Here is a 112173-nt window from a genome sequence, read left to right as displayed (position 1 = left end):
GTCTCGGGGAGCCTCAGACGCCGAGGAGGCGCTTGACGGTCTTGGCGCTCGGGTTGGTGAGGACGTGCTGCTCGCCGGTCGGGTCGACCAGGGTCACGGTGGGGACGGTCTGGTTGCCGCCGTTGACGCTCATCACGTACTCCGCCGCGGCCGGGTCGCGCTCGATGTCGATCTCCGCCATGCGGATGCCGTCGCGGGCCAGCTGGGTCTTGAGGCGGCGGCAGAAGCCGCACCAGGTCGTGGTGTACATGGTGAGCTGGCCGATCGGGCCCTTGGCCTGTTCGGTGGTCGGCGTCGCCATCTGTACGTCTTCTCCTGTCAAGGTTCTGGGGAGCTGCGGCCGACCAGCACAACATCCGGGGGCCGCGTCGCATTCCAGAGGTTATCCACAGTTGGCGCAGGTGGCCGATTCCGTCCCTCATGGCTGCAAGGATGGGGCCATGGAGGCTGAGGGGGTTCTGGAGGGGCTTGATCCGGAGCAGCGGGCGGTCGCTGAGGCCGTTCAGGGGCCGGTGTGCGTGCTCGCGGGCGCAGGCACCGGCAAGACCCGGGCGATCACCCACCGCATCGCATACGCCACGCTGACCGGCATCGTCGCGCCGCAGCGGGTGCTCGCTGTGACGTTCACCACTCGTGCCGCGGGGGAGCTGCGCGGGCGGCTGCGCCGTCTCGGTGCGCCCGGCGTGCAGGCCCGCACGTTCCACGCGGCGGCGCTGCGGCAGCTGTCGTACTTCTGGCCGCGCGTCATCGGCGGCGACACACCCAAGATCATCGAGTCCAAGATCCCGGTGGTCGCGGACGCCGCGCGGGCCTGCCGGTTGACGTTCGGCCGCACCGAGCTGCGCGACATCGCGGCGGAGATCGAGTGGGCCAAGGTCACCCAGACCCGCCCCGAGGACTATGCTGCCGCGGTCGCTCGATCGTCCCGCAAGGCGCCGACCGACGTGGTCGACGTGGCCCGCGTCTATGCGATGTACGAGCAACTCCGCCGCGAGCGCAACCTCCTCGACTTCGAGGGGATGCTGGAGCTGACGGTCGCCGTCCTCACCGAAAACCGCGACGTCGCCAACCAGGTCCGCGAGCAATACCGCTACTTCGTGGTGGACGAGTTCCAGGACGTCAACCCTCTGCAAAAGCTGCTGCTCGACGCCTGGCTGGGCGACCGCGACGACCTGTGCGTGGTGGGTGACCCCAACCAGACGATCTACTCGTTCACCGGGGCCAGCCCCGACCACCTGCTCGGCTTCACCCGTGAGCACCCCGACGCCACCGTGGTCAAGCTGGTGCGCGACTACCGTTCGACGCCGCAGGTCGTCCAGCTCGCCAACGGGGTGATCGGTCAGTCCCGCAGCGAGACCGCCCGCCGCCACAAACTGGAGCTGGTCGCCCAGCGGCAGGACGGCCCCGAGCCGCTCTTCAGCGAATACGACGACGAGGTCGCCGAGGCCGACGACCTGGCCCGCCGGGCCCGCAAGCTCATCGACGAGGGCGTGCCGGCCAGCGAGATCGCCATCCTCTACCGGATCAACGCGCAGTCGGAGACCTACGAGTCCGCTCTCGCCGCCGCCGGCGTTCCCTACGTGCTGCGCGGCGCCGAGCGGTTCTTCGACCGGCCCGCCGTCCGCGAGGCCGTGGTCCGCCTGCGCGGCGCCGCCCGCGCCGGAGCCGACGCCGAGACCGACGGCCTCGGATTGATAATGACGGTGCGGCACGTCCTCGCGGGCGCCGGCTTCACCGAGGAGGCCCCGGAGGGCACCGGCGCGGCTCGCGAAAAGTGGGAATCCCTCGCCGCCCTGGCGCAGCTGGCCGAGGACATGGCCGCCGAAAACCCCCGGGCGGGGCTACCCGACTTCGTCACCGAGCTGGAAGAACGCGCCGCCCTCCAACACGCCCCCACCCTCGAAGGCGTCACCCTGGCCTCCCTCCACGCCGCCAAAGGCCTCGAATGGGACGCCGTCTTCCTGGTCGGCCTGGTCGAGGGCACACTCCCGATCATCTACGCCGAGACACCCGAGCAGATCGAAGAGGAACGCCGCCTGCTCTACGTCGGCATCACCCGGGCACGCGAGCACCTCTCGCTCTCCTGGGCGCTCTCCCGTTCCCCGGGAGGCCGCCGCAACCGCCGCCCGTCCCGCTTCCTCGACGGCCTCACCCCCAAGACCGCCACCCCGACCCCGGCCCGCGCCGAACGCACCAAACGCGGCCGCAAGGGCCCGCAACCGTGCCGTATCTGCGGCCGCCCCCTCACCGCCGCGATCGAGCGCAAGCTGGGCCGCTGCGAAGACTGCCCCGCCGAGCTCAACGAGGGCCTCCTCCTGGCCCTCAAGGACTGGCGCAGCGAGGCCTCCGCCGCCCAGAAGATCCCCGCCTACGTCGTGTTCACCGACGCCACCCTCCAGGCCATCGCCGAGCGCACCCCCGAGTCCATGGAGGACCTGGCCCAGATCCCGGGCGTCGGCAAGATCAAGCTGGACAAGTACGGGGAGTCGGTCCTGGCCCTCTGCCGTTCCGGGGGGTGAGAGGCCCGCCACACCGTCCGGTTTGCGACACTGGCCGACGTGAAGGAATCACTGAAGGCACTGCTGGACATCCTCGATCTCGAACAGATCGAGAACGACATCTTCCGCGGGCGCAGCCCCGAGGACCGCCAGCAGCGCGTGTTCGGCGGCCAAGTGGCCGGCCAGGCCCTCGTCGCCGCCGGCCGCACCGTGCCCCCCAACCGTCCGGTGCACTCCCTCCACGCCTACTTCATCCGGCCCGGCGACCCCTCGGTGCCGATCGTCTACACCGTCGACCGGGTCCGCGACGGCCGCTCGTTCACGACCCGCCGCGTCCTGGCCATCCAGCACGGCAAGGCCATCTTCAGCCTCTCCGCCTCGTTCCAGATCGTCGAGGACGGCCCGGCCCACCACGCCCCCATGCCCGACGCGCCCGACCCGGAGAGCATCCCGCTCGCCCAGGACCGCCTGACCCCCCTCTTCGGTGAACGCTTCGCCACCGACTTCGTGGCCCGCCGCCCCTTCGACGTCCGGCACGCCACTCCGCTCACCTGGGAGGCCGCCAAGGACCCCGCCCTCGCCACCCCCGAGTCCAAGGTCTGGCTCAAGGTCGACGGCGAACTCCCCGACGACCCCCTCCTGCACGTCTGCCTCATGACGTACGCGTCGGACATGACGCTCCTGGACACCGTGCTCCTCAACCACGGCCTGGCCTGGGGCGACAAGCGAACAATGGGCGCCAGCCTCGACCACGCGATGTGGTTCCACAAGCCTTTCCGAGCCGACGACTGGCTCCTCTATTACCAAGACACGCCCTTCGCCGGCGGCGCGAGAGGCCTAGCCAGAGGCCAGGTCTACACCCGCGAAGGCGACCTGGTCGTCTCCGTCATGCAAGAGGGCCTCATCCGAGTGACCGACACCTGACCACCAGAGTTGGGCTGGGCCCGCGCTAGCCTCCGGATTGGCCGTCTCGGAGGATGTCTTGGCCCGGGAAGGATCCGCGGTAGCCGACGTCGGGACCGCGTCGCTCGAATTGGTCGCAGAGATAGGTCTCTTGCACCCACTCAAACTCAGGGCTGCTTCCCCAGATCGCGAACAGGTCCGCCTTGCTGCGTACACGTCGATAGCCGTCCTTGTTGTCACGGAAGCATGCAAGGCCTCCGAAGACGGGGTTGCCGACGGGGTGGTAATCGGACCAGTTGCAGGCGATGCATGCTTTGAGGTAGCTGCGGGCGGGCATCTTCCAATGGAGGTCCCGCAGTATTTCCTCGAAGCTCTCATTTGTGCGCTTGACCGTGTAGGTCGAATCTCCCATCCGCAATTTCATTGATAGGACCGACTGTTCTGGAAGCATTTCCAGTCGGCAGTCGAGCCGGGCCTCACGCAGGCCATCATCCGTTTGTACTGGAAGTGGAATTTGAACATCAAGCTGAAATGCGGCGAGGTATCCGTTCTCTAGGTATCTGTCCTTCAAGGTGAAGCCCGAGTCGGCGGCGGGGCGCTCCAGCGGCTCCCAGGTCTCGAAGTCATCACTGACGAACGTCGTCCCCCGAATCACGGTCCGCAGCTCTACACCGTCGTTATGGATGACGATCGGCTCCGCTCCGGACTCATCTCGGTACAGGCCCGCCCACTCCACTGGCATGGCGCACATACGGCCCCCTGTTGAGTGACTCTGTCTGTTGGACGCCTCACGTCGTGCGCTGGATGGCCAAACGCGCCAAGGAGGGGCCGGGTCAGAACAGGCGGTCGAACCAGATGGCGAGCCAGAGGAGGAACAGCGCGTTCCCGGTCGCCAAGATCACGATCCTGCGCCTGGGTGACAACCCCCTGCGCCGCCAGGCGCTGAATATGGCGACGAGCGCGACCCCACTGCCTGCTAGGCCGAAGCCGGCGAACTCGAAGAGTCCTGGCTTGTCAGCGCACGCGGCGTCCTCAGGGGGACAGGGGTGTGATGGCGCGCCAACGAGAAGGAGCCCGAGGGCCCCGAAGAAGAGCGCCGGCAGTAGCAGCACCGTGAGAACGGCCATCACGATGCGACCAGAGAACGGCACCGCACTCACCGGGGACGGCTGTGGCTTCATCGCCGTCGTCCAGTGCGTCCAGTCGGCCCCGTCCTACCATCGCACCCGCTCGGCGGGACTCTCCGGATCGGGATACCACCCCTGCGAACATGGACGTGGCGGCTCGGAATGCATGACCTGAGCGTGAGCGGGATATGGAATGCTTCCTATCCCTTGCGACCGAGCTGAAATTCAACCGTCTCTAACTAGAGTCCCGTTCGGTGTTAGCGGCGGCGCCTGCGCCTGGCAGTGCCCAGGTCAACCCCGCCAGCGATCCCGGGGCGGGCCACGTAGTGGCTCTCTGGCGTGACCCGCCTTCGCGGGGGATCAGGCGGTGAAGTCCTTGTGCTTGCAGCTGGGGGTCTTCTCCCCCTCGCGGCTGGTCAGGCAGACGCGCAGCCGGACGCGCGTGCCGTCCTTCACCTTCACGACCTTGTATTTACGGTTCATCCGCTTGTCGCTCTTGTTCTCGAGCGAGGTGATGATCTCGTTGTAGGGCTTCTTGATCCGCAGCAGCGTGATCCTGACCCACTGGCCGTCCTTCCTGTTGTCGCGGACCATGATCACGGACTTGTGCTTCGGCTGGGCGCCGTTGCCGTCGTGCCAGAAGAATCCCGAGCCGTCGGGCACGCCGCTGTCACGGGTGTTGACCGAGCCGGACGTGCCGCGGGCCTGAGCTGCGACGTCGTCCGCGTACGCGGCCGGGGCGGCGACCAGCGACAGGGCGCAGGACATGAGGGAGGCGGAGATCACCGTCTTCTGAATCATGCGGCAATGGTGTCCAGCGGCCCGTGTTCCTCCAAGGTTCCAGGGGATCAAGACCGAATGGTGCCCTGGCGCCTTGACTTCGTCAGCCCGGCGGTCCGTCGTGACTGCGGAAACCGGCTGGTCAGGTGCGCTTGGCGTATTCGGAGATCTCCCCGAAGTCGACCACGACGCACGCTTCGTCACCCAGCACCTCGGCGTCGTGGCCGGGCGGGATGGCGACGGCGTCGCCGGCTGCGACCTCCTTCTGCGTGCCGTCGGACATGAAGATCCGCATGCGCCCTGAGACGCAGTAACCCAGATGCGACACCTCGCACTGTTCGGTGCCGGCGATCGGCTTCACGTTCTTCGACCAGCGCCATCCGGGCTCGAAGGTCCCGCGGCCCACCGTCTTGCCGGCCAGCGTCACCATGTCGGCCTTGCCCTTGCCTTCGAACTCGCGCGTTTCGTCGGGTTGCTGGAAATTCTTGACCTCGATCTGAGCCATGCTCGTTCCCCCGATGTACGTAGAGTGACTCCTTCCCGGCCCTACCCGGCGGCTGAGGCGCATAATCGGACTGACCTGGGCTTATGCCAGGACTTGGACGCTCTCAACGCCTGGACGGCACACGTGCCGCAGCACGGCCGGACAGCTGCGATCATGAAATATCGTCGTTGTGGCGATCATGCGCTGAACCGGCTCCGTCGCATTTCTGTGTGGAGGCGAGCAACCACGGCCCTGTTTCGGTTGTGACATAGGTGTGAGAACTGAAGAGGTCCTCAACAGCGCGGGCGAACCTGAGGCCGCCCCAGACCCGGTGGCCATGCTCACCAGGTTGTTCCGCGAACACCATCTCGAGCTCGTTCGCATGGCGTTGCTCATCGTCGGCGACAAGCCGACGGCCGAGGACGTCGTCCAGGACGTGTTCACCGCCATGCACGACAGGCTGGACCGGCTGCATGAGCATCACGCGATGCTGCCGTACGCCCGCACGGCCGTCATCAACAGGTGCCGGACAGTGTTACGGCGTCGCAAGCTGGCCAGTCGTCTGCACCAGCACCATGAGCCGCCGGTCTGGTCGGCCGAATCGGCGGCCATGCTCGGCGAGGACTGCCGCGAGGTGTTCGAAGCGCTCAGAAGCCTGCCGCGCCGCCGCCGGGAGGTCCTGGTGCTGCGCTACTACCTCAACCTGAGCGATGCCGAGATCGCCGAGGTCATGGGGGTGTCCGGCGGCACCGTCAAGTCGACCATGTCCCGAGCGCTCACCGCGCTGGCCAAGAAGCTGGAGGACTCATGACCGAGATCGAGGAACGGCTTGCCAACGCGTTCGACACCGCGACCGCGACGGTACGGCCCGAGGACCTGAAGCCGCTCACCGTGCCCGCCGGCAAGCCTGTCCGGCGCCGTGCACGCCGGTGGACCCCCGCCATCGCGGCCTTCGCGGTCGCCATGATCGTGGCCGGCGCCGTCCTGGTGAACGTCCTACGCAGTGGGGAAGGTGACTCCGGCCCACTGGCGGGCAGCGGCCACTACTTCCTCACACTGCCACCCTTGCAGGGAGGGGCTCCCGGTGCAGATGAGCCTCCCGCGATACGCGACCTGCCCTCCGGTCAGGTGATCCAGCGGTTGCCCACTCCTAGCGAGGTAGACCGTTGGATAGACGGGGTCGGCACCGCCGACAACCGCACGTTCTTCCTTCTCGCCAGACTCGTGGAGGCTGAACGGGGCGAGTCTCACATCTACCGGCTGCGCATCGACCCCAGGGGCCGCCTGGTTGAGCTTGCGCGACTGCCCGGCGGCGACGTGCCCGGGAATTCCAACGGACCGTTGGCGGCCTCCGCGGACGGCGCCAAGCTCGCGGTGACGGTCAGCGCTCAAGATCACCCTGCCCCTCCCGCCAGCCAGGTCCGCCTCCTGACCGTGTCCACGGGACGGTGGACGGTCTGGAGCGGGAACGGCATGGCCGAGTCTCTGTCCCTGAGCCCAGACGGCCGCAGGCTGGCGTTCCAATGGGTGGGCTTCGGCAAGAGCCCTGACGGCGTCCGGACATTGGACACCGGCGGCCCGGCCGGCGACCTCCTCAGCCGCAGCCGCCAGCTCGTTCCCGTGCCCGGGCCGCTGGACGAGGTGCACCAGCCATGGCTGGGCCGAGACGGCCTCTACCTGGTGTCCGCAGGGGCCGAAACCAGGCTCCTCGCCATCGCCAACACCGGCAAGGTCAGCGCCACACTGCTGCGGCGCACCCCACGGCCTGAGACGGCGACGCCGGGCGATGGCCCGCCCGCCGTGGCGGACCAGCGGCCCGCGATCTCCGTGTACTGCCGGTCCGCTGACACCCGGCACGTCCTCCTCGGCACCGGCGACAAAACCGAGTGGCTCGACCTGCAGACCAGGCAGATCAAGACGATGGACCACTTGAACGACCTCGACGCCGACATCGTCGGCTGCTGAAGGAGAACGGCCTGCCCAGCGAAGCTGCGGCCCCAAGGGTTTCTCCTTGGGGCCGCGTTCGTTCTTCCTCGACCGCAAGATTGATCACTGCTGCGGGCTCGGCGGCCACCGAGCCCGCCGGTCCCTCAGGCTGACGCTGTGAACAGGAAGTTCATCGGAAAGCCCTCGGTGCCGCGGGGCAGCGGCGGCCAAGGCCAGCGGCCGAAGGAGGCGCCGTCCTCGCCGGGAACCTTGACCTCCCGCACCGTCCAGCCGGACTCGGCCAGGACGTCTTCGGGACGGTCGGTGCCCCACAGCCACGGGCAGCCGTCCTCGCGGAGCCGGCGCAGGCCCTCCTGGGTGAACTCGCTGACCATGGACTGGTGGCTCAGCAGGTCGCCGGCCAGGACGCTGCCCGGCGCGGAGAGGGAGGCGAGGCGCGCGAGGAGCGTCCGGGCGTCGTCCTCGGGCAGGTAGAACAGCAGGCCCTCGACGATCCACAGGGTGGGGACGGACGGGTCCCAGCCCGCGGCGCGGAGCGGCCCGTCCCACGGGCCGGTCAGATCCGTGCCGATGGCGTGCCGCTCGCAGGCGTGCCGGGCGCCCAGCTCCGCGAGCCGCTTCTCCTTCTCATCGACGAGGTCGGCGTGGTCCAGCTCGTACAGGACGGTCCCGGAAGGCCAGCCCAGCCGGACCGACCGGGTGTCCAGGCCCGCCGCGACCAGGACGACCTGCGTGAGGGCTGCGGATCGGCCTATGACCTCGTCCAGGTAGCGGGTGCGGATGGCGAGGAACTCAGTCGTTCCGGGGTTGGCGTAGCGCTCGTACCGCGCGAAGCCCTCCGGCCCGGCGAGCTCCCCGGCCAGCTCGTCGGTGAACAGGGCGTCGTCGCGGCGGGTCTCGTCGGCACGTGCGGCGGCCGTCCAGCGGGCCGTGGCGGAAACACCGTTCATTCGGTCCTCTCCTTCACTGGGGCTCAGCGGCTTCACTGGAGATCAGCGGCGGCCGGCCGACACGGCGTCCATGAGACGCCGCATCGACTCGGGGATCCGGGCGGGCTTCATGTGGCCGCGCTCGTCGGGCTGGACGCAGGCGACGCGCTGCTCGCCGGTCGCGACCAGTTCCTCGCCCTCGGGCAGCTGCCGCCAGTACTCGAACGTCATGGTCATCTGCGTCTGGCCGAGCTCGCCGAGGAACATCCGTACGATGACCTCGTCGAAGACGGTCAGCTCCCGCAGGTACTCGCACTGGCAGCTGACGGTCAGCAGGCGGACGCCGTCGCCGAACCCCGCCACCACGTCCGGCGAGAACTCCCGCATGCACAGCTCGCGGGCACGGCCCTGCCACCGGACGTAGTTGACGTAGTTGACGTTGCCGAGCAGGTCGGTGTCCTCGATCGTGACGATGTGCCGGTACTCGTAGCCCCTCACGCCGAGGCCCCCCGCGCCGTGGCCCCCCGCGCCGTGGCCCCTTCACCGGCCGCCTCCGTGAGGACGCCCAGCACGACCGGCTCGGCGACGCCCCGCATCCCGGCCGCGAGCGTGGCCACGCGCGCGTCGCCGGCGGCGAGCACGGCCCAGCCGTCCTCGTGGACGGAGTCGAGCGTGAACGGGGTGCCGGCGGGCAGCCCGGCCTTGACCGCGGACTCGGCGGCGGCCCAGACGCGGGTCGCGGCCGTGTCGAAGTCCTCCTCCATGGCCTCGACGAGGGCCCCGGCGAGGGCGAACCCGTCAGTGCCGAGGAGCCCGGCCCAGGTGTCGCCGTCCCGGTTGGCGACGATCTCCAGGTCGCAGCCGGGCGTGGTGGTCGCGAGGGTGATCCCGGCGCTGTGGGCGATCGACACGGTGCCGCCGGTGCTCGGCTCGGGCTTGCCGTCCGGGCGGTGGCGCAGCGTGACGTCGCCGCCGAGCAGGCGCCGGACGGCGAGTTCGGCGGCCTCGCGGCGGGGCGCGCCGCCGGCGTCGGTGTCCAGCGTCGCCCGCCCGGCCAGGCCGAACTCGACGAGCGCGTGCTCGACGTACGGGCCGAGCAGGGCGGGCACCCAGCCGCCGGGCAGCGGGAACTTCTCGACGATCCGGGTCCGGAACCCCTCCCAGGTCTCGATCAGCTGCCCGTCCTCGTCGGTGATCTCCATGTCCCAGCAGGTGTCGTCGCGCCGGTAGCGGGCGTGGACGAACGCGGGGGTCGCTCCGGCCTGCGGGCCCGGGACGAGCCGGTCGACGCCCGCCGGGATCGCGAGGACGGTCGGGGCGCACAGCGCGAGCGGCTGCATGTAGGAGTCGCGGGCCGCCGGGTCGCCGAGCAGCAGGCGGTCTGGAAGGTAGCGGCCGAACCAGGCCACCCGGGTGTCGGGCAGCAGCCGCGCCGTGACGTGCATGGCGTCCGCGCGGCGGATGTCGCCCATCAGCCGGAACCGCGGGCCGTGGAACAACATCGGCCCGTACAGCTCGGTCTGCGGGTCGATCGCCATGGGCGGCAGCGCCGCGTTCTCCTGCCGGACGAGCCCGGCGCCCTTGGGCTTGGCGGCGGGCGGCTCGCAGACGGCCCGGAAGTGCTCCACCTGAAAGTTGGTCGTGCTGCACCGGACGACGGTGGTGACGCGGTCCGGGGCGGTGCGCAGGGCGGCGACCCGCACGGTGACCGTGGCGTCCGCGGGGACGGCGATCGCCCGCAGGAACTCCACGCCGGTCAGCACGGGCGCCGCGTCCGCCTCGGTGTCGAGGTCGAGCAGCACCGCCGCGGCCTGCGCCATGATCTCCATGCCGACGGTTCCGGGCAGGACGGCCTCGGTCCCGCCGCCGAAGACGTGCTCGGCGAGATAGGGGTCGCTGTCCCAGCCGACCTCGGCGTCGGCGACCAGTTCGATGCCGGGGTAGCTGACGCGGGGCCGTTCGAGGAACCGCAGCAGCGGCAGCTCGCCCGCGCCGAACGACACGGTGGGCATCTCGCCGAACCGCCCGGTGACGACGGCGACGACCGGCGCGGTGGGATCGGCGACCAGATCGCGCAGGATCTTCACGCCCTGGTCAGGGGTGATCGTGGTGACGCCCGCGCGGGCCAGGTTCTCGACCGAGCCGAGCCGCTCGCCCATGCCGATGCCGGACCACAGCGACCACTCGACCGCGCGGAAGCGGCAGTGCGGCAGCTCGGCGGCGAGCCGTTCGACGAGGTCGCTCTGCCATTCGTTCGCGACCGCGTAGTGGGCCTCGCCGCGCAGCCCGGCGCGCCCGGTCATGCTGCCGAACGTGACGACGAGCCGCAGCCGCGCGGTGTCGACGGCGGCGAGCACCGCCTCCAGGCCGGCGACCTTCGGGTCGATCGTGCGGGCGTAGTCCTCGTCGGTCAGCTCCTCCAGCAGCTTGGGTACGTTGCCGCCCGCGCCGTGCAGGACGGCGGTGACCGGCCCAAATTCCGCCTCCGCTGCGGTGACGGCCGCGGCCACGCGGGCCGCGTCGGTGACGTCGGCGCGCAGGTAGCGGGCGGTGACCCCGGCGGCTTCCATGCGTTCGAGGTTGGCGGCCAGCTCGGCGTCCCCGTCCGGTGCCGACCGGCCCAGCAGGACGAGCCGGGCACCGCTCTCCTTGGCCAGTGCCAGCGCGCACTCGGCGGAGATGCCCTTGCCGCCTCCGGTGACGAGCAGCACGTCGCCGGGGCCAAGGGGCAGATCGGTGCCGTCCGGCTCGACGGGCGCCAGAACGGGCTCGCGGCGGACGCCGCCGTCGTGCTCCACCTCGCGGAACCGGTCGGTCGCGGCGGCCTCGGCGGCGAGCACCTCCGGTGTCGCCGGGTCGTCCAGGGCGGCGGTGACCACGGTCGTGGCCACCCAGGGCGCCTCAAGGTGCAGCGTCTTGGCGAACCCGGCGGCGCCCGGCTCCTCCTGGACGAGGACGCAGCGCTGCACGTCCCTTCCTGACACGAGCCTGGCGGTGAGGACCGCCTCGGCGCCGGACCGCAGCGTCGCGAGCCGCTCGTCCCGCCCGGACGGGACGATCACCAGCACGCCGTCGCCGAGCTGCGCCGACTCCAGCGCCTCGCGCAGCGCCCCCGCGGCGGGGTGGTCGCCGACGACCTGCCAGGCGCCCTCGGCGCGCTGCGCGATCCGGGCGGGCGCGGGCGTCACGCGGCGGTCGAGCGCGAACGCGCGGACCCATGGCCCCACGCCCGGGGGGACGATGCGTGCGGCGGCCGTCTCGGCGTCCTCCATCCCCGTGGAGCCCGTCTCGACCAGCTCCTGCAGGGTCTCGGCGACCTGGCCGAGCGTTGCGGTCGCGTACCCCGTCGGCGCGGCGGGCTCGTTCAGGTCGAGCGTGCGCATCGCCTCGCCGACCAGCTCCGACACGACGATGGAGCTGAGGTGCAGGTCGTCGAGGAACTTGCTGTCGGCCTGGACGGTCTCCAGCGGGAACTCGGCGCGGCGGGCGACCAGCGTGCGCAGGAGCAACAGCGGGTCGTCGATGTCCGCGACGTCCACCGCCTCGCCGGCGGGCGCGCCGTCCGAGGTGACGGCGGCCCGCGCGGACGCGTCGGCCAGCAACGCCGCGTCCACCTCCGGGACGATCTCGCAGAAGTTGGCGATGAAGCCCGGCTCGGCGTCCGGGTCGAACGGCCGGATCAGCCGTTCGGTGAACAGCCCGGCGACCTCGACGCCCGCACCCACGGCGAACGCGGCGCCGAGCGCGCCCAGCAGGCCGGTGAGGGTGTCCTCGTCGGTACGGGTGGCGACGGCCGGCACGTCGGTGATCTCGCGGGCGAGATGGGTGAGGACCTGGCCCGGACCGACCTCGATCAGCAGGTCCGCGTCCCGCGCCGCCGCGGTCAGCGCCTCGGTGAAAAGGACCGGCGCGGTGATCTGCGCGCGCAGCAGTTCCCGCAGGCCTTCCGCGGTGCCGGTCGCGACCGGCTCGCCCGTCACCGTGGAGACCACCCGGCGCCGGACCGGCGCCAGCGCCTCGTCCTTCAGGTGCCCGGCGAACGCCTCGGCGGCCGGGGCGACCAGCGGCGAATGGAACGCGTGCGACACCGGCAGCCGCACGGCCTGGAGACCCGCCCGGGTGGCGCGGCTGATGACCCGCAGAAGCCCGGCGGACGGACCGGACACGACGGTCTGCCTCGGCCCGTTGTGGCCGGCGATGACGACGCCGTCGTCCTGCTCGGCGAGCAGATCCGCGACCGTCGCGGCGTCGGTGGAGATCCCCGCCATCGCGCCGTCGTCCTCCGCCAGCTTGCTCATCGTCGCGCCGCGCGCCGCGGTGATCCGCAGCAGCGCGGCCTCGTCGAAGGCGTCCGCCCAGTGCAGCGCGGTGATCTCGCCGAGGCTGTGGCCGACGGCGGCCTGCGCCTCCACGCCCAGCCCGGTGAGCATCCGCAGCCCGGCGACGGAGGCGGTCGCGATGCGCGGCTGCGCCACCGCCGTCTCCATCTGGTCGCCGCCGGTCGGCAGCGCGGCCGTCTCGTACAGCTCGTCCACGGCCTCGAAGCGGCGGCGCAGCGCCCCGCCGTCCGAACGGGTGCCCGAGCCCTGGCCCGGGAACAGGTAGACGATCCGCGGCAGCTCACCCGGCCCGCCGACGAACACGCCGGACGCCGGATCGATGTGCCGTCGTGGCACGGCCCTGTCTTTCGAGAGCCCCGTGTCCTTCGCGAGTAGCTTTGCGTCCTCGGCGAGCTCTCCGGTTGCCAGCTCGGCGACGCGGCGCAGCGACGCGGCGAGCTTCGCCGGGGTGTCCACCACGACGGCCGCGCGCCAGGGGCGGCGCGCGAGCCGTCCGGCCAGGTGCGCGGCGAGGTCGGGCAGTTCGGATCGCGCCGCGGCCTCCGCGACGGGTACGAGCGCGGTGGCACGCTCGGCGAGCGCGGCGGGCGAGTCGGCGTCCAGGACGAACAGCTCCGCGTCCTGCGGGGAGTTCAGCACCGACCGGGTGCGGTTGTCGAGGCGTGTCCGGCGGCTCGCCCTCGGCGCCTCCACGACCATGTGCGTGTTGATGCCGCCGAAGCCCATCGCGCTGACGCCCGCGCGCAGCGGCGCCCCGTCCGGCCAGGGCTCGCCCTTGCGCAGCACGCGCAGCGCGTCCGCGCCCTCGTCCAGCAGCGGATGCGGGCGTTCGCAGCCGGTGGTGGGCGGCAGTACGCCCGCGCCGACCGCCTTCACCGCCTTGATCAGGCCCGCGACGCCCGCCGCGGCCTTGGTGTGCCCGATGTTCGCCTTGATCGAGCCGACGACCGCGGGCGGGGTGTCCGAGCCAGCGGCGCGGCGCGCCTCGATCAGCGTCTCCAGCTCCGCGGCGTCGCCGACGGCGGTGCCCGTGCCGTGCCCCTCGAAGTAGGCGACGTCGCCCGGACCGAAACCGGCGCGGCGGTACGCGCGGTCCAGCGCGAGCCGCTGCCCGTCGGTCTCCGGGCGGGTGATGCCGCCCGCGCCGTCCGACGAGACGCCCCAGCCGTCGATGAGACCGTGGACGCGGTGCCCCCGGGCCACCGCGTCCTCCTCGCGCATCAGGACCACCATGCCGCAGCCCTCGCCGGGCCAGAACCCGGCAGAGCGCTGGTCGTACACCCGCATCTCCTCGATCGCGAGCGCGCCCGCGCGGGAGAAGCCGATCAGCTCGGTGGCGTCCACGCTGATGTCCACGCCGCCCGCCACCGCGAGGTCCATGTCGCCGGACAGCAGCGCGTTGCAGGCCGTGATCACCGACAGCAGGGACGAGGCGCACGCACCGTCGACGACGTACCCGCCGCCGTTGAAGTCGAAGTGGTTGCAGATGCGGCCCGCGATCGTGTTGGACAGCCCGCCTGCCAGAGAGTCGCCGTCCGGCACCGGGAACGGCGCCTTGTAGGAGTGCTCCAGCTCGGCCAGCAGAGCCGCGAGCCGGTCGGCGGCGACGTCGTCCTTCATCGCGTCGGCGACGACGCGGCGCACGTACGGCCAGCGCAGCCGCATCTGCGCCGCGCGGATCCCCTCGCCGGTCAGCGAGTTCCCGACGACCACGCCGGTGGACTCGCCGGGCGTGCCACGTCCCTCGGGCAGGCCCGCGTCGGCCAGTGCCTCGGCGGCGGTCTCCAGCGCGAGCCAGTGGGTCAGATCCGCGTTGCGGAAGGTGGACCCGGCGACCTTGAAGCGCACCCGGTCGAACTCCCAGTCGCGCAGCAGCGCGGCCTCGGTGATGTAGATGTGGTCGGCCGAACCGCGGTCGGCGTTGTAGTAGTCCTCCAGCCGGATGCGCTGGGACGGGATCCGCCGGAACGAGCGGCGCCCCGCCAGCACGTTGTCCCACAGCTCGTCGGGCGTCGCGGCGTCCGGGAACCGGCACGCCATACCGATGATCGCGATACGAGAAGCCACATGAACCCCCAGGAAACGGCAGCGGCACTTCGCGGGCCCATCCGCACCGAAATGCGGGCATGCCAAAATGAACGGCGGGCCCATTCGGGTGAGGAAATGCGCAAAGCGGCCGATTGGCCATTCTGGAAGAGGCGGCCGACACTGCTGTCGCCGCCTCTTCCAGGTCAAGATCGTTCTAAGTTACTCGACTGTAGGGAGCGCCTTCGGCCGTCGTCAAGCGTTCGATCACAGATTCACGGACCGCCACAGACGCGCAGCTGAGCGTCATTTGACGCTGACGAGTCTCGCCAGCGGGGGCTGTGAAGGAATTGCGCTCCATCTCGATTATGTGACCGGCTTTGAACGCACCGTGAACGGAACGGATTCGGCAATGCCACCGGAGCGGGGGATGCGCCCGCAGTCCATAAACTCGGTACTGCAACGGCGTCGGCGGGAGTGGGCCCGTCTTTATCCCGAGTTCGAGCGGGCGGCACGGGCGAGGAGTAGCTGCTTCTCGCGTTCATTCCGGGTGAGGGCGGCGGCCCTCTCGTACTCCGCGCGGGCCTCGTCCAGGCGGCCCAGGCGTTCGAGGAGGTCTCCGCGCACGCTCGGCAGCAGGTGGTAGTTCTTCATGGCCGGGGCGTCCGAGAGGGTGTCCACGATCGCCAGGGCGGCGGCGGGGCCCTCCGCCATGGAGACGGCCACCGCGCGGTTGAGTTCGACCACCGGCGATGGGGTCAGGGTGACGAGGCGGCCGTACAGCGCGGCGATCGTCGTCCAGTCGGTGTCCTCGTACCGGACGGCCTGCGCATGGCACGCGGCGATCGCGGCCTGGACCGAGTACGGGCCCGTGCCCGCGTGCCGCAGTGCCTCGATGCCGCGGCGGATGAGGAGGCGGTTCCACTTGGCGCGGTTCTGGTCGGCGAGGAGCACCGGCTCGCCGTCCGGTCCCGTCCGGGCGGCGATGCGGGACGCCTGGATCTCCAGCAGGGCTGCCAGCCCGTGGACCTCGGGCTCCTCGGGCATCAGTCCCGCCAGCACGCGGGCCAGCCGGAGCGCGTCCTCGCACAGCGCCGGCCGGACGAGATCATCGCCGGCCGTCGCGGAGTAGCCCTCGTTGAAGACGAGGTAGATGACCTCGAGAACGGAGGAGAGGCGGGTCGCCCGGTCTTCGCCGTACGGGACCTCGAACGGGACGCCGGCTTTGGCGAGGGCGCGCTTGGCGCGGACGATGCGCTGCGCCACCGTGGGCTCCGAGGTCAGGAAGGCCCGCGCGATCTCCTCGGTGGTCAGCCCGCCCAGCAACCGCAGCGTCAGCGCGATCCGCCCCTCCGTGGACAACACCGGATGGCACGCGGTGAAGATCAACCGCAGTAGGTCATCGTCGATGTCGTCGGCCTCCGCCGGCTCCGGCGGCGGCACGTCCTCCAGCGTCCGGCCGACCTCCGCCAGCTTGCGCGCGTACGTCTCCTTGCGCCGCACGAGGTCGATCGCGCGGTGCTTGGCCGTGGCCATGAGCCAGGCGCCCGGCTTGTCTGGAACGCCCGACTCCGGCCACTGCTCCAGCGCGGCGACCAGCGCGTCCTGCGCGAGTTCCTCGGCGATGCCCACGTCCCGCACGATGCGGGTGACACCGGCGATGATCCGCGCGGACTCGATCCGGAAGACCGCCTCAATCGTTTCGCTCGCCGTCACGACCACCCATCAGAGCAGCCACGCGCAGGCCGGGCAAGGATCAGCCTTCGGTGATCTCCCGCACCTCGGCGCTGACGCGCCAGTGCGCCGGGTGGATCTCCAGGAACCGCTTGGTCCACTCCAGGGCCTCGGCCTTGTCCTTGGCCTGGATGATCGAGTACCCGCCGATGACCTCCTTGCTCTCGGTGAAGGGCCCGTCGGTGTACCCCACCTTGCCGTCGTTCCAGGTGACCCGAGTCCCTTCCTCGGTCTTGGAGAGCCCCGCCGTGTCGAGCATGACCCCGGCCTTCGTGATCTCCTCGAACAGCGCGGCCATGCGCTGGTCGAACTCCGGTCCCGGCGCCTCGTACTCGGCGTTCTCGTCGAGACGGATCAGCGTCATGAATCGCGGCATGCTGACTCCTTCGTTCGGACGGGGCCTGTCCCCGCCTCTCATCCTTGCGTCGAACGAGGGATGCCCCGATCGACACCCTCCCCGAAGAATCTTCAGTTCGGACTTTGGCCAGTCGACGGAACCTCGCCGCTCTCGCCCACTTCTAACCGGTACGAGCCCCGGGGAGTGGTCGATGAGCGCATGGGACGCCGTGAGCGCGATCAGTTCGATGGCGGGTTGGCCCTGCCTCACATCGAGGAGCGGCGACGGGCATTCCCCTTGTACGCGGGCAATGTCGAGGCGCTCGTGCAGCGCTACGAAGCTCAACGCTGACGCGCTACGGAGCAACGGAGGAAGGGTCACCGCTGCTGCCTGGTGATCCGCTAGGTGCGGTGCTCAGTCGTGTATTGCTGGATGAGGTCGGGGTGGTCCAGCGGGTTGCCTGCGGGGTCGACGTCGCGGAGGAGGGTTGTCGATCGGACGTCCGGGAGGGGCTCGATGCGCTGGAGGCGCTCTTGGGCTTGCGCGTCGGTGGTGTAGACGGCGACGGTGATCTCGTTCTCGGACAGGCGGGCGGTGGACCACGGGATCGGGCACGGGGGCGCGTGGTCGGGGTCTGGGCAGAGGAGTCGCGAGATGTCGTCCTGCGCGTTCATCGCGTCATTCCGTGGTGGCGATCAGGTCGGCCACTTCGGCGGCGCAGCCCCAGGAGAGGGTCACTCCGGCACCGCCGTGGCCATAGCAGTGCACGATGCGGCCTGCCTCGGATCGTTCCATGTCCAGGCGGACGGTCGGTCGGGCGGGACGGAGGCCGACCTTGTGGCGGAGGACGCGGGCGCCTGCCAGGGCGGGGACCATGCGTTCGGCCCGGGCCAAGATCGTCTTGGCGGTCTCGGCGTGGGGGTCGGGGTTCCAGTCGCCGCGGTGGGCGGTGCCGCCGACGACGATGTCGTGGATGCGGGGGATGACGTAGCAGGGGAGTTCGGTGTCGTTGTCGTCGATCCACCACTCGTTCAGGCCGAGCTGTTCCAGGACGACGACCTGGCCGCGTACGGGCGTGAGCGAGGGGTCGGCGGCGAGGTCGCGGGCGCCGAGGCCTGAGCAGTTGACGACGAGCGGCGCGTCCTGCGGGAGGGTGGTCAGGGAACGGCGGGTCACCTCGCCGCCGAGCGACTCCAGGCGCGCGTGCAGCCAGGGCAGGTAGACGGACATGTCGATGGCCGGTGACTCGAAGCTCCAGCCGTCGGCGTAGGGAGGCGGAGGGGCCGGAAGGCGCTCGAAGCCCGGGACGGCCGAGCTCCACCATGGGTCTGGCTGAGGTTCCATGAGGAGTTCGCTGCCTCGCCGGATCTGGATGCCGGTCTCGGGGATCCCAGCGAGCTCGAGGAACTCCTTGTACGAGGCGGCCGACCACGCCGTGACCCGTTCCTTGGGGTAGGCGAGGTAGGGATACCAGAGCGCGGCCGCCACGGCGGATGTCGTTTCGGTGGGGAGGTCGCGCGCCACCACCTGGACCTCGTGGCCGGCCTCCGCCAGCCGCACGGCGCAGCTGAGCCCGATCACTCCGGCACCGACGACGAGCACCTTGGTCATGAAGTGATCATCGCTTGCCGGGGTCGCCGTTGAAAAGGTGCACGGGCGTCATCGAGCAGTGAACGGGGCAGGTCGTACGCAGTGCCGGGGAATAGGGCGGTGTAGGCTGGGGTTCGACGGGTTAGTTGAAAGTTCTACTAACTGGAGGGCCGCCATGCAGTTCGGGATCTTCTCCGTGGGGGACGTGACGACCGACCCGACGACGGGGCGGACGCCGACGGAGGCCGAGCGGATCAAGGCGATGGTGACGATCGCCACGAAGGCCGAGGAGGTCGGCCTGGACGTGTTCGCGACCGGCGAGCACCACAATCCGCCGTTCGTGCCGTCGTCGCCGACCACGATGCTGGGCTACATCGCGGCGCAGACCGAACGCCTGATCCTGTCGACGTCGACCACGCTGATCACGACGAACGACCCGGTGAAGATCGCCGAGGACTTCGCCATGTTGCAGCACCTCGCGGACGGCCGCGTGGACCTGATGATGGGCCGTGGCAACACCGGCCCCGTCTATCCGTGGTTCGGGCAGGACATCCGGCAAGGCATTCCGCTGGCGATCGAGAACTACCACCTTCTGCACCGGCTGTGGCGTGAGGACGTCGTCGACTGGGAGGGCAAGTTCCGCACGCCGCTGCAGGGCTTCACCTCCACGCCGCGGCCGCTGGACGGCGCGCCGCCGTTCGTCTGGCACGGCTCGATCCGGAGCCCGGAGATCGCCGAGCAGGCCGCCTACTACGGCGACGGGTTCTTCGCCAACAACATCTTCTGGCCGAAGGAGCACTTCCAGCGGCTGATCCAGCTCTACCGGCGGCGGTACGAGCACTACGGGCACGGCTCGGCCGACCAGGCGATCGTCGGGCTCGGCGGCCAGGTCTTCATGCGCAAGAACTCCCAGGACGCGGTCAAGGAGTTCCGTCCGTACTTCGACAACGCCCCGGTGTACGGGCAGGGGCCGTCGCTGGAGGAGTTCACGCGGGAGACGCCGCTGACCGTGGGGAGCCCCCAGGAGGTCATCGAGCGGACCCTGCAGTTCCGGGACTACTTCGGCGACTACCAGCGGCAGCTGTTCCTTGTCGACCACGCCGGGCTGCCGCTCAAGACCGTGCTGGAGCAGCTCGACCTGCTCGGCGAGGAGGTCGTGCCGGTGCTGCGCAAGGAGTTCGAGGCCCTGCGGCCCAGCCACGTACCGGCCAGCGCCCCCAGCCATCTGGAGCTGGTGGCGGCGAACGACGCGAAGAAGACGGAGGCGAACCGATGAGCACGCTGGCCGTCGTCTCCGCGGGCCTGCGGGAACCGTCGTCCACGCGCCTGCTCGCCGACCGGCTGGCGGCGGCGACCGTACGGTCCCTGGGCGAGGAGACCGAGGTCGTGCACGTGGCGCTGCGCGATCACGCGCACGACCTCACCAACAACCTGCTCACCGGATTCCCGGCGGGTGAGCTGCGCGGCGCGGTCGAGCGCGTCGTGGGCGCCGACGGGCTGATCGCGGTGACGCCGGTGTTCAACGCCTCGTACAGCGGGCTCTTCAAGACGTTCTTCGACGTTCTGGAGCCCGGTTCGCTGGAAGGCAAGCCGGTGCTGATCGGCGCGACGGGCGGAACGGCGCGGCACTCGCTCGCGCTGGAGTTCGCCGTGCGTCCGATGTTCGCCTACCTGCGCTCGCTCATGGCGCCCACCGCGGTCTTCGCGGCCACCGAGGACTGGGGCGCGGCCGGTGAGGCCGCCGGGGGCCTGGTCGAACGCGTGGAACGCGCCGGCGCCGAACTCGCCGGACTGATCGACGGACGCGGCGGGGCGTCCGATGCGGTGTCCGATGCCGGGGCCGACCGGTACGACAACGTGATCCCGTTCGAACAGCTGCTGGCTGGTAACTGACCGGTCGAGAACTCGCCGACCGTGAGTCCACGGCGACCGTGGCGCGTTCGCGTGCGACGTCGGGGGGCTCTGGCCGGGAGTGGCCCCGGAGCGCCCTTGCGCGCCCTTTGATCAACAGGGCCTTATGAGGGAGTATGGGGGGTGCAGGGCGTTCCGGGTGGTCCGGTCGGGTCCTGCCGGCAGAGATCCATCGGAGATTTCGACGCCGGCGGAGCAAGATCGGTTGCCTCTGAACGGGGTGAACTCACCCACAAAACCGCAGGTCAAAAATACCTTGATTGATTTGCGCCAGTCCCCGTACGCTCAACGCGAGCAATCAAACGGCCGACGCCGGTGGATCTTGAATCCGGACGTCCGGCCCCGAGGAGCCAGAGAGGTGGTGTGTGGCCCGGTGAGCAACACGTTGATCAAATCCCAGCTGTCCTGGGCTGACGCCTGCCTGGACTCCTCGACCCCCTGGTCGACGTATGCCGCTGTGTCCGGCCTCTCGCCACTGAGCGCCAAGCTCCGTGGCGCGGCGGCGCGACCCGGCGGCGGCGTGGAGCTCCCGCAGAGGCGCGAAGCGCAACTAATGCAGGCGCAGCGGATCTCCGGCAATGACTCCGTCATTGGCACGGGAGACGTGTGCAAGCAGCGAGTCCAGGACGAGCAGGGGACGACTGTCTTCAGTGAAGACACCATCCCCAACGCTCCGGCCACGGCCCACGTGGGCGCCACCGCCAAGGGTGGCGAACTGGGTCCGTTCCCCTGGAGGCGACCGGTCTAACAAGACACGGCAAGCCCCCAGGGCCGCGGATCCAGATACCGGATCCGCGGCCCTTCTTCTTTGCCCAGACAACCCACGACAGACCCGTTGAGATCCAACGAGAGGAACAAGGGTGACTGAGATGCAGGGGGTTCTCGCCGTGAGCGAGGAGGACCTCACCCTTCCGTGCCGGACCGACCCTGAGCTCTTCTTCGCCGAGGCTCCCGCCGACGTTGAGCTGGCCAAGGCCATGTGCCTCGAGTGCCCGCTCCGCAAGGCCTGCCTCGCCGGCGCTCTCGAGCGCGCCGAGCCCTGGGGCGTCTGGGGTGGCGAGCTGTTCGTCCGCGGTGTGATCGTCGCACGCAAGCGGCCCCGTGGCCGTCCGCGCAAGCACCCGCGCCCGGACGAAGTGGCTGTGTGAGGAACTCATGCCCACCACGCCGATACTCCACCGTATGAACCCGGGGAGCGCGGTTCCCGTACAAGGACCACGCCCCCGGGTCACCAGGGAGAAGGAAATGATCTTGCTCAGCCAGGACCTGTCCCGTGAACGAATACGGGACGTGGACCAGGAGGTCGCGCAGCTCCAGCTGGCCGCGCGAGTACGGGCACGCCGGCGCGCGCGCCGGGACGCCCAGGCCCGTGCGGCCCGGGTACGCCGCATCCTCCTGGTCCGCTGACCACCTGATCGTTGGCCCGGCCGGACGCGGGGACCCGGCCGGACCAACGGCAGGGCGCCGGAACGCCCGGTCGCCCGGCCTGACCGACGGCAGGGCGCCGGAACGCCCGGTCGCCCGGCCTGACCCAGTCGGCCGGCCCGCCCGATAAGCCGTTCCGGATCGGATCCCGCACATGCCGTGCGCATGGGCGGGATCCCTATAGACCTCGTTGGAGGGATCCTGCCGCCCCACTGGCAGAGATCCTGGCCGACCGGTGGCAGGCCACCGCCCGCCCTTCTTGGATGGTTTGGCGAGCAGTGGGCCTCCCGGCCGGCGCCGGCGCGCCTGAGGTTCTACGCCACCTCTCCTCGGCGCGCACAAAAGCGGGCCCGTCGCACCTCATCAGTGCGGCGGGCCCGCTTCAGCTTGCGAGCTCTGCCTTGGCTGTGAGCTGGTGCTCGGGCGGTTCAGCCTGCGAGTGCGGCTCAGTCTGCGAGTGCGGCTCAGCCTGCGAGTTCGGTGTCGGCGGCGTCGATGGGGGAGTCGTCGCCGTCTTCGGCGAAGCCGGGGACCCACTTGAGGGATTCGGCGCGGGCGGGGATCTCGCATTCGAGCTGGCACAGGACGCCGGTGCCGGCGGAGAGGACCCGGTGGACGATCACGTACTGCGGCGGGAGGTTGAGCTGCCGGACGACGTTCGTGGGACGCAGGTCGGTGACCTTGGCGGCCATGTCGCGCAGCCACTCGCGGTTGAACTTGAACGTCTCGTTGATGAACGGCTCGGTGATCGGAGCCAGGAACATCTGGAGGGACTCGGTGTCGATGTCGACGCCCTCGCGGATGAACTCCTCGTCGCGCAGGGCTGCCTCGATCTGGTCGATGTCATCCAGCGTGCCGATGCGCAGCAGGCGGCCCATCCGGTGCTGGAAGTCCTCGGGGATCCGGTCGACGGCGCCGAAGTCGAGCACTCCCAGGCGCCCGTCGGCCAGGATCCGGAAGTTGCCCGGGTGCGGGTCGCCGTGCAGCATCCCTGCACGCTTGGGCCCCGACAGCAGGAACCGGCAGTAGAGCAGCGCGGCGTGATCGCGCTCCTCCGCCGAGCCGGTCGAGATGATCTTCGAGAGCGGGGTGCCGTCGATCCACTCCGTGACCAGGACGTTCCCCGCCTGGGCGACGACCTCGGGGATGTAGAAGTCCGGGTCGTCCGCCGGGAAGCCCGCGCGCATCCGGCTCTGCGAGTCGGCCTCGATCGTGTAGTCGAGCTCCTCGATGACCCGTTCCTTGAGCTCGGCGAGCATCGACTTGACGTCGAGCCCCGGCATCAGGACCCCGAAGAGCTTGCCGAGCCGTGCCAGCTGGTTGAAGTCGCTGATGAGCGCCTTGCCGGCGCCCGGGTACTGGACCTTGACCGCGACCGCGCGGCCGTCCTTCCAGACGGCCCTGTGGACCTGGCCGATCGAGGCGGCGGCGGCCGGCTTGTCGTCGAACGACTCGAACTCGTCCCGCCAGTCCTCGCCCAGCCCCTCGGCGAGCACCTTGTGCACGGCGGCGGCAGGCAGCGGCGGCGCGGCCTCCTGCAGCTTGGTCAGGGTGGCCCGGTAGGGCCCGGCGATCTCCGGCGGCAGCGCGGCCTCGAAGATCGACAGCATCTGGCCGAGCTTCATCGCCCCGCCCTTGAGCTCGCCGAGCACCTTGAAGAGCTGCTCCGCGGTGCGCTGCTGGATCTCCATGGCGACGGCCTCGGCGGGCTTGCCCAGTGTGCGCTTCCCGACACCGAGGGCGGTGCGCCCGGCGAAACCAAGCGGGAGGGACGCCAGCTTTGCGGACCGCGTCACCGCGCGGCGGGGGAGATCGCTCACGGGATTCATTGTCGGTGATCGTCCCTCGTTCTCGCTAGGAAGCGGGGTGAACAGTTGTCCGGGTGAGCTCGGCCACAACACTGCCACCTGCATAAATACTGTAAGTGTGCGCTTTCTCACCCTGCCTGTGAAGGGTGGCGCGATACGGTGCGGGCCATGCCTGACGTACTGCTGGTGGAAAAGCGTCCCGATGGAGTCGCCGTTCTCACGCTGAACGATCCCGACCGGCGGAACGCGATGTCCGACGAGATGACGGCGGCGTGGAAGGAGGCGATCGCCGGCCTTCGCGCCGACAGGCAGCTCCGTTGCGTGGTCCTGACCGGCGCCGGCAGCGCGTTCACCTCCGGTGGCGACCTGTCCTGGCTCGCCGACACCAACGCGGTCGCCGTCCCGCCCCTCCGTGACCGGATGCTGGAGTTCTACCGGACGTGGCTGGCCGTCCGGGAGCTGGAGGTGCCCACCATCGCCGCCGTCAACGGCCACGCCGTCGGCGCCGGTTTCGCCCTCGCCCTGGCCTGCGACCTCCGCTACGCGGCCGTGGACGCCAAGCTGCTCGTCCCGTTCACCGCCCTCGGACTCCACCCGGGCATGGCGACCACCTGGCTGCTGCCCGAGGTGGCGGGGCTGCCGCTCGCCCGCGAGCTCCTCTTCACCGGCCGTGCGGTCACCGGCGCCGAGGCCGAGTCGTACGGCCTGGTCAACCGCGCGGTCCCACGCGAGTCCGTGCTCGTGGAGGCCCTTTCGGTCGCCGAACGCATCGCCGCCCAAGCCCCGATCGCGACGCGCCTGACCAAAGTCGCCCTCTCGAACGGCGGCCATCCCGACATGGAGTCGGCCCTGCGCTGGGAGTCTCTGGCCCAACCGGTCACCATGAGCTCCCGCGACATGCTCGAAGGCATCAACGCCCAACGCGGAAAGCGCCGCCCCAACTTCACCGGCGAATAACGTCGATCACCGCCCGCGCAGCAACCGCCCGGAGAATTGCCCCAGCGTGGTCTTGGTGTAGGGATACCGCGCCGGGTGGCTCTTGACCGGAGTAAGCGGGGTGCTCGGCCTTCTTGCGGGCCGTCGGCGGAATGCCGATGCAGTACTTACCCTGACAGAACACGGGAAAAGCCCCGGCTGCCGGGCGTCCGCTTCCCTTCCCCTTTCGAAGCGGTCTCCCGGCGGCCGGAGCCATCTCGGACCCCGACAGTAGGAGCGGTCAGAAAGGTCGTCAACGGGGGCGTGTGGACAGGTTGTGGAGGCACCTGGGGATGTTCCGGGGTGTTGCTGTGGAAAGCCAGGGGAGGGGCTGTGGAAACCCTCTGGGGATGGTCAAAAACACCCAGGCTGACCTGGGAAGATGTCAATGCCCCCCTGTGGAGAGGGCAAAATTTTGGGTACGGTTCTGGGGTGCCCCCCAACGTTGAGGTCCGCCGCAGCAATCGACGTCGGCGGACCGTGTCCGCCTACCGCGACGGGGACAAGGTCGTCGTGATGCTTCCCTCCCGGCTGAGCAAGGCCGAGGAGGAGCAGTGGATCACGACCATCCTCGAACGCCTGGCCGAACGGGAGCGCCGCCGGCGCCCCAGCGACGCCGATCTTGAAGCCCGGGCGCGGGAGCTGTCCCGGCGCTATCTGGGTGGTCGTGCCGAGCCCGCCAGCGTGCGCTGGGTCGCCAACCAGCGCACCCGCTGGGGATCGTGCACGCCGGACGACGCGACGATCCGGCTCTCCACCCGGCTGCGCGGGATGCCGTCCTGGGTCGTCGACTACGTCCTGGTCCACGAGCTGGCCCACCTGCTGATTCCCGGCCACGGGGCGGACTTCTGGGCGCTGGTGGGCACCTACCCCAAGACCGAGCGGGCCCGCGGCTACCTGGAGGGCGTCGCCGCAGCCGAACACCTCCCGCTGGCCGATGAGGGCGATCTGCCCGATGATCTCACCCACGGAGTCGCCGGGTGACCGTCCGCTACGCCGCGGTCCTGTCCGTTCCGACCCCGCACCGCCCCAGCCCGCCCGGGATCGACCCGGACGAGTTCCGGCTGGCCTTGCTGGAGGATACGTACGAGGTGGTCGCAGGGCTGGAGCTCGTCAAGCCCGCCCTGGTGCTGAGCCCTCCTGATCAGCCCGGCGCTGAAGCGATCACCTGGCCGGGCACCTTGATCGTACGAGAGGACACCCTCCAAGGCGCCTTCGCCGCACTCTACGCGGCCGGAGCCGAGGAAGCCGCGCTCCTGGCGGCGGACGCTCCCGACCTCCCGCCCCTCCTGCTGGGCAAGCTCTTCCGCGCCCTCGGCAGCGCCCCGTCGGCCGCCTGCCAGTCGGAGGGCGGCGGCCTGGTGGCCCTCGCCGCCCGGCTCCCGCTCCCGGACTGGCTGGCCGCGGCTCTCAAGGAGACCGATCTCGACGCCCCCGACGTGCTCTCCCGCCTCCGCGCCGCGGCGCCTCGCCACGGTCAAGTGCCCCAAGGGCCGTCCTGGCACCGCCTGCGCGACCCCGAAGACCTCCGCTTCCTGGACCCCGGCCTGGAAGGCTGGGAAACCACGCGGGCACTCCTAGAAGGCCACCCGCTTTCCTAGGGCTCGGGTCACCAGGCGGCGGACGGCTTCGTCGGTGGGGGTCGGGAGGTCCGCAGCCGCAAACCAGCGGAGGTCGTCGGACTCGTCGCTGATCGCGTGGCGGGCGTTCTCCGGGGCGTAGGCGACGTATTGGACGTCCAGGTGCCAGGAGCCCTCGGGGTGGCAGCGCACGGCGTGGCGGTCGAGCTGGACGGGGTCCGGGTGGAACGCCAGATCCGGAATGCCTGACTCCTCGGTGGCCTCGCGGAGAGCGGCCTCGGCCAGGGTCCGGTCGCCCGCCTCGCAGTGGCCGCCCAGCTGGAGCCATGCTTTGACCTTGCTGTGCAGCGTCAGCAGAACCTGGGTGCCGGTGGCGTCCAGGACCAGCGTGCTGGCGGTGATGTGCCCGGGGACGCATTCGCGCCAGGTGCCGTTGGCGTGATCTTCCAGGTGGCGCAGGAAGTCCTGGCGGAGCCGATCCTGGGCGGGATCCGGCGCCTGCCAGGTGGTGAGGACGCGTACGGCATCTGCGTGCAGCGTCACGTCCGGCCTATGCGCGGGTAGAGCGAGTTGGCCGGATGGCGGCGCCGGCGTTCATGATCGGTCGGGCGCTGCCAGCAGAGTGAGGCGCGGGCGGTCCGGCGCCTGATCATGGCCGAGGAGGTCCTCGGGTCGATCAGGCAGCCGTTCACGCGCGTATGGGCCCGGGGCTTCACGAGCTCGCTTTGGGGTCGTCGCCGTCCTCGTCCGTGCCGTCCTGGCTTGTGGCGCCTCCGCGGGTGCCGCCTTCGTCGGTGCCGCCTTCGTCGGTGCCGCCTTCGCCAGTGCCGGCCTTGCCGGTGCCGTCCTCGTTGGTGAAGGCGGAGATGTCGAGGTCGTCCAGCTCGGACTTGCCTTGCGCGAAGCCCTCGGGGTCGTCCAGGTCCTCGGCAGTGGGCAGCAGGTCCGGGTGCTCCCAGACGGCGTCGCGGCCCTGGGCCCCGCGGACCTCGGTGAGGGTCCGCCAGAGGGTGGCGGCCTCGCGGAGGCGGCGCGGCCGGAGCTCCAGGCCGACGAGGGTGGCGAACGTGCGTTCGGCCGGACCGCCGGTGGCGCGGCGGCGCCGCACGGCCTCGGCCAGCTTGACCGCGCCGGGCAGGCGGCCGTTGGCGACCTCGTTGACCACGGTGTCGACCCAGCCCTCGACGAGGGCGAGCGTGGTCTCCAAGCGGGCGAGCGCCGCCTTTTGCTGCGGGGTCTCCTCGGGCTGGAGGCTGATCTCGCCGCCGAGGGCCTCCTGGATCGCCTCGGGGTTGGAGATGTCCAGGCCCTGGACCGCCTGCTCGATGCCGGACAGGTCCACGGTGATGCCGCGCGCGTAGTCCTCGACCGCTCCCAGGATGTGCGCCCGCAGCCACGGCACGTGCGCGAACAGCCGCTGGTGCGCGGCCTCGCGCAGTGCCAGATAGAGCCGGACCTCGTCGTCGGAGACCTCCAGGCCCTCACCGAACGCGTCCACCCCGGCCGGCAGCAGCGCGCCCACGCCGTCGGGGGCGAGGGGGAGCCCGACGTCGGCCGAGCCGACGACCTCGCGGGCCAGCGCGCCCAGCGCCTGCCCGGCCTGGCCGCCCACCATGGCCCCGGCCATCTGCTTGACCATGCCGATCAGCGGTCCGGCCATCGCCTGCATCTCGGCGGGGATGTCGCCCGCGCCGCCGAGGGCGCCGCCCATGGACTCGACCATGCGGGTCGCGATCGGGTCGCACACCTTCGCCCAGACCGGCAGCGTCTGCTCGATCCACTCCGACCGGCTCCAGGCCTGCGGCTTCTGGATGCCGGCGGGCAGGGTCGTGCCCTCGTCCAGCCACAGGTCGGCCAGGCGCAACGCCTCCTCGACCTGGCGCCGCTCGGCGTCCACGATCGACGGGTCACCCTGCTCGACCACGGAGTGGCGTGCGATGTTCTTGGCCAGGTCCCAGTTCAGCGGACCGGCGTCGGGGCCGCCGGGAGCGCCCTGGCTGCCGATCATGTCGGCGAACCTGTGCAACATGGCGGCGAACTGCTGCATGTCGCCGCCCATGGCCTTGAATGGGTCCTGGGGCTTGTCGTCGTCACCGTCGCCTGGACGGTTGAAGCCGAACGGAGTGTCACTCATAGGTTTGCCCCTGGGCATGATGGGCTCATACCGGCCACGTTAGCCGGTCCTGGCGAACTCGCGTACACAAGGAAGGGGGCACCTCCGTGGCAACGGGCAAGGTTCGCCCTCGGCGTAGCAAGGGTCCGGTCGTCGCCGTCACCGGCGCGGCCTCCGGGGCGGGGCGGCTGCTGGCCGCACGGCTCGCCGAGCGTGCTGCACATGCCGACGAAGTCGGCGCGGGGGGACGTCCCCCTTCGGGGCAACGGGTGCGCAAGGTCGTCGCGATCGACGGCCACCGTGGAGATGTGCCGGGCGTCACATGGCGTGTCGTGGACATCCGCGACCCGCTGCTGTCGAACCGGCTGTCGGACGTGGACGTGATCGTGCACGCCGACCTCGAATACTCCCCCGAGCTCGACCCCCGGGAACGCCGTACCCACAACGTCCGCGGCGCGCAGACCGTCGTGACGGCCGCGGCCGCCGCCCGGGTGCGGCGCGTGATCCTGGTGACGAGCGCGATGGTGTACGGGGCGGGCCCGGACAACGAGGTGCCCCTGAACGAGGACGCGCCGCTTCTCGCCGAGGCCAACGCCAGCATCGCGGGCGACTTCCTGGAGATCGAGGATCTCGCCGCGAGCGCGCCCATCACCCATCCCGGCCTGGAGGTCACGGTCGTACGGCCCGCCACCCTCGTCGGGCCGGGGATCGACACCGTGATGACCCGGCACTTCGAGGCGCCCCGGCTGCTGTCGGTCAAGGGCAGCACGCCCGCCTGGCAGTTCTGCCACATCGAGGACCTGGCGGCCGCCCTTGAGGTGGTGGTCGTCTCCGACGTCACGGGCCCGGTCGCGGTCACCTGCGAGGGCTGGCTCGGCTCCGACGAGGTCTCCGAGATCACCGGCAAGCGCAGCTTCGAACTGCCCGCCGCCGTCACGTTCGGCATGGCCCAGCGCCTGCACCGCCTCGGCATGACGCCGGCGCCCGCCACGGACCTGCACTACGTGACGTACCCGTGGGTGGTCGACGCCGCCCGCCTGCGCGCCGCCGGATGGAAACCCGCGTACGACAACGCGACCGCCCTCCGCGTGCTCATGGACGAGAGCGCGGGCCGGCACGCCGTCGTCGGCCGTCGCGTCGGCGGCAAGGAGGCCACCATGGCGACCGCCGCGGGCGCCACCGTCGCCGCGATCGGCGCCGCGGCCGCCATCCGCCGAGCCCGCAAACGCCGCCGCTGACCCGTCCCAAGACTGACCAGAGCCCGAGACCGACCAACCCGACTCCCGCCCTCTGGCGCCCACCCCTGGCACCCCCGCGCGGTCGCAGGCCGGTCCTCGGTAACGCGGGTCATGTGGTTGTGGCCGGACGGGGCTTGCGCCCCGCCCGGCCACGTGGATGGTCGGGGTCAGCTTGTCGGGGTGGGTGAGCCGGTCGGGGTGGGTGATGGGGAACCCGTTGGGCTCGGGGACGGGCTGGCGGCCGGCTTGGCGGCGGCTGCGGCCTGGGCCGCGGCCAGCGCGTCGCGGGCGGCCTTGATCTGCTTCCAGGCCTCGCCCATGGCGTTGAAGTCGCCCTTGCGCTGGGCGTCTTCGAACGCGTTGATCGCGTTCTGCAGGTCCGTGATCGCCTTCTGGGCGGACGCGCTGAGCTGGCCGCCCGTCTGGGGTTGGCCTTGCTGGCCGGGCGATGTCGGCGGCGCGACGGTACCGGTGCCGCCGAAGACCCCCTTGAGGGCGTCGGCGAGGTTGTCGCCTGCGGCCGACTTCTCCCCGTACCGCACCAGGACCTTGCGCAGGATCGGGTACGGCTGCTGGCCTGTGCCGCCCGAGACCTTCGCGTACACCGGTTCGATGTACAGGATCCCGTCGGCGAACGGCAGCGTGAGCAGGTTGCCGTAGACGAGTGTCGTGCCGGACTGTTTCAGCGGCAGCAACTGGGCCTGGACGCCCGGATCACTGCCGAACGAGCCCTGGACCAGCTCCGGCCCGTCCACGAGGGAATTTCGGGGGAGTTCCAGGACGCGGATCCGGGCCGGGTCGGCGCTCGTGTCGACCGCCATGAACGCGGCCAGGTTGCCTCGGCCACGCGGTGTGAACACCGAGGTCAGGGAGAACTGCGGTGCGCTGTCGCCGGGCATTCGCAGGGCCTGGTAGTACGGCGGCTGCGTCTTGCCCTTGGCACCCGGGTCCTCCGGCACCGACCAGAAGCCTTCACCGTTGAAGAACGGCCCGGGCTCGGTCACGTGGTACTTCGCCAGGATGCGGCGCTGCACCTTGAACATGTCCTGCGGGTAGCGGAAGTGGTCCTTGAGCCCGGGGACCTTGTCGATCGCGCTCTTGGGCTCCACGGTGCCCTTGAAGACCTTCATCCAGGTCTGGACGACCGGGTCCTTGTCGTCCCACTGGTAGAGGTGGATCGTGCCGTCATAGGCGTCCACGGTCGCCTTGACGGAGTTGCGCATGTAGTTGATGCGGTCGTTCGCCTGCCGGGCCACCGCCGACCGGGTGTCGGTGACGGTGTCGCGGGTGGCGTCGCCGAGGCTCGTCTGCTCGGAGTACGGGTAGCCGTTGGACGTGGTGTAGCCGTCGAGGATCCACAGGATCCGGCCGTTCACCACCGCCGGGTACGGGTCGCCGTCCAGCGTCAGCCAGGGCGCCGTCCGCTGCACCATCTCGCGCGGGTTGCGGTTGTAGAGGATCTTCGCCCCGGACTTGATCGCGCCGGAGAGCAGGAGGTTCTTCTCCTGGAACTTGGTCGCGAACAGCAGCTTGTTGAAGAACGAGTCGATCGGCACCCCGCGCGAACCCTCGTACTGGGTGTACGCCTGGCCGCCCGGGCTCTTGTCGTCGGGGAAGTCCAGCTCCTGCTGGCCCTGGCCGCCGACGACGGAGTAGCCGGGAGAGCGCTCGCCGAAGTAGATCTGCGGCTTGTCGACCTTGATCTTGGCGGCGGGGGAGACCGGCATGTCCTTGGTCACGAAGTCCGGGTTGCCGCCGGCCGCGATGCGGTCGCCGTACGCGGACACGAACCCGTAGCCGTGGGTGTAGACCAGGCGGTCCTTGACCCAGCTCTGCTGCCCGGCCGGCGCGCCGGAGACCTCGCGGAGCGCCACGATCGTGTCGATCGTCTTGTTGTCGACCTTGTAGCGGTCGACGTCGAGCGGGTCGGGGAACTTGTAGAAGTTACGGCCCTGCTGGAGCCGCTGGAACGTCTCGCCGACCACGTTCGGGTCGAGCAGGCGCACGCCGTCGCTCTGCAGCCGTCCCGACTCGGCGGTCAGCTTCTTGGCGTCGGTGGCCGGGGTGGCCCCGTACACCTCCGGTTTGACCCCGTCGACGCCGTACGCGGCGCGGGTGGCCTCGATGTTGCGCGCGATGAACTGGCGCTCCTTGGCCAGCTCGTCCGGCTTGACCTGGAACTGCTGGATCAGCAGCGGGTAGACGCCGCCGACCAGGATCGCCGACACCACCAGCAGGGTGAAGCCGACGCCGGGCAGCATCATGCCGCGCCGCGTGATGTTGACGAAGAACAGCGCGGCGCAGATCAGCGCGATGAGCGCCAAGATCGTCTTGGCCGGGAGCAGCGCGTTGACGTCGGTGTACGAGGCGCCGGTCACGACGCCGCGTTCGGAATGTGCCAGCCCGTACCGGTCGAACCAGTAGGCGAACGCCTTCAGCAGCACGAACAGCCCGACCAGGACCGACAGATGGGCGCGCGCGGGGCCGCTGGCCTTGTCACCGGGACCCTGCAGCCGCAGCCCGCCGTACAGGTAGTGCACGGCGACCGACGCCAGGATCGACAGGATCACCGTGGCGAAGACCACGCCCAGCACCAGCCGCAGGAACGGGTAGGTGAAGACGTAGAACGAGATGTCCTTGTGGAACTGCGGGTCTTCGAGCCCGAAGGACGTCCGGTTGAGGAACGCCAGGAACACCGGCCACTGGCCCGCCACCGACGAGCCCGTCAGCAGTCCCAGTAGCCCGAGGAGCCCGCCCGCGATCAGTTTGCGATGCGGATCGACGACGGCACGGTAGCGCTCCAGTCCCTGCTGCTCGACCGACAACGGCCGGTACGCGGGGCGCAGCTTGTAGGCGATCACCATGTTGGCGCCCACCACGACCGCCATCAGCAGGCCCGCGCCGAGGAACAGCAGGACCCTGGCCCACAGCTGCGTCGTGTAGACCGACGAGAAGCCGACCGAGCGGTACCAGAGCAGATTCGTCCAGATGGACGTGAACACCATGAACGCGACCAGCAGTATCGCCAGCGCGACCAGCACCGGCACCACCAGCCGCGTCCGGCCGGTGCCGAGCCGTCGCCCGAATCCGGGAGTCCGGAAGGTCAATGGCCTCTCCGTTTCAGGTCATGCCCACCGGCGGAGAGCCGGTGCTGTCTATGCAACTTACCGACTTGGCGGGGGGTTCCAGCATTTCCTTCGCGGGATTGGGGGGAAGATGACCACGTGAGTCTTCTGGAAGAAGTCGTGCTGGACCTCGAACGCCACTCTGCCCAGGAAGGATGGGACACCGCACCGAAGCTGTACGCGCTCGTGGAAAGCGCCGAACTGCGGCGCGCCGAGCCCGAGCTGGCCGATGATCTGGGCCTGCCCGCCGACGCGGACACGCTCGCCGCCCTGGAGCAGCCCGCGCTGCCGGAGCAGGGCGGGGTGGAGGACGCGCTGGCGACGATCGCCTGGCCGGAGGCGGTCGCGGGCTGTGCCCTCGTGATCGAACGGGTCGTTCTGCCGCCCGACGCCGAGGACGAGATCCCGGAGGACGAGAAGGAGGCCGCCAGCTGGGCCGCCGAGCACCCCAAGCGCGAGGACGTCCGCATGGTCGTCGGCGTGCTCCGCGACGGCACCCGCCATTCGGCCCTCCGCCTCCGCCGCCACGACACCGACGACGAGGTCCTGGTGGGCCCCGACCTGGTCCCCGCCCTCGCGGACGCCCTCATCGCCACGTTCGAACCAGACGAGCCGACCCAACAAGCCTGACCAGGCGCCAGGCCCCAGGCGCCAGGTGCCAGGCGGGCGGGCGGACGGGCGGACGGGCGGGGTGGCCTGGTTGCGGGTAACCTGCGTGAGGTGAGCGAGGTCATGGCTTCTGAGGACGTCATCCGGCTGATCGGTGTCCGGGAGACGCCCCTGTCGGTCGACGAGGTCTTCAACGCGGTCGGCGATCCCGGTGCGGGCGGCACGACGGTCTTCGTCGGCACCGTTCGCGACACCGACCATGCCCGCGCCGTCCGCCGGCTGTCCTACAGCGCTCACCCCACCGTCGAACGCGAGCTCCGTGCCGTCATGGAGAAGGTCGTCGCGGACTATCCCGTCAAGGCCATCGCGGCCGTCCACCGGATCGGCGAGCTGGAGATCGGCGATCTCGCCGTGGTGGTCGCGGCGTCCTGCCCGCACCGCGGCGAGGCGTTCGAGGCGTGCCGCCGGCTGATCGACGACCTCAAGGCCCAGGTGCCCATCTGGAAGCACCAGCTGTTCGAGGACGGCGGCGACGAGTGGGTCGGTGCCTGCTAGGCCCCCTGTGCGCATAGAGTTTCCGACATGTCTCGTCGTGCCGCCACGCTCACCCTCACGAGCGTGCTCGTCCTCATCTTCGCCCTCGTGGGCTCGTTCATGCCGGTGCCCTACGTCGCGCTGATGCCCGGCCCGACGAGCAACACCCTGGGCACGAACGACAAGGGCCAGCCGCTGGTCAAGATCGACGGACGCGAGGTCTACCCGGCCACCGGCCACCTGAACTTCACGACGGTCACCTACCGGGGCGGCCCCGGCGCCCGCATCGACCTCTTCACCGCCCTCCGCGGCTGGGTCGACGACGACGTGGCGATCGTCCCCGAAGAGACGATCTTCCCCAAGAACGAGTCGCAGCAGCAGGTGGACGAGGAGAACACCCGCCAGATGCGCGACTCGCAGCAGAACGCCGAGGCGGCCGCGCTCAACCATCTCAAGGTCCCGATCTCCATCCAGGTCCTGGTCGACTCCGTGCAGAAGGGCAAGCCCGCCGACGGCAAGATCAAGCCCGGAGACGAGATCATCGCGGTGGACGCGACGAAGGTCACCAGCGTCGCGCAGGTCACCGAGCTGATGGCCAAGCGCAAGATCGGCAACCCGGTGACCGTGACCCTCAAGCGCGGCGGCGCCGAGCAGAAGGTCTCCCTCACCACCGCCGCCTCGCCCGACGGCAAGCGGCCCGTGGTCGGCGTCGTCCTGGGCGACCAGTACAAGTTCCCGTTCAAGGTGGACATCAGCGTCGGCGACATCGGCGGGCCCAGCGCCGGCCTGATGTTCTCCCTCGCCATCGTCGACAAGCTCACGCCCGGCGCCCTCACCGGCGGCAAGTTCATCGCCGGCACCGGCACCATCACCCCCGAGGGCAAGGTCGGCCCGATCGGCGGCATCCAGCAGAAGATGATCGCCGCCCGTCACGCCGGCGCCACGGTCTTCCTGACCCCCGCGGACAACTGCACCGACGCCGTGGCCGCCCGCCCCGACGGCCTCCGCCTCGTCCGGGCCGACACCCTGGACAGCGCCATCAAGTCCCTGGAATCCCTTAACGCGGGTAAGAACGACCTCCCCGCCTGCCCCGGCAGCTGAGCCGATTTGGTCCATCCCCTCGCATGCCATACAGTTAACGCATCGCCGCGGGGTGGAGCAGTTCGGTAGCTCGCTGGGCTCATAACCCAGAGGTCGCAGGTTCAAATCCTGCCCCCGCTACAGGGTTTGGGGTTGGTGTGCTCGCGGAAAGCGCGAGCCGCCAACCCTTTCGCCATTTTTCCCAGGGGGCGACCCCCTGGAACCCCCGTGTGCGGGGCTGGGGATTGTGCGCCGCGCTGGGGTTTGTGCTCGGGTTTGTGGGGCTTTGGTTTGTGTGCGGGTCTGCGGGGCTGGGGTTTGTGCGCGACGCTGGGGTTGTGCGCTTGTATACGCGACTAGGCGCCGACCCCTTCGCCATTGCTCAGAACAGGCCGGGCATGTAGAGGGCGCCGTTTGAGGGTCGGCCTGTGGAAACGGCCTTCGGCGGTGGTGCTGTTCGGCCTCCTGTTTCCCTCCTTGCTTCTGGAGTGGCTTCGCCGGCTCGAATTCGGCGTGCGTATCCCAGTCTGTTCCTTCGAGGGCCGACGATCTTTGTGTCCTCTTGACATGTCACGGGACCTGAAGGTCCGAGCAGCGGGTATGTCGCGTACAACGTCGGATCGGCAAGGGCCTGATCATGGGGATGCTCAGCAGGGACATCGCGGTCGACCTCGGGACCGCCAACACCCGTGTCTACGTGCTGGGCAAGGGCATGGTCCTCGACGAGCCGTCCCTGGTGGCCGTGGAGGACGACAAGGTGGTCGCCGCGGGCTCCGAGGCGCAGCGGATGGTCGGCTGTGCCGCGGTCTCGGTCGAGCATCCCATGCGGAACGGGACGATCGCGGAGTTCGGCCTCGCCGACGGCATGCTGCGGCAGTTCATGACGCGGGCGAACAGGTGGGGCCGGATCGCACCGCCGCGAGTGGCCGTCGCGGTGCCGAGCGGGGCGACGGCGGTGGAACGGCGCGCGGCGCAGGACGTGGCCTTCCAGGCGGGTGCGCGTGCGGTGTACCTCGTCGAGGTACCGGTCGCGGCCGCGCTCGGGTGCGGGCTGACCATCGGGGACGCCAGGGCGGCCCTCATCGCCGACATCGGGGCGGGCTCGACGGACATCGCGATCATTTCCGCGGGTGGTGTCGTCCTCGCCCACACGGCGCGGATCGGTGGAGAGGACGTCGACCGGGCGATCGCCTCGTACGTCCGGTCGGAGCGCGCGATGCTCGTCGGGGAGCTGGCGGTGGGGAAACAGCTGGCCGACGGGCCGGGCGGGCTCGAGCTCCATGGCCGGTGGAAGGCCACCGGGTTGCCCGGCACGGTCGAGCTGAGCGCCGAAGAGGTCCGGGCTGCCGCGACCGAGCCGATCATGGCGATCGTGACCGCGGTACGCGCCGTTCTGGAGAACTGCCCGCCGGAGCTGTCCGGCGACCTGATGGACAGGGGGGTCGCGCTCACCGGTGGCGGTTCGCTGCTGCGCGGACTGGCCGACCTCCTGCGCAAGGAGACCGAGATCCCGGTGCAGATCGCCGACGATCCGTTCTCCGCCGTGGTGGTCGGGACCGCTCGGCACATGAAGGGGCTGGACACGCCCAGGCGGAAGCGCCGGTCACGGGGGTCACTGGTCCCTGTCGGCCGGGACCCGGTGAACGGTTCCTTCGTTCGGCGGCTGGATGTGGGTGGCGGGAAGCGTGGCCCAGCCTCGCGTGAACGGTGAGGAGATCCGCTTGGCGTTGCCGAGGTCGACTCCCGCGTGCGGATGGCGGGCGTAGAGCTCTTCTAGGGCGATGCGGGCCTGCAGTTTGGCAAGGTGAGACCCGATGCAGAAGTGCACGCCCGTCGCGAAGCCCAGGTGACGCGGGATCTCGCGGCTGATGTCGAGGGTGCCGGCGGTCGGGCCGAACTCGCGTTCGTCCCGGTTGGCCGCCCCGTACACCATCATCACCTTCTCGCCCGCCGGGATCTCGATTCCGTGCAGCGTGACGGGCCTGGTGGTCGTACGCGCCAATGCCTGGACCGAGCCTTCGAGGCGCAGGAACTCCAGCAGCGCGTTCGGGATGAGGGAGGGATCGGCGACGAGCTTCTCGCGCTGGGCATGGTGCCCGTCGAGGAGCGCGACGCCGTGCGAGATGAGGTTGCCCGTGGTGTCGTTCCCGCCGGCCACCATGACGAAGCAGAAGCCGAGAATGTCCCAGTCGGTGAGGCGTTCGCCGTCGATCTCCGCCCTGGTCAGTGTGCTGATGAGGTCGTCGACGGGGTCGGTGCGCCGGGCCGCCACCACGTCGCTGAAGTAGGCGAACATCTCGGCCACGGCCTCGACGGCGCCGCCTTCGCGGATGGTGAAGCCGTCGTCCTGCAGCGTGGTCAGCGCGGTCACCCACGGGTCGAAACGCGCGCGGTCGGCGGCCGGGACGCCGAGAAGATGGGCGAGGGCGAACGTGGGGAGCGGCGAGGAGAAGTCGCGGTGGAGATCGACCGGCTCGCCGTCGGCGGCCTTGCGTTCCATGGCGTCCAGGCGGCCCCGGACGAACTCCCGCAGCAGATCTTCGAGAGCGGAGATCCGGCGCGGCGTGAAGCCGTGACTGATCAGGCGCCGGAGCCGGGTGTGCCGGGGCGGGTCCAGCATGACCATCGTCGGGGCGAGGCCCAGCATGCCGATCTCATCCGGATAGAACGTCAGGCCCTGCGCGGAGGAGAACGTCGCGGGATCGCGGACCGCCGCCCAGACGTCGGCGAACCTCGACAGCGCCCAGAACGGCGGGTCGTCGTGCCGGTGCACGGGGTCGTCGTCACGGAGTCGCCGGTAGGCGGGATACGGGTCGGCCTGGAAGCTCGGGTCGAACGGGTCGTACGTGCTCACTTTAACGCCTCCCGTTATTAACGCCCCCTGTTAGTATCATCGGGTGCCGAGAGACGCAAGGGCGACCAAGGAGCTGCTGATGCGGGCCGGCGCCCGGCTCTTCGCCACCGAGGGCATCGACGCCGCCCGCACCCGCGACATCGTGGCGCTGGCCGGTCAGGGCAACGACTCGGCGATCACCTACCACTTCGGGTCCCGGCGCGGCCTCCTCGAAGCGATCCTCCGCGCCGGCGTCGACCGGATGGAGCCCGCACGAGCCGAGGCGCTCGCCACCCTCGACCCCACCGACCTGCGGGCCGTCGTCGAGGCCATCGTGGAACCGATCGCCGAGGAACTGAAGACCGAGGACGGACGGGACTTCCTGCGGATCGTGGTGCAGGTCGCCGGTCACGCGGGCGTACGGAGCCACACCGTGCCCGCCCTGATCCAGGACACGGCGATCGCGAGGCAACTCCACATGCTTGAAGACGCCTGCCGCGCGTTCCTCCCCGAACCCCTCGCGCTGGAACGCATCGCGGTGGTCATCGCGTTCCTCACCGCGGCCCTGGCCGACCGCACCGCCCGCGACGACTCCCTCCTCGACCACGACACGTTCGTGGCCGATCTCGTCGAGATGCTCACCGCCGCCCTGCGCGCCCCGGCAATCAGTTCGCGTTCACCCTCCGGACCCTATAGAGTTAACGCATCGCCGCGGGGTGGAGCAGTTCGGTAGCTCGCTGGGCTCATAACCCAGAGGTCGCAGGTTCAAATCCTGCCCCCGCTACAGGGTTTGGGGTTGGTGTGCTCGCGGAAAGCGCGAGCCCCAACCCCTTCGCCATTCCCAGGGGGGCGACCCCCTGGAACCCCCGATGCAGGGGCTCCGCCCCCGCACCCCCGTCAGGGCTTCGCCCCTTTGGGGCTTCGCCCCATCGTGGGGCTTCGCCCCATTCGCGGGGCTCCGCCCCTGCACCCCCGTTGGGCTCCGCCCCTGCGCCACCGTTGTGCTTCGCCCCGGCACTTCTCGGGTTTTGTTCCTCTCAGGGCTTCGCCCCCACTCCGGTTGGGCTTGCCGTTCGGGTTCCGCCCGGCACCGTCGGGATTCCGTCTCGTTCCGGGCTTCGCCCCCAGCGCCCTGTGGGCCCAGCACCCCACGGAGCTCCGCCCCTGCACCCCTGCTGGGCTTCGGTCGTTCGGGGTTCGCGCCGCATCTCCATGGGGTTTGCGTCCCTGGGCTCCGCCCCCGCGTTCGCATGGACTTCGCCCCGTTTGCGAGGTTCTGACCCTTTGGGGTGGCCGCCACTTCGCCCACGTTCATGGAGCTTGGCCCCGGCACACCTGGGCTCCGATTTGCTCTGCTTAGGACATTCGCGCTTCCTCCACTGGCTCCGCCCAGCATCTGGCCTGGCCATGCGAATCGGTGGCCCCTGCACTTTCCAGTGCAGCTTGCCTAGTCGAGCGGGCGCGGATACCCAGGTCACTGGCTCCGGATCGGGTTGGGCCAGCGGTGGCTGGGGGCGTGGATAGCCTGGGGTGGTGCGGAGAGTTGCGGCTGGGGTTGCGGACGTTTGTTGCGTGCTGGTGTTCGTTCTGATTGGGCGGGCCTCTCATGATGAGGCGGCTAGCTTGGGCGGGTTTGTGACTACGGCTTGGCCGTTTCTCGTGGGGCTGGCGGTGGGGTGGGGCGTTACTCGCGCCTGGCGTGAGCCGTTTGGGTTTTTGCCGGCTGCGGGGATCTGGGTGATGACGGTTGCGGTTGGCATGGTGCTGCGGGCGGTGTCTGGGCAGGGCACAGCTGTCGCGTTCGTTGTTGTCGCGACGGTCTTCACGGGGGTGACGCTGCTGGGGTGGCGGTTGGCCACTAGGCGTCTAGTGACTTCATGATGAGTGGCCAGGAACGGTGCAGCTCGTACTTCCAATAGGCCCAGCTGTGTGTGCCTTTGGGGTAGAGGTGCGTTGTTATCGGGATTCTTAGTTGTTTGAGGCGCTTGAGGAACGGCTGGGTGGTGTACCAGCAGAACGCCTCGGCGGGGTCGGCTGCTTGTGCGGTCGGGGGATCGAGCGGGCCCTTGACGCCTCTCCGGGCGACCGAGAGGAAGAGCTTGGTGCCGCGCAGGCCGGCGGCCATCGACACCGGGTCGTGCGCCGCCCAGATCTTGCGTTGGAGGAACGGGTGTCCCCACATTGCGTACTTGTCTGTGAACGGGCCCAGGCCGGTCATCAGTACGTCGGGCGCGCCGTTGGTGAGGGTGGAGGCGTAGCCGCTGTACGAGGCGGCGAAGCGGAACATGCCGGGGTGGCGGGCCGCGTAGATCAACGCGCCGTACCCGCCGGAGGACTGGCCTAGGACGGCGCGCTTTTTGCCTGCTCGGTATCTCTTTTCCAGGAGAGAACGCAGTTCTGTGAGGTGGAACGTCTCCCAGGCCGGGCTGCCACCTCGGCCGTAGTGCCACCAGTCGGTGTAGCCGCCCGCGAAGCCGCCTTCGGGCATGACGACCAGGACTTGGCGGCGGGCGGCCAAGGTGGCGATGTCGGATTTCTTGGACCAGGCGGTGTAGCGGTCGTTGCCGCCGTGCAGCGCCCACACGGTCGGCCAGGTGCGCTTCGCCTTGCGCGACCAGCCCTTGGGCACGAGGAGCCGGACCTTGAGCGTCTTGCGCATGGCCTTGGATTTGACGGTGAGCTCCAGCATCTGCGAGCTCAGCCGTTTCTCGTCTGCGACCGTCGCGCCGCTGAGTAGTGCGGCGGTGAGGCTGATGGTCAGGGTGGCCGACAGCATGTGATCTCGTTCCTGGTCGCAGGCTCGTGCGACGGTAACAACGGGATCAATGGTGAGGGAATGGTCAGGTGTGAAGTTTTTGGTCGGGGCGGTTGTCACCGGTCTCACAAGTTCGGGTGTGTGGGAGTCCGCCAATGTGTGAACGGTTTGGTTTGTGATCGTCGCGGTTGACGTGGATGCGGGCGTCCTGGTGAAGTTACTCACGAGTCACACGCGAAAGGGACCCCGCATGACATCTGCGCTGCGCGACTGGCTGGACAAGCCGAACATCCGACGCGGCGTGCACCTGGCGAGCGATGACGGAGGGTGGGAGTTCCGCGACTACGGCGAGCTGGCGTCGGCCGCACGTCGTACCGGTGGGGCGCTCATCGAGGCAGGCGTCCGGCCCGGTGACGTGGTGTGCATGATCCTTCCGACCGACTTCACGTGCATCGAGACGTACTACGGGGTCTGGGCGGCGGGTGCCACCGTGTGTTTGATCACGCCGCCGTTGTTCCAGGACGGCGACGACTATGTCGCGCATGTCGCGGCGATTCTGCGCCAGGCCGAGCCGGTGTTGACGATCGCCTCGGCTGATCTGGCTCCGCTCGCGGCCCGTGCCATGGAGCAGGCCGGGCTGGACGGGGAGCCTTGGGAGCCCCGGCAGGCTCCGATCGAGGCCGATGTGCAGGAGGTGGGCGAGCTCGCGCTGCTGCAGTTCACGTCCGGCTCCAGCGGCGCGCCGCGCGGGGTCATGGTCACCTGGGACAACCTGGAGGCCAACACCGAGTTGATCGCGCGCAGCGCCGGGTTCGACGACGAGGACACCGTCGCCTCGTGGCTGCCGCTCTATCACGACATGGGGCTTATAGGGTGTTTTCTCACACCGATCGCGCGGCAGGCTCATCTGAAGCTGATGCGGCCCGATCACTTCATTCGGGATCCTGCGCGGTGGGTTCGCTGTTTCGCCGAGGCGCGGCACACCGCCGCCCCGCCGTTCGCGTACGCGTACGTGGCGCGGCGGGTGAAGCCGGAGCAGCTGGAGGGGGTCGACCTTTCGGGCTGGAAGACAGCGATCATCGGGGCCGAGCCGATCGATCCGCACTCGCTGGAGGTCTTCGCCGAGTTGCTGGAGCCGTTCGGGTTCTCGCGCCACGCGTTCAAGCCCGCGTTCGGCATGGCCGAGACCACGCTGCTGGTCACGCTGGACGAGGTGGAGCGCGACCCGCTGGCCGTACGTCCTGACAGTGCGTCGCTGGCGTTCGGGCAGCCTGTACGGATCCTGGAGCAGCATGATCTGGGGCCGCAGTCGGTGGGCGCCAAGACCGGCTGGGTGGTCGGATGCGGCACACCTCAGGAGGATGTGCCGGTCACGATCGTCGATGACGACGGCCGGGAGCTGCCGGAGGGTTGTCTGGGCGAGATCGTTGTGGGGGGTGAATCCGCCTGCCCGGGCTACTACGCCGGGGCCGAGGGTAAATCGACGCGCTTCGATGGTGGCAGGGTCTTCACGGGCGACGCTGGCTTCTTTCATAGGAGTCAGCTCTTCGTGCTCGGCCGGATGGGCGACAGCATCAAGGTGCGCGGCCGTTCCGTGTACGTGGAGGATCTCGAAGCCAAGATCGCCGAAGTCAGCCGGTTGGGTCGGGGCCGCATCGTGGTCACCGCCGTCCCGGGCGCCGGGCAGAAGGGGCTGGCGCTCTTCGCCGAGACGACCGACGACTCGTGGGCGCCCGATGTCCGCGAGATGTTGCGCCGCCGGCTGGGGGACGAGGGCGTCGAGGTCACCATCGTCGTCGGCACCGGACTGATCCAGCGCACCTCCAGCGGCAAACCGCGCCGTCGTTACATGTGGGAACGCCTCCAGGCTGGGAAGATGGACGGAGCCCGGATCGTCTCCGCCCCTTGTTGATAATCACGTCGTCAGCGGACAACATGGCATCGACCCATGTGAAAGGCCGACGATGCCCCCTGTTGCCAAATCGCTCCTCCGCCTGGGTTCGCGCCTGGGTTCGACTGCCCAGAACGCGTTGGAGGTGGCGCGGTTCGGCGGTCTCGACCTCGATACGGACGCCGACGCCTCCCCGTTCGAGGTGGTGACGGAGCAACGGGTCTACCGTTTGCGGCATTACTTCCCGGAGAGCGTCGACGGCGGCAAGCGGCCGGTGGTGCTGCTCGTACCACCGTTGATGATCACTGCCGAGGTGTACGACATCTCGTCGCGGGTGAGCGCGGTGGGGATGCTCCACGAGCTCGGCGTCGACCCGTGGGTGGTCGACTTCGGCGCGCCCGAGCGCGAGCCGGGCGGGCTGGAGCGCACCGTCACCGACCATGTGGTGGCGGTGAGCGACGCCATCGACCGGATCCGCGAGGCGACCGGGCAGGACGTGCACCTCGCCGGCTACTCGCAGGGCGGCATGTTCGTCTACCAGGCCGCCGCGTACCGCCGCAGCAAGGGCATCGAGTCGCTGATCACGTTCGGCAGTCCCGCCGACATCAGCGTCGGCCTGCCGTTCGGGCTGCCGAGCTGGGTCGCCGCCGAGGGCGCGGGGCGAATCCCCGACCGGCTGCTCGGCAACGTCGCGGTGCCGGGGTGGGTGACGCGGACCGGGTTCCAGCTGCTCAGCCCGGTCAAGTCGGTGCGCAGCCGCATCGACTTCATCCTGCAGCTGCACGATCGGGAACGGCTCGCGCCGCGCGAGCGCCAGCGGCGTTTCCTCGAACGTGAGGGCTGGGTCGCCTGGCCGGGCCCTGCCCTGGCGGAGTTCCTGCGGCAGTTCATCCAGCACAACCGGATGCTCACCGGCGGCTTCGTCATCGGCGACCGCCTCGTGACCCTGGCGGACATCACCTGCCCGGTGGTGACGTTCGTCGGCGAGCTCGACGAGATCGCGCCGCCGCCGATGGTCCGGGGCATCCGCCGGGCGGCGCCGCGGGCCCAGGTGTACGAGGCGTCCCTGCGCGCCGGGCACTTCGGTCTGGTGGTGGGCTCGCTCGCGCTGGCGCAGACCTGGCCCGCCGTCGCGGAGTGGGCGAAGTGGCGCGCCGGGGAGGCCGACCTGCCGGAGATCGTCGTGCCGGTCGAGGGCGAGGCCGCGGCGTCGACCGCGACCCCGCCCGGCGGGACGGTCGGCTACGGCGTCCAACTCGCGACCGGTGTCGGTGCGAGCGCCGTGCGTTCGGCCGCGGTGACCGTCTCCCGGGCGGTACGCGGCGGACGCCAGCTCGCCGGTGAGGCCGCGCAGAACCTGCCCCGCCTTGCCCGCCTCGAACGCATCCAGCCCGACACGCGCATGTCGCTCGGACTCCTCCTCGACGAGCAGGCGCAGCGGGCGCCGGACGACATCTTCTTCCTCTACCAGGGGCGGGCGCACACCCAGGCCGCGGCCAAGACGCGCATCGACGCCGTCGTCCGGGGTCTCATCAGCATCGGCGTCCGGCAAGGCGACGCGGTGGGCGTCCTCATGGAGACCCGGCCGAGCGCACTGGCGCTGGTCGCAGCGCTGAGCCGCCTCGGCGCCGTCGCCGTCCTGCACCGGCCCGACGGCGACCTGGCACGGGAGATCGATCTCGCCCGCGTCACCCGGATCGTGGCGGATCCGCAGAACGCCGCGCGTGCCTGCGAGCTCTCCGGGGATGTGCCCTGCTACATGCTCGGCGGCGGGGAGCGCGGCCCAGGCCTGCCGCTCATGGACATGGAACGCATCGACCCCGGCGAGGTGCCGCTGCCCGGTTGGTACCGGCCCAACCCGGGGCGCGCCGGCGACACCGCGTTCGTGCTGTTCACCGGCGACGGCGAACACCTGAGGGCGGCCCGCATCACCAACCGGCGATGGGCGTTGTCGGCGTTCGGCACGGCCTCGTCGGCCGCGCTCTCAGCGGCCGACACGGTCTTCAGCATCACGCCGTTGCATCACCCGTCGGCCTTGCTGATGAGCCTCGGCGGAGCGGTCGCGGGCGGCGCACGTCTCGCCCTGGCCAGCGCGTACGACCCGGAGACGTTCTGGGACGAGGCGCGGCGCTACGGCGTCACCGTCGCCTCGTACACCTGGACCCTCCTGCGCGACCTGGTGAACGCGCCGCCGCACCCCGGGGAACGGCACCACCCGGTGCGGCTGTTCATCGGCTCCGGCATGCCACGCGGATTGTGGCGACGGGTCGAAGACCGGTTTGCGCCTGCCCGCGTGCTGGAGTTCTACGCCGCCACCGAGGGCGAGGCGATCCTGGTCAACCTCAGCGGCAAGAAGCCCGGGTCACTGGGCCGCCCGCTGCCCGGCAGCGCGGAGGTGCGGCTGGCGCGCTACGACCTGGAGAACGGGCGGCTCGCCGAGGGGCCGGACGGCTTCGCGCAGGAATGCGAGCCGAACGAGATCGGCATGCTGGTCGCACGCGTCAAACCGGGACGCGTCGCAGCGACCCCCCGCGTCGTGCGCGGGGTGTTCAAGCCCGAGGACGCCTGGACGATCACCGGCGACCTGTTCCGCAGGGACGCCGACGGGGACTTCTGGCTGGCCGGCCGGGACGCCGAGCTGATCCGCACCGCGGAGGGCATCGTCCCGCCGGGGCCCATCCGCAACGCCCTCGACGACCTGCCGTACATCGACGCGGTCGCCGTCTACGGCATCCCGGTCGGCGACACCGAGATGGCCGCCGCCGCCGTCACCCTGCGCGGCGACGGCGAGATCAAGCCGGTCGACCTGTCGGAGGCGCTCCTGCGAGTGGAGCCCGAACTGCGCCCCGCGATCGTGCGGGTCGTGGACGACATCCCCGTCACCGCAGGCCGCCGCCTCCGCACGGCGCCGCTCCGCGAAGAGGGCGTCCCCATCCCCTCCGACGGCCGCACCTACTACCGCGACCGCGCCGGCGCGTACCGCCTCCTGACCGACACCGCCCGTCGCCGCATCCTCCGCAACAAATCCGCCGCCAAAGCCCGCTGACCGACTGTGCCCGCGTGGGGCGTGGGGCCGGCGTGAATGTGGGACGGGGTCGGTGACTGCAGCCTGCTCTGGACATGCGGTTGCCGGGTGCGTTACAACAAAGCTACACATTCCGCACATCTGTTCCACGTCCCGGCGCGACCGGGGTCCGGAGGGCCTATGGGCACGAGCATCCTCGCAGCGCCACCGCAAGGCAGTGATCTCAAGCCGGTGAGCGGACAGCCAGGTCTTCCGTACATCGGCAACACGCTCAAGGTCATGCGCGACCCGTTCGGTTTCGCCCGGATGCGGTACGAGCAGTTCGGGCCCGTCACCTGGGGGTGGCTGCTCGGACAACGGATCGTTACCGCGCAGGGACCCGAGGCGGCCGAGGCGGTGCTGGTCAACAGGGACAAGGCCTTCGCGAACGGGCCCGCGTGGAGCTACTTCATCGGGCCGTTCTTCCACCGCGGCATCATGCTCCTGGACTTCGAGGAGCACCTGCACCACCGCCGCATCATGCAGCAGGCGTTCACCAAGGCGCGGCTGCACTCGTACATGGACGCCATGGCGCCCGGGATCAGCAAGGGCCTCGACGCCTGGGAGCCCCAGAGGGGGTTCAAGGTCTACGACCACATCAAGCAGCTCACCCTGGATCTGGCCACGGACGTCTTCATGGGCGTCGAGTTGGAACGTGCCGAGGCCGACAGGGTCAACGGCGCGTTCATCGGCGCCGTGCGGGCGGGGACGGCCTATGTGCGCTTCCCGGTGCCCGGGCTGCGCTGGCACAAGGGCCTGAAGGCGCGCAAGGAGCTGGAGGAGTTCTTCCGCAAGCACCTGCCCGCCAAGCGGCGAGAAGGGGGAGACGACCTCTTCGCCGCGCTGTGCCAGGCGGAGACCGATGACGGCCATCGCTTCACCGATGACGACGTCGTCAACCACATGATCTTCGCACTGATGGCGGCCCATGACACCACCACGATCACGCTCACGACGATGGCGTACTACCTCGCCCAGTACCCCGAGTGGCAGGAACGGGTGCGGGAGGAGTCGCTGGCCCTCGGCGGCCCGCTGCGATTCGACGAGCTCGACAAGCTCGAGTCGATCGACCTGGTGATGAAGGAGGCGACGCGGCTGGTGGCTCCCGTGCCGGCGTTGCCGCGGAAGGTCGTCAAGGACACCTCGATCCTCGGCTTCCACATTCCGGCTGGGACGACCGTGATGGTCCCCGCGCTGACCAACCACCACATGCCCGAATGGTGGCCGGAGCCTGACAGGTTCGACCCGGAGCGGTTCGCCGCAGGCCGCCGCGAGGACAAGGTGCACAAGTACGCGTGGGCGCCGTTCGGCGGTGGCGCGCACAAATGCATCGGCCTGCATTTCGCCGGCATGCAGGTCAAGGGCATCATGCACCAGCTCGTCCAGCGTTACCGGTGGAGCGTGCCCGCAAAGTACGAGTGGCCGCTCGACACCACCTCTCTGCCTTCGCCCAAGGACGGCCTGCCCGTCAAACTGGAGTTGATCCAATGAGCCTGGGGTTGATTCGATGAGCAAGGTCATCGCCATCACCGGCGCCGCACGCGGCATCGGTCTCGCCACCGCCCGCGCGCTGAAGGGCAAGGGCGCCACGGTCGTGATCGGTGACATCGACGAGGCGGCCGTCAAGGAGGCCGGGGACAAGCTCGGCGTCGCGGCGTTCACGGTCGACGTCACCTCGCGCGAGTCGTTCGACGCCTTCCTGGGCAAGGTCGAATCCGAGGCCGGCGAGCTGGACGTGCTCGTCAACAACGCCGGCATCATGCCGATCGGGCCGGTGACCGCGGAAAGCGACGCCGACGCCCGCCGGTGCATCGACATCAACGTGCACGGTGTCATGCTCGGCACCAAGCTCGCCCTGGACCGCATGCTCTCGCGGGGTCACGGGCAGATCATCAACATCGCCTCGGTCGCGGGCGTGGTGCCGACGCCCGGGATGGCCCTCTACAACGCGAGCAAGGCCGCCGTCGTCGCGTTCACCGAGGCCACCCGGCTGGAGGTGCAGGATCGTGGCGTCCACGTCTCGGCGGTGCTGCCCACGTTCACCAACACCGAGCTGATCGCGGGCACCCGCAGCCCGAAGGGCCAGAAGAACGCCGAGCCGGAGGACATCGCCGCCGCCGTCGTCGCGCTGGTCGGCAAGCCCCGCCCGCAGGTGGTGGTCCCGGCGAAGCTCGCAGCCCAGATCCGCCTCGGCGCTCTCCTCCCGGACCGCCTCAAGCAGGCGATCGCGCGCCGCTACGGCCTCGACAAGATCTTCCTGGAGTACGACGCGGACGCTCGCAAGTCCTATGACGCCCGCATTCGCAATTAGCCGTCAGCGGGGGTGGCCGTCGCGGCGGAAGGCCGCCCTTGCCTGAGGGAGATAGCGGATGGCTTCGGGCAGTAGCGGCCAGGCTCGGTTGAGCCGGCGGACTCCGGCGGCGAAGCGCTGGTAACGGCGCTCGTCGGCGGCGGTCCACGGCAGGTCGAGCAGTTCGCGCATGCGGGGATGCAGGCCACCGACCGTGATGAAGCGGGCCACAGAGTTGAACGGCGGCGAGATCACACGCCACAACGCGGCCGGAACCTTCGGCGGGGCAGGCAGGCCCTTGGTGACGTAGCCGACGCCATAGCGGGCGGTCTTGTGCGGGACGACGACCTCTTCGAGCATCTGCTTCCAGTACGCCTGGAAGGCCTCCCAGTCTTCGGGCATGCCTCGGTCGCTCACCCCGTACATGCGGAACCAGGTCTTGGACTCCTCATAGATCCGGCGCTTCTCGGATTCGCTGAGGGGCCGGATGAACGTCTCGATCCCGTAGACCATGGTGTCGAGGAAGGTCGCATGCGCCCAGAAGTAGGTCTCCGGATCGAGCGCGTGATAGCGGGAGCCGTCCGGCATCGTGCCCTTGATGTCCCGGTGGTAGTCGCGGACCCGCCGCCCGACCTCCGCCGACCGCGAACCGCCGTACACCGTGTTGAGGATCGGCCCGGCGGACCGCTTGAGGCGCGCGAACGTCTCGGAGAAGAACACCGAGTGGTCCAGAACGCCCTGGCCGAGCGCGGGCAGCATGTTCTGCAGCAAGGCCGCGCGCGGGCCCACCAGCAACATCCGCGTGTCGCCGAAGTATCGCCAGGTCAACGAGTCCGGACCGAGCGGCTCGGTCTCCGTCATGGGCCACCGCCAGGGAGTGCGAGGAACAGAACTACGAAGATTGTAGCTGTGTCTCGTTGCGGGTTACAGTAGGGGATCCGGCCAGGAAATAGGGTTATGACCATGGACGCTGCGTTGACCGGGCTGCTCGCCGCCACCCCTGACACCGACGATCTGGACACCCGGATCCTCGACGCCGCCCTGGCGGAGTTCGAGACGTACGGGCTGCGCCGCGTCAGCGTCGAGGACGTCGCCAAGCGCGCCGGAGTCGCCCGCACGACGATCTACCGCCGGTTCACGAACAAGGAGCAGCTCCTCCAGGCCGTGATCCTGCGCGAGGTGCACCGCTTCCTCACCGCCATCGCCGACGCGACCGAAGACCTGCCCTCGCCCGAGGACGCCGTGGTCGAGGGCTTCGTCGCCGGCCTCCAGGGCGCCCGTACCCACCCGCTCATGACCCGGGTCCTGCAGAGCGAGCCCGAGGCGTTCCTCCCGCAGCTCAGCATGAACGGCGGCGCCGTCATGGTCGCCGCCCGCGACATCCTCGCCGACCGCCTCCGCCGCGCCCGTCCCGACGACCCCCAGGACTTCGCGACGGTCGCCGAGGTGCTCCTGCGCGTAGCGCTTTCCCTTCTCCTGGTCCCCGGCGGCGGCCTGACCCTGGACGACGAACCCGCCATCCGCGCCTTCGCCCGCGACCACCTCACCCGCATGCTCCACGCCCACTGACGCGCATCGCCCTGCGCGACGTTCGTTGTGATCTTCATTTCACCTGGCTGCCCCCCGCGGCCGGCAGGGACCGGCGCCGGTCGAAGGGCCGAAGTATTGTAGGTCACAGCGGCAAAAACCTGAAGATTTCCTGTTCTTTCCTCCCTGGGGCGCGTAGACTTTCGTCAGTCCGGTAGTAAGGGCATACTTCTCTTGAGGCTGACTCGCCTACCCAAGCGCCCCCCGAAGGGGTCGTCACGCGCTTGGCGCGGCCGTAGCGGCTTCCCGGCGGCACCCGTCCGCCGGTACGACCGCCCACCGGTTCACCCGAAGTCCCTCTGATTCAGATCTGCGCGCCGTCGCAGGTAGGAGAATGTCGTGACGCCCAGCCATGCCCGTGGAGCGGAGCAGACCCTGTCTGTCCTGCGGAGACCCGCGTACACCGTCGTCCGGTTGCGCGGTGAGCTCGACCTCGCCACCGCGCCGCCGCTTCGTGACCGGTTGTCGGACGTGATCCGAACCGACACCCGGCTGCTGATCCTCGACCTGTCGGCGGTGTCGTTCTGCGACGCGACCGGCCTGACCGTTCTGACAGGCGTGCGCCGCCGCGCCTCCGTCGTCGGTGCCGCCCTCGTGGTGGCGGCGCCCTGCTCCCAAGTGACCAAGCTGCTGCGCGCGACCGGCCTGGAGCGCGACTTCACCATCCGCGCAACCGTCGCCGACGCCCTCGCCTGGCCGCTGACCAGGCACGCCGCCATCAGGCCTTGCCGCGCCCAAGCCCCCGCCCTTCGCTGACCGCGCCGGCACCGCCGTTTCGACTCTTGAACCCGCGCCGCCCACCGCGTCTGTTGCGCTGCGCCGATGGTTCCGTTGGGATGGGGCGCTCACGTACGCTCGTTTGAACTTCGTTCTAGTCCGGGTGGGCGCGCATGGAGACGGTCGTTCAGACGACGTACGGCAAGGTCCGCGGCAAGGTTGAGGACGGGGTCGCCGCGTTCCTCGGGATCCCGTACGCTGCGCCGCCGTTCGGTCCCCACCGTTTCCAGGGACCGCAGCCGCCCGAGCCTTGGGAGGGCGTGCGGGACGCCTTGGAGTACGGGCCGACCGTGCCCAAGCCCGGTTATCCGAAGCCGTACGACGCACTGCTGCCAGACCCCGTGATCCCGGGTGAGGACTGCCTCAACCTGAACGTGTGGACACCCGGCGGCTCCGGATTGCCGGTCATGGTGTGGATCCACGGCGGTGCCTTCCGCAACGGCTCGGGCGCGGTGGACATCTACAACGGCCGGCCGTTCGCCCGTGACGGCGTGGTGTGTGTGACGATCAACTACCGGCTGGGTGTCGAGGGTTTCGCCTACCTGCCGGGCGCGCCGCTCAACCGAGGTCTGCGCGACCAGATCGCGGCGCTGGAGTGGGTACGCGACAACATCGCGGCGTTCGGCGGTGATCCGGAGCGGGTGACGGCGTTCGGCGAATCGGCCGGTGCGATGAGCGTCACCACGCTTCTTTCGCTGGATCTCGGTCTCTTCCACCGGGCGATCGCGCAGTCCGGCGCCGGCAGCATCGCCCAGTCGCCCGAGGACGCGCTGCTGGTCACCAAGGAGATGGCCACGCGGCTGGGCGTCGAGCCCACCGCCGAGGGCTTCGCCGCGCTCGACCCGGCCACGATCATTCCGGTGCAGGCAGCGGTCGCCGCGGAGGTCGCGGCGCTGCCCGATCCCGGTCGCTGGGGCCGGACGACCGCGGCGGCGGCCATGTCGCTCATGCCGGTGCTGGACGGTGATCTCTATGCCCGGCGTGCGGAGGACGCGATCGCGGACGGCGCGGGACGTGACGTGGACCTGCTCATCGGCTCCACGGCCGAGGAGTTCCGCCTCTTCTTGATGCCGAACGGGCTGGCCGACGTGGTCACACCCGACCTGGTGAACGTCATCGCCACCGGCTTCGGCATCCAGCCGTCCGTCACCGCCGCCTACCGCGACAACCACGCCGACCTGTCGGCCGGTGAGGTGCTGGCCCTGCTGATCACCGACAGCTTCTTCCGCCTGCCCGCCAACCGGATCGCGGAGGCGCACTCGCCGACCTGGATGTACGAGTTCGCCTGGTGCTCGCCCAATCTCGGCCTTGGTGCGTGCCATGGCTTGGAGCTCGGCTTCGTCTTCGACAACCTGCGCTCGCCCGACGCCCTGGGGATGGCGGGAGAGAATCCGCCCCAAGAGCTGGCCGACGTCATGCACCGGGCGTGGGTCGACTTCGCCGTCCACGGCGATCCGGGCTGGCCGCAGTTCGACCCCTCCACCCGTTCCGTCAAGGTCTTCGACGGCGCCACAAACGAGGTCGTTCAGGATCCGCGCGGTGACGACCGCAAAGTCTGGGACTGCCTGTGACGATTTTCCGTCGCTGCGCGTAGCTAGGGCTTGGTGGTCGTAGCCGGGGTGCTGCTGGGAGTGGCTGCTCGTCCTGCCGCGTCCTGGACCGCCGGGGGCTTCAGGAAGCTCGTACCCCAGGCGACCGGGATGACGATCACAGCGATGATCAAGCCAGTGATCACTGCGGACGAGGCGGTGGAGTTGCCGATCGCCACGCCACCGGCGGCCGAGCCGAACGCGATGCCCACGTTGACCGCGGAGGCGGGCAGCGACTGCGCCAGCGCGCCGCCGGGTCCGGCCAGGCTCATCACGCGGTACTGGAGCGAGGGCGTCATGACGCCGACGAACAGGCCCAAGGCCAGCAGCCCCAGCGCCGCGAGGACCGCGATCGCGCCGAGGAGGTAGAGCGCCAGCAGGGAGACCGCGACGCCGGCGGTCCCGACGATGAGGGTGCGCGCGGCGTTGGCGTCGGCGAACCGGCCACCGCTGAACGAACCCGCCGCCGTGGCCGCGCCGTAGGCCAGGAGGAACACACTGATCAGCGTGCCGGAGACGCCGGTGATGCCCTGGAGGAACGGCACGAGGTAGGTCAGGGCCGCATATAGCGCGGCGTAGATGAGCAGGGTCAGGGCCAGTACGGCGAGGACGCGTGGAGCAAAGGCGTGCTTGGCCTGGCCGGCAGCGCCGCTGCCGGTGCCGGGCACCGGCGGGACCAGCACCAGCGTGGCAAGCAGCGCGACCACGGTGAGCCCGACGACTGCGGTGAACGAGCCGCGCCAGCCCAGCGCCTGGCCGACCAGCGTGCCCAGCGGCGAGCCCAGCGCGGCCGATACCGCGACGCCGGAGATGACCACTGACATCGCCCGGCCCATGCGTTCCGGCGGAACGACCGCGATACCGGCCGTGAACGCAGCACCGATGAACACGCCCTGCAGCGCTCCGGCGACGACCCGCGCCGCGAGGAACAGGCCGTAATCGGTGATCAGTACCAAAAGCAGATTGGCCAGCGCGAACAGAAGGAGCGCGCCGATCAGAACGGACCTCCTGTTCAGTTTGATGGTCAGCGCGGTCAGGATCGGGCCGCCGATGGCCAGGCCCGCCGCGTAGGCGGTCACCAGCGTGCCGGCCGCGGGGATGGAGACCTGGAGATCGGCGGCGATCAGGTCGAGCACGCCGACCACGAGCAGTTCGGCACTGCCCAGCACGAACATGCCGAGGAACAGTGTGGCCAGGGTGAGGCGCGCTCTGCCGGGGCTCAGTACTGCTTGCTGAGTATTCATGTCCTTCTTTCTTGGAGTCCCCAGGCGCCTCTGGCGGCACGACGGGAAAACGGACCGATCGGTCCCGGACTGATCGGTCCCAATCATTGGAGGAGGGTCGACGGGATGTCAAGGTCGCCGCGTTGAAGATTCCGGACCTATCGGTCCGCTATGCTGGCGGGGGGAGGAGAAGATGGCACGAAAGCCTGATCCGGGGACCCGCGACCGCATCCTGAGCGTCGCGTCCCGCCTGTTCCAGGAGCACGGCCCGGACGGGGTGGGGCTGCAGCAGATCATCGATGAGTGCGGCTGCGGCAAGAACGTGCTCTATCGCGAGTTCGGCAGCAAGGATGATCTGGTGGTCGCCTATCTGGACCGCTGCAGGCAGGAGGGGGCCGACTTGATCGAGAAGGCGATCCGGCCGTTGCCCGAAGATCCGGCGGGCCGGCTCATCGCCATCGTGGGCGCGGTGGCCCAGCGCTCCGCCACCCCCGGATTCCGCGGCTGCCCTCTTCGCAACAGCCTGCCCAGCTTTCCCGACGCCGGTCACCCGGCTCGCCGGATCATCCTGGACTACCACACCGCCAGGCGGGCCCTCCTGCGGGATCTCGCCGAGCAGGCGGGAGCGCGGGATCCGCGAGCGCTGGCCGACAAGATCATGCTGCTCATCGACGGTCTGCACGCGAGCGGCCCCGTGCTGGGCGAGGAAGGGGCGGGCGAAGCGGCCGTCGCTTTCGCGAAGGAGGCCGTGAGCGCCGCCATTGGGACAGCGGTAGCGCAGCAGGGCGGCGCCTGAGCGGGCAGTTCGACTTCGGTTAACTCGGAGATATATTCGGTCTATGCGAAGTGATGCTCCGCCGCTGTTGCCGATCTTCAGATCCAGGCATCAGGCCGACCTGCTCACCGTGCTGTTCTTCCACCCCGGCCAGGACTTCACGCTGGCCGACCTCTCGCGGCGGCTGGGCGTGTCGATGTCCACGCTGCACGGCGAGGTGGGGAGGTTGCTGGACGCCGAACTCATCACGGCGCGGCCGGTCGGCCGGTCCCGGCTGTTGCGGGCCAACACCGGGCATCTGGTCGCCGACGCGCTGGCCCGGCTGCTCACCCTCACGTTCGGCCCCCAGGTGGCCGTGGCCGACTCGTTCGCCCAGGTGGCCGGGGTCCGGACGGTGCTGATCTTCGGCTCGTGGGCACGGCGCTATGAGGGAGAGGCCGGCCCGGCCCCGAACGACGTGGACGTGCTCGTGCTCGGGGACGTCGACCGCGCGGAGGTCTACGAGGCGGCGGAGGCCGTTCAGGACCGGCTCGACCTGCCGGTCAATCCGGTCGTCCGGCCTCCCGATCGCTGGCTGGCCGACACGGATCCGCTCGTTCAGCAGGTCAAGGCATCACCGTTCGTGATCGCATACGGTGATCTTCCGGCGGACGGGTGAGGCGGCATGGCGCGTTGGACACGAGGTGAAGCCGTCATCGAGCGGCTGATCGCCACCGGGGAACTGCAGAAGGTCCAGGGTCCGGCAGCCGACGGCGAACCCTGGCTGGCCAAGGCGCAGCGGACCTATGCCTCGGCGGTCGTCCTTGGTGCTACCGACCGCGACAGCGCTTACGTCCTCGCATATGACGCCGCGCGCCTCGCGGGGACCGCTGTGCTCGCTCACCAGGGGCTCCGGCCGACGACCAAGGGCGGGCACCTGGTCGTGGACGAGGTGTTGCGCGCCCAGTTCGGCGAGGTCTTCAAGCCGTTCAGAGGTCTTCGCATCCGCCGCAACGAGCTGGAGTATCCGGCCTTCCCGGGCGACAGCGCGGACGAGGCCGAGATCGAGAAGGCGCTGAGCAGTGCTGACCACATCGTGCGGGCGGCGCAGAAGCTTCTTCCCAGTCTCGGCATCTTCTGAGTGTTGCCATTTTGGCAACGATGTTTGTCAATCTGGCGACACATCGTTGACAGTGTGGCCATGAACACCACGAAGTACGACGTCATCGTGATCGGTGGGGGCGCGGCGGGGCTCAGCGGGGCCCTGGCTCTGGCACGCTCACGCCGTTCGGTATTGGCGATCGACGCCGGCGAGCCGCGCAACGCCCCGGCCGGACACATCCACAACTACCTCGGGCGCGAGGGCACGCCCCCCGGCGAGCTCCTGGCCATCGGCCGGGACGAGGTCACGGCCTACGGCGGCGAGATCGTCTCCGGGACCGTGACCGCGGCCCGCAAGGCGGACGACGGCTTCCACGTCGAGCTGGCCGACGGAAGGGCCGCGCACGCGCGCCGGTTGCTGATCACTACCGGGCTGGTGGACGAGCTGCCCGACGTGCCAGACATCGCCGAACGATTCGGGCGCGACGTCCTGCATTGCCCGTACTGCCACGGCTGGGAGGTGCGCGACCAGGCGATCGGTGTCCTGGGCACCAATCCGTTCGGGCTGCACCAGGCCAAGCTCTTCAGCCAGCTGAGCGCCGACGTGACCTACTTCGTCCACACCGGGCCCGCACCCTCCGAGGCCGAACGCGAGCAACTGGCCAAGCGCGGGATCACCTTTGTTGAAGGCGAGGTCGCCGGCATCGAAGTCCGTGACGACCAGCTCACCGGCGTACGGCTGCGTTCCGGCGAGGTCGTTTCGCGCCAGGCCCTTGTGGTCTCGCCGCGCTTCACCGCCCGGGCCGATCTGTTCGAGCCGCTCGGCCTGAAGCCGGAGGAGCTGGAGGTGGGCGGCCACGTCTTCGGCAGTTACATCGCGGCCGACCCGAGCGGCGCCACCTCTGTCCCGGGCGTCTATGTGGCCGGCAACGTGACCGACCTCAAGGCGCAGGTCATCGTGTCCGCCGCGGCCGGGCTGACCGCCGGCGCCATGATCAACAACGATCTCGTCGAGGAGGACGTCCAGAATGTTCGATGAGACCTACTGGGAGGAGCGCTACAGCTCCCACGAGCACATCTGGAGCGGCCGTCCCAACGTCCAGCTGGTGGCCGAGACCTCCGAGCTGACTCCGGGCACCGCGCTCGACGTCGGCTGCGGCGAGGGCGCGGACGCCGTCTGGCTGGCGGAACGCGGCTGGAAGGTCACGGCGGTCGACTACTCCACGACCGCGCTCGAACGGGGCGCCGCGAACGACACCACCAAGAGCGTCGAGTGGGTGCAGGGCGACATGAACACCTGGGAGCCCGGCCGGCGGTTCGACCTGATCTCCTCGCAGTTCACCCACCCGCCGGACGGGCCGCGGCAGATCCTGTTCGCCCGGCTCGCCGACATGGTGGCCCCGGGCGGCACCCTGCTGATCGTCGCGCATCATCCCTCCGACATGGAGACCAAGGTGCGGCCTCTGCAGATGCCCGAGCTCTTCTACACCGCCGAGGAGGTCGCGGACTCGCTCGCAAAGGACGAGTGGGAGATCGTCACCGCCGAGGCTCGTCCGCGCCTTGAAAAGCACAAAGACGGGGGGCAGGTCACGGTTCACGACACCGTCCTGCGAGCCCGCCGCCGTACCTGACATTCTCGGCCGATGGCCGATATGTCGTGGATGAGTGCTGAATACGCCGACCGCAAAGCCGCAGCGGAGTCGCGGGTCATCCAGTGGGTGCCGTACACGGACCAGGCGTACGCGGTCGACCCGCTCTACTTCCTGGCACTGCGGTTTCCGGTCGGCGAGCGGCTCGACGGATCCGAGGGCCTCGACGGATCCGAGGGCCTCGACGGACCTGAGGGCCTCGACGGACCTGAAGGCGCCGCCTATTGGTACGGCCTGGACGACGGCGGCCGGGTCTGGGTCGAACGGCAGCACACCACATTCGAAGACAGGCACTACGAGACGTTCTTCGTGCATGGTCCGTCCGGGCCGGCCGAGCTCGCGCGCTTCACGTACTCACCGGACAAGGCGGCCATCCGCCACGAGATCTTCACCTACGACGGGGGACGGCTGGCGACCGCCGAGTACCAGGCGACCGGCGGTTGCGGCCGCTCCCGCTTCTCGTACGAGGACGAACGGCTGGTCCGGGTGGACGAGGAGCACGGCGACACCCTCGATCGGCTCAGCCCGTTCGTCACGATCAACGTCGAGCATGACGCGGAGGGCGAGATCACCAAGGTGACCAGGGGCAGCCAGGTCGCCTACCGGGCACTGCCCGCCGGGACGAGCGTCAAGGAGATCGAACGTGCCTTCGTGGACAGGCTCGTCGAGGCCGTCCCCGACGCCGTGACGGCCGACCCGCCGCCGGTGACGCCCGCCTGCCTGGCACTGCTGTATTCGCCAGGGCAGTTCGCCGTTCTGCCGCCGCTTCTGGCGCTCCCGGCGAGTGAGGGCGCAGCGGGCATTGTCGCTCTCCTCACCGATGCCGATTTCCACGAACTCGACATCACCGAGGAGCGGGCTCCAGAGCTCTACGAGCTGGCCTGCTATCTCGACCAGACGTGCCTGGAGGACGGACGGCTGCAGACACTGCTGAACGAGGCGAGCCAGCGGCTGAACGAACTCGACTGGCGGAATCACCTCGCAGTGGCGGACGACTTCCTTGTGTTCGCCACGGACCTGGAGCAGGTCCATTTGGAAAAGAACCTCCGCGCCGTCACCACACCCGAACGGGCCGCCCACATCCTCGACGCCGTCGAGTGAGACATTTCACCCTCGGCGCCTGAGTATGCGTACTCAGGCGGCGAGCGTCCGGCGACATCATGATTGCGGTCATGAGAGCAAAGATCGGCCTTGCGGCCGCCGGAAGCGCACTGTCCCTGACCGCGTGCGGGACGCTTCCCGCCAGTTCGTCGGCGGCATCATCGGACACGGCTTCTGCGCGCGGGTGGCGCGTACTCAAGACCGCGTCCTGGCTGGCGGTCGACCCGGAGGTCGTCGCCACCGGGCCGAACGAGGCGTGGGCCTTCGGGGGCCGGGGGCGGACGGACCGCACCCGATGGCCGTCGGCCGCACGGTGGGATGGCAAGAAGTGGCGCGACGTCGCGCTGCCGCTCGGCAGAGAAGGCGCGATCGCGGCCGCGAGCGCATCGGCGCGCACCAATGTCTGGGCCGTGACCAGAGGCGGGAAGAGCCCCGCGGTCGTGCGCTGGAACGGCCGGAAGTGGCAGGTGACCGGGCGGCTGGGGAGCATGACGATCACCGACATGGTCGCCCTGGGGCCGAAGGACGTCTGGGTGTTCGGGACCGCCAGGTCGCCCCAAAGCGGTGTCACCTGGCATTACAACGGCCGCGGCTGGAGGAGGGTCCCCACGCCGTTCGCCGTCTTCCAGGCCGGCGCCCGTTCTGCCACGGACATCTGGGCAGTCGGGATGGGCAGGGGCGGCCGCCAGATGGTCGGTCGCTACGACGGCCGTCGATGGCGGACGGTGGAGAGCGGCGTGCCCCGGGTCCGTGGCACGTTCAACAGCGTCACCGCCACCCCGAACGGCGTCTGGATCACCGTCGATCCGGCCTTGGCGGAAGGGCCGGGCGCCGGGGCGTCCCTGCTCTCGTTCGACGGCCGGAAGTGGCGGTTCCAGAAGATGGGAAAGACCGTCGGATACTGGGCCGAGAACTCCGCGCCGGTGCCCGACGGAAAGGGCGGCATGTGGTTCCTCGGCACGACGGAGCCCGGCGTCTTGAAGGCTCGGCTGGTGCACCGTTCCGCATCCGGCAAGTGGACCATTCATCCCGTACGGGTCAAGGGATATGACGAGTTGGAGCTCGGGACGCTCGCCCGGCTACCAGGGACGTCGCAATTGCTGGCAGCCGGAAGGGCCTACGGGCGTGCCGAGACCGGGGCGATCGTGTCCTACCGGTGATCGAGCACCCTGTCGGCGACGTGTTCGGCGATGGCCAGGGACGACGTCGCCGCGGGGGAGGGCGCGTTGCGGACGGTGGTGATGGGCCCGATCGAGCCGATGCGGAAGTCGTCCACGAGGGAGCCGTCCGCGTCCACTGCCTGCGCCCGTACCCCGGCGGGTGCAGGCACCATGTCGGCGGCCGTCAACTCCGGTACGAAGGCCTGCGCTTCGGCGAGGAACGCGCGTTTGACCGCCGAGCCGTACATCTCCTTGATCCCCGTACGCCAATGCTGCCGTGCCAGGCGTCGGAAGCCTGGCCAGCGAAGGGTCTCCCAGAGGTCGGCCGGGCGGATGTCGCGGCGACGGTAGCCCTCCCGGGCCAGCGCCAGGACGGCGTTCGGGCCGACGTCGACGCCGCCGTCCACCCGGCGTGTGAAATGCACGCCGAGGAACGGATAGCGCGGATCGGGCACGGGATAGATCAGTCCGCGGACGAGGTCCGTTCGGGCCGGGACGAGACGGTAGTACTCGCCTCGGAACGGCACGATCGCGGGTGCGGGGGCGTCCCCGGCCAGCCTCGCCACCCGGTCGGAGTGCAGCCCGGCGCACACGACCAGGCGGTCGAAGGTGAGTTCGTCGTCCGGTGCCCAGACCACGACCTGATCACCTGCGCGCCGCAGCCCGACGACCTCGAAGCCGAGCCGGATCTCGCCGCCCGCCTTGGCCACGTCGTCGGCGTACGCGCGGGCCACCGCGGGGAAGTCCACGATCGCGGTCGTGGGGGAATGCAGGGCGGCCTCGCCGGTCGCATGTGGTTCGATCTCGCGGAGCTCGGCGGCGGACAGGCGGCGCAGCCCGGGCACGCCGTTCTCGGTCGCACGCCGCTCGATCTCTGCGAGGGCGCCCAGTTCGCCGGCGGAACGCGCGATCACGACCTTGCCGCACTCGTCGTACGGCAGGCCGCGATCGGCGCAGTAGTCCTTGAGGAGGTTGATGCCGCGCCGGCACAGGGTGGCCTTGAGCGATCCGGGGGCGTAGTACAGCCCGGCATGCGCGACGCCGCTGTTGTGGCCGGTCTGGTGAGCGGCGATCCGGTCTTCCTTGTCGACGACCGTGACCGCGGCGTCCGGGCGCAGCTCAGCGAGCCGCCTGGCCACCGCGAGGCCGAGAATGCCCGCACCCACCACGCCGATCCGAGTCACGAGCCGATGCTCGCACACCACCCCCGGCCGTAGGTCGGCGCGGGCCACGGATCAGAGACCGGCAGGCCACGGATCAGAACTTCGGGTCAGCTGCCGAGACGCTTGCGGCCCTGGGCGCGTACGCGCTTGCGCTGGGAGGGGTCGAGCATGAGGTAGCCCGCGAGCGGTGCCCCCAGGACGCCGAGGATGATCAGCGCGGTGACCCACCACGGGAAGATGAACAGGGTGAGGAAGCCAACGACGACACCGCCGATGACGAATTTGGTCTTGGTGGACATCTCCTACCTCCGTATGGCCGCCCGATTGTTCAACGGCTGCGAAGGGGCCGCCGGTTCCGCCATCCCACAGCCCCCGCCCAACCGCCCTTTCAACGGACAAGCTCCGCTTGGCTCCACGATATGTCGCGAGTGTCCCGGCCGTCCAAAGAGTGCGAAGCGTATTCGATCAGATGCGGAGAGAGAGCTGGCCGCCGCCCAGCGTGCGGAGCACGTCGGCGTGCAGCTTGCCGTTGGTGCAGACCACGCTGCCGCCGTCCGGGCCCGGGACGCCGGCCAGGTCGGTGAACATGCCGCCCGCCTCCTCGACGATCACCTGCAGGGCGGCGAGGTCCCAGAGGGAGACCTCGGGCTCGGTGGAGATGTCGACGGCGCCCTCGGCGACCATCATGTGCGACCAGAAGTCGCCGAAGGCCCGGGTGCGCCAGACCGAGCGGCCGAGGTCGAGGAAACGTTCCAGCCGCCCCTGCTCCTCCCAGCCGCTGAGGCTGGAGAACGAGAGCGAGGCGTCCGACAGTTCGGAGATGGAGGAGACCTGCAGCCGGGTGGCGCGGGCGAGGCTCCGGCCCGTCCAGGCGCCGCCGCCGCGGGCGGCCCACCAGCGGCGGTTGAGCGCGGGCGCCGAAACCAGGCCGACGACGACCTCGTCGTACTCCATCAGCGCGATGAGCGTGGCCCACACCGGGACGCCGCGGACGAAGTTCTTGGTGGCGTCGATCGGGTCGATGACCCAGCAGCGCGCGCCGTAACCGGTCCTGCCGTACTCCTCGCCCAGGACGGCGTCCCGGGGGCGGGCACGCTTGAGGGTGCCGCGGATCTGTTCTTCGACGCTGCGGTCGGCGTCACTGACCGGGGTCAGGTCAGGCTTGGTCTCGATCCTCAGATCGAGCGCCTTGAACCTTTTGGTCGTGATGTCGTCGGCCGCGTCCGCCAGCACATGGGCGAGACGCAGGTCATCGGAATAGCCTGCCACGGCGTGACACGCTACCGTGATCACGCCCTGCGCCGACACTCTTACCGGGTGGAAGAACCTTCGACGCTCGGACAAGGCGTTGCGGGAGGCTGATCGGCTCCGTTAATGGGAGCATGGGCGGATGGCGCACGACCTTCCCGGGTGGGTGGCCGAACTGACCGACCCACGCCGGGCGCAGACGCTCGAAGAGCTCGCCGACCGGCTCGTCCCGCTCGCCGAACACGCGATCGACGTGTCCCGGCGGTTGCAGGCGCTGCTCAACGAGCTCAACGACCCGTTCCGCCGGGAGGCCCTGTACGGACGGGTGGAACGGCTGAAGAGCCGAGCCGGTGAGGCGCTCGACGAGATCGCCGCCGAGATCGGGGCGTCCGGGGAGAGCCGGATCGAGAAGATCTGGGCCGACTGGATCGAACGGGCAGGTCCCGGCGAACGCGACGCGGTCAAGGTCAGGGAGCTGCGTCGCCGTCTGGAGACCGATGTGGTGCCGGTGCTCACCGAGCAGCAGCAGGCGGTGGCCACGCAGGTCGCCGCCCGGACGTCGGCCGCCCTGGAAGAGGCCACCCAGACGCTGCTCACGCGGGTCGAGGAGCTGGCCAAGGCGGTGACCGACCTGATCCACGAGGTGCTGCCGCTGGCCCGTGAGGGGCTCACGCTCGCCAGCCGGATCTCCGCCCTGTCCAGCCGGGCCCGCAAGACGGGCCGCGGCCCGATCCCGGACGAGCTCCAGGAGCTGGGCGCCGAGACCTCGCGTGCCTTCGACGAGGCGGTCGCCCGGCTGGAGCTGGAGTGGGCCGCGCTCGGGGCACGTTCGGCGACGGTGCGGGCGGCGCTGCGCGGCGCCGAGGAGACCGCGTTCAGCCATGTGACCACGGCGATGACGTTGTGCGTGGAGGATCTGGCACCCGATCACGTCAAGGTGCTCAACGAGGCCGAGGAACGCGCCAACGAGCTGTACGACGAGCTCAGCCAGAGCTGAGCGGGGCCCCGGCGGTGGTCGCCGATCATGTGCGGTGGTCAGCCGATCGCCTGTGGGAAGCGGAAGAGCCGTTTCGGGTCGTACGCGGCCTTGACCTTGGTCAGGCGGTCGAGGTTGGGCCCGTAGTACGCCTGGCGCCAGCTCGTGAGCTCGGGGTCGATGTAGTTGACGTACGCGGCGCCGCCCGCGTACGGCTCCATGGCGTCATGGGTGCCGCGCAGCCACTCGCGGTCGCCGCCGTTCGCCAGGTACTGGATGCAGTACAGGCCTTCCCTGTGCGGGAACGCGGTGTCGCCGGGCCGCAGCCGCTTGACGGCGCCGCCGAGCGCGTCCATGAGCACTGACCTGCCCGTCACATCGTTGCCGCGGGTGAACCGCGCGATCAGGGTGGCGATGGCGTCGTCCGAGAGCGGGCGCGACACGATGTGCGATTTGCCCGCGTAGTTCGTTCGCGGGAAACGTCCTGTGGGGCGCTGTCCCGGCAGCGTGCCCTGGCCGTGGCAGCCGTCGATCGTCCGGCCTCCGCAGCCGCCCACCTGTTGCATGGTCGCCAGGTGGGAGCGGCGCTGGAGGTTCGGCCCGTCCGGGTCGCTGCCCACGGCGGCGGCGAGCCGGGCGAGATCGCGGCCGGCGTCGGAGAGCGCCACCCCCGTGATCTCGATCGTCGGGGTGCCCGCGGAGGGCTGGGCGTTGATATGGGCGCTGGTCCAGACGCCGTCGGCGGCGGACGGCAGCCAGCGTTGCCAGCCGCTGATCACGGCGGCCGCACGTGACCAGGGCCAGCGCAGGTCGAACGTGGTCAGGTCGGCGGCCTCGTGCGTCCGGAACGTGAACTCCACCGCGACCCCGAAGTTGCCGCCGCCACCGCCCCGGCACGCCCAGAAGAGTTCGGGCTCCCGCTCGGCGTCACAGGTGAGGACGCGGCCATCGGCGGTCACGATCCGTGCCGACTCCAGAACGTCGCAGGTCAGGCCATGTGCACGGGACAGGACCCCGAAGCCGCCGCCCAGCGTCAGCCCCGCGACGCCCACGGTCGGGCACGTGCCCGCGGGCACACCGCGGCCTTCACGTGAGAGCCGGTCGTACAGATCGATCAACCGGGTCCCTGCGCCGACCACCGCCCGCCCGCCGCCGTACTCGACCGTGCTCATCGCGGACACGTCGATCACCAGGCCTGATCCGGTGGACCAGCCCGCGTAGTTGTGCCCGCCGCAGCGCACCGCCACCGGCAGCCGCTGCCGGGCCGCGAACGCCACGCACTCGGCCACGTCCTGCGCGTTGTCGCAGTACACGATCCCTGCCGGGCGGATGCGGTCATACCGGGGGATGTAGAGGCGGCGAGCCCGGTCGTACGAGGCGTCGCCGGGCCGGATCAGCCGCCCGTCCAGGCTGCGGGCGAGGGCGTTCCAGTCGGCCGCGCCGGTCGGGCCGGGAGAGGCGGAGGAGGGGGCGGCAGGACGCCGCGAGGGTTTGGCCGGCTCGTCCGAGGAACACCCCGCTGCGAGGGCGCTCAACGCGGTGGTCGCAAGAAACCCTCGTCGCTCCATATGCCCATTCTCACCACTGAATGGCTCTTTGCACCTGAACTCCAGAAGTCACCCTGGCCACGGAGGCACCGTTAGCGATCTTGAGCATGCCCCGCGGCCCCTGGAGCGCTGGCCGGTAACGGTCAAGCAAGTCCTTGTTTGAACTGGTGATCATCTCGTTAGCATGCGTCCACATTGGAGCGGTTCTGCGGGGGATTCGTGATGGCCGAAGTGCACCATTTTGCCTACGGGGTCACGACGCCCCTGCTCGCGTACGTCATGTCGGTGGTCGGCTCGCTGCTCGGCCTGATGTGCACGGCGCGCGCCCGCGCCACCGAGGGGACCCGGCGGGCCTCCTGGCTCGGGCTCGCGGCGTTGTCCATCGGGGGCACCGGGATCTGGGTCATGCACTTCATCGCGATGCTCGGCTTCCGCGTCCCCGGCGCGCAGATCCGCTATGACGTCCCGCTCACGCTGCTCAGCGCGTTCATCGCCATGGGGGTCGTGGGGGTCGGGCTGTTCACGGTCGGCTTCGGCGGCCCGCATCTGGCACCCCTGCTGTCCGGCGGCGTGGTCACCGGCATCGGCGTGGCCAGCATGCACTACACGGGCATGGCGGCGATGCACACCTCCGCGGACGTCGGCTACCACCTCGGCGTCGTCCTGCTGTCGGTCCTGATCGCGATGGTCGCGGCCACGGTGGCGCTGTGGTTCACGCTGCGGGTACGGGGCACCCGCGCCACCGTCGGCGCCGCTTTGATCATGGGTGTGGCGGTGTCCGGCATGCACTACACCGGCATGGCGGCCATGCGCGTGGAGCTCGCCGGGCCCGCCCACGTGCCCGACGGCGCGCGGCCGTTCGACTTCCTGCTCCCGCTGATCGTCGTCGTCAGCCTCGTGGCGACCGTGCTGCTGGTGATCGTCGCCATCGCGCCCACCGAGGACGAGCTCCTTGATGAAGCAGCCCGCCCCAAGCTGGGCGGTACGGCCGCCGCGGACGGGACGGCCACCGCTTCGCCGGAGACGGTGCGGCGGCCCGGCCAGGCGGGCGCACCCTCGTCCCGGCCACCCCTCATCGTGCCGCGCCGCCCGCCTAACGAGCCGCCCCGGGGACGCTCCTAGACGCTCCTAGGACGGACGGCGCGACGGTGCCAGGAGGGGGGGCGCTGCCAGGACGGCGGGACGCTCCAGGGCGAGTCCTAGGGGCGGCGGAAGGTCGAGAGGAACGTTTCGAACTTGGTGTTGCTGTCCTGCCAGTTGTGCTGGCCCGAGACGAGGAACGCCATGTAGAGCGCACCGTTGTACGAGAAGACCCGCACGCGGCAACGCCCGGCCTTGCCGCTCTTGTTGAACGTGAATTCGAACTCCGCGGCCTTGCCGTCCTGGAACGGGATGTTCTCGCGCCACGCCACCTGCTTGTAGTCGGTGTAGCCGGAGTCGTTCTCGAACTTCTGCGCCGCGTTGCTCAAGTGGGTGGCCTCGCCGCCCGTGGTGTTGGCGAGATGCTGGAAGAAGATGCCACGGGTGGCGGCGCCGTCCGGGTCGGTGAACGACACGTTGCGGCCGGTCTGCTCCTGCTTCCAACCTTGCGGCACTGCGGCGGCGAACGACCCGCTGTAGGTCTGGAACCCCGCCGGGGCGTTGGTCTGGGGCTGCCGAGACGCCGTGGTGCCGCCGCTGGTGTTCGGGCTGGCCGCGCCGGGTGAGTTGCGGGCGCCCGGGTCGTCGCCGTCACTCACGAACGCGATGAAGGCGATCGCCGCCGCCACGAGCACGGCGGTGAGCACGCCCGCCGGGATGAGGATGGCCCAGCGCTGCGCGTTGGAGCGGCGGGGCGGGGACTCCATCGTGGGCGGCGGAGGCGTGGGAGGCAGGGTCACGTCCCGCACGGGCGGGCCCCCGACCGCAGGAGGTGCCCAGGCCGCCTGCGGGGTGTCTTGGGCGATCTGCCGTAGTTGGCGGATCGCGTCCTCGGGACGGAGCCGCTGCTCCGGGTCCTTGCGCAGCAGGCCTTCGAGCACCGGCTGCAAGGGGCCGGCCTGGCTCATCGGGTCCGGGTCGTCGTTGAGCACGGCGGCCATCACGCCCCAGACGTCCTGCCGCTGGTACGGCGGGCGGCCCTCGACGGCGGCATAGAGCGTCGCGCCCAGCGACCACAGGTCGGACGCCGGGGACGCCCTCTGGTGGCGGGCGAGCTCCGGGGCCAGGTACGCCGGCGAGCCGACGATGGCCCCGGTCTGGGTGAGGGTCTCGTCGCCCGCCACGGTGGCGATGCCGAAGTCGGTGAGGACGGCCCGGTTGTGGGGGAGCAGCACGTTCCCCGGCTTCACGTCCCGGTGCACCACCCCGGCCGCGTGCGCGGCGCGCAGGGCGTCCAGGACGTCGGCGCCGATCGCCGCCACCCGGGCGGGCGGCAGCGCGCCCTCGCGCGAGATCACCCGGTCGAGCGCGGGTGCCCGGACCAGCTGCATGACGATCCACGGCCGGCCCTCGTGCTCGACCACGTCGTAGACCGTGACGATGCCCGGATGGTCGAGCCGGGCGGCCGAGCGGGCCTCGCGGAACGTCCGGGCGTGGACGCGCTCGCGCTGCTCCTCGTCCATGCCCGCCGGGAGCGCGACCTCCTTGATCGCCACCTCGCGGTCGAGCATCCGGTCGCGGGCCCGCCAGACGGCGCCCATGCCACCGCTGCCGAGCAGTTCCACGAGCTCGTACCGCTCTGCGATGACTTGGGGCATGGCAGGACGATACCGACGCTGAGGCCGCGAAATCGCGCACAATTCGCGCTGAGCTGATACGGCCTGCTACTCGGCCCTGCGATCTTCGGTCTTGCGCTCTTCGGTCTTGATCTATTCCGGTTCGCCTTCGCGGGCGGCGAGGAGGCGGCGAAGCGAGTCGAGGCGCGTCTGGGACGCGTGTCCCTCGGCGACCCACGCGCCCAGTCCGCAGTCCTTTTGGAGATGATCGCAGTGCGGCGGGCAGCGCTCGGCTGCTCCCTCGGCCATGTCCTCGAAGGCGTGGATGACGTTCTCGGGCTTGATGTGCGCGAGGCCGAAGCTGCGGACGCCCGGGGTGTCGATGATCCAGCCCTCGCCGCCTGGGAGCTCCAGCGCGACCGCTGAGGACGAGGTGTGGCGGCCGCGGCCGGTGACGGCGTTGACGTGGCTCACGGCACGCTCGGCGTCCGGGACGAGGGCGTTCACCAAGGTCGACTTGCCGACACCTGAATGGCCGACCAGCACACTCACGCGGTCCCTCAGGTGGCCGTGCAGCTCCCCGTCCTGGCCGAGCTCCTCGCCCTGCACCGTGACCACGTAGGGGACCCCGAGCGGGGCGTACTCGGCGACCAGGGCGTCGGGATCGCCCAGGTCGGCCTTGGTGAGGCAGAGCAGCGGGTCCATGCCGGCGTCGTACGCGGCGACGAGCTGGCGGTCGATCATCCGGGGCCGCGGCACCGGATCGGCGAGCGCCGTCACGATCACCAGCTGGTCCGCGTTGGCGACGATGATCCGCTCGAACGGGTCGGTGTCGTCGGCCGTGCGGCGCAGGGACGAGGTCCGCGGCTCCACCCGGACGATGCGGGCCAGCGTGTCGGGATCGCCGGACACGTCCCCGACCAGCGCGACCCGGTCGCCCACGACGACGCCCTTGCGGCCGAGCTCGCGGGCGCGCATCGCGACCACGTTGCGGCGGTCGTCGGTGCCCTCGTCCACCAGGCACTGGTAGCGGCCGCGGTCCACGGCCGTCACGAAGCCCGCGACCGCGTCCTCGTGCGCCGGGCGGCGCCGGGTGCGCGGCTTGGAGCCGCGGCGCCCGGGGCGTACCCGGACGTCGTCCTCGTCGTAGTCGCGTGTTCGTCGTGCCAGTGGTCCGGACCCTTCTAGGCGGGGCCGAGCGGAGAGGCGGTCACCATCGAGCCCCACAGCTTGGTGAAGTCGGGAAGTGTCTTGCCCACCGTGGCCACGTTCTCCACCTCGACGCCGGGGACGGCGAGGCCGAGGACGGCCGCGGCCATGACCATCCGGTGGTCGTCGTAGGTGTGGAAGACGCCGCCGTGCAGCGGGCGCGGGTTGATCTGGAGGCCGTCCGGGAGCTCCCGGGCGTCCCCGCCGAGCGCGTTGATCTCGTTGACCAGGGCGGCCAGCCGGTCGGTCTCGTGGCCGCGCAGGTGCGCGATGCCGGTCAGCCTGGAGGGTGTGGCGGCGAGCGCGGCGAGGGCCGCCAGGACGGGGGTGAGCTCGCCGACCTCGTGCAGGTCGGCGTCGAGGCCGTCGAACGTGCCGGTGCCGCGGACGGTCAGGCCGTCGGGCCCCCGCGACACCTCGGCGCCCATCGCCGCGAGGAGGCCGCGCAGGGCGTCACCGGGCTGCGTCGTGCGTTCGGGCCAGCCGGGCACCGTGACCCGGCCGCCGGTCACCAGCGCGGCGCCGAGGAACTGCGCGGCGTTGGACAGGTCCGGCTCGATGACGGTCTCGCCACCGCGGAGAGGACCCGGCGTCACCCGCCACACGTTCTCCTCGGTCTCGACCGTCGCGCCTACGGCGCGCAACATCTCGACGGTCATCGCCAGGTGCGGGGCGGACGGGACGGGCGGCCCCGCATGCCGTACCTCCACGCCCTTGTCGAAGCGCGGCGCGGCCAGCAGCAGGCCCGAGACCAGCTGCGAGGAGCTGGAGGCGTCGATGGTGACGGTCCCGCCCCGCACGGCTCCCGTGCCCCGGATGGTGAACGGGAGCGCGCCGCGGCCCCCGTCGTCGATCTCCACACCCAGCTCGCGCAGCGCCGTGATGATCGGGCCCATCGGGCGCTTGCGCGCGTACGGGTCGCCGTCCACGATGACCTCGCCGTCGGCCAGCGCCGCGACCGGCGGTAGGAACCGCATGACGGTGCCGGCGAGGCCGCAGTCGATGCGCGCCGGGCCCGCCAGCTCGCCCGGCAGGACCTGCCAGTCGTCCCTGTCCTTGCTGGATGCGGCCTCGACGATGCCCACGCCGAGCGAGCGGAGCGCCTCGGCCATGAGCTCGGTGTCACGGCTGTGGAGGGGGCGCGTCACACGGGTGGGGGAGCCGGCGAGGGCGGCCAGGATCAACGCACGGTTGGTCATCGACTTGGACCCGGGAATCGCCACGGTGGCGTCGACCGGGGCATGGGCTACCGGGGCGGACCAGTGCGGAGCAGGCATAACCCTAAGGCTATCGGGACGCGGTCGCGAGCCGCGGTTCTGGCAGCGGAAAGCCGCACGGTGGCGTGGACCGGCCACCGTGCGGCGCCCCCGCGTGCGGGGCCCGGTCGGACCCTCGACGATCAGCCGAGGAGGACGATCCGAGGAAGACGATCAGCCGAGGAAGACGTAGTCGGCCCGGTAGGGGACCTTGGTGATGGCGTCAGGGGCGCAGGTGCCCGCGGGGGCGACGCCGCCGATGGTGTTCAGCCGGAGGATCGCGGTCGAACCGGCCAGCAGGCCCTGCTTCGCGCCGGCCTGGGTGGCGTCGAGGACGAGCTCAGGGATGTTGCCGTCGCCGTTGGGCGTCTTGACGACGGCCTTGCCGGTGACGGCGCTGCCGTCCCGGGAGACCCACTGAGGCGGGCCCTGGGGGCCGGGCTTGGCGAACGAGTGGGCTATCGGGCCTGCGAGCGTGGCGGTGACGCCCTCCTGGGTGAAGGCGAGCGTGCCGTCGGCCTGCCTGGTGCAGCGGTAGATCTGCGCGCCGCTGATGACCGGCTTGGTGAACGTCCGGGCCTGCGGTCCGCTGAATGGCGCAAACTGGCCACGGATGGCGCCGCCCGGGAACTCGGCGGTGTGGAGATTGGAGTAGTGGTTCTCCGGCTGGCGCATGATGCGGTCGGCGACGTTGGCGGGCACCGGCGTCATCCCGGCCAGGCCGGTCACCCCGGCAGGGAGGCCGGTGGGGGCGGCGAAGAGGTCCGCGGCGATCGGGCCGTTGGTGCCCCTGGCGCCCTTGTGGATGTGGCCGACGGTCGGCTGCCCGATGGACGACCAGGTGAAGCCCCAGGTGATCATGGCGCCGTGGCTGCGGGCGAACGCGGTGCCCCGGCCGTCGGGATCACCGGTCTTCTTGCCCTCCTTGCTGGGGATCTCCTGCGCGCCGTCCGCGATGGACTGCAGGGTCGCGGGCGTGGACCCGATGAGCACGCCGTTCAGGTCGGCGGGCTTGCCGAGCTTGTGGAACTGGCCGCGCATGGCCCCGCCCGGGAACTCACCCGTGTGCAGGTTGGCGTAGAAGCCGTTCGGGTTGTACTTGAGCTGGTCCAGCGCGGCCTTGTCGGTGACCTGGACGACGCCCGCGACGGCCCGCACGGTGTCCGGCAGGTTTCCGGCGAAGAACGGCACCCTGACCGCGCCGTTCGAGCCCTTGGCGCCGAGGTGGATGTGCCCGGCGGTCGGCGCGGCGACGTCGCTCCAGCGCAGCGCGTACCAGAGCCGGTCGCCCTGGATGCGGATCAGCGCCGTCGCGCTCCCGTCCCGGTCCCCGACGGCCTTCCCGTCCGCCGCGGGCACCTCGTTGCGGCCGAGCAGGCTCGCCGCCAGGTAGGTGATGTCACCGCCCTGCGGGGCGGTCGCGGCGGTGTCCACGGGAAGCGCGCCCTTCTGCGCGGCCGTCCCGCCGTGGCCGTGGCCGGCGGCGGCCACGGACGCGCCATTGGCGGACTTGTTCGAGCTGCCGGTGAATTCACCGGCCATTCCGGTGGCTGCGGCCATTCCGGCTCCGGACGTGATAATTGCGGCGGCGGCGAGGGTCGGAAGCACGATCTTGCGAACGGACATTGTTTTACCCCTGGTCTCTAGGGTGTGGCCTTATTGCCTTCACCTCTAGGCACGCGATGGTCGCCGACCCGGGTTCAATGGGCTTCAGATTTCTTTTCCTATTTCAATGATCCGGTACACCTGTCAATGTGGGCCGGGCTGTGTCTGTGTCCGGGCACGCGAAAGCCGCCCGGCGGGGGTCGCGTTGCCGGGCGGCTCTCTGGTGTGGGTCGATCAGAGGGGGATGGTCAGCAGGGTTCCGCCGCCGCCTTCGAGCACGACCTCGAACCGGTCGAGGTCCGCACGCGGGATGGACGTGCCGCCGTGGGTGACGAGCGGCGCGGGTGAGCCGGGCACGCCGTAGCCCTTGTCCGGGACCCGCCAGCCGGTGACGACCGTTCGTTCACCGGTGCGGGACACCGCCTCCAGGCGGCACTTCAGCGGGCCGCGCACATTGCGCAGCTCAAGCCCGACGTGTGTGCCCCAGAGCTTGCTCTCCAAGCCCACGACACCGGAGGCGCCGGTCTTGGTGTCGCTGCCGCTGTGCCGTTCACCCCAGATGACGAGGGCCTGCGCCGGGCCGTGGTTGTGACCGGGCTCGGCGCCCCCGCCGCCCTCGTTGTTGATCGCCGCGCCCACCGTGATCCCGGTGGCCAGCACCGCGGCGGCGGCGATCGAGCCGATCGCGTACGTGCCGCGGCGGCGCCGCCTGTCGAGCTCACGGCGGCGCCGCATCATGTCGATCACGGCCTCGGGCGGGGCGTCCCCCGAATCCGGGACGCCCGGTTCAGGGGCCGGTGGGGCGGCGTCGTCACCTCGCCCGTGTTCATGGTCGACGTCGCTGAAAGCGCCGATCCCGTTCAGCGCGTCCGCCATTCCGCTCATCTCGGCGAGCTCGGCGGTGCACGATTCGCATTCGCGGAGGTGCGCCTCGAAGGCCCTTTTATCGTCCTCTTCCAAAAGGCCCAGGGCATAGGCTCCGACATCAGTGTGCTCGACTTCAGGAGTCATGCCGTCACCCCCCTTTCTTCCAATGCGACGCGCAGTGCGCGGAGTGCGTAATAAACTCGGGACTTGACTGTCCCTACCGGAATTCCGAGAACTTCGGCGGCCTGATTGACTGTCCGGTCGCGAAGGACTGTCTCGGTCAGTACCTCGCGGTGAGCGGGTGACAGTGCGTTCAGCGCCTCGGCCACGACCACCTTGTGCAAGAGGCCGTCCATCTCATCCGCCATCGGAACGTTCTCCAAGGCGCCGTCGCCGACCTCCGGCGGCCGGACGTCGCGGTGCCGTCGATTGTCGATGACGATACGTCTGGCGACTGTGGCGAGCCAGGGCATCAGGGATGCTGTTGTGGCATCGAGACGGTCGGCACTGCGCCAGGCGCGGACCATGGTCTCCTGCACCACGTCCTCCGCCCACTGCCGGTCCCCCGCGGTGAGCCGGAGCACGAAGGTCAGCAGTGGGCGGTGGTACTCGCGGTACAGCTCCGCGACGAGTCTCTCGTCGTCGTCGGCGCGTACCGGTCTCGGGCGGCGGAGGAGATTCCGCAACCCACCCCCGGTGGGGCGTCCGACTGTTCCGGGCATTGCCATGGCCGGGCGTCTCCATCAGGTCGGAGGGGATCCCTGGAAGAACGGGCGGTCAGTGGGCAGTACGGGGCCGCACCCTGGGGTGGTTCAACGGATTTTAGGTTTTCTTATGGTCGCCTTGAGGAAGTCGGCCAATCCAGGGCCGTCGGCTCAGCGCTTCCACGCCTTCGACGCCTTGCCCCTCGACGTCTTGCCCTTGGCCGCCTGAGCGGGCTTGGACGCGGCCGATCCGGCCTTGCTCGCGACAGTGCCGGCTTTGGAGGCGGCCTTGGAGGTGCCCTTGACGGTCGCCTTGGAGGCCGACCTCGCGGCCTTGGCCGACTTGGCGAGTGCCTGGGCGGTCTTGTGGTCGCCCTGCCTGCGGGCTTCCTTGATCTGCCGTGCCGCCTCCTTGCGGGCGTTCTTGAGCTCGGCCTTGGCCTCCTTGCGGAGGGCCTTGGACTCCATGGCCGCCTGGACACGGGTGTCGCGGATCTGCTGCCGTAGCTCGCCGACGCGGCGGCCGCGGCGCGGCTCGGTGGCGACCATGAGCAGGGCGCCGAAGAGACTGGCGTTCTTAAGGAGGTGCGAACGCTCGCTGTTGCGGCGTTCCGGGTCGTCCTCGGTCCAGTACCGGTGCTCGCTCGCCAGGGCGGGCACCAGCTGGGCCGCCATGAGGAACGTGGTCGCGCGGCGGAACTTGCCGGTCAGCAGCAGCACACCGGTGCCGAGGCTCAGCGCGCCCTCGATGCGCACGAGGCTCTCGGGGTCCTTGGTGGGGAGCCAGTCGAGACGGTCGGCGATCGGCTTGACGGTGGGTGCGACCTGCTCGGCGCGCGGACGCGGGTCGCGGAGTGTCTCGAGGCCGGTGATGATGTACGGGGCCGCCACGAAGGGTCGGGCCAGAGTCGTGAAGGGTCGCATGGGCCCTCTATGCCCACCACCAGGAGGGTCAAGCGCGGCTTGTCCTCTGGTGGGCAGGCGGGTGCGGCCGGGGGCGGTCAGGCGCAGCTCGCCGTGCCCCACCGTCCGGAAACGGTCTGGGTGGTGGCTTGTCATACCCACCGGGCAGGATGGGCCCATGTGCGGTCGCTATGCCACGGCCCGGGCGCGCCAGGAGCTGATCGACGAGTTCCAGGTGCAGGTCGACGCCGTCGAAAAGGATCTTCAGCCCGACTACAACGTCGCGCCCACCAAACAGGTGCCGGTCGTGCTCACGCGCGCTCCGAAGGACGAGCCCGAGGATGCGGCGCAGCGGATGCTCCGCACCGTGCGCTGGGGGCTGGTGCCCGTCTGGGCCAAGGACCTGTCCATCGGCAGCCGTATGATCAACGCCCGGTTCGAGACGGTGCACGAGAAGCCCGCGTACCGCCGGGCCTTCGCCAAACGGCGCTGCCTGCTCCCCGCTGACGGTTACTTCGAGTGGTACGTCCTGGAGGACTCCCGGACGGACGACCCCGCCGAGGGGGAGAAGAAAGCCAAGAAGAAGCCGCAGAAGCAGCCCTTCTTCATCCATCCCAAGGACGGCGCGGTCATGGCGATGGCCGGGCTCTACGAGCTGTGGAAATCTCCCGAGAACGAGTGGGTGTGGACCTGCACGGTCATCACGACCGACGCCCCCGACGAGCTCGGCCGCATCCACGATCGGATGCCGATGATCGTCACCCCCGATCGGTGGGACGCCTGGCTCGACCCGGGGCTGACCGACACCGACCAGGTACGCGAGCTGCTCACCCCCGCGATGGCCCGGAACTTCGAGGCCTATCCGGTCTCAAAAGCCGTGAACAGCGTAAAAAACAACGGTCCAGAACTGATACAGCCCTCGACAAATGGGGGATAGTTCTGGCAAACATTCCGACACCTTGTTCTGACCGCCGCAACCGGTGGTTTCGCGCCGGTGTCCCGTCCCGGCGCCTCCTGCCCGGTATTTCCTGGCCGGAGCTCCCCATCGGTGGCGGTCGGAGGCGAGGCCCACCCCCTTTGCCCGGGGCCACTACCGGGAGGAGCTCGGAACACGTGGACGCCGCCACCGCCCGTACCCGACTTGAGGCCATGCTCGCCGACCTGGAGCGTTCGATCGCGATCCTCACGGGCGAGCACCCCGAGCGCGAGAACTCCGCCGCCGACGCGGGTGCGGGCCTCACCGACAGCGACCGTGTCGAAGCGGCGCTCGAATCCCTCGAACGGCACCGCAACGCGGTCCAGGCGGCGCTCCAGAGGATCGAGCAAGGCTCGTACGGCCAGTGCATCGGCTGTGGCAAGGACGTCCCACCGGGCCGCCTGGAGGCCCGCCCCGACGCCGCCCGCTGCGTAGCCTGCCAAGCCAAACACGACCGCGCGTATCGCTGAGTCTCTGACGCCCTCCGCGAGCCCAAGCCCTAGATACGCCTGGCGCTGGCTAGTAGGTGGATTCCCAGGGACTCGTCCACCAGGGGGGCGCTGAGCTCGGTGCGGACCAGGCGGGGGAGTTCACGGGGGGACGCGGTCAGGATGTGCTCGACGGTCGACGGGGACAGGATCGTGCGGGGCCTGATCCACTCGACCTCCAGGCCGACCTCGGTGAGCAGCTCACGTAGCTGATCGGCCCAGAAGCAGCGGGTGATGGTGCCGTCCGGCCAGGGGACGAGGACGACCTCGGCGCTCGGCACGTCCGACAGGTGGGCCCAGCAGTTCTGCTCGGCCAGCAGGGCCATGCCGAGGGTGAGGGAGTCGACCGTCAGCAGCACGCGGCCGCCGGGGCGCAGCACCCGGGCGACCTCGGCGATGGTCGACTCGGTCGCCAGGTGGCGGGAGAGCGTGCGGTCCTCGGCGATCACCGCGTCCATGCAGGCGTCGGCGAGGAAGGGCAGGGCGCCGGTGTCGGCGATGATCTGGCGGAGGGTGCCCGGCGGGTGGTGCTCGTGGTGCCCGGAGCGTGGTGGCGGGGGCCGATGACGGCCGTTCCCGTTGGCGGGCGGCGTCGCCGGCGGGGCCGCGACCAGATTCGGATCTCGTACCTCCAGCACCGTGTGGCCGGCCGCCGCGGCATGCGCGCCGCTGTGCGCATGGCTGCCCGACACGTCCAGGATCCGGGATGGACGGCGGGGGAGCCAGCGCGCCAGCTGGGCCGCTGCCACGGCCCAGTAGAACGTCCAGTACATGGCCAGCGACTCTCCGTCACCAGGGGAGTTTCGCAGACTGGCGATGGAGGGCTCCGGAGGTCGTGCCGGCACCGGTAGCAAAGGGTTGCTCCTGTTCTAGCCGCGTAAGTGACTTGTTCCCCGTGGAGGCGCCCACATCACCCTCCGTGCAGGTACGGGTGACCTGACCTGAGCCGGATGGGACCCGCCGAAAACATGGTCTGCGGCCGGGAATCGACGGGGTGGTGGCGGCGTTGCACCGATGCATGACCGCCTGCGCACACGGCTCACGCTCCGGAAACGGTTTCGGAGGGCCGATGGCGCAACGTGGGCGGGAGATGACGCGGAACGTCCAGCGGAGGTGCAGTCGATGTCCACAGCCGTCGCAGAAAGCCCTAGCGGCACCGCCGTGGTGCCGTCTCAGGGCGGCACGCGGGCACCCGCTGGCGTCGTCAGGCCACGCCGACCGATATCGTCTGTGAGGTACGACGCCGCCGGCGTCGCCACGACGGAGGAGGTGGGTCAGGTCCCGGGCACCACGGAGACCGTGGAGCAGCGCCAGGAACGGTTCCAGCGCGATGTGCTCCCGTTCTTGGACCAGCTGTACTCGGCCGCCCTGCGTATGACGCGCAACCCGGCGGATGCCGAGGATCTCGTGCAGGAGACCTTCGCGAAGGCCTTCGCGTCCTTCCACCAGTTCAAGGAAGGCACGAACCTCAAGGCCTGGCTCTACCGGATCCTGACCAACACGTTCATCAACTCCTACCGCAAGAAGCAGCGCCAGCCGCAGCAGGCGGCGACCGAGGAGATCGAGGACTGGCAGCTCGCGCGCGCCGAGTCGCACACCTCCAGCGGGCTCAAGTCCGCGGAGGCGGAGGCGCTGGAGCACCTGCCCGACTCCGATGTCAAGAGGGCGCTCCAGGAGCTCCCCGAAGAGTTCCGGATCGCGGTCTACCTCGCCGATGTCGAGGGCTTCGCGTACAAGGAGATCGCCGACATCATGGGGACCCCTATCGGTACGGTGATGTCACGTCTGCACCGAGGTCGGCGGCAGCTGCGCGGGATGCTCGAGGACTACGCTCAGGACCGCGGCCTCACCCGTGCGAGGGAGGGATCGGCATGAGCTGTGGCAACCACCACGAGACGCCCTGCACCGAGGTTCTCGCCCGTGTCTACACCTACCTCGACGGCGAGCTCGACCAGGGCGGCTGCAGCCAGGTGCGCGAGCACCTCGACGAATGCGGCCCCTGCCTCAAGGAGTACGGCCTTGAGGAGGCCGTGAAGAAGCTCGTCGGCAAGTCCTGCGGATGCGAGCCCGTGCCCGGCGACCTGCGGGCCAAGGTGCTCGGCCGCATCGAGCAGATCTGCGGCGAGATCAAGTCCGCCGAGACGACATCGTCCGAAACGGCCTGAAACAGGCTGACACGGCCTGACCCGGCCTGCCCGGGTCACCCGCGACGCGGGCGCGGCTCGGTATCGTGCTCAGGTGCTCGCACTCGTCACCGGCGCGGCCGGATTCATCGGCTCCCATCTCGTCGACCGCCTCCTTGCCGACGGCCACGAGGTCGTCGGCCTCGACGACTTCTCGACTGGCGGCAACACCCGTGCCGACATCGAGATGTGGCGGATGGACGTGGCCGATCCGGCTCTGGCCGAACGCGTCGCGGCCCGCCGCCCTGAGGTCGTCTTCCATCTCGCAGCCCAGGTCAGCGTGCGCGTGAGCGTGAGCGACCCCTTGCTCGACGCCCGGACGAACGTCGTCGGCACGGCCAACGTGTTCGAGGCGGCGCGCGCCGCCGGGAGCCGCAAGGTGGTCTTCACGTCCAGCTGCGCGGTCTACGGGGTGCCCGACGTCCTTCCGGTGCCGCCGGACGCCCAGTTGCGGCCCGCGTCCCCGTACGCGGCGTCCAAGGTGTCCGGCGAGATCTACGCGCAGACGTACAAGGCGCTGCACGGTCTCGACTTCACCACCCTCACGCTCGCCAACGTCTACGGTCCGCGGCAGACGCCCGAGGGCGAGGCCGGGGTGATCTCGATCTTCACGGACGCGCTGCTGACCGGTAAGCCGACCCAGGTCTTCGGCGACGGCAAGCAGACCCGCGACTACGTCTACGTGGCCGACGTCGTGGACGCGTTCATGCGTTCGGCCGGCGAGCAGGGCGGCGGCGAGCGCTTCAACGTCGGCACCGGGCTGCAGACCACCGACCGTGACCTGCACACGCTCGTCGCCGAGGCGGCCGGGGCACCGGACGAGCCGGCGTTCGCGCCGCCGCGGCTCGGCGACCTGCCCGCCATGGCGGTCGACCCGGGCCCCACCCGTGCCGTGCTCGGCTGGACGCCCGCCGTCAGGCTGCGTGAGGGGCTGTCCGCAACGGTGGCGTGGGCACGGTCCCGGGACGATTGATCACTCAAGGTGACAATTACTTCACGCTTTGCTCACGATTCCCTGCATGCCTGTGTGGCATGGGGCCTCCGGGTTAGGCTTGGTGCCGAAATCAGCGACGGGAGCATCACCTGCCCGGGTGGCCGGGGCCGATCGGCCGTGGCCGATCGGAGTTGGAGAGCCATGCCCGAGCATGTGATGTCGGCCGGCCGGGGCGGCGACACCTTCTAGGTCAGCAGGGTGTCCTCTCCTGGTCAGCAGGATGTCCTCGTCCTCACAGCTGGAGCCCAGGGGCGTGTCCTGGGTGTGGGCCTGCCGGCTTCGGCCGCGTCGACCTCCGAGGGGGCGGCAATGCGTGGACTACCGCTCGCGGCGTGGGCGTACGTCTGCGGAGTGATCGCGCTGGCGACCGGTCTCATCGTGGTGCACTTCAAACCGCTCAGCTGGACGACGATCGTGGCGCTCGCCGTCCTGGCGGTGCTGTTCCTCATCTGCGACTCGGCGCCCGCGCTCCTCAACGTGGAGCGCGCCCGGGTCTCCCTCAGCTTCGCCGCCAGCCTGGCGTCGGTCGTCATGCTCGGCCCGGTGGGCGCCGCGCTGCTCGGTTTCTGCGCGGTCGTCACCGGCCAGCGCCACCTCGCCACGGTCAAGCGGCTCTTCAACGGCGCGCAGTTCGCGCTGTGCGGCTTCACGTCCGGCGTCGTCTTCGGGGCGCTCGTCCCCGACAACCTGGAGCCGGGGACGAGCCCCCACTGGGTCGAACAGGTCATCGGCCCGTTCCTCGGCGCGCTCGTGACGTTCGTGCTGGTCAACCTGCTGCTCGTGGCGGGCATCCTGCTGCTCAGCAAGCAGGCCACGCTCCGTGAGCTGCTGCGCGAGAGCGGCGGGCTCGCCTTCGGCTGCCTCGGCTACGGCATGTTCGGCCTGCTCATCGCCGGCCTGTGGAACTGGGTCGGCCCGTTCGCCGCCGTGCTCGTGCTGCTGCCGCTGTTCATCGCGCGCTGGGCGCTGGAGCAGACCCGCGCGCAGCAGCAGGCGCACGCCGCCACCCTCGCCGCGCTCTGCCAGGCGGTCGAGACCAAGGACTACTACACGCGCGGCCACAGCGAACGGGTGTCCCGCGGCTCGGTGATGATCGCGCAGGAGATCGGCATGCGCTCGGACCGGGTCGAGGCCATCCGCTACGCGGGCATGCTCCACGACGTCGGCAAGCTCGGCGTGCCCACCAAGGTCCTGCAGAAGTCGGGCTCCCTCACCGAGGAGGAGTTCGCCGCGATCCAGCTGCACCCGATGCGCGGGCTGGAGATCGTCCGGGAGATCGGCTTCCTGGACGAGGCGCTCGCCGGGATCATGCACCACCACGAGAAGGTGAACGGCCGTGGCTACCCCATGGGTCTCGCCGGCGACGAGATCCCCGAGTTCGCACGCATCATCGGCGTCGCGGACGCGTTCGACTCGATGACCTCCACCCGGTCCTACCGCGCCGCCCGCACGATCGAGGAGGCCGTGGTGGAGCTGCGCAAGTGCGCGGGCGACCACTTCGACCCGGTCATGGTCGACGCGTTCCTGTGCGCTCTGGAACGTGTCGGCTGGGAGCCCCCGGAGCCGGTCGTCCTGCCGGAGGACAACGTCGTGGAGATCACCCTGCAGGACCACGACGATCCGACCGTGCCGATCCGCGTCGCGACCGACGAGGTCCGGCGGTAACGGTGTCCACACAGGAACGTGCCGCATGGCAGACGCTCGACTCGGGCCAGCTGCTGCTGATCGCCTCCGCCGGGCTCTTCGTCATCGTCGCGGTCACGCAGGTGGCCGCGGTCGGCCTGGTCCAGCCCGACATCGCGGTGATCTTCGGGGTGCTGATCGCCCTCGGTGAGCTGTTCCGCATGGTCATGCCCGGCAACCGCGAGGTGGCGCCCATCGCCACCTCGGGCGCGATCGGCTACGCACTCCTGGTCGGGGTCGGCCCCGAGGGCGCGGAGGTCGACCGGGAGCTCGGCGTGGTGCTGGCGACGCACTCGCCGCTGCAGGTGGTCGCCGTGACCGCCGTCGGCATGCTCGTCGGCTCGCTGCCGCACATCGCGGTCGGACGCTCCTCCGGGCTGGACGCGATGGCACGCCGGCTGTTCACCGTGGCCGTGGTGGCGCTGTGCTTCCGGCCGATCGTGACCGCCGGGCTCGACAGCACGCTGCTGTTCGCCATGATGGCCGTGGTCGCGGTCTTCGCCTGCTTCGCCGACGTCCTGGTCGCGGCGATGATCCGGGCCGAGGCGGTGCGGACCCGTTTCGGCATCGCGATGCGCGACGAGATCCGCGCCAAGATGGCGCTCTGCGCGGCCACCACCGCGACGGCCATGCTCGTCGCCGTCTCCACCACCGTGATGGGCCCGGTGGCGTTGCTGATCTTCACCGCGCCGATCCTGGTCACGCAGTTCGCCTTCCGCCGCTACGCCGGCGTGCGCGCCACGTACCTGCAGACCGTGCGCGCGCTGTCGCGCGTCACCGAGGTGGGCGGCTACGTCGAGGCCGGGCACTCCCGCCGGGTGTCCCGGTTCGCCGTGTCGATGGGCCGCGAGCTCGGCATGTGCGAGGAGGAGCTCCTCGAGCTGGAGTACGCGGCGCTCATGCACGACATCGGCCAGCTCTCGCTCGCCGACCCGATCCCCGGCGGTGCCACCGTGCTGGCCTCGCCGACCGAGCAGCGCCGCATCGCCGAGCTCGGCTCCGAGGTGATCAAGCAGACCGGCGTTCTCGATCGGGTGGCCCACATCGTTCACCTGTCGTCCCACCCGTACCGGACGGGCCACGGCGAGACCGGCAACGGCGCCGCCGCCCACGTCGAACGGCCGGTGCCGCCGCCGCTCGCCAGCCGCATCATCAAGGTCGCCAACGCCTACGACGACCTCGTCGGCGACTCCGGCGACCGTGACCGCGGCGCCGCCGTGCTCGAACGGCTCCGGCTCGACTCGGCCTCCGAGTACGACCCGACCGTGGTCGAGGCGCTCAGCCGTGTCGTGGATCGCTACGTCCGGCGCTGACCGGGTGTAGACCCGCGTTCGGGGGTATACGTTCCCGCGGACAAATCCACGAGTTGGTATTTGTCCATGGCATGGCCGGACTGGACGCCGCCGGGCCACTAGTCTCGGCCACGTCCAAGGTGTGCCGATGAAGGAGTTGTCCGCAGGTGTTCGAATCCGTGCTCGTGGCGAATCGCGGCGAGATCGCCAGCCGGATCATCCACACCGCGCGCAGGATGGGCGTCAAGGCCATCGCCGTGTACTCCCAGGCGGACGCCGACCTGCCGTTCGTCGCCGAGGCCGACGAGGCCATCCTCATCGGCCCGCCGCCGGCCGCCGCCAGCTATCTGGACGCCCCCGCGATCCTGGAGGCCGCGCGCCGTACCAACGCGCAGGCCGTGCATCCGGGATACGGCTTCCTCGCCGAGAGCGCCGAGTTCGCCCGCCGGGTGATCGACTCCGGTTTGATCTGGGTCGGCCCGTCGCCGCTGGCCATTGGCCGGATGGCCGACAAGATCAACGCACGCAACCTGATGAAGGAGGCCGGAGTCCCGGTCGCTCCCGGCACCTGGGAACCCGTCCCCGACCTCGGCACCGCCCTGGAGGAGGCCGAGCGCATCGGCTACCCCGTCATGGTCAAGGCCGCCGGCGGCGGAGGCGGCGTCGGCATGGGCGCCGCGTTCGACGAGACGGGGCTGCGCCAGGCCTACGAGACGGCACGGTCCCGGGCGGAGCGTTTCTTCGGCAGTCCGGACATCCTGATCGAGAAGTTCGTCGAACGGGCGCGGCACGTCGAGGTGCAGATCCTCGGGCTGGCCGACGGCACCGTGGTCCCGCTGGGGGAGCGCGACTGCTCGGTGCAGCGCCGCCACCAGAAGGTCGCCGAGGAGACGCCCTCCCCGGGCATCACTCCTGAGCTGCGCGAGCGCATGCTCGCTGCCGCGGTGCGCGCGGGTGAGGCGGTCGGCTACCGCGGCGCCGGGACGGTCGAGTGCCTGGTCGATCCGGCCACGCAGGACTTCTTCTTCCTGGAGATGAACACCCGGCTCCAGGTCGAGCACCCGATCACCGAGCTGGTCACCGGCCTTGACCTGGTCGAGCTGCAGTTCCGCGTCGCGGCCGGTGAACGGGTGACGATCGGGCCGGTCCGGCCGGACGGGCACGCGATCGAGTTCCGGGTGTACGCCGAGGACCCGCAGCGCTTCCTGCCCAACCCCGGAGAGATCAAGATCTGGGAGGAACCCGTCGGGCACGGGATCCGGATCGACGCCGGATACGCCGAGGGCAACACGGTCACCCCGTTCTACGATCCCCTGCTGGCCAAGCTGTGCGTGCACGGCACCGACCGGGCCGACGCGGTGCGGCGCGGACGCGCGGCGCTGGACGCCTTCCGGATCGAGGGGCTGGAGACCAACCTCCCGTTCCTCCTCGAGCTGCTGGACCGGCGCGAGTTCGTGGACGGGACGTACGACACTGGGCTGGTGGACCGGATGCGCGCGCCCTAGGACGCGGGTGCCATGTTCATCGACGGAGGGGATACTGTGCCGCTCGTGGAGAGTACGTACTGCGATCGCTGCGGCGAGCCCGCCCAGCAGGGTGACCACGGCTCGTGCCGCGCCGCCCGCCGGATGGAGCCGCCGCGCTACTGCGGCCGCTGCCGCCGCCGGATGATCGTCCAAGTGACGCCCACCGGCTGGAACGCCCGCTGCTCGGAGCACGGCGAGCTGGCGTCGACCTGATCGGCCGAGCCTCAGAGGGGCAGGACGTAGGCCATGAGGGGGAATCCCGGCGCTGGGGAGTAGTCCCGTTCCGGGGTGCGCGTGAAGCCCATCCGCTCGTACATGCGTTGGGCTGCTCGCATGCCCGGTTGGCTGGCCAGTCTGACGCGAGCGAGGCCTGCCGTACGGGCACGGTCCAGGCACGCGTGCACAAGAGCCTGTCCCACGCCCTTGCCGCGCGCACGTTCACCGACGGCCAGCATTCGGATCTCGGCTTCGTCGGGGTCTTGCGCCAGTTGGGCGTAGGGGCTGCCTGGAACGCAGTAGGCCACCGCACCGACGAGCTCGCCGGTGATCTCGGCCACCAGGAGCTCGCCCTTGACGGCGCGGTCAGCGGCGTTCCGCAGGACCGGAACATACGTGGAGGTGGGGGACACGAAACCACCGCCGACGTATGTCTCGACGGTGAGATCCCCTGCTTTGGCGTACTCGTCAGGCCTGGCCAGGCGGACGAGTACGGAGGGCTCAGACACCGGTGCCTCGCGGGTGGACGATCTCGGAGGCGGTGGCGATATCGACCAGGCGCGGGGCACCCGAGTCGAACGCGCGGCGCAGCGCGAGCCCGGTCTGGTCCGGGTGGGTGACAAGCGCGCCCGCGCCGTCGAGAGTGTGCAGCGCCTCGTCATGGCGGCACTGCGGCTGGCCGCTGTTCCCCACGATCATGACCACGGGCAGATTGTGCCTGACGAGGGTGACGGCGTCCATCAGCGAGAATCCGGCCGCACCGTTTCCGAGCATCAGCGCGACCTGCACCGACGGCCGCGCGCTCCACCGGGCCGCCGTAGAACCTGAACATCGTTTTGACGCCGTACCGCAGGACCACCGCGATCGCCGCGTCGCCACCGTGCCGAGGTTCCATGACGCACGCTGACAAGCGATCGATCACCGAAATAGGCCGTCAGGTGCGGGCTATGTCCTTGCAGGTGTGCTCATTGGGAAGCATGGGACGCAAGCGCACGGAGTAGGTCTTGCCTTGGCTCGCCCAGACGACGTTGCTTTGGGCGAGGTCTCTGGCAGTGACCGAGTCGAGATGGGTGAACACCGTGCAGATGCCTCTGGCTGCACGCTCGCCCTTGCCCAGCGGTGCGAGAGGCCACGGCTTGATGGTCTTGCCCGAGGATGTGGTCTCTCCGGCGAGGACGGCGACCTGGAGCGGCAGGTAGGGGCGGGGAGAGGCTTCCTGGTCGGCGGTGGGCCAGGCGTACGGCTGGAGACGTTTCCACATCCGCACGGCCGGGTCGGTGGCCTGGGATTCGGGTTGGCTGACCCTGGTCCGCGCCGAGCCCATGGTGATCTCCAGGATCTGGGCATCCGCGACATCCTCGGCGCCGGCCGTTCTGGAACGTTCGAGACCGGCTGCCCGGGCGTCGCGGAGCAGCCGCGTCAGCGCATCCGGTCTCAGCTGGAACTCCGCCAGGCTGTCGACCGGTGAATCGACGTCGCCTCTTCGCATCGCGTACGCGCGGCCGTCGGCGTACAGCGAGAACTCGGGGATGCTTCCCGGGCCGCCCAGACCGGCGAAACCGCCGGTCATCCGCCATTGCAGGAGCAACCGGTCGGACGGACCGGTCGACGGGGCCTCAGACGCCGGTGCGGACGTCCCGGGCGTCGGCGTCCAGGTGGAGCAGTCGGGGTCGGACAGGGCGCAGGCTTCCTCGTCGTCCCAGATCGAGCCGCAGCCGGTGAGGATCCCCACGCTGATCAGCATGGCTGCGATGCTCCGGCCGACCAGGCCTCCGGATGGAGCTGCCATGCGGCTTGGACGCGTGGCCGGGGCCGGGGGTTCCCCGCCGGTACAAAGTCTGCGCGTCCAAGACTGTGGGAATCAGCGAACCTTGAGTGCGTGACCGCACGCTAGTGTGCGGCTCGTGAGTGTGCTCGTGGTGACCGGAACCTGTACGGGTGTCGGCAAGACGATCGTCACCGCCGCGCTGGCCGCGCTGGCGGCGGCCCGGGGGACGCCGGTGGCCGTCGTGAAGCCCGGGCAGACCGGGGCGGGTCCCGGTGAGCCCGGCGACCTCGACGAGGTGCGGCGGCTCGCGGCCATCGATGACGTGCACGAGTTCGGGCGCTTCCCGGACCCGCTGTCGCCCGCGGCGGCCGCGCGGCGGGCGGGGATGCCGCCGATCAGCCTGCCCGAGGTCGTGGACCAGGTACGCGAGCTGTCGGAGTCCCGGCGGCTGGTGCTCGTCGAGGGTGCCGGTGGCCTGCTCGTCCGGTACGACGACGAGGGCGCGACGGTGGCGGATCTGGCGCGGTGGCTCGGCGCGGCCGTGGTCGTGGTCGTACGTCCCGGACTCGGGACCCTCAACCACACCGCGCTGACGCTGGAGGCCATGGCGCACCGCGGGATCCAGCTCGCCGGAGTCGTGATCGGGGAATGGCCCGACGAGCCCGACCTGGCCATGCGCAGCAACATCCAGGATCTGGAGACGATCGCCGCGCGGCCGCTCGCCGGGGCGATGCCCGAGGGCGCGGGCGACCTGGACGCCGCCGAGTTCCTGATCACCGCGCACCGGTCGCTGGCCCCGGCGTTCGGCGGCGCCTTCGACGCTGCTACCTTCCGCGATAGCTACGGCCTCACAAAGGAGAATCCGTGACCGACATCCTCGAGGTGGCTCGCCGCCAGGTGCTCGACGAGGGCAAGGGCCTGTCCGCCGCGCAGGCGCTGGAGTGTCTCAACCTTCCCGACGACCGGCTCGAGGAGTTGCTCGCCCTCGCCCACGAGGTCCGCATGCGCTGGTGCGGCCCGGAGGTGGAGGTCGAGGGGATCATCTCCCTCAAGACCGGCGGCTGCCCTGAGGACTGCCACTTCTGCTCCCAGTCAGGCCAGTTCACCTCCCCGGTCCGCGCCGTCTGGCTCAACATCCCCGAGCTCGTCGAAGCCGCCAAGGAGACCGCCAAGACGGGCGCGACGGAGTTCTGCATCGTCGCAGCCGTCCGGGGTCCGGACGAGCGCCTGATGAAGCAGGTCCGCGAGGGCATCAAGGCGATCAACGAGGCCGTCGAGATCAACATCGCCTGCTCGCTCGGCATGCTCACCCAGGCCCAGGTCGACGAGCTGACCGAGATGGGCGTGCACCGCTACAACCACAACCTGGAGACGGCCCGTTCCCACTTCTCCAACGTGGTCACCACGCACAGCTGGGAAGAGCGCTGGGATACCCTCCGCATGGTCAAGGAGGCCGGCATGGAGGTGTGCTGCGGCGGGATCATCGGCATGGGCGAGACCGTCGAGCAGCGTGCCGAGTTCGCCGGGCAGCTCGCCGAGCTGGAGCCGGACGAGGTTCCCCTCAACTTCCTCACCCCGCGCCCGGGCACCCCGTTCGAGAACTTCTCCCTGGTCGAGGGCAGCGAGGCCCTCAAGACCATCGCCACGTTCCGCCTCGCCCTGCCCCGCACGATCCTGCGCTACGCGGGCGGCCGTGAGCTCACCCTCGGCGACCTCGGCACCCGCGACGGCATGCTCGGCGGCATCAACGCCATGATCGTCGGCAACTACCTGACCACCCTCGGCCGCCCCGCCGAACAGGACCTGGAGCTCCTCACCGAACTCCAGATGCCCATCAAGGCCCTATCCCAGACCCTCTGACGGTTGCCACAGGTGTTGGGCGCCGACCCGGCGCCTAACACTCACGTCTGGTCCCTGGACGCCTCTCGCTCCGACGCATCCCGCTCACGACGGATCTCCTTGCGAAGGCGCTCGTTCTCTTCCCACGCCTCACGAATGGTTTTTACGACGAGCTCTCGGCGAGTCGGGCAGTGGTGGACGGGGCGCTCCATCGATGCAGACCTCGCCGGAGCACCACAGGTTGTAGGGAGTGTCGGGCAGCTCCATCTCGTAGGCCTGCCGGACGACGTACCAGCTCATTCGGCGGAATTCTCCTTGGTCTGTCGTACCTTCCAGGGCTTCCATCTGCTGGTGTCGATGCGGAGGTCGAACGGCTCCGGCAGGTGAATGGTTTCTCCGAATGCCCAGGACTCTTCGTGGAGGTAGGCGGCCGAACCTTGATCGGGGATGGTGTAGAGCGTCGTCCGCGCCGCCTTGGGTGAGCGATCGGCGAGCAGGTAATACGGCACTTCGGCCTTCGCGTAGTACGACCACTTGGTCAAGGGTCTGCCCGATGGACCGAACTCCGGGGGACGATCGTTGTCCGCGCCTTTTTTGGACGTGACCTCGACGACCAACTCCAGCTCATCTGGGGCGAACATGGACAGGTCTTCCTCACGGGCGTCGAGATAAGTTGCAGCATCCAAGACCACCAGATCAGGGATATAACCCTCGCCGGTACCGACCTGGTTTACCCAGGCGACCTGCATGGCTGTCCAAGCGAAGGCGTTATCGGCGTCCCGGGCGCGTGTGAAGGCGTCGGAGATGTCCTGGACGATGCCGCCATGAGGAATGCTGGGGGGCGGTGACACGACGATCCTGCCTCCGATGATCTCGACCCGATGCCCTTCGGGTGCGTGGACGAGATCGTCGAGCTCACCGCGTACCCACAGGTTGTAGGCGGTGTCAGGCAGGTCCATCAGGCCGATGTGTTCGGCAGTGGTATTCACGTCCGGTGACCCTTCGCTCACGATCTGCTCCGGTCATCGTAGGGATCGTGTGTTCAGAGCGTACCCAGAACGGATGGGCTGGTTGCTGTGTGTGACGAAAGTGCTGCTCAGTGACGTGTGATGGCGGTCGCCTTGGCCGGATACGGCCAGTGAAGAGTGCCGGGCGTGGCGTAACTGGGGAGAAATGGCTTCTTAACGCAGGTGACCTTTTAGCCGCGGCGGAGGCGTGTGATGAATTTGTAGCGGTCGCCGCGGTAGAGGGACTGGGCCCATTCGACGGGCTGGCCCGTGGAGTCGAAGGCGTGGCGCGAGAGCAGCAGCATGGGAAGGCCTACGTCGACGGCCAGGAGCTGGGCGTCGTGCGGGGTGGCCAGGACGGTCTCGATGGTCTCTTCGGCTTCGGCGAGGTGCACGTCGTAGGCGGTGGCGAGCGTCTCGTACAGGGAACGGTGGCGGGGCAGCTCGCGGCGGAGGCCGGGAAAACGGCGCGCCGGCAGGTGCGAGGTGTCGATCGACATGGCCTCGCCGTCGGCGAGGCGGAGCCGGTGAATGCGCAGGACACGGCCGCCGGGGCGGATGCCCAGGAGGGCGGCCAGGCGCTCGTCGGCGCTCACGTAGCCGATTTCCAGGATGCGGGTCTCCGGTTGGAGCCCGTGGTGGCGCATGTCCTCGGTGTAGCTGACCAGCTGGAGCTCCTGGGAGACCTTCGGTTTGGCGACGAAGGTCCCTTTGCCCTGGATGCGCTGGAGGCGGCCCTCGACGACCAGCTCCGCGAGGGCCTGGCGGACCGTGGTGCGGGAGGTCTCGTACTTCTCGGCGAGGGCGCGTTCGGGCGGCAGCGGGCTGCCCGGGGGGAGCTGCTGGATCAGCTCGACCAGCAGTTCCTTGAGCTTGTAGTACTTGGGGATGCGCGGGGCGGGCGCCGAGTGGCGGTGGCGTCCCAGGTCACTCATGGGCAGGTCGTTCATGGGAGCGGCGTCGAATCCGGGGCCCGGACGGGGCCCACCCCTGACCTCCGTCACGGACTCTCCTCACGTTCACCAGCGGTTGTCCCCGATGTTACGTGTGAAGACTACGGCCGGTAGAGCCCGAGACCGCCGTCAGGGCCGCCCGGAGGGTTGTGAGGTCGGCCTCGGCCACCGACGCGCGGGCGGTGAGGCGCAGGCACGCCCTGCCCTTGGGGACCGAGGGCGGCCGGAAGCAGCCCACGCGCGCGCCGTGCTCGGCGCAGATCTCGGCGGCGCGGAGAGCGACGTGGGGCTCGCCGAGGAAGACCGGGACGACGGCGGCGGCCGGGGTTGCGGTTTCGAGGTCGAGGTCTGCGGCGATCTCGGCCATGCGGCGGGCCACCGAACGGGCACGGGCGGGCAGGCCGGGGTCGGTCTCGATGGCGTCCAGGGCGGCGAGGGCGGCACCGGCGGCGGGCGGGTTCAGGCCGGTGTCGAAGATGAACGCCCGGCCGGTGTCGACCAGCGTGTCGATCAACTCGGGGGCGGCGAGGACCGCGCCGCCCTGGGCGGCCAGGGACTTCGACAGCGTGAGGGTGAGGACGACGTCGGGCTCGGCGGTCAGGCCCGCGGCGTGAGCGGCGCCGCGGCCGTGCTCGCCGACGACCCCGAGGGCGTGCGCCTCGTCGATCACCAGGAGGGCGCCGTGCGCGCGGGTGACCCGGTGGAGGGCGGCCAGGGGCGCGAGGTCGCCGTCCACGGAGAACACGGCGTCGGTGACCACGAGGGCGTGTTCTTCGTCGCGGTCGGCCAGGGCCTGCTCGACGGCGGCGACGTCCCGGTGCGGGGTGACGACGACACGGGCGCGGGAGAGGCGGCAGGCATCGACGATGGACGCGTGGTTGATCTGGTCGGAGATCACGAGGGTGCCCGCGCCGGACAGTCCCGCCACCGCGCCGAGGTTCGCCAGATAGCCGGAGGAGAACGTCAGGCCCGCCGGGCTGCCGGTGAACGCGGCGAGCCGGCGGTCGAGCTCGGCGTGCAGTTCGGTGGTGCCGGTGACCAGCCGTGATCCGGTGGAGCCCGTTCCCCACTGGCGGGCGGCCGCGACCGCGCCCTCGATCAGCCGGGGATCCCGAGACAGGCCCAGATAGTCGTTGGAGGCCAGATCGATGAGGCCGTCATGGTCGGCGGTACGGGGACGCAGGCGACGGCGCAGCCCCGCCTCGTCGCGGCGTTCCGTGGCGGCCCGGAACCTGGCCAGGGGGTCCTGTCCTACGGTCATGCCCCCGCATCCTGCCAGGTGGGCGGGGCCGGGCAGCCAGGGGGATGCGCGATGATGGAGCGGTGCCCACCTTGACCGATCTGGTACGCGATCACACCGACCTCAACGAGACCGACCTGGAGTGGCTGCACGCCCTCGTGTCGGACTGGCAGCTGCTGGCCGACCTGTCGTTCGCGGACCTTCTGCTGTGGGTCCCGCTGCGTTCGGCGGAGGCCCTGCCCGCCGAGAGCGCGCCGAGGTCCCGCCCGCGCCCGGCCGCCGCCGGGCAGGGGGCCGTGCCCGGCTGGGTGGCGGTCGCCCAGATGCGCCCGACGACGGGCCCGACCGCCTACCCCGAGGACCTGGTCGGCAAGATCGTGCGGACCGGGCGCCGCGGCCTGATCGACGTGGCCTGGCGGGAACGGCGCATCGTGCGCGAGGGAGACCCCGAATGGGGCAGCGGCATCCCGGTCAGGGAGGAGTCGATCCCGGTCCGCCGGGGGGCCAAGCTGCTCGGCGTCATCCAGCGCAGCACCAACCTCAGCTCCGCCCGGACGCCCAGCCGCCTGGAGCTCACCTATCTCCAGAGCGCCAGCGACCTCGCCCAGATGATCTCCGAGGGCCGGTTCCCGGTGCCGGGGGAGGAGCCCAACCTGGTCCGCTCGCCCCGGGTGGGTGACGGGCTGGTCCGGCTCGACCGGACGGGCCGGGTGACCTACGCCAGCCCGAACGCGCAGTCGGCGTACCGGCGCCTCGGCCTGCAGGCCGACCTCGTCGGCGAGTCCCTCGGGGAGGTGACGGCCGAGCTGTGCGACACCGGCGAGCCGCTTGAGGAGGCGCTGACCGCGCTCCTCAGCGGCCGGGCGCCGCGCGAGGTCGAGGTCGAGTCGAACGGGTCGATCATGCAGCTGCGGACCATCCCGCTCGTGGTCGGGGGCGCCCGGATAGGCGCCGTCGTGCTGGTCCGCGACGTCACCGAGCTCCGCTGGCGCGACCGGGAGCTGATGACCAAGGACGCCACCATCCGGGAGATCCACCACCGGGTGAAGAACAACCTGCAGACCGTGGCCGCACTGCTGCGCCTGCAGGCCCGCCGGCTCCGCATCCCCGAGGGCCGGGCCGCGCTGGACGAGGCGGTGCGCCGCGTCGGCTCGATCGCCATCGTGCACGAGACGCTCTCGCTCACCCCGGACGAGCTGATCGACTTCGACGACATCGCCGATCGCGTGATCACCATGGCGGGCGAGGTCTCCACGCCCGAGACCCGGGTCGTCCCCAAGCGCACCGGCAGTTTCGGCGTGCTGCCCGCCGAGATCGCCACGCCGCTCGCCATGGCGCTCACCGAACTCCTGCAGAACGCGCTGGAGCACGGCCTGCCCGCTCACCGCGACGGCACCCTGGAGGTCGTCGCGCACCGTTCCGACGAACACCCTTCGGACAAACTCCGTTCCGACGAGGAGGAGCGGCGGCTCGTCGTCACCGTGGCGGACGACGGCGTGGGGCTGCCCGCCGACTTCGACGTGGAGAGCAGCAACAGCCTCGGCCTGCAGATCGTCCGCACGCTCATCGTGGGCGAGCTCAGCGGCACCCTGGACTTCCGCCGCCGCCCCGGCGGCGGCACCGAAGTGATCGTCGACGTCCCCCTGAACCACAGCAACCGTCCAGGCGGCCCGCCGGCCCGCTGAGACACCGCGGTGAAGGTGGGGCAGGCGCTGCGGTGCGGCCGGGACGGACATGACAAACGCCCGTGGCTTGGCCACGGGCGTTTGCGGAGCCCTGGTCGGCGCTTGCTGCTCTCCGGCTGGGGGGTTCGGAGGCTGCGCCGGGTACGCCCGGCGTGGCCGGGCGGCGGGTGTTCGCGAAGTGTGAAGCTAGAGGTTGGCGTTGGCGCGAGCCCGGGCGCGGGCGTTGCGGCGCTTGAGGGCGCGGCGCTCGTCCTCGCCCATGCCGCCCCAGACGCCGGAGTCCTGGCCGGACTCGATGGCCCAGCGGAGGCAGGCGTCGGTGACGTCGCAGCGGCGGCATACCTGCTTGGCCTCTTCGATCTGTAGGATCGCAGGCCCGGTGTTGCCGATCGGAAAGAACAGCTCGGGGTCCACGTCACGGCAGGCTGCGCGGTGGCGCCAGTCCATGCGGTCCACTCCTTCGTCAGCGTGGAGATGCTCCACTTGTGAACGGTTTCACATGTCGCGAACACCCCATACCGCAAAGGTTTGTGTGCAGGGGTGATTTGGTTACGGCGCTGCGATCAGGCGGCTGACGACATTGGGCCGCTGTCGGCTGGCGCACTTTGAGCGTGTCAGGGCCCCGCAGCCAGACGCAAGACCTTTGAGAAACGTTTCTCAAAGTATGGGTGTCGGATGTGTCACATCAGTGAGTCGGGCTTGTTGCCTTGTCGTTAACAGGCCCCATGATCAGCCTCATATGACAATGCGTATCGCCTTGGGCACCGAACGGAACGTGATGCTCTCCTGCTCACCAAGGTAGTCGCCGTCGAGCTGAAAGGCCACGGGACGCTCCGCGCGCAGTGTGAGTTCCGCCGCGTCGTGAACGTTGAGCGTTTCCCTTCCCTGCACCGGGCGGTTACCGCCCAGCAACATCTGGCCGACGGCTCCCAGCATCGGGAGGACGTCCATGGATTGCATTCCGAAGACGTCCAGGCCGCGGTTGAAGTTAGCGCGGGGGCTGAGATTCAGCGCACGGGGACCCATGAAAGTCCATGGCGACGTGTTGGACACGAACGCGAAAAACAAACCGGATTTGGCGGGCCGCCCGGGCCGCTCCAGGGTGAGCGCCGGACGCGTGCGATCGGTGCCTGTGAAAAAGTGCCGGAGCGCGGTCCGCACGTAGAGGGAGGGGTCGGCCTTCGCCCCCGCCACCCGGCGCCGTTCGACCTCGCGGACGACCTCCGCGTCCAGCCCCACTCCGGCGCAGAACGTGAAGTATCGCTCTGCTTCGTCGGCGAAGCGGGCGGTGCCCAGGCCCACACTGCGGTGCCGCCCGGCGCGAAGGGCTTCGAGCACGGTGCGCGTCGCGGCGATGGGGTCGTTCGGCAGGCCCAGCGCGCGGGCGAAGACGTTGGCGCTGCCGCAAGGCAGGACCGCCAGGGCCGGGAGGTCGGGGGAGGGGCCCTCGGCCAGGAGTCCGTTGACCGCCTCGTTCACCGTGCCGTCACCGCCCACGGTCACCAGGATGTCGTAGCCCTCCTCGGCCGACTGCCGGGCGAGCTCGGTCGCGTGACCACGGTGTCCCGTCTCGGCGATGTACAGGTCGAGGTCGCCGGAGACGGCCCGCACGAGGAGGTCGCGGGCCCGCCGGGAGGTGGAGGTCGCCTTGGGGTTGGCGATGAGCATGGCGCGCACGGGCGCAAGGGTATCCATCGCGCCCAGTGCTCAGGCGCCGGTAGGGTTTCAGGTTGTGTCCAAGCGCCCCATGACCGCGAACGCCGCCGCCGCCCTTGAGGCCGCGGAGGGCGTCGCCGCCCTCGGATTCGGCCTCTACGTCGGGGTCGAGACCCTGCTCGGGGAGCCGCACGACCCGGCGACCGCGATCGGCGTGACCACGCTGGCGCTGGCCGGGGGCGCGGGAATGCTGGCGTGCGCGCGCGGCCTGTTGCGCGCCGAGCCCTGGAGCCGCGCGCCCACGGTGCTCACGCAGCTGTTCGCGCTGCCCATCGCCTGGTCGCTGTGGCAGAGCGAGCAATATCTCATCGGTGTTCCGCTCGGCGTGGTCGCCGTCCTCGCTCTTGTCGCGGTGCTCGCTCCGCCCAGCACGGCCTGGCTCGTCCAGGACGAGAGCGACGACGGCGACAACGGCGATGACGACGACGCCGGTGGCGATGACGGTGATGGCGCGGGCGGCACCGGGAGCGCGGACGAGCGTCCCCGCTCCGATGCCTGACACTTGATCACTCGTCGGCGGTGAGCCCGTCGCGCAGCTGGGCCAGGGTGCGGGCGAGCAGCCGCGACACGTGCATCTGGGAGATGCCGAGCTCGGCGGCGATCTGCGACTGGGTCATGTTGCCGAAGAACCGCAGCAGAAGGATCTTCTTCTCGCGCGCGGGCAGCTTCTCCAGCAGCGGCTTGAGGGACTCGCGGTACTCCACGCCCTCCAGCGACTCGTCGATCATGCCGAGCGAGTCGGCCACCGCCGGGGCGTCCTCGTCGCCGGAGTCGGGGGCGTCGAGCGACACGGTGGAGTAGGCGTTGGCCGACTCCAGGCCCTCGAGCACCTCCTCCTCGCTCATCTGCAGGTGCGCCGCGAGCTCGCTGACCGTCGGTGCGCGCCCCTCGCGCTGGGCGAGGTCGCTGATCGCCTTGGTCAGCGACAGCTTGAGCTCCTGGAGCCGCCGCGGGACACGGACGGCCCAGCCCTTGTCGCGGAAGTGCCGCTTGATCTCGCCGACGATCGTGGGCGTGGCGTACGTGGAGAACTCCACCCCGCGCCCCAGGTCGAACCGGTCGATCGACTTGATCAGGCCGATCGTCGCGACCTGGATCAGGTCGTCCAGCCATTCGCCGCGGTTGCGGAAGCGGCGGGCGAGATATTCGACCAGCGGCAGGTGCAGCTCCACCAGCTGGTCGCGGATGCGCTGGCGCTCGGGGTCGCCCTCGGGCAGCTCGGCGAGCCGCTCGAACAGTGCCCTGGCCCGGGCGCGGTCCGGAACCGCGCTGTCGGAGCGCTCGTCGCCGGTGCTGCCGGCCACCGTCGTCTTTTCCGTCACGGGGCCCCCGCCGCGCCGCGGCGCTTCTGCAACGTCACGGTCACCCGGTCGTCAGCACCCACGCGGGAGTCGACCTCTCCGGCCAGCGAGGAGAGAACGGTCCAGGCGAAGGTGTCGCGGCTGGGTTCCCTGCCTTCGACGGTCAGCACCGACACCGAGATCCGCATGGCGTCTCCGGTCAGTTCGAACTCGCATGTCAGGTCGGTCCCGGGGACCGCCTGGGCGAGCAGCATCGCACACGCTTCATCGATGGCGATGCGCAGGTCCTCGATCTCGTCCAGCGTGAAGTCCAGCCTGGCCGCGAGGCCCGCCGTGGCGGTTCTCAGGACGGACAGGTAGGCACTGGCGGCGGGCAACTTCACCGTCACCACGTCGCGCAGGGACAACTTCGTACTGGCCGGCATCGCAGCGGTTTCCTCGGTCACGTCACTCCCTAACTGGGATAGTCCCGCTGCTTCGAAACTACCGCGTGCGGAGCCCCGGGCGAGACTTCGGCGCGCGTGGCTTTCCCACGGATTCGCGGACCGACACGGTTGTTCTCGCTTCAAACGTGACAACCTCGAGGAAATGATCACGTTGGATCGTGCCGGTCTATTGACTAGATGACTTGTTCTCTAGATATGTTGCGGCCATGGATCTCATGGATAAGTTCGACACGGACGGTTACGCGATCTTCCGGAACGTGCTCGACGCGGAACTGATCGCCGAGGCCGACCAGCATGTCCGCTGGCTGCAGGAGCGGTACCCCGGACGCAGCGGCGAGGACCTGTCCACCGAGCTCGTCGCCCGCGACCCGTTCTGGGTCCGGCTGGTCTCCGACGACAGGCTGCTGGACATCGCCGAGAAGTTCATCGGCCCCGACATCGCGCTGTTCGCCTCGCACTACATCGCCAAGCCGCCGCACACGGGCAAGGCGGTGCTCTGGCACCAGGACGGCGCGTTCTGGCCCCTGGATCCGATGAACGTCGTCACGCTCTGGCTCGCCGTGGACCGCTCGACCCCCGAGAACGGCTGCCTGCGCGTCATCCCCGGCACCCACCGGGAGGAACTGCACGCCGTTAGGGAACGCGAAGGCGACGGCGCCGTCTTCAACGTGGAGAGCGACGTGACCGTGGACGAGTCGAAGGCGGTCGACATGGTCCTCGACCCCGGCGACGTGGAGGTCCACCACCCGTCGATCATGCACGGCAGCAACGCCAACACCTCGCCCCACCGGCGCTGCGGCCTGACCATCCGCTACATCCCCACCTCGACCCGGATCACCGCCGAGCCGCAGCCGTTCCCGAGCGCCCTCCACCTGCGCGGAAATCCCGGCGTCAATACCTACCAGCCGAAGCCGCGCTACATCGAGGGAGAACACTTCCCCTTCGCCGACGCCCCCGCCTGGGCCTAGGCGGGGAGGAGGGCGCCGGGGTGGCCGATGACTTCGGCGGCCAGCCGCGCTCCGGCTTCGGCGGCGGGACGTGGGGCGGTGCCGGCGAGGCGGGCGGCAAGGTAGGCACCGTTGAACGCGTCTCCTGCGGAGGTGGTGTCGACGACCGTTGCTTCGGGGACGGCGGGAATCGGCTCGGCCGAACGTTCGTCGGCGATGACGCAGCCCCGCTCGCCGAGCTTGACCACGATTTCGCGGACGCCGGCTTCCCGCAGGCGGGTGATGCAGGCGTCCGCGTTGGTGTCGCCGTGGAGGAGGCGGTCGTCGTCCAGGCTCGGGAGCGCGATGTCGGTGTGCGCGAGGACGGTGTCGGCGGCGTCGGCGGCGGCGCGGGGCGACGACCAGCCGCTGGGGCGGTAGTTGCCGTCGTACGCGACGCGGCCGCCGCGCCGGCGGGTCTCGGCGAGGACGTCGACGAGGCGGGCGCGGGCGGCCGGGGTCATGATCGAGAGGGTGATGCCGGACAGGTAGACGAGGTCGTGGGAGGCGATCGCCTCGTCGATCTCGGCGGGCTGGCCGGCGCCGAACAGCTCGCGGGCGGCCGATCCGCGCCGGTAGTGCTGGAATGTGCGTTCGCCACGAGCGTCGGTCCGGATCAGGTACAGCCCGGCCTTCCCGCCGGGGAGGGTGCGCGTGTACGTGTCGTGCACACCGTACGCGCGCCAGTGCTCGCGCATGGCCAGGCTGTACGGGTCGTCTCCGGTGACCGAGACGAATTGGACGTCGACCGCGCCGGGCTCTGCGCTGCGCACGAGGTAGGCGGCCGTGTTGAAGACATCTCCGGCGTAGCCCAGCGCGAGCCGGTCCGCCGACAGATGCCGAAGCTCGATCATGCACTCACCGATCAGGGCCACACGGGTCGTCATGCGCAGCACGATACATCTAGACAACAAGTCATCTAATGACCAAACTTCTAGCTCCATGGAATCGTGATCGACGAGACCCGTGAGGTGCACGTGCGGAAACCCACCCCCCGCGACAGAAGTAGACACAACGGACGGTTCGGCCTCGTTGCCGGTGTCCTGACCCTCGCCCTGTCCACGACCGCGTTCGTTCCGGCGAACGCGGCACCGCCCAAGCCGAGCCAGGCGTCCGCCGCCCAACCGCGGACGGCTGCGGCGGCTGCGGCGGCGCCCCTCGTCTGCGACGGCGCACGGATGCCGGCTTTCGCCGGATCGCAGCCGGACGCCGAGCTCAACGGGCTCTTCACCAGGTACGCGACCGACAACAGGCGGGTCGACGACTGGACGGGCGCTGACGGCACCTACTCGACGACGCTGCCCGACGGCCGGCTCGCCTTCGTCTTCTCCGACACCTTCCTCGGCAAGGTGAACAAGGACGGCTCGCGGTCACCGGTGATCGAGGAGGGCGGCACCACGCCGTTCCTCAACAACACGTTCGTGGTCAAGGACGGCAAGAAGCTGACCACCGTCACCGGCGGCACCAAGAGCGCTCCCAAGGCGATCATGCCGCCGCGTGACAAGAAGCACTGGTACTGGGCCGGGGACGCCATCACCGCAGGCGGCAAGGTCCAGGCCACCTACCAGGAGTACGAGCGTTTCGGCCCCGGCCTCTGGGACTGGCGCTGGCACCGGAACGTGCTCGCGCAGTTCTCGCCCAAGCGCCTCTCCAAGCCCACCAGCGTGACCCCGCTGCCCTCCAGCAAGGGCATCTCCTGGGCGTCCTGGCTGGAACGCTCAGGCCGCACGATCTATATCTACGGCGTCGAGGACAAGGGCACCAGCAAGTACATGCACCTCGCCCGTGTCCGGGGCGACAGCTTGAAGAGCCGCTGGGAGTTCTACACGGGCAAGGGCTGGTCGAAGCGCGAGGCCGACTCGGTCCGCGTGATGGACGGCGTCGCCAACGAGTACAGCGTCAGCAGGCTGGGCCGCGGATACGTGCTCATCACCCAGGACACGACCGAGATCTTCAGCACCAAGATCGTGGCGTACTACTCCTGCTCGCCGCAGGGCCCGTTCACCGGTAAGACGACCGTCTACACCACACCCGAGACCGGGCTGACCGGCACCTACAAGAACGCCAACGTCTTCACCTACAACGCCCATGCGCACCCCGAGCTCAGCTCCAAGGGCCGCATCGTGGTGTCGTACAACGTCAACAGCCTGAAGAACACCGACCACTACAAGGACAGCAGCATCTACCGCCCTCGTTTCGTCGACGTGAGGTTCCGCTGACCGATGAGTCACCGACGTCACCGCCCGGCCCGCAACTGGGGTGCCCGGCTGCACGAGATCATCTGGTTCGGCCTGCGCGCCGTGGTGCTGGAGAACGAACTGCTGCGGGTCACCGTGCTGGCGGACAAGGGCGGTGACGTCGCCGAGTTCTGCTACAAGCGGCGGGACATGGACTTCGTGTGGCTGGCGCCGGACGGGATCCGCAACCCCCGCGACGTGGCGGGCGGCGCCTCCGACGACGTGGCGGCCTTCCTCGACCACTACGAGGGCGGCTGGCAGGAGGTGCTGCCCAACGGCGGCCTGCCGAGCACCTACCGGGGTGCGGCGCTCGCGCAGCACGGCGAGGTGGCCGGGCTGCCCTGGGACGTGGAGATCGTGACCGACGACCCGGGCGAGATCGCGGTGCGGCTGAGCGTGCGCGCCCGGCGGATGCCGCTGCGCGTGACCAAGACGTTCCGGCTGGTCTCCGGGCGGCCCGAGCTCCTCATCGACGAGGAGCTGACGAACGAGTCCGGGGTGGAGCTGGAGGTCATGTGGGGCCACCACATCGTCTTCGGCGCCCCGTTCCTGCTTCCCGGGCACCGCATCCGGCTGCCGGCGGAGGTCGAGGCCGATCCCGTGGTCGCCGAGAAGGAGCTGACCGTGGTCCCCGACTACGGCCGGCCGAGCGACATCCACTACCTCACCGGCTTCGGGCCGGACGGCTGGTACGAGATCACCGATCCGGTGGACGGGCTCGGGCTCCGGGTCGGCTGGGACGCGACCGTGCTGCGGCACCTCTGGGTGTGGCGCGAGCTGGGCGCATCCCGAGAGCATCCCTGGTGGGGACGGGCCTACGTGGTCGGTCTGGAGCCGTTCGCCGGTCACCCGACCGAGGGGCTGGCCGAGGCGGTGCGGAACGGATCGGCCCTCACGCTGCGGCCGCACGAGACCAGGCCGCTGTGGCTGCGCGCGAGCGTCCTTGAGGAGCGGAATTGAACGGCGGGGCACTGAGCGGTGGGGCATTGAGCGGAGGGCCATTGAGCGGGGAGTTCGGCGGCAAGGTCGCCGTCGTGACGGGAGGTTCGCTCGGGATCGGCCGGGCGGTCGTCGAACGGCTGGCCGCAGGCGGTGCCGCGGTGGTCTTCTGCGGGCTGGACGAGGAGTCGGTCCGCGCGGCCGAGACACAGCTCCGGGACAAGGAACATGACGTCACCGGGGTCGTCGCCGATGTCACCGACGCCGCGCAGATGAACGGCCTCGTCGGCCTGGCGGTCGAACGCCACGGCGGGCTCGACACGGTGGTGACCTGCGCCGGCATCCAGCGGTACGGCACCGTGGAGGACACCACCGAGGAGCTCTGGGACGAGGTGCTCGGCGTCAACCTCAAGGGCGTCTTCCTCGTCTGCAGGGCGGCCGTCCCCGAGCTGCGGCGGCGCCGCGGCGGGACGATCGTCACGATGTCGTCGGTCCAGGCCTTCGCCTCCCAGGACCGGGTCGCCGCGTACACCGCGAGCAAGTCGGCCATCAACGGGCTCACCCGCGCGATGGCCCTGGATCACGCAGCCGACGGCATCAGGGCGAACGTGGTGTGCCCCGGCTCCGTGGACACCCCGATGCTGCGTTGGGCCGCGGACCTGTTCCGCGGCGACACGAGCCAGGACGACCAGGTCGCCGAGTGGGGCCGCGCCCATCCGCTCGGCCGGGTCGCGCGGGCCGAGGAGGTCGCCGAGCTGGTGGCGTTCCTCGCCGGGCCGCGCTCGTCGTTCATCACCGGGGCCGAGCACCGCGTCGACGGCGGCCTGCTCGCCCGCAACCCCGCAGCGCTGCCGGAGGTCTGATGCCCAGCACCCGAGTGTTCTTCGACGGACTGTTCACCAGCCCGCGGCTGGACCATCCCGAGGGCGTCGCCGTGCACCCGGTGGACGGCAGCGTCTGGTGCGGCGGCGAGGCCGGGCAGATCTTCCGCATCGACCCGGCGGGCACGAGGATCGAGCAGATCGCGACCACCAACGGTTTCGTGCTCGGCATCGCGTTCGACCCGACCGCCTCCTCTCTGTTCATCTGCGACATCGTCCATCCCGGGGTGTTCCGGCTCGACCTGGCCACGGGCAAGGTGGAGCTGTTCGCCGACGGGGCGGGCGGCCATCGGTTCCGCAACCCCAACTACGCGGTGTTCGACTCTCAGAGCCGGATGTACGTCTCTGACAGCCGCCAGCTGGACGAGCCGGGACCCGCGGTGTTCCGGTACGGGCTGGACGGGTCCGGCGAGGTCTGGGACGAACGCCCGATGGCGTTCGCGAACGGGCTCGCGCTCGCGCCGGACGAGTCCTCTCTCTATGTCGTCGAGTCGTTCATGCCCGGCGTCACCCGCGTGGAGATCCGCGCGGACGGCAGCGTGGGGCAGCGGAGCACCGTCGTCGAGCTGCCCGGCACCGTCCCCGACGGGATCGCCTTCGGCCCCGACGGCCTCCTCTACGTCGCCTGCTACGAGCCCAGCAAGGTGCTGCGCGTGCGTACGGACAGCGAGGTCGAAGTCGTCTCCCACGACCCCACCGCCCACCTTCTCTGCCACCCGACCAACCTGGCGTTCAAGGGGACCACGGCGTACGTGGCGAACCTCGGCCGCTGGCACATCAGCGCGATCGACCTCTAGATCGCCCCTACTAGATCTCCTTTTCACCCCCCACAAGGAGTTTTCGCATGCGTTCCCTGTCCCTGCACGCTGCCCGAACGACCGTGGCCTCCGCGCTCCTGGCCACCGTCTTCCTCGCCCCGCCCGCCTCCGCCTCCGCCGCTGCCGCCGCCCCGGTGTGCAACGGCAGCACCGCGCCGACCTTCGGCACGGCCTCCCCGTACACCTCGCTCAACAATGCGTTCACCACGTACGGCAACAGCAACGCCCGGCTCGACGACTGGACGGGTGCCGACAGCACGTACTCGGTGAAACTGCCGGACGGCCGGACGGTCTTCGGCTTCTCCGACACCTTCCTCGGCGAGGTGAACGACGGCCGGCGGCCGCTGACGATCGCGGACGGCGGCACCACCCCGTTCCCCAACAACACCTTCGTCGTGCGGTCCACCAGCGGTGCGATGACCACCGCGCACGGCGGCACGGTGGCCAACCCGACCGCGCTGCTGCCTCCGCGCGCCCCCTCGCACGTCTACTGGGCCGCCGACATGACCATGAACGGCGGCGAGTTGCAGCAGCCTTACCGGGAGTACTGGATCAGGGGCGCCTGGGACGTCAAGTTCACGAAGAACGTGCTCGCCCGCTTCTCGACGAGCAACCTCAACCAGCCGGTCTCCGTGACGGACCTGCCGTCCAGCCGGCAGATCATGTGGGGCTCGGCGCTCCTCAAGGACGGCGGCTACACCTACATCTACGGCACCGAGGACCTCGGCACCGCCGGCAAGCACCTCTACATCGCCCGGGTCTCCGGCACCGACCTGCGCGGCACGTGGACCTACCTCACCTCGAGCGGCGACTTCGACTCCACGTCGGAGGCGGCCGCGGTGAGGGTGCTGAGCGGAGTGTCGAACGAGTTCAGCGTGTCCAAGCGCGGCAACTTCTACATCCTGCTGACCCAGGACACCAAGGACGCCTTCAGCACCGAGATCGACACCTATCTGTCCTGCTCGCCCGCCGGGCCGTTCACCGACGAGAAGACGGTCTACCGGACGCCCGAGACCGGCGCCGGCAACCCGAACATCTACACCTACAACGCCCACGCCCACGCCTCGATGACGACCTCGAACAACATCGTCGTGTCGTACAACGTCAACAGCCTCGACACCACCGAGGGCACGGAGAACGACAACTACAAGAACGTCAGCATCTACCGGCCGCGCTTCATCAACCTCCCGGTCAGCGGCTGAAGGAAGAGAGTCTGATGGATCCCGAGCTGACCGGCGCCCTCGCCGGCATGCCGTACGTGAGCTTGGCCGACCCGGCCAGGGCACGGGAGGCCATGCGCGCGCTCGTCGAGGCGTTGTCGGAGCCGGTGTCCGACGCCCGGGTCGAGGTCGGGGATCGCGAGATCCCCGGCCCGGCCGGGGTGCCGGTGCCCGTCCGGATCTACCGGCCGAGGGAACAGCGAGGGCCGGTGTCGGCGCTGGTCTACTTCCACGGCGGCGGATTCGTCACCGGTGACCTGGAGAACGAGCACGTGCGCTGCCTGGACTTCGCCGGTGAGGTGGGCATCGTGGTCGTCTCCGTGGACTACCGGCTCGCGCCCGAGCATCCGTTCCCGGCGGCGTTCGACGACGGTTACGCGGCGACGGTATGGGTGCGCGAGAACGCGGCGGAGCTCGGCGTCGACCCGGATCGCATCGGTGTCGGCGGCGGCAGCGCGGGTGGCGGCCTGGCCGCCGGGATCGCGCTGCGCGCCCGGGACGAGGACGGGCCGCCGCTGGCGTTCCAGTTCCTCCTCTATCCCGTGCTGGACGACCGGATGGACACGCCCTCGATGCGGACCTTCGTCGAGCCGCCGCTGTTCAACCGGGGCGACGTCGGCCACATGTGGCGGCACTACCTCGGCCCGCACCACGGCCGGGCGCCCGTCTACGCGGCTCCGGCGCGCGCCGGGGACCTGTCCGGGCTGCCGGCCGCGTACATGCTCGTCGCGGAGGGCGATCCGCTGCGCGATGAGGACCTGGCGTACGCCCTGCGGCTCATCCAGGCCGGCGTGCCGACCGAACTGCATCACGTGCCGCACGTCTACCACGGCTTCGACGGCGTGCTCTCGGCCGCGGTCGCGCGCGAGGCTCTCGCAGGTCAGCGCGCGGCCCTGCGCCGCGGTTTCGATCTCGCGAACGCTGGACACCGGAGTACATCAAGTGATTAGATGACTTAACTTCTTCAGCGAACGAGGTAGTCGATGGCTCAGGATGTGGCCCGGCCCAGTCTCTCCGACGCGCTCACCGAGCGCGTCCTGGAGCTGATCCGGTCAGGCGGGCTCCGCCCCGGCGACCGGCTGCCCTCGGCCCGGGAGTTGTCCGAGCGCTTCGCCGTGACCACCCCGACGCTGCGCGAGGCGCTGCGCCGGCTGGAGGCCACCGGCGCGGTCCAGATGCGGCACGGCTCGGGCATCTACGTGGGGGCCGACCTCGAACGGGTCGTCATCCCCAATCCCAACTTCCGCGAGCTCCAGAGCGACCAGCTGCTGCAACTGCTGGACGCGCGGCTGCTCATCGAACCCCCGGTGGCGGCGATGGCCGCCCGCCGGGCCGACCCCTCCGATCTCGCCACCCTGCGGACGGTCCTCGACCAGGCGGGCTGCCACCTCGACGGTGCGGACGCCGAACTGGACAAGGCCAACATGTCGTTCCACCGGGCGACGGCCAAGGCCGCCGGCAACGAGGTGCTGAGCGAGGTCATCGACTCGCTGCTCTCGGTGCACGCCGCCGAACAGCGGGAGATACTGCGCATCTTCGATGACCGGGCCCGCGACCACGACGAGCACCGGGCGATCCTCGGCGCCATCGAGGCGGGCGACGCGGAGCGCGCCGAGGAGCTCATGCGCTCCCACTTGCTGGACGTGAAGAGCGTCATCGAAGCCAGACTCGCCTGACGTGACACCCCGTTCCACCTGACACCCCGTTCCACCCTGGCCGTCCGCCCGCGCAGGGCCGGCGGCTCCACAGCCGACCCCTCTGTTCACCGACTCCTGGCACCCCACCCACAACTAGGAGGCCCCATGATGCCGTCGATGCGTCTGCGGGTGACCGCGCTCGCCACGGGCGCGGCGATGCTCGCCCTCGCGAGCTGCTCGTCCGGCAACGATTCCGGCGGGTCCAAGTCCGAGCTCAAGCTGTACAACGACAAGGGAGCCTGGTCGCAGTTCTTCGACCAGATGGGGGCCCAGTCGAAGACCGAGATCGGGCTCGGGATGAAGCCGGTGGGCTACACCGACGAGCCCACCTACACCGCGTTCATCAAGGCCTCGTTCCGGACCAAGGTCAAGCCGGACCTGTTCACCTGGTCCACCGGCGGCCGGCTGACCGAGATCGTCAAGCAGAAGCAGGTCGCCGACACCACCGACATCTGGCAGGCGGCGATCAAGAGCGGTGACCTGTCCGCCGATCTGGCGAAGTACTACACGATCGACGGCAAGCAGTACTGCGTCCCGCTGAACACCGCCTACTGGGGCATGTTCTACAACAAGAAGATGTTCGCGAAGTACAAGCTCAAGCCCCCGGCCACGTGGGCGGAGCTGGAGAACCTCGCGCGCACGCTGAAGTCCAAGGGCGAGACGCCGTTCAACCACACCACGCCCACCTCGCTGTTCTCGTTCGTGTGGTTCGAGCAGCTGCTCGTCGGCACCAACCCGGACCTGTACGAGAAGCTCGGCACCGGCCAGGCGTCCTACACCGACCCGGGCGTCGTGGACGTCATGAAGCGGTGGAAGACGATGATCGACGCCGGCTGGTTCAGCAACCCCGGCGACAAGGCCGACCCGGCCGACCACTTCAAGAGCGGCAAGGCCGCGATGGTCTCCTCGGGCACCTGGTTCAACACCAGCATGACCCAGCGGCAGCTCAAGCTCGGCGAGGACTACGGGTTCTTCTTCATCCCCAACGTCAACCCCTCGCTGCCCAAGACGTCGCTCGTCTTCGAGAGCGGGCCGCTGTGCTCGCTCACCAAGGCACCGGACCCCGCGGCCAGCACCAAGTTCCTGAAGTGGTGGGTCACCCCCGCCGCCCAGGAGAAGTGGGCCAACTCGCGCGGCGACGTCTCCGGCAACCCGCGGGTGAAGATCGCCCAGCCCGAGCTCAGCAAGATCACGAAAGAGGCGGCCGGTGGCGAGTACCGGCTGATGCAGCGGTACTTCGAGGCTGCCCCCGCCCCGGTGCTCACCGCCGCGCTCGACGGCCTCAGCGGCTTCACGGTCAAGCCCGACACCTACATGAAGGTGCTGGAAACGATCCAGAAGGCCAACGAGCAGTACTGGAAGACCCAGGGAAACTGACGCTGGTATGACCGTGCGACAACAACCCGCCACCTCCCCGTCCCGGACGTCCGCGGCGCGCACCGAGCGCCGCGGCGCCGGGAGCGGCGGCCGCCGGCCCGGCCCGCACCGGTCCGGCGGCTCCTACGCGCTGTTCGGCCGATTGCGCTACGCCTACGTCTCGCCCGCGCTTCTGCTCGTCGCAGTCCTGCTCTACCTGCCGTTCGTATGGACGGCCTGGCTGAGCCTGACCCGCTACGACGGCCTGGGCTCGCCGGAGTTCATCGGCCTGGACAACTACACCCGCCTGTTCCAGGACGAGGCGCTGATCACCTCGATCCGCAACACCCTGCTGTGGGTGGCCGGCACGACGGTGCTTCCGGTCGGGCTGGGCCTGCTGGTCGCCGTGCTCTCGTACGACATCAAGGGCGGCCCCTGGTTCCGGCTTCCGTTCCTGCTGCCGTACGCCATGTCCGGAGCCGGGCTGGCCCTCGTCTGGGGCTTCATCCTGCAGCCCGAGGGCGTCGCCAACCAGGCACTGAGCTTCTTCGGCATGCCGGGCGGCGACATGTCGTTCCTCAACGACGGCCCGGAGAACACCTTCGCCATGCTGGCGGTGTGGACCTGGCAGCAGCTCGGCGTCAACATGCTGCTGTTCGTGGTCGGCCTGCAGTCGATCCCCCGCGCGCCGATCGAGGCCGCCCGGATCGACGGCGCCTCCGGCTGGCGGCTGTTCCGGCACGTGCTCTGGCCGCTGATGCGCCCGCTCACGACCGTGGTGGTCGGGCTGGCGCTGGTGGCGAGCCTGAAGACGTTCGACATCGTCTGGGTGATGACCCAGGGCGGTCCGGGCCGGACGTCGGAGACGCTCGCGGTGACCATGTACCGCGACGTGTTCGTGGCCGACGAGTACGGCTACGGCTCCGCGGTCGCGGTACTGCTGACCACCGTCACCGGGCTCGCCTCGTACGCCTACATGCGCCGCCAGATCGGGAAGGAGGACCACTGATGCGTTCCACCGCCGCCAGTGCGGTCCTGCGCCGGGCCGTGCTGGCCGGGCTCGGGCTGATCTGGCTGTTCCCGACGTACCTCATCCTGGCGAACGCGTTCCGGCCCGCCGGCGAGTACAAGCCCTCCGACGCGATCAAGCCGTCCGGCAGCTTCGCGCTGTTCGACAACATCGCCGAGGTGTGGGAGCGCACCGACATCGCGCAGAGCCTGTTCAGCACGATGCTCTACGCGCTGGTGTCACCGGCGCTCGCCGTGCTGCTGGGCGCGCTCGCCGGGTACGCGATCGTGGTGCTGCGGCTCAGGTACGGCTTCGCCTGGTTCATGCTCATCTACGGCGGGTCGATCTTCCCGTTCCAGATGTTGCTGGTGCCGCTGTTCGTCGGGTACAGCAAGACCCCGCTGTACGACACCAGGCTCGGCATGATCCTGATCCATCTGGCCATCAACATCCCGTTCGCGGCGCTGGTCATGCGCAACTTCTACGGCGGGGTGGCGATCTCGATCTTCGAGGCCGCGCGCATGGACGGCGCGTCCACGATGCGCGTCTTTCTGCGGATCTTCCTGCCGGTGTCGTGGCCGGCGCTGGCCGCGGTGTTCATCTTCGAGTTCACGTTCACCTGGAACGACCTGCTGTTCGGGCTGACGCTCACGCAGTCGGAGACCGCACGGCCGGTCATGACGGAGATCGCGGCGCTGACCACCGACGTCTACGCGGGCACGCCCGTGCCGATCGCGCTGGCCGCCGGGCTCGTGGTGTCGCTGCCGACCGTCGTGCTCTTCCTGGCGACGCAGCGCCTGTTCGCGCGGGGGCTGTCCATCGCCCAGCTGTGATCGGCATCGCCCGGCTTTGATCGGCTTTTTCTCAACCAGCTCTCATTTGTTCAAGGGGAAACATGACGAGCCGTCTGTTGCAGGCCAGTCTCGGATCACCCGACTATGACGGGATCCGCGACGCGCTGCGCCAGGACTCTTCGGTCGAGGTCCTCGCCGTCCGCGGGCTGGCGGTCCGTGCCGCCGTGCTGCCGCTGTTCAAGCGGGACGGCGACGGGGGCCTTCGGCAGGTCGTACGGATCGACGTGACCGGTGAGGCCGCCGGCGGCCTCGACCTCGCGCTCGAAGACGAGGACGGCTCCGGCGTCGCCACGGGATGGACGGACGACCAGGGGAGTGCGACGCTGCTCGTACCGGAGGTCGCCGAGACGCGGCGGCTGACGCTGCGCGTGCGCGACGTCGCGGGACTGGTCGGCGCCGCGCCGCTCGACGTCACGCCGCAGCGCAAGTGGAACGTCTTCGTCGTCCATCACTCCCACCTGGACATCGGCTACACCGACACTCAGGGAACGGTGCTCCGCCACCACCTGGACTATCTGGATGCGGCGTTGCGGCTGGCCCAGGAGACCGCGGACTGGCCGGACGACGCGCGTTTCCGCTGGTCGGTGGAGTCGTCGCTGCCTGCGTTGCGCTGGCTGGCCACCCGGCCCGAGGATATGGTCGCCGAGTTCTCCGAACGGTCCCGGGCAGGCCAGATCGAGGTCACCGCCTTCCCGATGCAGTTGCACACGGAGGCGTGTTCGGTCGAGGAGCTCTACCGGCAGCTGCGTTTCGTCGAGCGGCTTCGTTCGTCGTACGGCATCGACGTGCGGTCGGCGATGCACACCGACATCCCGGGCGCGGTCGTGGGTGTCGTCGACGCGCTCAACGCGGCCGGCGTACGTTACCTCGCGGCGGCGCACAACTGGGCCGGACGGTCCGTTCCGTACATCACGGGCGGCGACAAGCTCGGCCGGCCGTTCCGGTGGCGTGCCCCCAGCGGCCGCGAGCTGCTCGTGTGGTTCACCGACACCCCGCATGGCATGGCCTACATGGAGGGCAACACCGTCGGCCTCGTCGATGGCTACGACCTGGCCGAAGACCTGCTGCCGCGCTATCTGGGCTCGCTCGCCGACCGCCCCTACCCGTACGGGCCGGGCACGTTCGGCTGGTACGCCGCGCCCGGGCAGGTCGGCGCGGCCAAGGCGCCCGACGCGCTGGACGCGGTGCACCTGCGCGTGCAGGGCGCGCACGCCGACAACGCGGGACCGTCGATCATGCCCGCCGAGATCGCGCGCAGGTGGAACGAGACGTGGGCGTACCCGCGACTCCGCATGGCGACCAACGCCGACTTCTTCGAGCATGTCGAGGAGCACCACCTCGACCAGCTCCAGGTCCACGAGGGTGACTGGACGGACTGGTGGGCCGACGGGCTCGGCTCGGGAGCCCGCCCGCTCGGATACGTCCGGCGGGCGCAGAACGTGCTGCGCACCGCTGAGACCCTGCACTCCCTCGCCGGGGCGACGGCCGAAGGCGTCGACGAGGCGTACGACAAGGCCGCGCTCTTCGATGAGCACACCTGGGGCGCCGCCAACCCCTGGGAGGACGCCGAAGAGGGCAACGACTCGGGCGGCCTGCAGTGGACCCGCAAGTCCGCCGTGGGTTACCAGTCCTACGACGACGCCCTCGACCTGCTCCAGGCAGGTGCCCGTCGCTTCGGCGCGACGCAAGGGCCGGCGCGGGACGCGCTCACCTCGTTCGTCGTCGTCAACCCGGGCACGTTCGCCCGTACTGACGTGGCGCGGGCGTTCCTGCCCCGCGACGTGGTCGCCGTGGACGTCCCGATCACGATCGTGGATGCCCGCACCGGCGAGCCGGTGCCGCACCGTGAGGAGGAGGTCGACCCGGACGAGTGGCCGACCCGCCCGATCGGCCGGCACCTGGAAGCCGTCGTCCCGGACGTGCCGGGTCTCGGCCACGTACGGCTGGACGTGGTCCGGGGTGAGGCGCCCGCGCCAGAGCCGATCGACCTCGGCCGCGACGGCGTCATCGAGAACGAGTACTACCGGGTGACGTACGACCTCGCCGAGGGATATCTCAGCTCGGTCTTCGACAAGGTCGCGGGACGCGAGCTGGTGAACGCCGACGCGGCTGCGGGCTTCGGCCAGTACATCTACGACCGCTACGCCACCGCGCCGCACTTCAACCACCTGTCCGGCCACATGCTCGTGCACGACAAGACGCTCCTGGGCGACCGCGCGATCGGCAGGAACGCCGGTGTGGTCAGATGCGAACGCACGCCCGCGGGAGAACGGCTCGTCGTGGAGCTGACCGGCAAGGGCATCGACTGGCTGCGGACGACGATCGACCTGTACGCGGGTGTCCCGCGCCTGGACCTGCGCTTCCAGCTGGGCAAGCAGCCGACGGCGGCCAAGGAGGCGGTCTTCTTCTCCTTCCCCTTCGCGGTCGGCGGGCCGCCGTCGGTGTGGGAGCTCACGGGCGGCGTCGGCGGCACCCACGTGCCGAGCGTGCCGGGATCGGCGGAGCACATGCGCCCGATCAGGCACTGGACGGCGTTCGAAGACGCCGATCTCACCGTCGCGTGGGCGACGCTGGAGGCGCCGTTGGTGCAGTTCGGCTCGATCCACATGCCGTACGCGCCGTTCCCACCGACACTCGATGTCGAGCCGTCCACGGTCTACTCCTGGGCGCTCAACAACATCTGGGACACCAACTTCCCGTCGCAACAGTCGGGAGAGACCACGTTCCGGTACGCCGTCGCCTCGGCCACGGGCGGCGTACCGGGACGTCGGCTGGGTGCGGCGACCGCCGCCGGGCTCACCGACACCTTCGTGGCGACCCTCGCGACCGGCGAGGACGAGGCGGCCGCGACGGGTGCCTTCGTCTCCGTCGACGACCCGGACGTGCTGATCACCTCGATCGGCCGGGTGGACGGCGACCTGGTCGTGCGTCTTCAGTCGCTGGCCGACGGGCCCGTGGAGGCCGGACTCCGGCTGCCCGGGCTCCGCCGCGCCCTCGTCGACTCCGGCCTCGGCCGTGACGTCGAGGAAGTGCCCGTCCGGGACGGCGCCGCGGTCGTCCGCCTGCCCGCATGCGGGATCGTCGCCGTCACGGTGAAGGGGAACGTGTAGATGAAGATCACCGACATCCGGGCCACCACCGTCGCGGTGCCCCTCGAAGCGCCGCTGCTGCACAGCAACGGCGCCCACTGGGGCCGCTTCATCCGCACGATCGTGGAGGTCGAGGCGGACAACGGGCTGGTCGGACTGGGCGAGATGGGCGGCGGCGGAGAGAGCGCCGAGGCCGCGTTCCGCGCCCTGGCGCCCTACCTGGAGGGGCACGACCCGTTCGAGCTGGAGGCGCTCCGCTTCAAGATCGCCAACCCGACGGCCAGCCTCTACAACAACCGCACACAGATGCTGGCGGCGATCGAGTTCGCCTGTATCGACCTCATCGGCCAGCACCTCGGGGTCCCCGCGTACGACCTGCTCGGCGGCAAGATCCGGGACACGGTCCCGTTCGCGTCGTACCTCTTCTACCGGTATCCCGGGAAGGACACGGGCGAGGTCCGCACGCCCGAGCAGCTCGTCGCGCACGCCCGCGCGCTCAAGGAGGAGCACGGGTTCTCGGTCCACAAGCTCAAGGGCGGGGTGTTCCCGCCCGGCTACGAGCTGGAGTGCTACCTGGCGCTGGCGGAGGCGTTCCCGGACGACCGGCTCCGGTACGACCCGAACGCGGTGCTGAGCATGGACGAGGGCGTCCGCTTCGGCAAGGCGATCGAGCATCTCAACAACGACTACCTCGAAGACCCCGTTTGGGGACTGGAGGGGCTCCGCCTGGTGCGCGAACGCGTCGACGTGCCCCTCGCGACGAACACCGTCGTGGTGAACTTCGAACAGCTCGCTACCAACGTGCTGCGCCGCAGCGCCGATGTGGTGTTGCTGGACACGACGTTCTGGGGCGGCATCCGTCCCTGCGTCAAGGCGGCCGGGATCTGCGAGACGTTCCAGGTCGGGGTCTCGGTGCACTCCTCGGGCGAGCTGGGCATCCAGCTCGCCACGATGCTGCACCTGGGAGCGGTCCTGCCCAACCTGACCTACGCCGCGGACGCGCACTACCACCACCTCGCCGACGACGTGATCGAGGGCGGCAAGCTGCGGTACGTGGACGGCCGGATCCCCGTGCCGACGGGGCCCGGCCTCGGTGTCCGGCTGGACCGTGACAAGGTCGCGGAGTACGTCGAGCTCTACCGCGAGCTGGGTGGCTACCCGTACGACCGCGACCCCGGCCGCCCCGGCTGGTACCCGCTCGTTCCCAACGAACGTTGGGCGGACCCGACCGTCACGCTCAGCGCGATTTGAGTCAGTCGCGTTCCGAGGTCAGGCGGGTCGGGTGGTCAGGCGGGCTCTGAGGCGCCGAGTGCCCGCAGCGGCTCCCCGGTCAGCCGGTGGACGGTCCACTCGTCCTGCGGCGTCGCGCCCAGCGACTTGTAGAACCCGATGGCCGGGGTGTTCCAGTCGAGCACCGACCACTCGACTCGCCCGTATCCGCGCTCCACGGCGATGCGGGCGAGTTCGGCCAGCAGGGCCTTGCCGTACCCGTGCCCACGCACGTCCGGGCTGACGTAGAGGTCTTCGAGGTAGATGCCGTGCTTGCCGAGCCAGGTGGAGAACGAAACGAACCACAAGGCGAAGCCCACGACTTCGCCCTCGTGCTCGGCGACATGCGCGAAGACCTTCGGCTCGGCGCCGAAGAGGGTGCTCCGCAGGTCCGCCTCGGTCGCCTTCACCTCGTTGGCCGCACGCTCGTAGGTCGCGAGCTCGTGCACGAGCCGCAGGATGGTGGGGACATCGTCAGGAGTCGCAGGCCGAATCATGCCTGACAGGCTAGCGACTCCCGACGAGTCCTTCTTGCAGCGTGGTGAGCAGGTGTGCCCGGATGGTCAGGCCTGCTTGGTCTCCCAGAAGATCTTGTCGATCTCCGCGATCTTGCTCAGCAGGTCTTCCGCGACCTTGACGTCGAGGCTGCCCTTGGTGCCGCTCGCGCCGGCGAGCTTGGTGGCCTCGTTGAACAGCTGGTGCAGCTGCGGGTACTTCTCGAAGTGCGGCGGTTTGAAGTAGTCGGTCCAGAGCACCCAGAGGTGCTCCTTGACCAGTTCGGAGCGCTGCTCCTTGATCTGGATCGCCCGGGCCCGGAAGGCCGGGTCCTCGTTGGCGGCGTACTTCTCGATGATCGCCTTGACGGACTCGGCTTCGATGCGTGCCTGCGCCGGGTCATAGACACCGCACGGCAGGTCGCAGTGCGCGGAGACCGTGGTCTTCGGACGCAGAAGGTTGACGAGCACCTGCGTTTCCCTTCCCTCGTATCGGATCATGCTCAGGCCACCGACACTACTCTTGTGGCCTGGAGGGCGTACGGGCAGGGCGCTCGGTCTTTGGGCCTAGGACCCGCCCCTCGGACGGCCCTCACGGGCGTGTTGTATCCGCCAATGCGGAAGGAATGCGGGCGGAGCGTCAAAGCCGAGGTCATGTGGGGGAGCGGTGCTTCGCATTCCGTGGCGCGTCGTCGCGGTGACGGGGGATTCGATGGCGCCCACGCTGCGTCCGGGCGACGCGCTGCTCGTGCGGCGTGGCGGCCGGGTGACGGCCGGCGACCTCGTGGTGGCGCGCCATCCGGAACGCACGGGCACGCTGACCGTGAAGCGCGCCACGTTCCGGGACGGCGACGGCTGGTGGCTGGAGAGCGACAACCAGGGAGCGCGTGGTCGCCGTGACAGCTGGAACTGGGGCGCCGTGCCCGACGAGCTGGTGATCGGACGCGTGGTCGCGTGTTACTGGCCGCCGT

109 protein-coding genes and 2 tRNA genes (2 of these 111 only partly in view) are annotated in these 112173 nt (G+C 69.9%); 64 read left to right on the top strand and 47 right to left on the bottom strand.

Features of this window, described 5'->3' with window-relative positions; all coding sequences use genetic code 11:
- Positions 1-13 precede the first annotated feature (13 nt).
- Positions 14-301, bottom strand: a complete 288-nt coding sequence (locus F8566_RS35425) for a mycoredoxin (protein WP_151566225.1) — start codon at positions 299-301, stop codon at positions 14-16.
- Positions 302-440: 139 nt separating this feature from the next.
- Between F8566_RS35425 and F8566_RS35420 the strand changes: the two genes are divergently transcribed.
- A complete protein-coding gene (locus tag F8566_RS35420) occupies positions 441-2519 on the top strand; it encodes an ATP-dependent DNA helicase UvrD2 (protein ID WP_151566224.1) in 2079 nt (692 codons plus the stop codon).
- Positions 2520-2558: 39 nt separating this feature from the next.
- On the top strand, positions 2559-3422 hold the full coding sequence (gene tesB, locus F8566_RS35415; RefSeq protein ID WP_151566223.1) for an acyl-CoA thioesterase II: 864 nt from the start codon (positions 2559-2561) through the stop codon (positions 3420-3422).
- Between the two features lie 25 nt (positions 3423-3447).
- Here the strand turns inward: tesB and F8566_RS35410 are convergent, their stop codons facing one another.
- The 4 genes from F8566_RS35410 to F8566_RS35395 all read right to left on the bottom strand — a co-directional run bounded on the left by F8566_RS35410 (position 3448) and on the right by F8566_RS35395 (position 5813).
- A complete protein-coding gene (locus F8566_RS35410; protein ID WP_151566222.1) occupies positions 3448-4143 on the bottom strand; it encodes a DUF6304 family protein in 696 nt (231 codons plus the stop codon).
- 91 nt (positions 4144-4234) lie between these two features.
- The gene (locus F8566_RS35405) at positions 4235-4528 is read right to left on the bottom strand and encodes a hypothetical protein (RefSeq protein ID WP_151566221.1); all 294 of its coding nucleotides are present in this window, start codon (positions 4526-4528) and stop codon (positions 4235-4237) included.
- Between the two features lie 360 nt (positions 4529-4888).
- Entirely contained in the window at positions 4889-5329 is a 441-nt protein-coding gene (locus F8566_RS35400; protein WP_151566220.1) for a hypothetical protein, read from the bottom strand.
- Positions 5330-5450: 121 nt separating this feature from the next.
- Positions 5451-5813 (bottom strand): cupin domain-containing protein, encoded by a 363-nt coding sequence (locus tag F8566_RS35395; RefSeq protein ID WP_151566219.1) that lies wholly within the window; start codon positions 5811-5813, stop codon positions 5451-5453.
- 253 nt (positions 5814-6066) lie between these two features.
- Between F8566_RS35395 and F8566_RS35390 the strand changes: the two genes are divergently transcribed.
- Entirely contained in the window at positions 6067-6603 is a 537-nt protein-coding gene (locus F8566_RS35390) for an RNA polymerase sigma factor (RefSeq protein ID WP_225993789.1), read from the top strand.
- A complete protein-coding gene (locus tag F8566_RS35385) occupies positions 6600-7757 on the top strand; it encodes a TolB-like translocation protein (RefSeq protein WP_151566218.1) in 1158 nt (385 codons plus the stop codon). Before F8566_RS35390 ends, F8566_RS35385 begins: the two co-directional genes overlap by 4 nt.
- Positions 7758-7882: 125 nt before the next feature.
- Here the strand turns inward: F8566_RS35385 and F8566_RS35380 are convergent, their stop codons facing one another.
- From F8566_RS35380 to F8566_RS35350, 7 genes are all read right to left on the bottom strand, one after another.
- A complete protein-coding gene (locus F8566_RS35380) occupies positions 7883-8689 on the bottom strand; it encodes a class I SAM-dependent methyltransferase (RefSeq protein WP_151566217.1) in 807 nt (268 codons plus the stop codon).
- Between the two features lie 42 nt (positions 8690-8731).
- Entirely contained in the window at positions 8732-9166 is a 435-nt protein-coding gene (locus tag F8566_RS35375) for an acyl-CoA thioesterase (RefSeq protein WP_151566216.1), read from the bottom strand.
- Positions 9163-15075, bottom strand: coding sequence for a type I polyketide synthase (locus tag F8566_RS35370; RefSeq protein ID WP_225993788.1), 5913 nt, complete (start codon positions 15073-15075; stop codon positions 9163-9165). Before F8566_RS35370 ends, F8566_RS35375 begins: the two co-directional genes overlap by 4 nt.
- A gap of 447 nt (positions 15076-15522) precedes the next feature.
- The gene (locus F8566_RS35365; protein WP_151566214.1) at positions 15523-16749 is read right to left on the bottom strand and encodes an RNA polymerase sigma factor; all 1227 of its coding nucleotides are present in this window, start codon (positions 16747-16749) and stop codon (positions 15523-15525) included.
- A 40-nt stretch (positions 16750-16789) separates the two neighbouring features.
- Positions 16790-17143 (bottom strand): YciI family protein, encoded by a 354-nt coding sequence (locus F8566_RS35360; RefSeq protein WP_151566213.1) that lies wholly within the window; start codon positions 17141-17143, stop codon positions 16790-16792.
- 362 nt (positions 17144-17505) lie between these two features.
- Positions 17506-17778, bottom strand: coding sequence for a hypothetical protein (locus F8566_RS35355; protein WP_151566212.1), 273 nt, complete (start codon positions 17776-17778; stop codon positions 17506-17508).
- 4 nt (positions 17779-17782) lie between these two features.
- Positions 17783-18715 (bottom strand): FAD-dependent oxidoreductase, encoded by a 933-nt coding sequence (locus tag F8566_RS35350; protein WP_151566211.1) that lies wholly within the window; start codon positions 18713-18715, stop codon positions 17783-17785.
- Positions 18716-18869: 154 nt separating this feature from the next.
- Here F8566_RS35350 and F8566_RS35345 point away from each other — a divergent pair, with 154 nt between their 5' ends.
- The 5 genes from F8566_RS35345 to F8566_RS50335 all read left to right on the top strand — a co-directional run bounded on the left by F8566_RS35345 (position 18870) and on the right by F8566_RS50335 (position 22012).
- The gene (locus tag F8566_RS35345; RefSeq protein WP_151566210.1) at positions 18870-19970 is read left to right on the top strand and encodes an LLM class flavin-dependent oxidoreductase; all 1101 of its coding nucleotides are present in this window, start codon (positions 18870-18872) and stop codon (positions 19968-19970) included.
- Positions 19967-20587: an FMN reductase gene (locus tag F8566_RS35340; RefSeq protein ID WP_151566209.1), complete on the top strand. Its 621-nt coding sequence runs from the start codon at positions 19967-19969 to the stop codon at positions 20585-20587. The genes F8566_RS35345 and F8566_RS35340 overlap by 4 nt, the downstream gene beginning before the upstream one ends.
- A gap of 391 nt (positions 20588-20978) precedes the next feature.
- Entirely contained in the window at positions 20979-21353 is a 375-nt protein-coding gene (locus F8566_RS35335) for a hypothetical protein (protein ID WP_151566208.1), read from the top strand.
- Positions 21354-21474: 121 nt separating this feature from the next.
- The gene (locus F8566_RS35330) at positions 21475-21753 is read left to right on the top strand and encodes a WhiB family transcriptional regulator (RefSeq protein WP_151566282.1); all 279 of its coding nucleotides are present in this window, start codon (positions 21475-21477) and stop codon (positions 21751-21753) included.
- A 97-nt stretch (positions 21754-21850) separates the two neighbouring features.
- Positions 21851-22012, top strand: a complete 162-nt coding sequence (locus tag F8566_RS50335) for a hypothetical protein (RefSeq protein WP_192810025.1) — start codon at positions 21851-21853, stop codon at positions 22010-22012.
- Positions 22013-22494: 482 nt separating this feature from the next.
- Here F8566_RS50335 and F8566_RS35325 read toward each other — a convergent pair whose 3' ends face one another.
- A complete protein-coding gene (locus F8566_RS35325; protein WP_225993787.1) occupies positions 22495-23850 on the bottom strand; it encodes an ABC1 kinase family protein in 1356 nt (451 codons plus the stop codon).
- A 156-nt stretch (positions 23851-24006) separates the two neighbouring features.
- Between F8566_RS35325 and F8566_RS35320 the strand changes: the two genes are divergently transcribed.
- The 3 genes from F8566_RS35320 (at position 24007) to F8566_RS35310 (ending at position 26414) form a co-directional block, all read left to right on the top strand.
- Positions 24007-24795: an enoyl-CoA hydratase/isomerase family protein gene (locus tag F8566_RS35320; RefSeq protein ID WP_151566206.1), complete on the top strand. Its 789-nt coding sequence runs from the start codon at positions 24007-24009 to the stop codon at positions 24793-24795.
- Between the two features lie 414 nt (positions 24796-25209).
- Positions 25210-25797 (top strand): M48 metallopeptidase family protein, encoded by a 588-nt coding sequence (locus F8566_RS35315; RefSeq protein WP_151566281.1) that lies wholly within the window; start codon positions 25210-25212, stop codon positions 25795-25797.
- Positions 25794-26414 carry a hypothetical protein gene (locus F8566_RS35310; protein WP_151566205.1) on the top strand — a complete coding sequence of 207 codons (621 nt, stop codon included), beginning with the start codon at positions 25794-25796 and terminating at the stop codon, positions 26412-26414. Before F8566_RS35315 ends, F8566_RS35310 begins: the two co-directional genes overlap by 4 nt.
- Here F8566_RS35310 and F8566_RS35305 read toward each other — a convergent pair.
- Positions 26391-26936, bottom strand: a complete 546-nt coding sequence (locus tag F8566_RS35305; RefSeq protein WP_151566204.1) for an NUDIX hydrolase — start codon at positions 26934-26936, stop codon at positions 26391-26393. The genes F8566_RS35310 and F8566_RS35305 overlap by 24 nt on opposite strands.
- Before the next feature lie 169 nt (positions 26937-27105).
- A complete protein-coding gene (locus tag F8566_RS35300; RefSeq protein ID WP_151566203.1) occupies positions 27106-28527 on the bottom strand; it encodes a zinc-dependent metalloprotease in 1422 nt (473 codons plus the stop codon).
- Between the two features lie 86 nt (positions 28528-28613).
- Here F8566_RS35300 and F8566_RS35295 point away from each other — a divergent pair, with 86 nt between their 5' ends.
- Entirely contained in the window at positions 28614-29744 is a 1131-nt protein-coding gene (locus F8566_RS35295) for an NAD-dependent epimerase/dehydratase family protein (protein ID WP_151566202.1), read from the top strand.
- A 167-nt stretch (positions 29745-29911) separates the two neighbouring features.
- Here F8566_RS35295 and F8566_RS35290 read toward each other — a convergent pair whose 3' ends face one another.
- Complete coding sequence (locus tag F8566_RS35290; protein WP_151566201.1) at positions 29912-32851, bottom strand: UPF0182 family membrane protein; 2940 nt, start codon at positions 32849-32851, stop codon at positions 29912-29914.
- A 117-nt stretch (positions 32852-32968) separates the two neighbouring features.
- Between F8566_RS35290 and F8566_RS35285 the strand changes: the two genes are divergently transcribed.
- From F8566_RS35285 to mreB, 5 genes are all read left to right on the top strand, one after another.
- Positions 32969-33499, top strand: coding sequence for a PPA1309 family protein (locus tag F8566_RS35285; RefSeq protein ID WP_151566200.1), 531 nt, complete (start codon positions 32969-32971; stop codon positions 33497-33499).
- A 102-nt stretch (positions 33500-33601) separates the two neighbouring features.
- Complete coding sequence (locus F8566_RS35280; protein WP_151566199.1) at positions 33602-34033, top strand: molybdenum cofactor biosynthesis protein MoaE; 432 nt, start codon at positions 33602-33604, stop codon at positions 34031-34033.
- Positions 34034-34060: 27 nt separating this feature from the next.
- Positions 34061-35113 carry a YlbL family protein gene (locus F8566_RS35275; RefSeq protein ID WP_151566198.1) on the top strand — a complete coding sequence of 351 codons (1053 nt, stop codon included), beginning with the start codon at positions 34061-34063 and terminating at the stop codon, positions 35111-35113.
- A gap of 46 nt (positions 35114-35159) precedes the next feature.
- Positions 35160-35233: transfer RNA gene (locus F8566_RS35270), tRNA-Met, on the top strand.
- Between the two features lie 496 nt (positions 35234-35729).
- Positions 35730-36803: a rod shape-determining protein gene (gene mreB / locus F8566_RS35265; RefSeq protein WP_151566197.1), complete on the top strand. Its 1074-nt coding sequence runs from the start codon at positions 35730-35732 to the stop codon at positions 36801-36803.
- Here mreB and F8566_RS35260 read toward each other — a convergent pair.
- Positions 36705-37946: a cytochrome P450 gene (locus tag F8566_RS35260; protein ID WP_151566196.1), complete on the bottom strand. Its 1242-nt coding sequence runs from the start codon at positions 37944-37946 to the stop codon at positions 36705-36707. The two genes, mreB and F8566_RS35260, sit on opposite strands and share 99 nt — an antisense overlap.
- A gap of 43 nt (positions 37947-37989) precedes the next feature.
- Here F8566_RS35260 and F8566_RS35255 point away from each other — a divergent pair, with 43 nt between their 5' ends.
- From F8566_RS35255 to F8566_RS35245, 3 genes are all read left to right on the top strand, one after another.
- A complete protein-coding gene (locus F8566_RS35255; protein ID WP_225993786.1) occupies positions 37990-38658 on the top strand; it encodes a TetR family transcriptional regulator in 669 nt (222 codons plus the stop codon).
- Positions 38636-38709: transfer RNA gene (locus F8566_RS35250), tRNA-Met, on the top strand. Before F8566_RS35255 ends, F8566_RS35250 begins: the two co-directional genes overlap by 23 nt.
- Positions 38710-39455: 746 nt before the next feature.
- On the top strand, positions 39456-39806 hold the full coding sequence (locus F8566_RS35245) for a DUF3054 domain-containing protein (RefSeq protein ID WP_151566195.1): 351 nt from the start codon (positions 39456-39458) through the stop codon (positions 39804-39806).
- Here F8566_RS35245 and F8566_RS35240 read toward each other — a convergent pair.
- Positions 39784-40701 carry an alpha/beta hydrolase gene (locus tag F8566_RS35240; RefSeq protein WP_151566194.1) on the bottom strand — a complete coding sequence of 306 codons (918 nt, stop codon included), beginning with the start codon at positions 40699-40701 and terminating at the stop codon, positions 39784-39786. The genes F8566_RS35245 and F8566_RS35240 overlap by 23 nt on opposite strands.
- Before the next feature lie 229 nt (positions 40702-40930).
- On the opposite strand from F8566_RS35240, the gene F8566_RS35235 reads away from it, so the two are divergent.
- The 4 genes from F8566_RS35235 (at position 40931) to F8566_RS35220 (ending at position 47946) form a co-directional block, all read left to right on the top strand.
- Positions 40931-42592 (top strand): AMP-binding protein, encoded by a 1662-nt coding sequence (locus F8566_RS35235; protein ID WP_151566193.1) that lies wholly within the window; start codon positions 40931-40933, stop codon positions 42590-42592.
- A 52-nt stretch (positions 42593-42644) separates the two neighbouring features.
- Positions 42645-45617: an AMP-binding protein gene (locus F8566_RS35230; protein ID WP_151566192.1), complete on the top strand. Its 2973-nt coding sequence runs from the start codon at positions 42645-42647 to the stop codon at positions 45615-45617.
- Positions 45618-45776: 159 nt separating this feature from the next.
- Complete coding sequence (locus F8566_RS35225; RefSeq protein WP_151566191.1) at positions 45777-47126, top strand: cytochrome P450; 1350 nt, start codon at positions 45777-45779, stop codon at positions 47124-47126.
- A 16-nt stretch (positions 47127-47142) separates the two neighbouring features.
- Positions 47143-47946, top strand: coding sequence for an SDR family oxidoreductase (locus tag F8566_RS35220; RefSeq protein WP_151566190.1), 804 nt, complete (start codon positions 47143-47145; stop codon positions 47944-47946).
- Positions 47947-47949: 3 nt separating this feature from the next.
- On the opposite strand, the gene F8566_RS35215 is transcribed toward F8566_RS35220, so the two are convergent.
- Positions 47950-48786: an oxygenase MpaB family protein gene (locus F8566_RS35215; RefSeq protein ID WP_151566189.1), complete on the bottom strand. Its 837-nt coding sequence runs from the start codon at positions 48784-48786 to the stop codon at positions 47950-47952.
- 102 nt (positions 48787-48888) lie between these two features.
- Here F8566_RS35215 and F8566_RS35210 point away from each other — a divergent pair, with 102 nt between their 5' ends.
- The 3 genes from F8566_RS35210 (at position 48889) to F8566_RS35200 (ending at position 51860) form a co-directional block, all read left to right on the top strand.
- Entirely contained in the window at positions 48889-49494 is a 606-nt protein-coding gene (locus tag F8566_RS35210) for a TetR/AcrR family transcriptional regulator (protein ID WP_192810024.1), read from the top strand.
- 357 nt (positions 49495-49851) lie between these two features.
- Positions 49852-50268 carry an STAS domain-containing protein gene (locus tag F8566_RS35205; RefSeq protein ID WP_151566187.1) on the top strand — a complete coding sequence of 139 codons (417 nt, stop codon included), beginning with the start codon at positions 49852-49854 and terminating at the stop codon, positions 50266-50268.
- A gap of 134 nt (positions 50269-50402) precedes the next feature.
- Positions 50403-51860 carry a carboxylesterase/lipase family protein gene (locus F8566_RS35200; protein WP_151566186.1) on the top strand — a complete coding sequence of 486 codons (1458 nt, stop codon included), beginning with the start codon at positions 50403-50405 and terminating at the stop codon, positions 51858-51860.
- Positions 51861-51883: 23 nt separating this feature from the next.
- Here the strand turns inward: F8566_RS35200 and F8566_RS35195 are convergent, their stop codons facing one another.
- Positions 51884-53122, bottom strand: coding sequence for an MFS transporter (locus tag F8566_RS35195; RefSeq protein WP_151566185.1), 1239 nt, complete (start codon positions 53120-53122; stop codon positions 51884-51886).
- 172 nt (positions 53123-53294) lie between these two features.
- On the opposite strand from F8566_RS35195, the gene F8566_RS35190 reads away from it, so the two are divergent.
- The 7 genes from F8566_RS35190 to F8566_RS35160 all read left to right on the top strand — a co-directional run bounded on the left by F8566_RS35190 (position 53295) and on the right by F8566_RS35160 (position 58866).
- Positions 53295-53897 carry a TetR/AcrR family transcriptional regulator gene (locus F8566_RS35190; protein WP_151566184.1) on the top strand — a complete coding sequence of 201 codons (603 nt, stop codon included), beginning with the start codon at positions 53295-53297 and terminating at the stop codon, positions 53895-53897.
- Between the two features lie 43 nt (positions 53898-53940).
- Positions 53941-54534: a MarR family transcriptional regulator gene (locus F8566_RS35185; protein WP_151566183.1), complete on the top strand. Its 594-nt coding sequence runs from the start codon at positions 53941-53943 to the stop codon at positions 54532-54534.
- A gap of 6 nt (positions 54535-54540) precedes the next feature.
- Positions 54541-54996 (top strand): hypothetical protein, encoded by a 456-nt coding sequence (locus F8566_RS35180; protein ID WP_151566182.1) that lies wholly within the window; start codon positions 54541-54543, stop codon positions 54994-54996.
- A gap of 60 nt (positions 54997-55056) precedes the next feature.
- The gene (locus F8566_RS35175; RefSeq protein ID WP_151566181.1) at positions 55057-55995 is read left to right on the top strand and encodes an NAD(P)/FAD-dependent oxidoreductase; all 939 of its coding nucleotides are present in this window, start codon (positions 55057-55059) and stop codon (positions 55993-55995) included.
- Positions 55985-56587, top strand: a complete 603-nt coding sequence (locus F8566_RS35170) for a class I SAM-dependent methyltransferase (protein WP_151566180.1) — start codon at positions 55985-55987, stop codon at positions 56585-56587. The genes F8566_RS35175 and F8566_RS35170 overlap by 11 nt, the downstream gene beginning before the upstream one ends.
- Before the next feature lie 30 nt (positions 56588-56617).
- Positions 56618-57706 (top strand): hypothetical protein, encoded by a 1089-nt coding sequence (locus F8566_RS35165; RefSeq protein WP_151566179.1) that lies wholly within the window; start codon positions 56618-56620, stop codon positions 57704-57706.
- Between the two features lie 71 nt (positions 57707-57777).
- Positions 57778-58866: a hypothetical protein gene (locus F8566_RS35160; protein ID WP_151566178.1), complete on the top strand. Its 1089-nt coding sequence runs from the start codon at positions 57778-57780 to the stop codon at positions 58864-58866.
- Here F8566_RS35160 and lhgO read toward each other — a convergent pair.
- The 3 genes from lhgO to hisN form a co-directional block, all read right to left on the bottom strand.
- Entirely contained in the window at positions 58857-60050 is a 1194-nt protein-coding gene (gene lhgO / locus F8566_RS35155) for an L-2-hydroxyglutarate oxidase (RefSeq protein ID WP_225993784.1), read from the bottom strand. The genes F8566_RS35160 and lhgO overlap by 10 nt on opposite strands.
- 86 nt (positions 60051-60136) lie before the next feature.
- Positions 60137-60328, bottom strand: a complete 192-nt coding sequence (locus tag F8566_RS35150) for a hypothetical protein (protein ID WP_151566177.1) — start codon at positions 60326-60328, stop codon at positions 60137-60139.
- A gap of 166 nt (positions 60329-60494) precedes the next feature.
- Positions 60495-61298, bottom strand: coding sequence for a histidinol-phosphatase (hisN, locus tag F8566_RS35145; RefSeq protein WP_151566176.1), 804 nt, complete (start codon positions 61296-61298; stop codon positions 60495-60497).
- A gap of 121 nt (positions 61299-61419) precedes the next feature.
- Between hisN and F8566_RS35140 the strand changes: the two genes are divergently transcribed.
- Positions 61420-62274 (top strand): hypothetical protein, encoded by an 855-nt coding sequence (locus tag F8566_RS35140; RefSeq protein ID WP_151566175.1) that lies wholly within the window; start codon positions 61420-61422, stop codon positions 62272-62274.
- A 38-nt stretch (positions 62275-62312) separates the two neighbouring features.
- On the opposite strand, the gene F8566_RS35135 is transcribed toward F8566_RS35140, so the two are convergent.
- On the bottom strand, positions 62313-63821 hold the full coding sequence (locus tag F8566_RS35135; protein WP_151566174.1) for an FAD-binding oxidoreductase: 1509 nt from the start codon (positions 63819-63821) through the stop codon (positions 62313-62315).
- Between the two features lie 201 nt (positions 63822-64022).
- On the opposite strand from F8566_RS35135, the gene F8566_RS35130 reads away from it, so the two are divergent.
- Positions 64023-64922 (top strand): MHYT domain-containing protein, encoded by a 900-nt coding sequence (locus F8566_RS35130; RefSeq protein WP_151566173.1) that lies wholly within the window; start codon positions 64023-64025, stop codon positions 64920-64922.
- Between the two features lie 77 nt (positions 64923-64999).
- Here F8566_RS35130 and F8566_RS35125 read toward each other — a convergent pair whose 3' ends face one another.
- From F8566_RS35125 to F8566_RS35095, 7 genes are all read right to left on the bottom strand, one after another.
- On the bottom strand, positions 65000-66538 hold the full coding sequence (locus tag F8566_RS35125) for a serine/threonine-protein kinase (protein ID WP_151566172.1): 1539 nt from the start codon (positions 66536-66538) through the stop codon (positions 65000-65002).
- Between the two features lie 111 nt (positions 66539-66649).
- Positions 66650-67666, bottom strand: a complete 1017-nt coding sequence (rsgA, locus tag F8566_RS35120) for a ribosome small subunit-dependent GTPase A (RefSeq protein WP_151566278.1) — start codon at positions 67664-67666, stop codon at positions 66650-66652.
- 14 nt (positions 67667-67680) lie between these two features.
- Positions 67681-68982: a 3-phosphoshikimate 1-carboxyvinyltransferase gene (aroA, locus tag F8566_RS35115; RefSeq protein WP_151566171.1), complete on the bottom strand. Its 1302-nt coding sequence runs from the start codon at positions 68980-68982 to the stop codon at positions 67681-67683.
- Between the two features lie 153 nt (positions 68983-69135).
- Complete coding sequence (locus F8566_RS35110) at positions 69136-70587, bottom strand: CHRD domain-containing protein (RefSeq protein WP_151566170.1); 1452 nt, start codon at positions 70585-70587, stop codon at positions 69136-69138.
- Between the two features lie 213 nt (positions 70588-70800).
- Positions 70801-71577 carry an anti-sigma factor family protein gene (locus tag F8566_RS35105; RefSeq protein WP_151566169.1) on the bottom strand — a complete coding sequence of 259 codons (777 nt, stop codon included), beginning with the start codon at positions 71575-71577 and terminating at the stop codon, positions 70801-70803.
- Positions 71574-72119, bottom strand: coding sequence for a sigma-70 family RNA polymerase sigma factor (locus F8566_RS35100; protein WP_225993783.1), 546 nt, complete (start codon positions 72117-72119; stop codon positions 71574-71576). The genes F8566_RS35105 and F8566_RS35100 overlap by 4 nt, the downstream gene beginning before the upstream one ends.
- Positions 72120-72308: 189 nt before the next feature.
- Positions 72309-73061: an ATP synthase subunit B family protein gene (locus tag F8566_RS35095; protein WP_151566167.1), complete on the bottom strand. Its 753-nt coding sequence runs from the start codon at positions 73059-73061 to the stop codon at positions 72309-72311.
- A gap of 157 nt (positions 73062-73218) precedes the next feature.
- Here F8566_RS35095 and F8566_RS35090 point away from each other — a divergent pair, with 157 nt between their 5' ends.
- Both F8566_RS35090 and F8566_RS35085 read left to right on the top strand, forming a co-directional pair.
- Positions 73219-73977 (top strand): SOS response-associated peptidase, encoded by a 759-nt coding sequence (locus tag F8566_RS35090; protein WP_151566166.1) that lies wholly within the window; start codon positions 73219-73221, stop codon positions 73975-73977.
- 176 nt (positions 73978-74153) lie between these two features.
- Complete coding sequence (locus tag F8566_RS35085) at positions 74154-74486, top strand: TraR/DksA family transcriptional regulator (RefSeq protein ID WP_151566165.1); 333 nt, start codon at positions 74154-74156, stop codon at positions 74484-74486.
- Between the two features lie 29 nt (positions 74487-74515).
- Here F8566_RS35085 and F8566_RS35080 read toward each other — a convergent pair whose 3' ends face one another.
- Positions 74516-75277, bottom strand: a complete 762-nt coding sequence (locus tag F8566_RS35080) for a methyltransferase domain-containing protein (RefSeq protein WP_151566164.1) — start codon at positions 75275-75277, stop codon at positions 74516-74518.
- Between the two features lie 457 nt (positions 75278-75734).
- On the opposite strand from F8566_RS35080, the gene F8566_RS35075 reads away from it, so the two are divergent.
- The 7 genes from F8566_RS35075 to bsaP all read left to right on the top strand — a co-directional run bounded on the left by F8566_RS35075 (position 75735) and on the right by bsaP (position 82395).
- Entirely contained in the window at positions 75735-76379 is a 645-nt protein-coding gene (locus F8566_RS35075; RefSeq protein ID WP_151566163.1) for a sigma-70 family RNA polymerase sigma factor, read from the top strand.
- Positions 76376-76669: a mycothiol system anti-sigma-R factor gene (rsrA, locus tag F8566_RS35070; RefSeq protein ID WP_151566162.1), complete on the top strand. Its 294-nt coding sequence runs from the start codon at positions 76376-76378 to the stop codon at positions 76667-76669. Before F8566_RS35075 ends, rsrA begins: the two co-directional genes overlap by 4 nt.
- 73 nt (positions 76670-76742) lie before the next feature.
- Positions 76743-77660, top strand: coding sequence for an NAD-dependent epimerase/dehydratase family protein (locus F8566_RS35065; protein ID WP_151566161.1), 918 nt, complete (start codon positions 76743-76745; stop codon positions 77658-77660).
- Between the two features lie 330 nt (positions 77661-77990).
- Positions 77991-79346, top strand: a complete 1356-nt coding sequence (locus tag F8566_RS35060; RefSeq protein ID WP_151566160.1) for an HD-GYP domain-containing protein — start codon at positions 77991-77993, stop codon at positions 79344-79346.
- Positions 79347-79348: 2 nt separating this feature from the next.
- Positions 79349-80677 carry an HD-GYP domain-containing protein gene (locus F8566_RS35055; RefSeq protein WP_151566159.1) on the top strand — a complete coding sequence of 443 codons (1329 nt, stop codon included), beginning with the start codon at positions 79349-79351 and terminating at the stop codon, positions 80675-80677.
- 146 nt (positions 80678-80823) lie between these two features.
- Entirely contained in the window at positions 80824-82161 is a 1338-nt protein-coding gene (locus F8566_RS35050) for an acetyl-CoA carboxylase biotin carboxylase subunit (RefSeq protein WP_151566158.1), read from the top strand.
- 45 nt (positions 82162-82206) lie between these two features.
- Positions 82207-82395 carry a biotin synthase auxiliary protein BsaP gene (gene bsaP, locus F8566_RS35045; protein WP_225993782.1) on the top strand — a complete coding sequence of 63 codons (189 nt, stop codon included), beginning with the start codon at positions 82207-82209 and terminating at the stop codon, positions 82393-82395.
- Positions 82396-82406: 11 nt separating this feature from the next.
- Here bsaP and F8566_RS35040 read toward each other — a convergent pair whose 3' ends face one another.
- The 3 genes from F8566_RS35040 to F8566_RS35030 are packed head-to-tail and all read right to left on the bottom strand — an operon-like array spanning position 82407 to position 84142.
- Positions 82407-82907, bottom strand: coding sequence for a GNAT family N-acetyltransferase (locus tag F8566_RS35040; protein WP_151566156.1), 501 nt, complete (start codon positions 82905-82907; stop codon positions 82407-82409).
- Positions 82900-83277: a thiamine pyrophosphate-dependent enzyme gene (locus tag F8566_RS35035; protein WP_318836458.1), complete on the bottom strand. Its 378-nt coding sequence runs from the start codon at positions 83275-83277 to the stop codon at positions 82900-82902. Before F8566_RS35035 ends, F8566_RS35040 begins: the two co-directional genes overlap by 8 nt.
- 55 nt (positions 83278-83332) lie before the next feature.
- A complete protein-coding gene (locus F8566_RS35030) occupies positions 83333-84142 on the bottom strand; it encodes a hypothetical protein (protein WP_151566154.1) in 810 nt (269 codons plus the stop codon).
- Between the two features lie 160 nt (positions 84143-84302).
- Between F8566_RS35030 and bioD the strand changes: the two genes are divergently transcribed.
- A complete protein-coding gene (gene bioD / locus F8566_RS35025) occupies positions 84303-85034 on the top strand; it encodes a dethiobiotin synthase (protein WP_151566153.1) in 732 nt (243 codons plus the stop codon).
- The gene (gene bioB / locus F8566_RS35020; RefSeq protein WP_151566152.1) at positions 85031-86026 is read left to right on the top strand and encodes a biotin synthase BioB; all 996 of its coding nucleotides are present in this window, start codon (positions 85031-85033) and stop codon (positions 86024-86026) included. Before bioD ends, bioB begins: the two co-directional genes overlap by 4 nt.
- 129 nt (positions 86027-86155) lie before the next feature.
- Here bioB and F8566_RS50330 read toward each other — a convergent pair whose 3' ends face one another.
- The 4 genes from F8566_RS50330 to F8566_RS35005 form a co-directional block, all read right to left on the bottom strand.
- The gene (locus F8566_RS50330) at positions 86156-86305 is read right to left on the bottom strand and encodes a hypothetical protein (protein ID WP_192810023.1); all 150 of its coding nucleotides are present in this window, start codon (positions 86303-86305) and stop codon (positions 86156-86158) included.
- Positions 86302-87015, bottom strand: a complete 714-nt coding sequence (locus tag F8566_RS35015) for a Uma2 family endonuclease (protein ID WP_151566151.1) — start codon at positions 87013-87015, stop codon at positions 86302-86304. The genes F8566_RS50330 and F8566_RS35015 overlap by 4 nt, the downstream gene beginning before the upstream one ends.
- A gap of 188 nt (positions 87016-87203) precedes the next feature.
- A complete protein-coding gene (locus tag F8566_RS35010; RefSeq protein WP_151566277.1) occupies positions 87204-87962 on the bottom strand; it encodes a GntR family transcriptional regulator in 759 nt (252 codons plus the stop codon).
- 91 nt (positions 87963-88053) lie between these two features.
- On the bottom strand, positions 88054-89226 hold the full coding sequence (locus F8566_RS35005) for an 8-amino-7-oxononanoate synthase (protein WP_151566150.1): 1173 nt from the start codon (positions 89224-89226) through the stop codon (positions 88054-88056).
- Positions 89227-89288: 62 nt separating this feature from the next.
- On the opposite strand from F8566_RS35005, the gene F8566_RS35000 reads away from it, so the two are divergent.
- On the top strand, positions 89289-90890 hold the full coding sequence (locus tag F8566_RS35000; protein ID WP_151566149.1) for a sensor histidine kinase: 1602 nt from the start codon (positions 89289-89291) through the stop codon (positions 90888-90890).
- A gap of 186 nt (positions 90891-91076) precedes the next feature.
- On the opposite strand, the gene F8566_RS34995 is transcribed toward F8566_RS35000, so the two are convergent.
- Together F8566_RS34995 and F8566_RS34990 are read right to left on the bottom strand one after the other, a co-directional pair.
- Positions 91077-91337, bottom strand: coding sequence for a WhiB family transcriptional regulator (locus tag F8566_RS34995; RefSeq protein WP_151566148.1), 261 nt, complete (start codon positions 91335-91337; stop codon positions 91077-91079).
- 288 nt (positions 91338-91625) lie between these two features.
- Positions 91626-92558: a diacylglycerol/lipid kinase family protein gene (locus F8566_RS34990; protein ID WP_318836459.1), complete on the bottom strand. Its 933-nt coding sequence runs from the start codon at positions 92556-92558 to the stop codon at positions 91626-91628.
- Positions 92559-92622: 64 nt separating this feature from the next.
- On the opposite strand from F8566_RS34990, the gene F8566_RS34985 reads away from it, so the two are divergent.
- On the top strand, positions 92623-93105 hold the full coding sequence (locus F8566_RS34985) for a hypothetical protein (RefSeq protein WP_192810022.1): 483 nt from the start codon (positions 92623-92625) through the stop codon (positions 93103-93105).
- Between the two features lie 7 nt (positions 93106-93112).
- Here the strand turns inward: F8566_RS34985 and F8566_RS34980 are convergent, their stop codons facing one another.
- Together F8566_RS34980 and F8566_RS34975 are read right to left on the bottom strand one after the other, a co-directional pair.
- Positions 93113-93928, bottom strand: a complete 816-nt coding sequence (locus F8566_RS34980; protein ID WP_192810021.1) for an RNA polymerase sigma factor SigF — start codon at positions 93926-93928, stop codon at positions 93113-93115.
- On the bottom strand, positions 93925-94353 hold the full coding sequence (locus F8566_RS34975) for an ATP-binding protein (protein WP_151566146.1): 429 nt from the start codon (positions 94351-94353) through the stop codon (positions 93925-93927). The genes F8566_RS34980 and F8566_RS34975 overlap by 4 nt, the downstream gene beginning before the upstream one ends.
- Positions 94354-94559: 206 nt before the next feature.
- On the opposite strand from F8566_RS34975, the gene F8566_RS34970 reads away from it, so the two are divergent.
- Entirely contained in the window at positions 94560-95321 is a 762-nt protein-coding gene (locus tag F8566_RS34970) for a phytanoyl-CoA dioxygenase family protein (protein WP_151566145.1), read from the top strand.
- Here the strand turns inward: F8566_RS34970 and F8566_RS34965 are convergent.
- The gene (locus F8566_RS34965; RefSeq protein WP_151566144.1) at positions 95318-96226 is read right to left on the bottom strand and encodes a sugar kinase; all 909 of its coding nucleotides are present in this window, start codon (positions 96224-96226) and stop codon (positions 95318-95320) included. The two genes, F8566_RS34970 and F8566_RS34965, sit on opposite strands and share 4 nt — an antisense overlap.
- A 63-nt stretch (positions 96227-96289) precedes the next feature.
- Here F8566_RS34965 and F8566_RS34960 point away from each other — a divergent pair, with 63 nt between their 5' ends.
- The 12 genes from F8566_RS34960 to F8566_RS34905 all read left to right on the top strand — a co-directional run bounded on the left by F8566_RS34960 (position 96290) and on the right by F8566_RS34905 (position 110690).
- Positions 96290-97558, top strand: coding sequence for a DUF4185 domain-containing protein (locus F8566_RS34960; RefSeq protein ID WP_225993781.1), 1269 nt, complete (start codon positions 96290-96292; stop codon positions 97556-97558).
- Between the two features lie 3 nt (positions 97559-97561).
- On the top strand, positions 97562-98536 hold the full coding sequence (locus F8566_RS34955) for a DUF4432 family protein (protein WP_151566143.1): 975 nt from the start codon (positions 97562-97564) through the stop codon (positions 98534-98536).
- 41 nt (positions 98537-98577) lie between these two features.
- Positions 98578-99378, top strand: a complete 801-nt coding sequence (locus tag F8566_RS34950; protein WP_151566142.1) for an SDR family NAD(P)-dependent oxidoreductase — start codon at positions 98578-98580, stop codon at positions 99376-99378.
- Positions 99378-100193: an SMP-30/gluconolactonase/LRE family protein gene (locus tag F8566_RS34945; RefSeq protein ID WP_151566141.1), complete on the top strand. Its 816-nt coding sequence runs from the start codon at positions 99378-99380 to the stop codon at positions 100191-100193. Before F8566_RS34950 ends, F8566_RS34945 begins: the two co-directional genes overlap by 1 nt.
- Positions 100194-100240: 47 nt before the next feature.
- Complete coding sequence (locus F8566_RS34940) at positions 100241-101416, top strand: DUF5005 domain-containing protein (protein WP_151566140.1); 1176 nt, start codon at positions 100241-100243, stop codon at positions 101414-101416.
- A 14-nt stretch (positions 101417-101430) separates the two neighbouring features.
- Positions 101431-102384: an alpha/beta hydrolase gene (locus F8566_RS34935; protein WP_151566139.1), complete on the top strand. Its 954-nt coding sequence runs from the start codon at positions 101431-101433 to the stop codon at positions 102382-102384.
- Between the two features lie 33 nt (positions 102385-102417).
- A complete protein-coding gene (locus tag F8566_RS34930) occupies positions 102418-103110 on the top strand; it encodes a FadR/GntR family transcriptional regulator (protein WP_151566138.1) in 693 nt (230 codons plus the stop codon).
- A gap of 138 nt (positions 103111-103248) precedes the next feature.
- A complete protein-coding gene (locus tag F8566_RS34925) occupies positions 103249-104508 on the top strand; it encodes an ABC transporter substrate-binding protein (protein ID WP_225993780.1) in 1260 nt (419 codons plus the stop codon).
- A 7-nt stretch (positions 104509-104515) separates the two neighbouring features.
- Positions 104516-105496 carry a carbohydrate ABC transporter permease gene (locus F8566_RS34920; RefSeq protein WP_151566137.1) on the top strand — a complete coding sequence of 327 codons (981 nt, stop codon included), beginning with the start codon at positions 104516-104518 and terminating at the stop codon, positions 105494-105496.
- Complete coding sequence (locus F8566_RS34915) at positions 105496-106329, top strand: carbohydrate ABC transporter permease (RefSeq protein WP_151566136.1); 834 nt, start codon at positions 105496-105498, stop codon at positions 106327-106329. The genes F8566_RS34920 and F8566_RS34915 overlap by 1 nt, the downstream gene beginning before the upstream one ends.
- 62 nt (positions 106330-106391) lie before the next feature.
- Positions 106392-109460, top strand: a complete 3069-nt coding sequence (locus F8566_RS34910) for a glycoside hydrolase family 38 N-terminal domain-containing protein (protein ID WP_151566135.1) — start codon at positions 106392-106394, stop codon at positions 109458-109460.
- On the top strand, positions 109461-110690 hold the full coding sequence (locus F8566_RS34905) for an enolase C-terminal domain-like protein (protein WP_151566134.1): 1230 nt from the start codon (positions 109461-109463) through the stop codon (positions 110688-110690).
- Positions 110691-110725: 35 nt separating this feature from the next.
- Here F8566_RS34905 and F8566_RS34900 read toward each other — a convergent pair whose 3' ends face one another.
- Positions 110726-111205 carry a GNAT family N-acetyltransferase gene (locus tag F8566_RS34900; protein WP_151566133.1) on the bottom strand — a complete coding sequence of 160 codons (480 nt, stop codon included), beginning with the start codon at positions 111203-111205 and terminating at the stop codon, positions 110726-110728.
- Between the two features lie 66 nt (positions 111206-111271).
- Positions 111272-111673: a superoxide dismutase, Ni gene (sodN, locus tag F8566_RS34895; protein WP_225993779.1), complete on the bottom strand. Its 402-nt coding sequence runs from the start codon at positions 111671-111673 to the stop codon at positions 111272-111274.
- Positions 111674-111869: 196 nt separating this feature from the next.
- On the opposite strand from sodN, the gene sodX reads away from it, so the two are divergent.
- Positions 111870-112173, top strand: partial view of a nickel-type superoxide dismutase maturation protease gene (gene sodX, locus F8566_RS34890; RefSeq protein WP_225993778.1) — the 5' portion only. The gene runs 32 nt beyond the window's last position; only the first 304 of its 336 coding nucleotides appear in the window; the start codon lies at positions 111870-111872; the stop codon falls past the right edge of the window.
- Positions 112160-112173 carry the 3' end of a CGNR zinc finger domain-containing protein gene (locus tag F8566_RS34885; protein WP_151566131.1) on the bottom strand. Its footprint extends 610 nt past the window's final position, so the window shows 14 of its 624 coding nt (coding positions 611-624); its start codon lies off the right edge, out of view; it ends in the stop codon at positions 112160-112162. The genes sodX and F8566_RS34885 overlap by 46 nt on opposite strands.

The organism is Actinomadura rudentiformis (assembly GCF_008923185.1).
In the GTDB taxonomy this organism is placed as follows: domain Bacteria; phylum Actinomycetota; class Actinomycetes; order Streptosporangiales; family Streptosporangiaceae; genus Spirillospora; species Spirillospora rudentiformis.
This window is presented reverse-complemented; position numbering and strand designations above follow the sequence as displayed.

Excerpts from the sequence above, each read along its gene's own strand:
- F8566_RS35345 (WP_151566210.1), top strand. The coding sequence starts at position 18,870 with ATGCAGTTCGGGATCTTCTCCGTGGGGGACGTGACGACCGACCCGACG.
- F8566_RS34915 (WP_151566136.1), top strand. The coding sequence starts at position 105,496 with ATGCGTTCCACCGCCGCCAGTGCGGTCCTGCGCCGGGCCGTGCTGGCC.
- F8566_RS35225 (WP_151566191.1), top strand. The coding sequence starts at position 45,777 with ATGGGCACGAGCATCCTCGCAGCGCCACCGCAAGGCAGTGATCTCAAG.
- F8566_RS35420 (WP_151566224.1), top strand. The coding sequence starts at position 441 with ATGGAGGCTGAGGGGGTTCTGGAGGGGCTTGATCCGGAGCAGCGGGCG.
- F8566_RS34995 (WP_151566148.1), bottom strand. The coding sequence starts at position 91,337 with ATGGACTGGCGCCACCGCGCAGCCTGCCGTGACGTGGACCCCGAGCTG.
- F8566_RS35140 (WP_151566175.1), top strand. The coding sequence starts at position 61,420 with ATGGCGCACGACCTTCCCGGGTGGGTGGCCGAACTGACCGACCCACGC.
- F8566_RS35395 (WP_151566219.1), bottom strand. The coding sequence starts at position 5,813 with ATGGCTCAGATCGAGGTCAAGAATTTCCAGCAACCCGACGAAACGCGC.
- F8566_RS35350 (WP_151566211.1), bottom strand. The coding sequence starts at position 18,715 with ATGACCAAGGTGCTCGTCGTCGGTGCCGGAGTGATCGGGCTCAGCTGC.
- F8566_RS35060 (WP_151566160.1), top strand. The coding sequence starts at position 77,991 with ATGCGTGGACTACCGCTCGCGGCGTGGGCGTACGTCTGCGGAGTGATC.
- F8566_RS35360 (WP_151566213.1), bottom strand. The coding sequence starts at position 17,143 with ATGCCGCGATTCATGACGCTGATCCGTCTCGACGAGAACGCCGAGTAC.
- F8566_RS34955 (WP_151566143.1), top strand. The coding sequence starts at position 97,562 with ATGAGTCACCGACGTCACCGCCCGGCCCGCAACTGGGGTGCCCGGCTG.
- rsrA (WP_151566162.1), top strand. The coding sequence starts at position 76,376 with ATGAGCTGTGGCAACCACCACGAGACGCCCTGCACCGAGGTTCTCGCC.
- F8566_RS35280 (WP_151566199.1), top strand. The coding sequence starts at position 33,602 with ATGGCTTCTGAGGACGTCATCCGGCTGATCGGTGTCCGGGAGACGCCC.
- F8566_RS35130 (WP_151566173.1), top strand. The coding sequence starts at position 64,023 with ATGGCCGAAGTGCACCATTTTGCCTACGGGGTCACGACGCCCCTGCTC.
- mreB (WP_151566197.1), top strand. The coding sequence starts at position 35,730 with ATGGGGATGCTCAGCAGGGACATCGCGGTCGACCTCGGGACCGCCAAC.
- F8566_RS35165 (WP_151566179.1), top strand. The coding sequence starts at position 56,618 with ATGAGTGCTGAATACGCCGACCGCAAAGCCGCAGCGGAGTCGCGGGTC.
- F8566_RS35215 (WP_151566189.1), bottom strand. The coding sequence starts at position 48,786 with ATGACGGAGACCGAGCCGCTCGGTCCGGACTCGTTGACCTGGCGATAC.
- F8566_RS35095 (WP_151566167.1), bottom strand. The coding sequence starts at position 73,061 with ATGCGACCCTTCACGACTCTGGCCCGACCCTTCGTGGCGGCCCCGTAC.
- F8566_RS35125 (WP_151566172.1), bottom strand. The coding sequence starts at position 66,538 with ATGCCCCAAGTCATCGCAGAGCGGTACGAGCTCGTGGAACTGCTCGGC.
- F8566_RS50330 (WP_192810023.1), bottom strand. The coding sequence starts at position 86,305 with ATGAGCTGGTACGTCGTCCGGCAGGCCTACGAGATGGAGCTGCCCGAC.
- F8566_RS34990 (WP_318836459.1), bottom strand. The coding sequence starts at position 92,558 with ATGCTCATCGCCAACCCCAAGGCGACCTCCACCTCCCGGCGGGCCCGC.
- F8566_RS35175 (WP_151566181.1), top strand. The coding sequence starts at position 55,057 with ATGAACACCACGAAGTACGACGTCATCGTGATCGGTGGGGGCGCGGCG.
- F8566_RS35150 (WP_151566177.1), bottom strand. The coding sequence starts at position 60,328 with ATGTCCACCAAGACCAAATTCGTCATCGGCGGTGTCGTCGTTGGCTTC.
- F8566_RS35405 (WP_151566221.1), bottom strand. The coding sequence starts at position 4,528 with ATGGCCGTTCTCACGGTGCTGCTACTGCCGGCGCTCTTCTTCGGGGCC.
- F8566_RS35340 (WP_151566209.1), top strand. The coding sequence starts at position 19,967 with ATGAGCACGCTGGCCGTCGTCTCCGCGGGCCTGCGGGAACCGTCGTCC.
- F8566_RS35425 (WP_151566225.1), bottom strand. The coding sequence starts at position 301 with ATGGCGACGCCGACCACCGAACAGGCCAAGGGCCCGATCGGCCAGCTC.
- F8566_RS34925 (WP_225993780.1), top strand. The coding sequence starts at position 103,249 with ATGCGTCTGCGGGTGACCGCGCTCGCCACGGGCGCGGCGATGCTCGCC.
- F8566_RS34935 (WP_151566139.1), top strand. The coding sequence starts at position 101,431 with ATGGATCCCGAGCTGACCGGCGCCCTCGCCGGCATGCCGTACGTGAGC.
- F8566_RS35240 (WP_151566194.1), bottom strand. The coding sequence starts at position 40,701 with ATGCTGTCGGCCACCCTGACCATCAGCCTCACCGCCGCACTACTCAGC.
- F8566_RS34905 (WP_151566134.1), top strand. The coding sequence starts at position 109,461 with ATGAAGATCACCGACATCCGGGCCACCACCGTCGCGGTGCCCCTCGAA.
- F8566_RS35355 (WP_151566212.1), bottom strand. The coding sequence starts at position 17,778 with ATGAACGCGCAGGACGACATCTCGCGACTCCTCTGCCCAGACCCCGAC.
- F8566_RS35110 (WP_151566170.1), bottom strand. The coding sequence starts at position 70,587 with ATGTCCGTTCGCAAGATCGTGCTTCCGACCCTCGCCGCCGCCGCAATT.
- F8566_RS35180 (WP_151566182.1), top strand. The coding sequence starts at position 54,541 with ATGGCGCGTTGGACACGAGGTGAAGCCGTCATCGAGCGGCTGATCGCC.
- F8566_RS35330 (WP_151566282.1), top strand. The coding sequence starts at position 21,475 with ATGCAGGGGGTTCTCGCCGTGAGCGAGGAGGACCTCACCCTTCCGTGC.
- F8566_RS35160 (WP_151566178.1), top strand. The coding sequence starts at position 57,778 with ATGAGAGCAAAGATCGGCCTTGCGGCCGCCGGAAGCGCACTGTCCCTG.
- F8566_RS34940 (WP_151566140.1), top strand. The coding sequence starts at position 100,241 with ATGCGTTCCCTGTCCCTGCACGCTGCCCGAACGACCGTGGCCTCCGCG.
- F8566_RS35135 (WP_151566174.1), bottom strand. The coding sequence starts at position 63,821 with ATGGAGCGACGAGGGTTTCTTGCGACCACCGCGTTGAGCGCCCTCGCA.
- F8566_RS34920 (WP_151566137.1), top strand. The coding sequence starts at position 104,516 with ATGACCGTGCGACAACAACCCGCCACCTCCCCGTCCCGGACGTCCGCG.
- F8566_RS35220 (WP_151566190.1), top strand. The coding sequence starts at position 47,143 with ATGAGCAAGGTCATCGCCATCACCGGCGCCGCACGCGGCATCGGTCTC.
- F8566_RS35400 (WP_151566220.1), bottom strand. The coding sequence starts at position 5,329 with ATGATTCAGAAGACGGTGATCTCCGCCTCCCTCATGTCCTGCGCCCTG.
- F8566_RS35080 (WP_151566164.1), bottom strand. The coding sequence starts at position 75,277 with ATGTACTGGACGTTCTACTGGGCCGTGGCAGCGGCCCAGCTGGCGCGC.
- F8566_RS34900 (WP_151566133.1), bottom strand. The coding sequence starts at position 111,205 with ATGATTCGGCCTGCGACTCCTGACGATGTCCCCACCATCCTGCGGCTC.
- F8566_RS35210 (WP_192810024.1), top strand. The coding sequence starts at position 48,889 with ATGGACGCTGCGTTGACCGGGCTGCTCGCCGCCACCCCTGACACCGAC.
- F8566_RS35385 (WP_151566218.1), top strand. The coding sequence starts at position 6,600 with ATGACCGAGATCGAGGAACGGCTTGCCAACGCGTTCGACACCGCGACC.
- F8566_RS35090 (WP_151566166.1), top strand. The coding sequence starts at position 73,219 with ATGTGCGGTCGCTATGCCACGGCCCGGGCGCGCCAGGAGCTGATCGAC.
- F8566_RS34945 (WP_151566141.1), top strand. The coding sequence starts at position 99,378 with ATGCCCAGCACCCGAGTGTTCTTCGACGGACTGTTCACCAGCCCGCGG.
- F8566_RS35200 (WP_151566186.1), top strand. The coding sequence starts at position 50,403 with ATGGAGACGGTCGTTCAGACGACGTACGGCAAGGTCCGCGGCAAGGTT.
- F8566_RS35275 (WP_151566198.1), top strand. The coding sequence starts at position 34,061 with ATGTCTCGTCGTGCCGCCACGCTCACCCTCACGAGCGTGCTCGTCCTC.
- F8566_RS35105 (WP_151566169.1), bottom strand. The coding sequence starts at position 71,577 with ATGACTCCTGAAGTCGAGCACACTGATGTCGGAGCCTATGCCCTGGGC.
- F8566_RS35320 (WP_151566206.1), top strand. The coding sequence starts at position 24,007 with ATGCCTGACGTACTGCTGGTGGAAAAGCGTCCCGATGGAGTCGCCGTT.
- F8566_RS35410 (WP_151566222.1), bottom strand. The coding sequence starts at position 4,143 with ATGCCAGTGGAGTGGGCGGGCCTGTACCGAGATGAGTCCGGAGCGGAG.
- F8566_RS35005 (WP_151566150.1), bottom strand. The coding sequence starts at position 89,226 with ATGACCGTAGGACAGGACCCCCTGGCCAGGTTCCGGGCCGCCACGGAA.
- F8566_RS35380 (WP_151566217.1), bottom strand. The coding sequence starts at position 8,689 with ATGAACGGTGTTTCCGCCACGGCCCGCTGGACGGCCGCCGCACGTGCC.
- F8566_RS50335 (WP_192810025.1), top strand. The coding sequence starts at position 21,851 with ATGATCTTGCTCAGCCAGGACCTGTCCCGTGAACGAATACGGGACGTG.
- F8566_RS35170 (WP_151566180.1), top strand. The coding sequence starts at position 55,985 with ATGTTCGATGAGACCTACTGGGAGGAGCGCTACAGCTCCCACGAGCAC.
- F8566_RS35235 (WP_151566193.1), top strand. The coding sequence starts at position 40,931 with ATGACATCTGCGCTGCGCGACTGGCTGGACAAGCCGAACATCCGACGC.
- F8566_RS35010 (WP_151566277.1), bottom strand. The coding sequence starts at position 87,962 with ATGAACGACCTGCCCATGAGTGACCTGGGACGCCACCGCCACTCGGCG.
- F8566_RS35230 (WP_151566192.1), top strand. The coding sequence starts at position 42,645 with ATGCCCCCTGTTGCCAAATCGCTCCTCCGCCTGGGTTCGCGCCTGGGT.
- F8566_RS34930 (WP_151566138.1), top strand. The coding sequence starts at position 102,418 with ATGGCTCAGGATGTGGCCCGGCCCAGTCTCTCCGACGCGCTCACCGAG.
- F8566_RS34910 (WP_151566135.1), top strand. The coding sequence starts at position 106,392 with ATGACGAGCCGTCTGTTGCAGGCCAGTCTCGGATCACCCGACTATGAC.
- F8566_RS35190 (WP_151566184.1), top strand. The coding sequence starts at position 53,295 with ATGGCACGAAAGCCTGATCCGGGGACCCGCGACCGCATCCTGAGCGTC.
- F8566_RS34970 (WP_151566145.1), top strand. The coding sequence starts at position 94,560 with ATGGATCTCATGGATAAGTTCGACACGGACGGTTACGCGATCTTCCGG.
- aroA (WP_151566171.1), bottom strand. The coding sequence starts at position 68,982 with ATGCCTGCTCCGCACTGGTCCGCCCCGGTAGCCCATGCCCCGGTCGAC.
- F8566_RS35300 (WP_151566203.1), bottom strand. The coding sequence starts at position 28,527 with ATGAGTGACACTCCGTTCGGCTTCAACCGTCCAGGCGACGGTGACGAC.
- F8566_RS35030 (WP_151566154.1), bottom strand. The coding sequence starts at position 84,142 with ATGCTGATCAGCGTGGGGATCCTCACCGGCTGCGGCTCGATCTGGGAC.
- F8566_RS35185 (WP_151566183.1), top strand. The coding sequence starts at position 53,941 with ATGCGAAGTGATGCTCCGCCGCTGTTGCCGATCTTCAGATCCAGGCAT.
- F8566_RS34965 (WP_151566144.1), bottom strand. The coding sequence starts at position 96,226 with ATGACGACCCGTGTGGCCCTGATCGGTGAGTGCATGATCGAGCTTCGG.
- F8566_RS35195 (WP_151566185.1), bottom strand. The coding sequence starts at position 53,122 with ATGAATACTCAGCAAGCAGTACTGAGCCCCGGCAGAGCGCGCCTCACC.